This is a genomic window from Segetibacter koreensis DSM 18137, from assembly GCF_000374045.1.
Lineage (GTDB): Bacteria > Bacteroidota > Bacteroidia > Chitinophagales > Chitinophagaceae > Segetibacter > Segetibacter koreensis.
Window position 1 is genome coordinate 1 of sequence record NZ_KB893370.1, and the last position, 115,343, is coordinate 115,343.

108 protein-coding genes and 1 riboswitch (1 of these 109 running past the window's edge) are annotated in these 115,343 nt (G+C 37.2%); of the genes, 44 read left to right on the top strand and 64 right to left on the bottom strand.

All coding sequences use genetic code 11. The annotated features are described in order from the left end of the window. Window positions 1-89: 89 nt before the first annotated feature. The 13 genes from B154_RS0122775 to B154_RS0122835 form a co-directional block, all read right to left on the bottom strand. Entirely contained in the window at window positions 90-1,565 is a 1,476-nt protein-coding gene (locus B154_RS0122775; RefSeq protein WP_018614817.1) for an alpha/beta hydrolase-fold protein, read from the bottom strand. A 134-nt stretch (window positions 1,566-1,699) separates the two neighbouring features. Next, on the bottom strand, window positions 1,700-1,882 hold the full coding sequence (locus tag B154_RS0122780; RefSeq protein WP_018616664.1) for a hypothetical protein: 183 nt from the start codon (window positions 1,880-1,882) through the stop codon (window positions 1,700-1,702). Between the two features lie 232 nt (window positions 1,883-2,114). After that, the gene (locus B154_RS0122785; protein ID WP_018616665.1) at window positions 2,115-2,696 is read right to left on the bottom strand and encodes a dihydrofolate reductase family protein; all 582 of its coding nucleotides are present in this window, start codon (window positions 2,694-2,696) and stop codon (window positions 2,115-2,117) included. Window positions 2,697-2,807: 111 nt separating this feature from the next. Next, the gene (locus B154_RS0122790) at window positions 2,808-3,017 is read right to left on the bottom strand and encodes a hypothetical protein (RefSeq protein ID WP_157580933.1); all 210 of its coding nucleotides are present in this window, start codon (window positions 3,015-3,017) and stop codon (window positions 2,808-2,810) included. Window positions 3,018-3,030: 13 nt separating this feature from the next. Continuing rightward, complete coding sequence (locus B154_RS0122795; protein ID WP_018616667.1) at window positions 3,031-4,248, bottom strand: family 1 glycosylhydrolase; 1,218 nt, start codon at window positions 4,246-4,248, stop codon at window positions 3,031-3,033. Window positions 4,249-4,321: 73 nt separating this feature from the next. Beyond that, a complete protein-coding gene (locus tag B154_RS0122800) occupies window positions 4,322-5,623 on the bottom strand; it encodes an efflux RND transporter periplasmic adaptor subunit (protein ID WP_018616668.1) in 1,302 nt (433 codons plus the stop codon). Window positions 5,624-5,625: 2 nt separating this feature from the next. Then, window positions 5,626-6,789 (bottom strand): efflux RND transporter periplasmic adaptor subunit, encoded by a 1,164-nt coding sequence (locus tag B154_RS0122805; protein ID WP_018616669.1) that lies wholly within the window; start codon window positions 6,787-6,789, stop codon window positions 5,626-5,628. A 4-nt stretch (window positions 6,790-6,793) separates the two neighbouring features. After that, on the bottom strand, window positions 6,794-8,062 hold the full coding sequence (locus B154_RS0122810; protein ID WP_018616670.1) for a TolC family protein: 1,269 nt from the start codon (window positions 8,060-8,062) through the stop codon (window positions 6,794-6,796). Further along, a complete protein-coding gene (locus B154_RS0122815) occupies window positions 8,049-9,974 on the bottom strand; it encodes an efflux RND transporter permease subunit (protein ID WP_018616671.1) in 1,926 nt (641 codons plus the stop codon). The genes B154_RS0122810 and B154_RS0122815 overlap by 14 nt, the downstream gene beginning before the upstream one ends. Continuing rightward, window positions 9,958-12,720, bottom strand: coding sequence for a cation-translocating P-type ATPase (locus B154_RS0122820; RefSeq protein ID WP_018616672.1), 2,763 nt, complete (start codon window positions 12,718-12,720; stop codon window positions 9,958-9,960). Before B154_RS0122820 ends, B154_RS0122815 begins: the two co-directional genes overlap by 17 nt. Next, window positions 12,717-14,015, bottom strand: a complete 1,299-nt coding sequence (locus B154_RS0122825) for an efflux RND transporter permease subunit (protein WP_018616673.1) — start codon at window positions 14,013-14,015, stop codon at window positions 12,717-12,719. The genes B154_RS0122820 and B154_RS0122825 overlap by 4 nt, the downstream gene beginning before the upstream one ends. A gap of 23 nt (window positions 14,016-14,038) precedes the next feature. Further along, window positions 14,039-14,377, bottom strand: a complete 339-nt coding sequence (locus B154_RS34020; RefSeq protein ID WP_018616674.1) for a heavy metal-binding domain-containing protein — start codon at window positions 14,375-14,377, stop codon at window positions 14,039-14,041. Between the two features lie 138 nt (window positions 14,378-14,515). After that, window positions 14,516-14,899, bottom strand: a complete 384-nt coding sequence (locus tag B154_RS0122835; RefSeq protein ID WP_018616675.1) for an HYC_CC_PP family protein — start codon at window positions 14,897-14,899, stop codon at window positions 14,516-14,518. A 433-nt stretch (window positions 14,900-15,332) separates the two neighbouring features. Between B154_RS0122835 and B154_RS0122840 the strand changes: the two genes are divergently transcribed. The 11 genes from B154_RS0122840 to B154_RS0122890 all read left to right on the top strand — a co-directional run bounded on the left by B154_RS0122840 (window position 15,333) and on the right by B154_RS0122890 (window position 24,098). Next, window positions 15,333-15,581, top strand: a complete 249-nt coding sequence (locus B154_RS0122840; protein ID WP_018616676.1) for a hypothetical protein — start codon at window positions 15,333-15,335, stop codon at window positions 15,579-15,581. 352 nt (window positions 15,582-15,933) lie between these two features. Then, window positions 15,934-16,794: an RsbRD N-terminal domain-containing protein gene (locus B154_RS0122845; RefSeq protein ID WP_018616677.1), complete on the top strand. Its 861-nt coding sequence runs from the start codon at window positions 15,934-15,936 to the stop codon at window positions 16,792-16,794. Further along, window positions 16,795-17,178 (top strand): STAS domain-containing protein, encoded by a 384-nt coding sequence (locus B154_RS0122850; RefSeq protein WP_018616678.1) that lies wholly within the window; start codon window positions 16,795-16,797, stop codon window positions 17,176-17,178. Beyond that, a complete protein-coding gene (locus B154_RS0122855) occupies window positions 17,178-17,591 on the top strand; it encodes an anti-sigma regulatory factor (protein WP_018616679.1) in 414 nt (137 codons plus the stop codon). The genes B154_RS0122850 and B154_RS0122855 overlap by 1 nt, the downstream gene beginning before the upstream one ends. Next, on the top strand, window positions 17,584-18,600 hold the full coding sequence (locus tag B154_RS0122860) for an ATP-binding SpoIIE family protein phosphatase (protein ID WP_018616680.1): 1,017 nt from the start codon (window positions 17,584-17,586) through the stop codon (window positions 18,598-18,600). The genes B154_RS0122855 and B154_RS0122860 overlap by 8 nt, the downstream gene beginning before the upstream one ends. Before the next feature lie 3 nt (window positions 18,601-18,603). Beyond that, the gene (locus B154_RS0122865; protein ID WP_018616681.1) at window positions 18,604-20,250 is read left to right on the top strand and encodes an ATP-binding protein; all 1,647 of its coding nucleotides are present in this window, start codon (window positions 18,604-18,606) and stop codon (window positions 20,248-20,250) included. Between the two features lie 4 nt (window positions 20,251-20,254). Further along, window positions 20,255-20,650: a response regulator gene (locus tag B154_RS29585; protein ID WP_157580934.1), complete on the top strand. Its 396-nt coding sequence runs from the start codon at window positions 20,255-20,257 to the stop codon at window positions 20,648-20,650. A 284-nt stretch (window positions 20,651-20,934) separates the two neighbouring features. Further along, window positions 20,935-21,405, top strand: coding sequence for a hypothetical protein (locus B154_RS0122875; protein ID WP_018616683.1), 471 nt, complete (start codon window positions 20,935-20,937; stop codon window positions 21,403-21,405). Between the two features lie 334 nt (window positions 21,406-21,739). After that, window positions 21,740-22,060 carry a YbjQ family protein gene (locus tag B154_RS0122880; protein WP_051084339.1) on the top strand — a complete coding sequence of 107 codons (321 nt, stop codon included), beginning with the start codon at window positions 21,740-21,742 and terminating at the stop codon, window positions 22,058-22,060. A gap of 143 nt (window positions 22,061-22,203) precedes the next feature. Continuing rightward, window positions 22,204-23,502, top strand: coding sequence for a serine hydroxymethyltransferase (locus tag B154_RS0122885; protein WP_018616685.1), 1,299 nt, complete (start codon window positions 22,204-22,206; stop codon window positions 23,500-23,502). 170 nt (window positions 23,503-23,672) lie between these two features. Further along, window positions 23,673-24,098 (top strand): DUF4293 domain-containing protein, encoded by a 426-nt coding sequence (locus B154_RS0122890; RefSeq protein WP_018616686.1) that lies wholly within the window; start codon window positions 23,673-23,675, stop codon window positions 24,096-24,098. A gap of 154 nt (window positions 24,099-24,252) precedes the next feature. Here B154_RS0122890 and B154_RS0122900 read toward each other — a convergent pair whose 3' ends face one another. Next, entirely contained in the window at window positions 24,253-25,119 is an 867-nt protein-coding gene (locus B154_RS0122900) for a T9SS type A sorting domain-containing protein (protein ID WP_018616688.1), read from the bottom strand. A gap of 361 nt (window positions 25,120-25,480) precedes the next feature. On the opposite strand from B154_RS0122900, the gene B154_RS0122905 reads away from it, so the two are divergent. After that, on the top strand, window positions 25,481-26,539 hold the full coding sequence (locus B154_RS0122905) for an RluA family pseudouridine synthase (protein ID WP_245542646.1): 1,059 nt from the start codon (window positions 25,481-25,483) through the stop codon (window positions 26,537-26,539). Window positions 26,540-26,705: 166 nt separating this feature from the next. On the opposite strand, the gene B154_RS0122910 is transcribed toward B154_RS0122905, so the two are convergent. The 13 genes from B154_RS0122910 to B154_RS0122975 all read right to left on the bottom strand — a co-directional run bounded on the left by B154_RS0122910 (window position 26,706) and on the right by B154_RS0122975 (window position 36,369). Further along, window positions 26,706-27,671 carry a hypothetical protein gene (locus B154_RS0122910; protein WP_018616690.1) on the bottom strand — a complete coding sequence of 322 codons (966 nt, stop codon included), beginning with the start codon at window positions 27,669-27,671 and terminating at the stop codon, window positions 26,706-26,708. Further along, window positions 27,668-28,246, bottom strand: a complete 579-nt coding sequence (gene def / locus B154_RS0122915) for a peptide deformylase (RefSeq protein WP_018616691.1) — start codon at window positions 28,244-28,246, stop codon at window positions 27,668-27,670. The genes B154_RS0122910 and def overlap by 4 nt, the downstream gene beginning before the upstream one ends. A gap of 69 nt (window positions 28,247-28,315) precedes the next feature. Beyond that, on the bottom strand, window positions 28,316-28,729 hold the full coding sequence (gene ruvX, locus B154_RS0122920) for a Holliday junction resolvase RuvX (protein WP_026260371.1): 414 nt from the start codon (window positions 28,727-28,729) through the stop codon (window positions 28,316-28,318). 195 nt (window positions 28,730-28,924) lie between these two features. After that, window positions 28,925-29,854: a UbiA-like polyprenyltransferase gene (locus B154_RS0122925; protein WP_018616693.1), complete on the bottom strand. Its 930-nt coding sequence runs from the start codon at window positions 29,852-29,854 to the stop codon at window positions 28,925-28,927. A gap of 152 nt (window positions 29,855-30,006) precedes the next feature. Then, window positions 30,007-30,258, bottom strand: coding sequence for a type B 50S ribosomal protein L31 (locus tag B154_RS0122930; protein WP_018616695.1), 252 nt, complete (start codon window positions 30,256-30,258; stop codon window positions 30,007-30,009). A 142-nt stretch (window positions 30,259-30,400) separates the two neighbouring features. Beyond that, a complete protein-coding gene (locus B154_RS0122935; protein ID WP_018616696.1) occupies window positions 30,401-30,892 on the bottom strand; it encodes a YajQ family cyclic di-GMP-binding protein in 492 nt (163 codons plus the stop codon). 231 nt (window positions 30,893-31,123) lie between these two features. Beyond that, window positions 31,124-31,903 carry an FkbM family methyltransferase gene (locus tag B154_RS0122940; protein WP_018616697.1) on the bottom strand — a complete coding sequence of 260 codons (780 nt, stop codon included), beginning with the start codon at window positions 31,901-31,903 and terminating at the stop codon, window positions 31,124-31,126. A gap of 108 nt (window positions 31,904-32,011) precedes the next feature. Further along, complete coding sequence (locus tag B154_RS0122945) at window positions 32,012-32,671, bottom strand: PepSY-like domain-containing protein (RefSeq protein ID WP_018616698.1); 660 nt, start codon at window positions 32,669-32,671, stop codon at window positions 32,012-32,014. A 388-nt stretch (window positions 32,672-33,059) separates the two neighbouring features. Beyond that, the gene (locus tag B154_RS0122955; protein WP_018616700.1) at window positions 33,060-34,274 is read right to left on the bottom strand and encodes a DUF3570 domain-containing protein; all 1,215 of its coding nucleotides are present in this window, start codon (window positions 34,272-34,274) and stop codon (window positions 33,060-33,062) included. 21 nt (window positions 34,275-34,295) lie between these two features. Beyond that, window positions 34,296-34,526: a DUF4266 domain-containing protein gene (locus B154_RS0122960; RefSeq protein ID WP_018616701.1), complete on the bottom strand. Its 231-nt coding sequence runs from the start codon at window positions 34,524-34,526 to the stop codon at window positions 34,296-34,298. Beyond that, entirely contained in the window at window positions 34,526-35,473 is a 948-nt protein-coding gene (locus B154_RS0122965; protein ID WP_018616702.1) for an FAD:protein FMN transferase, read from the bottom strand. Before B154_RS0122965 ends, B154_RS0122960 begins: the two co-directional genes overlap by 1 nt. Then, entirely contained in the window at window positions 35,460-35,894 is a 435-nt protein-coding gene (locus B154_RS0122970) for a thioredoxin family protein (protein WP_018616703.1), read from the bottom strand. The genes B154_RS0122965 and B154_RS0122970 overlap by 14 nt, the downstream gene beginning before the upstream one ends. Window positions 35,895-35,949: 55 nt before the next feature. Continuing rightward, the gene (locus B154_RS0122975) at window positions 35,950-36,369 is read right to left on the bottom strand and encodes a QcrA and Rieske domain-containing protein (RefSeq protein ID WP_018616704.1); all 420 of its coding nucleotides are present in this window, start codon (window positions 36,367-36,369) and stop codon (window positions 35,950-35,952) included. A gap of 584 nt (window positions 36,370-36,953) precedes the next feature. On the opposite strand from B154_RS0122975, the gene B154_RS0122980 reads away from it, so the two are divergent. Together B154_RS0122980 and B154_RS0122985 are read left to right on the top strand one after the other, a co-directional pair. Next, on the top strand, window positions 36,954-37,529 hold the full coding sequence (locus tag B154_RS0122980) for an RNA polymerase sigma factor (protein WP_018616705.1): 576 nt from the start codon (window positions 36,954-36,956) through the stop codon (window positions 37,527-37,529). A gap of 2 nt (window positions 37,530-37,531) precedes the next feature. After that, window positions 37,532-39,106 carry a hypothetical protein gene (locus B154_RS0122985; RefSeq protein WP_018616706.1) on the top strand — a complete coding sequence of 525 codons (1,575 nt, stop codon included), beginning with the start codon at window positions 37,532-37,534 and terminating at the stop codon, window positions 39,104-39,106. A 40-nt stretch (window positions 39,107-39,146) separates the two neighbouring features. Here the strand turns inward: B154_RS0122985 and B154_RS0122990 are convergent, their stop codons facing one another. Beyond that, window positions 39,147-40,778, bottom strand: a complete 1,632-nt coding sequence (locus B154_RS0122990; RefSeq protein ID WP_018616707.1) for an ABC transporter substrate-binding protein — start codon at window positions 40,776-40,778, stop codon at window positions 39,147-39,149. Between the two features lie 243 nt (window positions 40,779-41,021). Between B154_RS0122990 and B154_RS0122995 the strand changes: the two genes are divergently transcribed. Then, a complete protein-coding gene (locus tag B154_RS0122995; protein ID WP_018616708.1) occupies window positions 41,022-43,856 on the top strand; it encodes a M16 family metallopeptidase in 2,835 nt (944 codons plus the stop codon). 113 nt (window positions 43,857-43,969) lie between these two features. On the opposite strand, the gene B154_RS0123000 is transcribed toward B154_RS0122995, so the two are convergent. Both B154_RS0123000 and B154_RS0123005 read right to left on the bottom strand, forming a co-directional pair. Beyond that, window positions 43,970-44,149, bottom strand: coding sequence for a hypothetical protein (locus tag B154_RS0123000; RefSeq protein WP_018616709.1), 180 nt, complete (start codon window positions 44,147-44,149; stop codon window positions 43,970-43,972). A 90-nt stretch (window positions 44,150-44,239) separates the two neighbouring features. Beyond that, the gene (locus B154_RS0123005) at window positions 44,240-44,674 is read right to left on the bottom strand and encodes a response regulator (protein WP_018616710.1); all 435 of its coding nucleotides are present in this window, start codon (window positions 44,672-44,674) and stop codon (window positions 44,240-44,242) included. Between the two features lie 606 nt (window positions 44,675-45,280). Between B154_RS0123005 and B154_RS0123010 the strand changes: the two genes are divergently transcribed. Further along, window positions 45,281-45,541 (top strand): acyl-CoA-binding protein, encoded by a 261-nt coding sequence (locus tag B154_RS0123010; protein ID WP_245542648.1) that lies wholly within the window; start codon window positions 45,281-45,283, stop codon window positions 45,539-45,541. Here B154_RS0123010 and B154_RS0123015 read toward each other — a convergent pair. Both B154_RS0123015 and B154_RS0123020 read right to left on the bottom strand, forming a co-directional pair. Beyond that, the gene (locus B154_RS0123015) at window positions 45,530-46,747 is read right to left on the bottom strand and encodes a glycosyltransferase family 4 protein (protein WP_018616712.1); all 1,218 of its coding nucleotides are present in this window, start codon (window positions 46,745-46,747) and stop codon (window positions 45,530-45,532) included. The two genes, B154_RS0123010 and B154_RS0123015, sit on opposite strands and share 12 nt — an antisense overlap. Continuing rightward, on the bottom strand, window positions 46,720-47,949 hold the full coding sequence (locus tag B154_RS0123020; RefSeq protein ID WP_169337696.1) for a lipopolysaccharide biosynthesis protein: 1,230 nt from the start codon (window positions 47,947-47,949) through the stop codon (window positions 46,720-46,722). Before B154_RS0123020 ends, B154_RS0123015 begins: the two co-directional genes overlap by 28 nt. Window positions 47,950-48,198: 249 nt before the next feature. Here B154_RS0123020 and cysM point away from each other — a divergent pair, with 249 nt between their 5' ends. Together cysM and B154_RS0123030 are read left to right on the top strand one after the other, a co-directional pair. Further along, window positions 48,199-49,083, top strand: coding sequence for a cysteine synthase CysM (gene cysM, locus B154_RS0123025; protein ID WP_018616716.1), 885 nt, complete (start codon window positions 48,199-48,201; stop codon window positions 49,081-49,083). 186 nt (window positions 49,084-49,269) lie between these two features. Continuing rightward, window positions 49,270-50,511 carry a Bcr/CflA family multidrug efflux MFS transporter gene (locus tag B154_RS0123030; protein ID WP_018616718.1) on the top strand — a complete coding sequence of 414 codons (1,242 nt, stop codon included), beginning with the start codon at window positions 49,270-49,272 and terminating at the stop codon, window positions 50,509-50,511. 167 nt (window positions 50,512-50,678) lie between these two features. Here the strand turns inward: B154_RS0123030 and B154_RS0123035 are convergent, their stop codons facing one another. After that, the gene (locus B154_RS0123035; RefSeq protein WP_018616719.1) at window positions 50,679-50,948 is read right to left on the bottom strand and encodes an acylphosphatase; all 270 of its coding nucleotides are present in this window, start codon (window positions 50,946-50,948) and stop codon (window positions 50,679-50,681) included. 165 nt (window positions 50,949-51,113) lie between these two features. Here B154_RS0123035 and pncA point away from each other — a divergent pair, with 165 nt between their 5' ends. Beyond that, window positions 51,114-51,722, top strand: coding sequence for a bifunctional nicotinamidase/pyrazinamidase (gene pncA, locus B154_RS0123040; RefSeq protein WP_018616721.1), 609 nt, complete (start codon window positions 51,114-51,116; stop codon window positions 51,720-51,722). Between the two features lie 205 nt (window positions 51,723-51,927). Then, a complete protein-coding gene (locus B154_RS0123045) occupies window positions 51,928-52,143 on the top strand; it encodes a hypothetical protein (RefSeq protein WP_018616722.1) in 216 nt (71 codons plus the stop codon). A 105-nt stretch (window positions 52,144-52,248) separates the two neighbouring features. Here B154_RS0123045 and B154_RS0123050 read toward each other — a convergent pair whose 3' ends face one another. Together B154_RS0123050 and B154_RS0123055 are read right to left on the bottom strand one after the other, a co-directional pair. Then, entirely contained in the window at window positions 52,249-53,241 is a 993-nt protein-coding gene (locus tag B154_RS0123050) for a cytochrome d ubiquinol oxidase subunit II (RefSeq protein WP_033412517.1), read from the bottom strand. 4 nt (window positions 53,242-53,245) lie between these two features. Further along, complete coding sequence (locus tag B154_RS0123055; protein WP_018616724.1) at window positions 53,246-54,562, bottom strand: cytochrome ubiquinol oxidase subunit I; 1,317 nt, start codon at window positions 54,560-54,562, stop codon at window positions 53,246-53,248. A 335-nt stretch (window positions 54,563-54,897) separates the two neighbouring features. Here B154_RS0123055 and B154_RS0123060 point away from each other — a divergent pair, with 335 nt between their 5' ends. Continuing rightward, a complete protein-coding gene (locus B154_RS0123060) occupies window positions 54,898-55,101 on the top strand; it encodes a hypothetical protein (RefSeq protein WP_018616725.1) in 204 nt (67 codons plus the stop codon). 74 nt (window positions 55,102-55,175) lie between these two features. Continuing rightward, entirely contained in the window at window positions 55,176-55,457 is a 282-nt protein-coding gene (locus B154_RS0123065; RefSeq protein ID WP_157580937.1) for a Gfo/Idh/MocA family oxidoreductase, read from the top strand. A gap of 381 nt (window positions 55,458-55,838) precedes the next feature. On the opposite strand, the gene B154_RS0123075 is transcribed toward B154_RS0123065, so the two are convergent. From B154_RS0123075 to B154_RS0123085, 3 genes are all read right to left on the bottom strand, one after another. Further along, complete coding sequence (locus B154_RS0123075) at window positions 55,839-56,303, bottom strand: GNAT family N-acetyltransferase (RefSeq protein ID WP_018616728.1); 465 nt, start codon at window positions 56,301-56,303, stop codon at window positions 55,839-55,841. Continuing rightward, complete coding sequence (locus B154_RS31015) at window positions 56,303-57,169, bottom strand: alpha/beta hydrolase (protein ID WP_018616729.1); 867 nt, start codon at window positions 57,167-57,169, stop codon at window positions 56,303-56,305. Before B154_RS31015 ends, B154_RS0123075 begins: the two co-directional genes overlap by 1 nt. 126 nt (window positions 57,170-57,295) lie before the next feature. Continuing rightward, window positions 57,296-58,642, bottom strand: coding sequence for a M28 family metallopeptidase (locus tag B154_RS0123085; RefSeq protein ID WP_026260376.1), 1,347 nt, complete (start codon window positions 58,640-58,642; stop codon window positions 57,296-57,298). 241 nt (window positions 58,643-58,883) lie between these two features. On the opposite strand from B154_RS0123085, the gene B154_RS31020 reads away from it, so the two are divergent. Beyond that, window positions 58,884-59,426 carry an SRPBCC family protein gene (locus B154_RS31020; RefSeq protein WP_018616731.1) on the top strand — a complete coding sequence of 181 codons (543 nt, stop codon included), beginning with the start codon at window positions 58,884-58,886 and terminating at the stop codon, window positions 59,424-59,426. Between the two features lie 106 nt (window positions 59,427-59,532). On the opposite strand, the gene B154_RS0123095 is transcribed toward B154_RS31020, so the two are convergent. The 8 genes from B154_RS0123095 to miaB all read right to left on the bottom strand — a co-directional run bounded on the left by B154_RS0123095 (window position 59,533) and on the right by miaB (window position 68,258). Beyond that, window positions 59,533-60,834: an NAD(P)/FAD-dependent oxidoreductase gene (locus tag B154_RS0123095; protein ID WP_018616732.1), complete on the bottom strand. Its 1,302-nt coding sequence runs from the start codon at window positions 60,832-60,834 to the stop codon at window positions 59,533-59,535. A gap of 145 nt (window positions 60,835-60,979) precedes the next feature. Further along, a complete protein-coding gene (locus tag B154_RS0123100) occupies window positions 60,980-61,972 on the bottom strand; it encodes a YihY/virulence factor BrkB family protein (protein ID WP_018616733.1) in 993 nt (330 codons plus the stop codon). Further along, window positions 61,969-63,015: an endolytic transglycosylase MltG gene (gene mltG, locus B154_RS29600; RefSeq protein ID WP_018616734.1), complete on the bottom strand. Its 1,047-nt coding sequence runs from the start codon at window positions 63,013-63,015 to the stop codon at window positions 61,969-61,971. The genes B154_RS0123100 and mltG overlap by 4 nt, the downstream gene beginning before the upstream one ends. 85 nt (window positions 63,016-63,100) lie before the next feature. Next, window positions 63,101-63,454 carry a preprotein translocase subunit SecG gene (gene secG, locus B154_RS0123110; protein ID WP_018616735.1) on the bottom strand — a complete coding sequence of 118 codons (354 nt, stop codon included), beginning with the start codon at window positions 63,452-63,454 and terminating at the stop codon, window positions 63,101-63,103. A 1-nt stretch (window position 63,455) separates the two neighbouring features. Then, a complete protein-coding gene (locus B154_RS31025) occupies window positions 63,456-64,703 on the bottom strand; it encodes a hypothetical protein (RefSeq protein ID WP_018616736.1) in 1,248 nt (415 codons plus the stop codon). A 19-nt stretch (window positions 64,704-64,722) separates the two neighbouring features. Then, on the bottom strand, window positions 64,723-65,283 hold the full coding sequence (gene lptE, locus B154_RS0123120) for an LPS assembly lipoprotein LptE (protein WP_245542649.1): 561 nt from the start codon (window positions 65,281-65,283) through the stop codon (window positions 64,723-64,725). A gap of 67 nt (window positions 65,284-65,350) precedes the next feature. Continuing rightward, complete coding sequence (locus B154_RS0123130) at window positions 65,351-66,613, bottom strand: sigma-54 interaction domain-containing protein (RefSeq protein WP_018616739.1); 1,263 nt, start codon at window positions 66,611-66,613, stop codon at window positions 65,351-65,353. Window positions 66,614-66,830: 217 nt separating this feature from the next. Continuing rightward, on the bottom strand, window positions 66,831-68,258 hold the full coding sequence (miaB, locus tag B154_RS0123135) for a tRNA (N6-isopentenyl adenosine(37)-C2)-methylthiotransferase MiaB (RefSeq protein WP_018616740.1): 1,428 nt from the start codon (window positions 68,256-68,258) through the stop codon (window positions 66,831-66,833). 283 nt (window positions 68,259-68,541) lie between these two features. On the opposite strand from miaB, the gene B154_RS0123140 reads away from it, so the two are divergent. Next, window positions 68,542-69,396: a dienelactone hydrolase family protein gene (locus B154_RS0123140; RefSeq protein WP_245542650.1), complete on the top strand. Its 855-nt coding sequence runs from the start codon at window positions 68,542-68,544 to the stop codon at window positions 69,394-69,396. 176 nt (window positions 69,397-69,572) lie between these two features. Here B154_RS0123140 and B154_RS0123145 read toward each other — a convergent pair whose 3' ends face one another. After that, window positions 69,573-71,366 carry an ABC transporter ATP-binding protein gene (locus B154_RS0123145; RefSeq protein WP_018616742.1) on the bottom strand — a complete coding sequence of 598 codons (1,794 nt, stop codon included), beginning with the start codon at window positions 71,364-71,366 and terminating at the stop codon, window positions 69,573-69,575. Window positions 71,367-71,781: 415 nt separating this feature from the next. On the opposite strand from B154_RS0123145, the gene B154_RS0123155 reads away from it, so the two are divergent. The 5 genes from B154_RS0123155 (at window position 71,782) to B154_RS0123175 (ending at window position 76,792) form a co-directional block, all read left to right on the top strand. After that, on the top strand, window positions 71,782-72,921 hold the full coding sequence (locus B154_RS0123155; protein WP_018616744.1) for a hypothetical protein: 1,140 nt from the start codon (window positions 71,782-71,784) through the stop codon (window positions 72,919-72,921). A gap of 381 nt (window positions 72,922-73,302) precedes the next feature. After that, on the top strand, window positions 73,303-74,481 hold the full coding sequence (locus B154_RS0123160; protein ID WP_018616745.1) for an acyltransferase family protein: 1,179 nt from the start codon (window positions 73,303-73,305) through the stop codon (window positions 74,479-74,481). 99 nt (window positions 74,482-74,580) lie between these two features. Next, window positions 74,581-74,838, top strand: a complete 258-nt coding sequence (locus B154_RS0123165) for a hypothetical protein (protein ID WP_018616746.1) — start codon at window positions 74,581-74,583, stop codon at window positions 74,836-74,838. Window positions 74,839-75,280: 442 nt separating this feature from the next. Beyond that, window positions 75,281-75,508, top strand: a complete 228-nt coding sequence (locus tag B154_RS0123170) for a hypothetical protein (protein ID WP_018616747.1) — start codon at window positions 75,281-75,283, stop codon at window positions 75,506-75,508. A gap of 534 nt (window positions 75,509-76,042) precedes the next feature. Then, complete coding sequence (locus tag B154_RS0123175) at window positions 76,043-76,792, top strand: hypothetical protein (protein WP_018616748.1); 750 nt, start codon at window positions 76,043-76,045, stop codon at window positions 76,790-76,792. A gap of 191 nt (window positions 76,793-76,983) precedes the next feature. Here B154_RS0123175 and B154_RS0123180 read toward each other — a convergent pair whose 3' ends face one another. Further along, window positions 76,984-77,670, bottom strand: coding sequence for a peptidase M10 (locus B154_RS0123180; RefSeq protein ID WP_051084341.1), 687 nt, complete (start codon window positions 77,668-77,670; stop codon window positions 76,984-76,986). A 312-nt stretch (window positions 77,671-77,982) separates the two neighbouring features. Here B154_RS0123180 and B154_RS0123185 point away from each other — a divergent pair, with 312 nt between their 5' ends. Continuing rightward, on the top strand, window positions 77,983-78,360 hold the full coding sequence (locus B154_RS0123185; RefSeq protein WP_018616750.1) for a hypothetical protein: 378 nt from the start codon (window positions 77,983-77,985) through the stop codon (window positions 78,358-78,360). A gap of 89 nt (window positions 78,361-78,449) precedes the next feature. On the opposite strand, the gene B154_RS0123190 is transcribed toward B154_RS0123185, so the two are convergent. From B154_RS0123190 to B154_RS0123235, 10 genes are all read right to left on the bottom strand, one after another. Further along, window positions 78,450-81,785 carry a UTP--glucose-1-phosphate uridylyltransferase gene (locus B154_RS0123190; RefSeq protein WP_018616751.1) on the bottom strand — a complete coding sequence of 1,112 codons (3,336 nt, stop codon included), beginning with the start codon at window positions 81,783-81,785 and terminating at the stop codon, window positions 78,450-78,452. Window positions 81,786-81,887: 102 nt separating this feature from the next. Continuing rightward, a complete protein-coding gene (locus tag B154_RS0123195; protein WP_018616752.1) occupies window positions 81,888-82,838 on the bottom strand; it encodes a UTP--glucose-1-phosphate uridylyltransferase in 951 nt (316 codons plus the stop codon). 388 nt (window positions 82,839-83,226) lie between these two features. Further along, the gene (locus tag B154_RS0123200; protein WP_018616753.1) at window positions 83,227-84,102 is read right to left on the bottom strand and encodes a phytanoyl-CoA dioxygenase family protein; all 876 of its coding nucleotides are present in this window, start codon (window positions 84,100-84,102) and stop codon (window positions 83,227-83,229) included. Window positions 84,103-84,434: 332 nt separating this feature from the next. Continuing rightward, window positions 84,435-86,321 (bottom strand): aldolase/citrate lyase/malate synthase family protein, encoded by a 1,887-nt coding sequence (locus tag B154_RS0123205; protein WP_018616754.1) that lies wholly within the window; start codon window positions 86,319-86,321, stop codon window positions 84,435-84,437. 89 nt (window positions 86,322-86,410) lie between these two features. Beyond that, window positions 86,411-86,995 (bottom strand): LutC/YkgG family protein, encoded by a 585-nt coding sequence (locus B154_RS0123210; RefSeq protein ID WP_026260379.1) that lies wholly within the window; start codon window positions 86,993-86,995, stop codon window positions 86,411-86,413. A 77-nt stretch (window positions 86,996-87,072) separates the two neighbouring features. Continuing rightward, window positions 87,073-88,455 carry a lactate utilization protein B gene (locus B154_RS0123215; protein ID WP_018616756.1) on the bottom strand — a complete coding sequence of 461 codons (1,383 nt, stop codon included), beginning with the start codon at window positions 88,453-88,455 and terminating at the stop codon, window positions 87,073-87,075. Then, window positions 88,452-89,189 (bottom strand): (Fe-S)-binding protein, encoded by a 738-nt coding sequence (locus B154_RS0123220; protein ID WP_018616757.1) that lies wholly within the window; start codon window positions 89,187-89,189, stop codon window positions 88,452-88,454. Before B154_RS0123220 ends, B154_RS0123215 begins: the two co-directional genes overlap by 4 nt. A 128-nt stretch (window positions 89,190-89,317) precedes the next feature. Next, on the bottom strand, window positions 89,318-90,451 hold the full coding sequence (locus tag B154_RS0123225; protein WP_018616758.1) for a glycerate kinase: 1,134 nt from the start codon (window positions 90,449-90,451) through the stop codon (window positions 89,318-89,320). Window positions 90,452-90,567: 116 nt separating this feature from the next. Then, window positions 90,568-91,527 carry a D-2-hydroxyacid dehydrogenase gene (locus B154_RS0123230; RefSeq protein ID WP_018616759.1) on the bottom strand — a complete coding sequence of 320 codons (960 nt, stop codon included), beginning with the start codon at window positions 91,525-91,527 and terminating at the stop codon, window positions 90,568-90,570. Between the two features lie 233 nt (window positions 91,528-91,760). After that, on the bottom strand, window positions 91,761-93,545 hold the full coding sequence (locus B154_RS0123235) for an L-lactate permease (protein WP_018616760.1): 1,785 nt from the start codon (window positions 93,543-93,545) through the stop codon (window positions 91,761-91,763). 525 nt (window positions 93,546-94,070) lie between these two features. Here B154_RS0123235 and B154_RS0123240 point away from each other — a divergent pair. The 3 genes from B154_RS0123240 (at window position 94,071) to B154_RS0123250 (ending at window position 97,440) form a co-directional block, all read left to right on the top strand. Next, complete coding sequence (locus B154_RS0123240) at window positions 94,071-95,621, top strand: TolB family protein (protein ID WP_018616761.1); 1,551 nt, start codon at window positions 94,071-94,073, stop codon at window positions 95,619-95,621. Between the two features lie 157 nt (window positions 95,622-95,778). Next, entirely contained in the window at window positions 95,779-96,624 is an 846-nt protein-coding gene (locus B154_RS0123245; RefSeq protein WP_018616762.1) for a sugar phosphate isomerase/epimerase family protein, read from the top strand. Window positions 96,625-96,927: 303 nt separating this feature from the next. Further along, window positions 96,928-97,440, top strand: a complete 513-nt coding sequence (locus B154_RS0123250) for a hypothetical protein (protein ID WP_018616763.1) — start codon at window positions 96,928-96,930, stop codon at window positions 97,438-97,440. A gap of 370 nt (window positions 97,441-97,810) precedes the next feature. On the opposite strand, the gene B154_RS0123255 is transcribed toward B154_RS0123250, so the two are convergent. From B154_RS0123255 to B154_RS0123265, 3 genes are all read right to left on the bottom strand, one after another. Then, complete coding sequence (locus tag B154_RS0123255) at window positions 97,811-100,216, bottom strand: TonB-dependent receptor (RefSeq protein WP_018616764.1); 2,406 nt, start codon at window positions 100,214-100,216, stop codon at window positions 97,811-97,813. Window positions 100,217-100,314: 98 nt separating this feature from the next. Next, a complete protein-coding gene (locus tag B154_RS0123260; RefSeq protein ID WP_018616765.1) occupies window positions 100,315-101,607 on the bottom strand; it encodes an RNA polymerase sigma factor in 1,293 nt (430 codons plus the stop codon). Then, entirely contained in the window at window positions 101,594-101,947 is a 354-nt protein-coding gene (locus B154_RS0123265; RefSeq protein WP_018616766.1) for a YciI family protein, read from the bottom strand. The genes B154_RS0123260 and B154_RS0123265 overlap by 14 nt, the downstream gene beginning before the upstream one ends. A gap of 296 nt (window positions 101,948-102,243) precedes the next feature. On the opposite strand from B154_RS0123265, the gene B154_RS0123270 reads away from it, so the two are divergent. After that, complete coding sequence (locus tag B154_RS0123270; protein WP_018616767.1) at window positions 102,244-103,107, top strand: UDP-2,3-diacylglucosamine diphosphatase; 864 nt, start codon at window positions 102,244-102,246, stop codon at window positions 103,105-103,107. A gap of 103 nt (window positions 103,108-103,210) precedes the next feature. Here the strand turns inward: B154_RS0123270 and B154_RS0123275 are convergent, their stop codons facing one another. After that, window positions 103,211-103,996, bottom strand: a complete 786-nt coding sequence (locus tag B154_RS0123275; RefSeq protein WP_018616768.1) for an AraC family transcriptional regulator — start codon at window positions 103,994-103,996, stop codon at window positions 103,211-103,213. 124 nt (window positions 103,997-104,120) lie between these two features. Here B154_RS0123275 and B154_RS0123280 point away from each other — a divergent pair, with 124 nt between their 5' ends. The 9 genes from B154_RS0123280 (at window position 104,121) to B154_RS0123325 (ending at window position 112,910) form a co-directional block, all read left to right on the top strand. Continuing rightward, entirely contained in the window at window positions 104,121-105,428 is a 1,308-nt protein-coding gene (locus B154_RS0123280) for a TolC family protein (protein WP_033412534.1), read from the top strand. A 3-nt stretch (window positions 105,429-105,431) separates the two neighbouring features. Beyond that, the gene (locus tag B154_RS0123285) at window positions 105,432-106,508 is read left to right on the top strand and encodes an HlyD family secretion protein (RefSeq protein WP_018616770.1); all 1,077 of its coding nucleotides are present in this window, start codon (window positions 105,432-105,434) and stop codon (window positions 106,506-106,508) included. Then, window positions 106,501-108,096, top strand: coding sequence for an MFS transporter (locus B154_RS0123290; RefSeq protein ID WP_018616771.1), 1,596 nt, complete (start codon window positions 106,501-106,503; stop codon window positions 108,094-108,096). The genes B154_RS0123285 and B154_RS0123290 overlap by 8 nt, the downstream gene beginning before the upstream one ends. A gap of 155 nt (window positions 108,097-108,251) precedes the next feature. After that, window positions 108,252-108,884, top strand: coding sequence for a Crp/Fnr family transcriptional regulator (locus B154_RS0123295; protein WP_018616772.1), 633 nt, complete (start codon window positions 108,252-108,254; stop codon window positions 108,882-108,884). Window positions 108,885-108,956: 72 nt separating this feature from the next. Beyond that, complete coding sequence (locus tag B154_RS0123300) at window positions 108,957-109,745, top strand: sulfite exporter TauE/SafE family protein (protein ID WP_245542651.1); 789 nt, start codon at window positions 108,957-108,959, stop codon at window positions 109,743-109,745. A 100-nt stretch (window positions 109,746-109,845) separates the two neighbouring features. Next, on the top strand, window positions 109,846-111,267 hold the full coding sequence (locus B154_RS0123305; RefSeq protein WP_026260381.1) for an MBL fold metallo-hydrolase: 1,422 nt from the start codon (window positions 109,846-109,848) through the stop codon (window positions 111,265-111,267). Window positions 111,268-111,276: 9 nt separating this feature from the next. Beyond that, complete coding sequence (locus tag B154_RS0123310; protein ID WP_018616775.1) at window positions 111,277-111,546, top strand: rhodanese-like domain-containing protein; 270 nt, start codon at window positions 111,277-111,279, stop codon at window positions 111,544-111,546. 48 nt (window positions 111,547-111,594) lie between these two features. Next, complete coding sequence (locus B154_RS0123315) at window positions 111,595-111,837, top strand: hypothetical protein (RefSeq protein WP_018616776.1); 243 nt, start codon at window positions 111,595-111,597, stop codon at window positions 111,835-111,837. Between the two features lie 299 nt (window positions 111,838-112,136). Continuing rightward, window positions 112,137-112,910, top strand: coding sequence for a phosphosulfolactate synthase (locus tag B154_RS0123325; RefSeq protein WP_026260382.1), 774 nt, complete (start codon window positions 112,137-112,139; stop codon window positions 112,908-112,910). Between the two features lie 70 nt (window positions 112,911-112,980). On the opposite strand, the gene B154_RS32590 is transcribed toward B154_RS0123325, so the two are convergent. Then, on the bottom strand, window positions 112,981-113,130 hold the full coding sequence (locus tag B154_RS32590) for a hypothetical protein (RefSeq protein ID WP_018616779.1): 150 nt from the start codon (window positions 113,128-113,130) through the stop codon (window positions 112,981-112,983). 131 nt (window positions 113,131-113,261) lie between these two features. Further along, window positions 113,262-113,326: riboswitch (Fluoride riboswitch) on the top strand. A 31-nt stretch (window positions 113,327-113,357) separates the two neighbouring features. On the opposite strand from B154_RS32590, the gene B154_RS0123335 reads away from it, so the two are divergent. Beyond that, complete coding sequence (locus tag B154_RS0123335) at window positions 113,358-114,713, top strand: voltage-gated chloride channel family protein (protein WP_018616780.1); 1,356 nt, start codon at window positions 113,358-113,360, stop codon at window positions 114,711-114,713. 77 nt (window positions 114,714-114,790) lie between these two features. Here the strand turns inward: B154_RS0123335 and B154_RS0123340 are convergent, their stop codons facing one another. After that, window positions 114,791-115,343: the 3' portion of a potassium channel family protein gene (locus tag B154_RS0123340; RefSeq protein ID WP_026260383.1), read on the bottom strand. It continues 455 nt past the right edge of the window; only the last 553 of its 1,008 coding nucleotides appear in the window; the start codon falls outside the window, past its right edge; it ends in the stop codon at window positions 114,791-114,793.

The following is a 115,343-nucleotide window of genomic DNA, read 5'->3' on the forward strand; positions in this document are numbered from 1 at the left end:
AAAGACAGAATTACCGCAAGAAAACACCTACAAAGTAAAATTGCTTTGCGTGCCGTGGCAGTAATCAATGATCAACGGTGTTTCTTGTCTTAGCGAATAAGGTGGGCAATAAATTGGTTGTACTTCTGTTGCAAAAATTTATATCCGTCGCTTTTGTATTTAGAAGTTGAAACGGTAAAATGGTCTCCTGGATAGTAAGCAAATACAAAACCCGATTTAAGCTTTTTCATTTCTTCATCCAATAGATGAACTGCATAATTTAATAAAAAATTATCTTGCTCGCCTACGCTTACTCTCACTTTTCCATCAAGTTCAGTCTTTATTCGATTCCAATTGTCTCGGAGGTATAAGCAAATGTCATAATTTTTCCAATGACTAACTGTTACTGAATCAATCTCACCTGTATTAGGATTGCAAAGTTTTCGTGGGCTTCCATCCAAGTTTTTTTGACTGAATACTGCGTCAAAAGAGTGCGCTTGTTCACCACGAGAAATAATATTTTCCATTTGGTAGACTTGTTTCATCGAAGCCCATGGAATTCGACCTGCTACAGTTGCTGTCATTCTCAAAGAACTGTCATTAGCATAAAACAAATTGTGGTCTTTGTATAAATCTATTTGCTGAAGATTTCTAAAATCAACGGGATCAGGTGCACTTGACCAGCAAGCTATAAAAGTTTTAGGATAGTGTGTTTGCAACCATATAACAGTCCACCCGCCGCTGCTGTGCCCGGTTAAGAGTTTAGCAGCATTGCATCGAAACTTTTTTTCAACTTCAGGTAGTAATTCTTTTATCAGTGCATCACTCCATGGGCCGTTATTATCGCTGTTTGCATATACTGAATGCCCTAAGGAACAATTGCCATCAAGAAAAACCCGGATACAGGCTGTTGTATCCATGGGTGATGCCGGATCATTTTTACCTGAAAAATCATGGTAGTCGTGTCCATAACCTGATACCCAATAAAGTACTGGAAATTTTCTTTCCGGTTGCTCGTCATATTCCTTTGGAAGCAAGACTGCGGCATTAATTGTTGTTGGTCTTTTATAAAAGGCTGTAAGCACTGAAGACGAAGCTTTTATTTCTTTACTGTACTGGGTTTCTACAAATGATTGTTCTTTAATCACATCGTCACACAACAAGTTAAAAACTTCATCTTTTTTTTTGGTAAATCTTGTTTTCACTGATTTGTTATACATGTTTCCGGCACTATTTCCTATAGAACGATCTCCTAAATTCCTATCCCAAACAGCTTGTACATAATACTCTGTCCTTTCTATAGCTGATAAGGGAACAGGATAGGATACAGCAGCGTCATCAAATAGAACAGCTTGGTTTGGTTTAATATTTTTTACAGCAATACGATAACAAGGGAAAAACTCGATTCCCACATCTGCATCTTTCGGATTTTTATTTTCTTTAGAAAGGTATAAAAATACATTACCGGTAAAGTTTTGCCGAGAAGCAGCGGGTGTATAACGGATGCTGAACTTTTGGGCAATTGTCGAAGAATATAGCAGGACAAATAATATTAAGTAAAATGTAGTTTTAAATGTATGATCCATCAAAATTATTTTTAAGTATAATCCAATATGTCTGCTAACGTAAAAGCATTGGAGAAGGTGGCTCGAAATCGATCTGCAGTTTAAAATGTTCAATTTTAATTAAAGGTAATAGTTCAGTCATTACCGAATGTTGATTAATGTGGCAGGCAGCATAACTTCTGCCGGGAGCACAGCTTTGGATGTACTTGAAGAATCTCCCGGGGGTTTTCTAACCTGATTTCCTTTTTCTCTAGCCCATACTTATTGCTGTCGCTTGGATTTTCAAGTTCTACACCTGCAAAACCTTTATCAACAGCTTCATAAACCCAGATATTCAAACCCTTATTTTTTAGGCTGTGGCTTTAATAATTTCCCACATTTTACCGCTCAACTCAAAGGCAGTTCTCACATAATCTTTGTTTGTAGGAGTGTCTTCAAAACCATAGATGTCTAATTGAAAATTGTTTCTAATTATTGTATATTCATCTTATAAAATTTTGATGTCCTCCAAGATCTCCTGTAATTGCTTATTTACAACCAGTGCTTCTTTCCGTTAATAAGAGTATTCTATTATTTTATTATTTCGTAACATAATTCGACCATTCCGCTTTTGTAGGCTCTGAGGTCCTTCAGATGCAATGCTTGTTCTTGCCTCAAGTGGTCAAAAAACAGTTTTCCGTCCCCCAAAATAATAGGCATAACTGATAACATAATTTCGTCCGCCAATTTTAATTGAATAAATTCTTTGACAACAATAGCTCCGCCCACAACCCAAACATTTTTGTATCTCGGTTTTAGTCGTTCGTTCACAAGGTTAGTCAGATCGCCTGAGTAAATTTCAATGTTGGGTCTGTTAATCGCGAGTTTTCTTTGAGTTAGTACGATTGTCGGTACATCTCCATAGGCCCATCCATACGATTTTGAAAGTTCCAAGGCGTGTTCGTATGTCCGTGAACCCATTACATAACAATCTATTGTTTTAAGAAATTCCTCCCTGTCTTGTTCAGTAACTTCAACACCTTTCTCATAATAGTCAGATGTCTCAAACCAGGAAACGCTATTGTCTTTTTTTGCAATAACTCCGTCAAGACTTGAAACCATGTGTACAGTTACCTTAAATGTGTTTTTCGTGTTGGTGGGTTCGTTTAACATGCCTGTACCGCTTTAGATTTTTACTATCAGATGCTTAAAAAAGCTGTTTTTACAAGCAGGCATATAAGATGGCTTCTACACTTTTGCTTCCATATTTTGTTCCGCCAAACTTTATTTGGCCATGTTCTTCTGCATGAAAAAATCAGGGGACTGTGAACCTATCCATACCGTATCTGATGATATATTAACTACCTTCCTTTCCCTTGCTGTTTCATAAGCGGAACTACAGCAAAGAGCATCTATACCAAAGCCTAATATAGCTGCACCAATAGCTGAAGCGGATTGTTGAAGTTGAATTGACTTAGAAGTTTGAGTTTCCATATACATGCACGTATCAAAAATTATAAATGTGCAATCCATAACATTCAGACGTTAGAACTTCTTTCCATTTATTAATAAGTGATTTATATGCTTCACCCACTGGTCTTATTTTGCGTTCCATGTTATACAGGCCGAGCTCGTTAATATTGTTGTTTTTTTGACGGAGACATGTATCCCAATCAACCTGATCAATAAGGCTATACCATGTAAATCCTACAAGTGGTACCCCATCCTGCTTAAGTCGATGCACATTAACCCACTCTTTTCTCAGCCACATTACAGCACTAGGTTCCGCTATGTTTGTTTCAGTATGCATTACCGGCAAATGATAGCGGATGAAATATTGGTGCGTAAGTGAGTAATATCCAAAAATCTCTCCGGCGTCTCTTGTGCTTCCATCTGGATAAACCATGTGTTCATTCGTTTCGTAATAATCATTGCCCATTATGCAATGTTTTTTTATCTTCTTTGCCGATTCCATAAACCATTTATATTCCTGCCTTGTCATGCCATTGTCCAACAAGTAATTGTAGACTTCAGCAGATACATGACGACCATAGGTTAGATCAAAAGAGACAAATCTTTTTTCATTAAGAAATTCTGCCCTCTCCAAACAACATTCGTCAGGTCCCTCCGTATGATAGTATTCGGTAGCCTCGCTCTGAATAAAAATCGCTTTAGGTTGGACATTCAATATAGAGTGCATGGCAAGTAAATTGGCTTTGCAAAGATTTTTAAGGGCAGTTACAAAACTTTTATCACTTTTAAGCCGTTCGTTCCACCATCCAAACTGTGCGGAAAAAGTAGCTGCAACATTTATTTCATTAACTGGCGTATAAAACTGTAAATAAGGAAATCGCTTTGCAAAGGCCTGCGCATACTCTGCATAATATTGGGGCCAGTCAAAGTTTTGAAAATTACCGATCCAATCAGGCACACCAAAATGGCAAAGGTCGACTATAGGTATAATGTTAAGTTCTTTTAGACGGGCAAAAGTTATATCTGCAAAGCTCCAATCATATTCACCAGGAGCAACATGAGTTACGTAATATGGAGGACCATATCTTAGAAATTCAATGCCCAATTCTTTTACAAGGTCGAAATCTTCTTTCCACATTTCGTAGTGTCTTGCCTTTTTCATTTCATCCACTCGCATAGAAGTGCCATCAGGTAGTACGATTGTAGGATAACTATTTTCAATGCCGGTTGCAAATATGAATTTGTTTATCATGGCCGCCAGGTTTCGTTTAAAATATTATTAACGCATGGTCGGTTTGATTAATTCTGCTACTTCCTCCAAAAAATCACATTTTTCCCATTTCATGACCTGCCATAGGATTAGCTCCTTTCCTAAAAATATATTCGCTGTTTAATAAGTAGGCTCCTGTTACGACCACTACATCACCAGTATGTAAACCGCTCAGTATTTCAATTTTATCATCACCTTCCAATCCTACGTCTACCATTTTGCTCTTGAAAGTATTATGGCCTGTTTTAACCCATACTGTTGCTCCTTTGACATCTCTTATAACTGCATCAATGGGTAATGTAAGCGCTTTACGTTGCCTGCTTCTAATGTATACATAGGCAGGCATACCTGGCTTAAGATGGTTATTTGGATTTGGGATAACAACTCTAATAAGGTTAATATGTGTTTCAGGATTGATTTCAGGATTGACAAAATCAATTTTACCTTTTATTTCATGTCCGGGCATATCAGGAACCTGAACGATAGCAGTAGCATTTTTGTCAATCGTAGCAAACTGTGATGCATAAAGCTGTGCTTCTACCCATAAAGAGGAAAGATCTGCAAGATGAACGACAGCTCCTCCCTCCATTACATAATCGCCTTCACGGGCATCAAGTGTTGTAATGTACCCTGCAGTATTGCTGTAAAATGTTGTAACAGGGGACGCCTTTTTTATTTGTGCCAATGCTGTTATCTGTGCATCATTTAATCCCCATAATAACAGTTTATTTTTAGCGCCCTGTATCAACTCGTTGAAATCAATCATACTGTTTTCCAGTACCTTTTGCCTTTCTACAGCTAATATGTATTCCTGTTTGGCATTATTCAGGTCTTCGCTGTATAAATCAAACAATTTTTGCCCTTTGGAAACATAATCGCCTACATTTTTAAAATACAATCTCTCAATCCTGCCCATTACTCTTGAACTGATTGTTGTGGTTTTTTGCTGATTGAAATTTAAAGTAGCAGTTAGAGTTAATTCATCACCTAATCCACCGCTGGATAGAGTGTCAACAGAGATATTTCCTAGCCGGATTTGCTGGTCACTCAACAGCAGTTCATCTGGCTTCGGTGTTACAGACTTTTCCACCCTGATTAAAGTCATACCACAGATAGGACATTTACCGGGATTGGCCAGTTGTACCTGGGGATGCATAGAACATGTGTAATAAGTAGTAGTGGCTGGTGTTGGATGGTTATGTGAGGAATGAGTGTTTGCATTCTGATTTTGACACGAACCGAGAAAAAGCATCGTTAATGAAAGAGCAGAGATAAAAATCAACGGTACAACCGTACCGAGCAACAAATGTTTATTAGCACAACTGCCAGCGACATTATGAAAAAAATCTTTAAACATAATTAGTCATTTACTTTTATAAAACTTTCACTGTCCATAAGGTACTGTGCATTTTGTGCAACAGTATCTTTTTCGGTTAAACCACTTACTACCTGTACCTTATCCCCGTATGATAAGTTCGTCACTATTTTATGTGCTTTGAAACCACCGTTTTGCTTTATGAATACAACCTTGTTTCTACCTAAAGAGACCGCAGCGCTAGCTGGAAGCCATTGTGCATTTTTATTATTACTATAAATGGCGGCTTTTACCTGGCTGCCTACGGGTATTTGCAGCGACGCGTTATTGAAATACACTCTTGCAGTTAGCGTCTTACTACCTTTCTCTAAGAAAGGTTCTATAAAATTGATTTTGCCCCAGATCTCTTTATCCGGTGCAGTTTCAGGAATTATACGAACACGATCACCCACCTCAACTGACATATGAGTTTCTGCATAAATGCTTAAGGCAGCCCAAACTTTATTTGAATTGTAAACAGAAAAAAGAGATTGGCCTTTCTGCACATACATCCCGGGTTTAAGAGAAAGCTGTTCCGTGGTTACAGACATATCTCTCATTTCTGTCGGAGTTGAAGCAGCCATAGCATTTGCTGTTGCTTCATGTATATGCCCTGTATAATTGCTGTAAACAGTAATGGTCAATGAAGGTTTTCCGGCTTTTATTATATTTTGTAACTGCAATGGAGTTAAGCCAAGAAGAAGTAATCTTTGTTTTGCTTCGTCAATTAAAGCTATATTGTCGGGATCATTCTTCAATATAAATAATAGGTTCTGTTGTGCGGTCATTAATTCTGGGCTGTAGATGTCCATTATCTTTTGCCCTTTTATTACTTTTTGATACCTGTATTGTACATATAGTCTTTCTATCCTACCTGAATACCTTGCTGATATTGTTCCGACCTGCCTTGTATCGTAAGCTATTGAACCCAAAGCCTCTACTTCAATTGGTTGTCGGGTATTTTTAACAGTGGTAACAGGAATTTCGGAAACAACAAAAGTGTTTGCAGGTTTTAGTAAAGTATTTAAATCAGGTTCAGGATTCTGCTTTTCTTCAACATGCGCCATTTGATGCTCTGCGTGCTGCAAATCTTTCTTCTGTTTACAACTACTTTGCAGCACTGCAATTGATAGCAGAAATAAGATAATTTTGTAATTAGGTATTAACATTTTACTATTGTTTACTCTCTAGAATCCTGTCAAGTTCTGCCTGCAACAATAGCAACTGCTGCAATTGATTCAGGTACTCCAGTTGGGTCATATTCAACGTTTCCCATGCATCAAACAACATGAACAATTCCTCTGTGTTTTGTTCATATGCTAACTGCATCGATTTATAATTGTTTCTTAGAGCAGGGATTATATTTATTTCATAAAGTTTTATTTGCTTTCTCCTGGAATTGATCTCATTAATCATTGTATAAGCCATTCCAGTTGCTTCATTTAGTATCATTTGCCTTTGTTCGCTAAATGATTGAGCTTTCCATTTTAAACTTTCAATGTTTGCTTTGTTCATTAAAGTGGAGCGACCAATGGGAACTTTTACCATTGCCATTAAAGAAAACTGCCATGGTTGTTTTGCCCATGCAATCATGTGGTCGTATTTGATACCAAATTCCGGCTTCAACTTCGCCCTTTCAAGATCTTGCTGCAGCGATGTTATTTGAATATTTCTGTCTATTGCCCGAATGTCGCTTCTTGCTCCTGCAATTGATGAAGTGTCAAAAGAAGTTGAATACTCTTTTATGGTATAAGCAGTATCAATGTTAAAACTGTCTGCCTTGCTTCGGTTCATCAGGGTATTCAGTGCAATCCTCTTGTTAATTATATCTGACTGCAACATTACTTTCATTGTTTCGAGGTTACCCAAAGATGCTTTCGCCTTGTAATATGCGCTTAACTTATCCATGCCGTTCCTGTATCTTATTTCTGCATTTTTAATCATAAAGTTTAACACCTTTTCGTTTTCGGCGATAACGTTCAGCTTCTTTTCAATAACGATCCATTCGTAGTAATTTTTCTTGGCTTCTGCATACAAATCGTTTATTGTGGCATTCTTTCTTTCCTTCTCCACCGAAGACATTGCTTCCATGTACTTTGCCTCCGCATTTTGCCTTTGCTTATTTGGAAACATTTGTTGGGCTGACAACATAAAAGAACCCATTCCCGGCTGCTGGTTTCCGTCCATATCCTTCATACCTGCTTTCCACATTTTTGTGTTATAAGGGGTCATAAAAAAACCTGCACCAAATTCCGGAGGCATCCAGCTTCTTGCACCTTTTGCTGCTTCGTCCATTGAGCGTATGTCTGCATTATACATTTTAAGCGTAGGATGATTCCGTTGAATGTTGCTCAGTATATTGTCCAACGTTAAAGTCTGAGCTTTCACGGTTGTTATATTCAAGAGTAATACAAGCGGTATTATATTTTTATTCTTTGACATCTAAAACTTCAATTTTTCCTTTACGTTTTAATTCATTTTCTTTTACTATTTCAAACACAACTGGCGTTACAAATAGTACATAAATGATGGCAGTGAAGGTTCCGCCAAGCAAGGGAATAGTTATAGGAAGCATTACATCACTACCGGTTCCAGTTGCCCATAGAATAGGTACCAATCCAAAAAGAGAAACTGAGACTGTCATTACTACGGGCCGAAGACGCTTTGTAGCACCCGAAATGATATAATTGCGTATATCTGGGATACTTATAGTTTCTCTGGAATTACCTCTAACATCTACTAAATTTTGCATTGATTCATTCAGGTAAATCGTTAAAAGCATTGCGGTTTCTATAGACATGCCAAATAAGGCTATAAACCCTACTGCTACAGCAACAGATAAATTGACACCATAGAAGTAGACCATAAAAACGCCTCCAATTAATGCAAAAGGAACCGTAATCATACTAATTATGGCTTCTTTGAAAGAATGATAAGTAAAATACAAAACCATGAAAATGATTACCAATACTATTGGCATTACAATCCGTAATGTTTTGTTTGCCCTTATCTGGTTTTCCCATTGGCCGCTCCAATCAATAAAATACCCTTTTGGCATTTTTGTAATCATTGCATTCAACTTTTGTTGTGCTTCAGTAACTGTGCTTCCTAAATCCCTTTCCCGCACATTGAACAAGACAGTACCCCGCAACAAAGCATTTTCTGAATTTATCATAGGGGGGCCTTCTGAGATGTTGACATCTGCAACTGCTTCCAGGGGAATAGGACCAAACTGCATCGTTTGCACTTGTAATCTTTTTATCGCCTGAAGATTATTTCTAAATTCCTGCGCAAAGCGGGCATTAACAGAAAACCGCCGTCGTCCTTCTATGGTTGTTGTTAATCTCATTCCTCCCAGCGCGCTTTCTACCACAGCATTCACATCATCAACACTTAACCCATACCTGCTTATCTCACCTCTTTTTATTACAATATCAATATATTTTCCGCCAGTTATTGGCTCAACGTATAAATCCTTAACACCTGGAATGCTCTGCAATTCTTCTTTTAGCTTTTGGGCAAAAGCATAAATTGTGTCTAGGTTCTGCCCATAGACTTTTAAACCTACATCAGTTCTAATGCCGGTGGACAACATGTTGATACGGTTAATAATAGGCTGTGTCCAGCCATTTGTAACACCAGGAATTTGAAGTTTTCCATTTAATTCATTGATAATATCGTTTTTTGTCAAACCAATTCGCCACTCATTTCGTGGCTTTAATAAGACAACTGTTTCTATCATGCTGATAGGAGAATTATCAGTGGCAGTGTTTGCTCTTCCGGCCTTTCCTAATACATTTTCAACTTCAGGTACTGTTTTAATAATTTTGTCCTGAACCTGAAGAAGACGCTTGGCCTCGGAATTAGAAATGTCGGGCATGGTTATAGGCATAAACAAAAGGGTGCCTTCATCTAACGGTGGCATAAATTCAGAGCCAAGACGAGTAAACATAAAGATGCCGATTGCTAACGCCAAAAGATTTATTGCAATAACAGTCTTTCGCCATCTTAAACATGCACTTAACACGGGCTTATATCCCCGCTCTAAAACTTTCGTCACGGGATTGCTTCCTTCGGGCTTTAGTCTTCCTTTAAGAAAAAGTGAGATTAAAACAGGGGTTAATGTTATGGCAAGAAAAGCATCAACGATCAAAATAAAAGTTTTCGTCCACGCCAGTGGACTAAATAGTTTGCCTTCCATACCTGTCAGTAGAAACACTGGTAGAAAAGAAGTAATTACTACGATAGTTGAATAAAAGACTCCGGGACCAACCTGCTTAGAGGACCGTTCAATAATTTTTAATTTCTCTTCCGCTGACAGTGGGTCTTTATATCGTTTACGCCCTTTGAACATCAAATAACATTTTTTCTTTGATCGGGTTGCTACTAAATTTTTGTCTTATAACCTTTAATAATTCAAGCACAATAAGGTATGCTCCTGCGCCCATTAATACATAATGCCAGTCAGAAGCAGTCAGAGGACCAGCATGTAAAGCAGTGTTTAGCAATGGCACGTAACTTATAAGCAGTAAAAAAGCAAGTGATATAAAAAAGGCTATGTATAAATTTTTGTTCGTTAGTAGAAATGGAGTAAAAACACTGTAACGAGTTCTGCTTGACAGAATATTAATAAACTGGCAGACAATAATCGATGCCATCGTTACAGTAACTGCTATTGCATGCCGATTGCTATCATTCGTGTGCGACTGATATGATTGGTAAAATGCGAAGAAGGAAAACAGTCCTTTAAGCAAACCAGAATAGGCAATAACAAGAAAACTTTCTTTATTGAGCATCTCACCCTGTTTCCTGGGTGATTGTTGCATAAGATTGTCTTCAGGTAAGTCAAAAGATACCATTAGTAAAGGCAGCATATTTCCAATTAAATCAATTAAAAGAATTTGCACGGGCATAATCACAAGGGGATATCCATAAAAAGCACCGAAGAAGCCGATGAGGACGCACAATAACTCTGCAAGGTTTCCGATAAGATTGGCCAGAACAATTTTTTTGAGATTGCCATAAATCGTTCTACCTTCTTTAATGGCCAAAACAATTGTGGAGAAATTGTCATCAAGTAAAACAACGCTGGCGGCCTCCTGGGCTACCTTACTGCCGTTTTTTGCCATTGCCACACCTATGTCTGCTTTTTTCAAACTTAACGTGTCATTTACTCCATCCCCTGTTACTGCCACAACTTCTCCTGACGATTTTAGTAAGGAAACAATTCTGAGTTTTTCATCAGGAGAAACTCTTGAAAAGATAAGAGTCCTGTTTTTGAAGAATTGTTTGATTTCATCATCGCGCAAATTCTTGAGCATTTTGTCATTGATTACCTCGGGCAATCTGCCATCGGATTCATGCATTCCAATACTGTCTGCTATTGCACGGGCAGTGATTTCATTATCACCTGTGATCATCACCACTTTTAATCCTGCTTTAAATGCAGTTTTGAATGCATCTGGCACTTCTTCATGAGGCGGGTCAATCATAGTTGCATAACCGGCAAAAACAATATCATTCTCCGTTTCCTGCAAGGAATATTGCTGCTTTACCTCGAGGTCTTTGTATCCTATTGCAATAATTCTTTTAGACTGTGATGCATATACTTTTGCTTGATTAAGCAACTGCTCTTTTTCCTCCGGATAAAATTCTCTAACCACACCCTTTATTATTGTCCTTGCAGAGATTTCTACCATTGATTCAATGGAGCCTTTTATAAAAGCTATATGCTTTCCTTTGTGTTTGCGAACAATGCTTATACGTTTACGAAAAGAATCAAAAGGAAATATTTGTATAATTGAATAAGCTGCTTCTGTTTCTGTTATATCAAAGCCTGCTTTCATCATTAATGTACTGAAAGCAACTTCAGTTGGGTCACCTATGGCATACCAGCTTGCATGGAACTTGTCAGGAGGATTTACTTTACCTGTAGAGGACAAGAACCCGGAAAGAAAAAATATTTTTTCATCCGACAAGTTATCTTTAAAGACCCTCGTGCCATTTACATCAAAGATTTCTCCTTTAGGTTCATATCCTGTACTGGCAATAGTGAAATCTTTTCCATTAAAATGAGCATGAATGATGCTCATTTCATTTTTAGTTATAGTACCAGTTTTATCTGTAGCAATTACAGTTGCTGCACCCAATGCCTCTACTGCCGATAGCTTCTTAACTACTGCTTTGTTTTTTGCCAGCCGTGATACACCTAGAGCTAGAGAAACTGAAATTTGTGCGGGTAATCCTTCCGGAACCATAGCAGCGGCAACTCCTATAGCAAAAATCAATGCATTGTTGACTGTTTCTCCTGTTAATAATATTCCTGCTAACAATGCCGTTGCGATTACAATTGTAGCATAAGATATTTTCTTTGCAACAATGTCAAGCTCGGATTGCAGTGGAGTTTTTGAAGCGTCAATATCTCCTGAAGAGTGGGCTATTTTGCCTAATTGTGTTTCCATTCCTGTGGCAATCACGACACCTGTTGCCATGCCTTTAGCCACAGTGGTACCCATAAATATGTAGCTGCCCTGTTTAATTAATGCGGTATCTGCTGATGTCGCTATAAAATCGTGTGCCTTTTCTGCAGGTTGAGATTCTCCGGTAAGTATAAATTCATTTACCTGTAACCCAGTTGAGTCAATTAAACGAATATCAGCAGGCACCCCATCTCCTTCATTTAGATAAACAATATCTCCGGGTACTAATTCTTCTGATGGTATCTCCATCTTATTTCCGCCACGTAACACAATGCATTTTTGTATCACCAGGTCTTTAAGTGATGCAAGGATGTTTTCGCTTTTGAAATCCTGGTAAAAACCAATTGCAGCATTGAATAAAACCACGAGTATTAATATAATGGAGTCCCTGTAAGAACCCAGGAACAGGGAAAGTATTGCAGCTCCTATTAATAGCAATACAAGAAGATTTTTAAATTGTTCCCGGAAAATCTTTACCGTACTGCGTTTATTTACTGTCTTGATGCGATTATATCCATAGTTTTTTAATCTTCGACTTACTTCATCATTGGTTAGCCCTCGGTCTGCATCCGTCTTTAATTCCGATAATAGTTGTAATATGTTTATTGAAAAATTATTCACTTTGGTAACTCATTATTATTACTAGCTGTATTTTTTACTTGTTCATCAGAAATGTGGCGATAGGAATTTTCTACCATTACAATACTGTCATCCACTACCACTCCAATTGCCAGTGCAATCCCTGTTAATGACATTATGTTTGAAGAAATACCGAAAGCATTTAAAAGAATAAAGCCAATAGAAATAGAAATGGGAAGTTGAATCAAAATGATTATTGCGCTTCGCCAATGGAATAAAAAGATGAGCACAACAATGGAAACGGTAATCAGTTCTTCAACCAAAGTTTCTTTTACTGATTGCACAGCTTCTTCTATAACATTACTCCTGTCATAAGCATAATGGAATTTTACACCTTCAGGCAGGCCCTTTTCAACATCTTGCATTTTTGCTTTAACAGCTTTAATTACTACATCGGCATTCTCGCCATAGCGCATTACTACAATACCACCTACTACTTCGCCTTCGCCGTTTTCATCAAAAATGCCTAATCGAAGCTCTCCACCCATTTGCAGAGTAGCTACGTCACGTATCCGTACAGGTATTCCATTGTAGTTGCCAACAGCAATATTTTCAATATCTTCTTTGCTTTTTATATAACCCAGGCCACGAATAATATAAGCCATATCAGACATCTCAAATTTTCTTCCACCCACGTCGTTATTGTTTGCTTTGACCTTGCTCATCAAATCCATCAACGAGACATCGTAATACTGAAGTTTGACGGGGTCAACAATTAACTGGTACTGCTTTTCAAATCCTCCAAAAGACGCCACTTCTGCAACGCCCGGCACAGTTTGTAAAGCAAATTTTACATACCAGTCCTGTAAGGCTCTTTGCTCACCCAAGTCCATCTTTTTTGCATCGAGCGTATACCAGAAAATATGGCCGACACCTGTTCCGTCTGGACCTAATGTTGGAGTGATTCCTTCTGGTAGCAAACGCTGTGCATAGTTCAATCTTTCCAACACCCTTGTTCTTGCCCAGTAGATGTCCACGTTATCTTCAAAGATCACATATACAAAGCTCATCCCGAACATAGAAGTACCCCTGATGTTCTTAATTTTTGGGATGCCCTGCAGGTTAGATACCAACGGAAAAGTAACCTTGTCTTCCATAACCTGGGGGCTGCGACCCATCCAATCCGTAAATACGATTACCTGGTTCTCTGATAAATCAGGAATAGCATCAATAGGATTTTTTTGTATAGATAAAATTCCCCATATGAACAGACCGGCTGCAAGCATTAATACAACCAGCCTGTTTTTAAGGGCAATTCCTATTAGCTTCTCAACCATGAGCTATTTTTTTGCAGGTTTTGCTAACTTTTAGTTTTAGAATTAGGGCTTTTCTTTTTTCTCTCCTCCATCGTCATCCCACACACAGGGCATTTACCAGCCTTATCACTCACCATATCTGGATGCATGGGACAACTATACTTCATCACTTCCATTTTCATTTGCTCTTTCCCAGACAACACAAGAGTCCTGCTACAAATAGGGCATTTTCCAGCAGCTAAGCTGTATACTTCTGGGTGCATTGGGCAAGTATATATTGCTTGTACCGGGGTCTTTTCCTTCCTGTCGAATTGTTTGTTTTTTTGTGCGAAAATTGTCGTACTACTAATTAGCACTACGATAATAATCATTAACCTTTTCATTTTGTTTGTTTTATTAGTGGATCGGTTATTTAAATCACATTAGTTACATAGCAGCATTTCCCACTACCTGAATTAGAACCAATAAAAAATAAAAATTATGAGTAAGTCGTTTCGTACCCCAAGTGAAAGTGAAGAATATCAAATTCTGAAGGCGCAGTTAAAAATATATTGTGGTACTCGCGTAAGTTTGGGAGGCGAATTTCTCTTATTAGTAACTGTATTTTTTTCCGAACCAGCATTTACATCATAAAAACAAGGAGTTAAGAAATGTAGATCAATGAAAGGTTTAGTAGCCGATATTTCGTTAGCTGTGACGTGGTTATCTTTTACCTTCGAGAATTCGTATTTGTTGTCACAACAGCCGTTTTTTTCCTTTCCCTGCCTACAACCGGTAGGATGAGTGGGAATAATTGCCAGAGATACAGATTTCAATTTGCCACAACAATAAAACTGCTTTATGCTAAAACCCATTGTTGCAATTGAGTACAGGCAGATCAGCATTATTGTAGCAGCTTTTTTCATTTGTTTTTATGATATATGATCTATCAAAAAGCTAAATCACTGTTCTAATTACCAGTAAATCTAAACATATTAAACAACTACTTCCATGATTGTCGTCATAGATATCTTTGACTTTTATCACTGATGTAATTTTAAAATTCTTGCGTTAATAGCAACGTTTTTCGTACTCAAACTTATAAGCACAGCTCCCATTGCAGGACTTAGCATAAAGAAAGGATATAAGCCTCGCTTTTTTCTTCTATCATCTCATCAACCCATTTATTAACTCTCAAAAAACAAGTGAGTAATTTATGAAATCGACAAGTATTAAAGCGGCAAAAATTTGTAGAGTTCTGAAGTTTAAAAAATAATAATTAGGTACGCTTGATAGGATTCAAACTGACAATTACGACTAAAAAAAAGACGAGCAAAGAAAAAAATGATTTAAAAACCAATGGGTTACAATTCCACTCCCGGCCACTTTATAACCAAACGACGAACACCTTTTTATATTTGTTCTATGAATATAAGTATTTCATCGAAGCCGTCAAGAGACAATAAAAAGCTGTGGTACTACTTAGAATGGGAAAGATCTACAGGACAGCGAGCTACTGAAATTTTTACGTGGGTAAAACCGGAAAATCAAGTTCAAAAAAACCACAATAAAGAATCTCTCATACTTCTTGAAACTAAACGGTCGTAAATGATTTTGGATCAGCAGCCAATGCTCCCGCCACAACACGTCTGCCTTCATCTTTAATGCGGGTTTCAATGTTAAACTGTTTTGATTGCCAATAAAAGGAAAGAATTGCTGTAACATGCTGACGGCCTTATACATGTATGGGTTCATGTGATTGAAGTAGTATGGTGTGACGAACGAAAAGTTAAAGAATGAAGACTTATTCGATGCACAGTAAGGAAGAGTGTATAAGTTAGTTGAATACCTGGTATGGGAGTGCATTTTACTCAGGAGCAAACATTCAATGTGTTTATCTAAAATTTACCCTACATTTACGGTTTTTACTATACTTTATTAATTTTCTACACCCAACCTTATGAAACTCGAAATTGCTAAAACTCTTCAAAAAAAGAAAAAACAGATTTTAGAATTGTGGATGCAAAACCAATTAAAAGATGAAAGCCTTAGAGAAGACCTGATGAGTAATGACGAACTAAGGAAAGAATCTGATGAGTTATTGAACTACCTCCTGGATTCACTTAATGACGAAAACATTTCCAATATACAATCTTCCGACTTCGACTCACTCAATGAGATGATTTCGGGAATATCTATAACAAGAGCAAGGCAAGGATTTTCGCCAAAAGAGACAGGTTATTATATTTTTAGTTTGAGAGAAGCATTGTTGCAAGCTTTACACAAGGACTTTAAGGGAGACGTGAATGATTTAATGACCGTTACTTTACAAATGGTAAAACTGGTAGACGGTTTAGCAGCAGTTACCTTTGAAACATTTATCAAAGGAAGAGAAGAAGTTATTTTACGCCAAACCGATGAGATTACAGAAATTTCTACCCCTGTTATTCGTGTTTGGGATGGTATTTTGGCTCTGCCAATCATCGGTACATTGGATAGTGCCCGTACACAGGTAGTAATGGAAAATCTGCTTGTTGAAATTGTAGCCAGTGGAAGCAGTATTGCCATCTTAGATATTTCCGGCGTTCCTGCAGTTGATAGCTTAGTAGCTCAACATCTTATTAAAACTGTAAGTGCAACCCGTTTGATGGGCGCTGAATGTATTATCAGTGGTATTCGCCCCGAAATTGCGCAAACAGTTGTCCACCTGGGTATTGACCTTTCAAATATTGTTACTAAAGCAACTCTTGCCAGCGCACTTCGTTATGCTTTCGCGCTTTTAAAGCTGGAAGTAAAAAAATCAACAAAATCAGAAGTATAAATGGATAGGATACCGATTCTCAGAATGGGCAACTTTTTATTGGTTACCATTCAGGTAGATTTATATGATCGCCTTGCTCAGAACCTGGAGAGTGACCTTGTGCAAATGGTTAGTAAGACAGGAGCAAGAGGGGTGTTAATAGATATTTCAGCCTTATCAATAGTAGACTCATTTATGGGCCGCATTATAGGTAATATTGGAAGTGTTTCTAAAATAATGGACGCAGAAACTGTCGTTGTGGGAATGCAGCCTGCCGTAGCCATTACATTAATTGAACTTGGTCTGGAGTTGAAAGGAGTACATACTGCTTTAAATGTGGAAAGAGGAATGCAATTATTGAAAGAAAAAATATTAATTGAGGAAAGTGAACCAGACGAAGAATAATGTACATTGTACTTAACAAAGACCGGATGGTTATAGAGAAGGAGCAGGATGTTGTTCCTTACCGAAACCGCGTTAAAGAATTCGCTGTAAAAATAGGGATGAGCCTGGTAAACCAGACTAAGTTAATAACAGCAGCAAGCGAGTTGGTAAGAAATATGCTTAAATATGCTAATGGAGGTGTAACAACAATTGAAGTAATAAGCAAGGGAAGAGAAAACGGAATTAGACTGATATTTGAAGATAAAGGTCCGGGAATAGCTGATATAAAATTAGCAATGAAAGATGGCTTCTCAACAGGTAAAAGTCTCGGATTAGGTTTGCCAGGTGCTAAAAGACTATCGAGTGAATTTGATATAAAAAGTACTGTCGGAAAAGGTACAACTGTTACCTTAATTAAATGGAAAAATGGATAATAAGACCCAACTGTTATTAAACGTTTCTGACAGAAGTTACTTTTCTCTCGTTAAAAAAGATATTCACGCCTTAGGAATGCAACAAGGCTTTTCAGATGAAAGAGCAGGTCAATTAGATATTATTGTAGCAGAACTCTGCTCCAATCTTATTAAACATGCAGGTCATGGTTATCTGTTGGTCAAGGCAATAGAAGAGCACGGTAATAACGGAGTTGAAGTAATTTGTATAGATAATGGACCGGGTATCGCCGATATAAAAAGAATGATGCTTGATGGGACATCTACAAAACATACGTTAGGACATGGCTTGGGAGCATTACAAAGATTATCAGATAAGTTTGATATCTATTCTCAAAAAGATTGGGGAACTGTCATTCTTTCAAGGATTTTTCAAAATCCTTTAGCTTGCTACACTCCTAAATTTACTACAGAGGTTAAGGGGCTTTTAGTGCCTAAAAAAGGCGAAAAAGTATGTGGGGATGGATTTTATTATAAACATACTAATAACCAGTTTAAGCTTTTTGTAGGTGATGGTTTAGGACATGGTCCTGACGCAGCCAAAGCGGTAGACGAAGCAATTAACAGCTTTAAATATTGTCATGAAGAAAATCCGGTAGAGATTATTAAATATATTCACCGTACAGTAAAAAAAACAAGGGGGCTTGTAGGCACTGTAGTAACCTTTGATTTTGATGTGAAGGAGTGGAACATTTGCGGAGTAGGAAATATCTTAACTAAACTAAGTAATTTTTCACAATCAAAGAATTACATGAGTTATAACGGCATTCTTGGTCATAATATACCCGGAAGCTTAAAGGAACAGAAAACGCCGTATGAACAAGGACAATATCTTATCTTGTGCAGTGACGGTATTAAAACCAAATGGGAGTTAAATAACTATCCGGGTATTTATAAAAAAGATTTATCCATTGTAACGGCAGCTTTATATAAAGACCAAACAAGAAATACTGATGATGCTTCTGTTGTAGTTGCTAAAATAAATTTATAGCACATGATTGAGATAGCAAGCGTAACGCTGCACAATGAAATGGACCTGATTTTAGCAAACAGGCGCGCTATGTGTCTTGCAGAACTAGCAGGTTTAAGTATAGGTGCACAAACAACCTTTGCAACAGCTGTTTCAGAGATCTCCAGGAATTCTATTGAAAAGGGGAAAAATGGTTGTCTTTTGTTAGGAGTTGCAGACATTCAAAAAAAAGACAAGTACATAGTAGCAGAAATAAAAGACGATAAATCCTCCACCACCTCCATGGAAGGTTTAGAGTATGCAAAGAAATTAGCAGACAAATTCTCTATCTCTCAAAAAGATTCAGAAACATCTGTAGAACTACAATTTTTTATTCCATCCTCACATAAACTTACGGCTAGTCACATAGAAACATGGAAGGGGCATTTCAACAATGAACCGCCAACATCGCCCTATGAAGAAATAAAGCGTAAGAATGAACAACTGCAACTAGTAGCTGCGAAGCTTCTCGAAAGTGAGAGTCAATATAAGACACTAACTAATTCCCTTCCTATTATCATTTTTTCTCTTAATACAAGCCGGGAAGTAATTTATGCCAACGACTGGTTTACGAGTTTTACAGGAGTTAGTATAGAAGATATAAATGCCTCTAAATGGAAAAACGTTGTACACAATGATGACTATGCGGAATTTTCAATACTGTTTGATAACAACATTGTATCAAATGCGTCTGTGATAAAAACTCAATGCAGGTTAAAGAAAGCAGCAACAAATGAATATAGATGGCATCTTGTATCAATTTCACCCATTAAAGATGAACGGGATAACGTTTTGTACTGGATAGGATTTCTGGTTGATATTAATGCACAAAAGTTAGTAGAAAAAACACTGCAGGAAAACAAAACTTTAGAAGAGGCTCAAACACAACTAAAGAAGAAGGAAGAGGGTTTGCAGGCCGATATTAATGAATTAAACAGGAGTAACACAGAACTTTCACAATTTGCTTTTGTAGCTTCTCACGACTTACAGGAACCTTTAAGAAAGATAATTCTGTACAGCGACTATCTCCTGAATAAATACAAAGATAAGGTAGATAAAAAGGGTGAAACATACTTAAAGAATATGATAGATGCTTCGCATAGAATGAGAAATCTTATTGGCGATATTTTATCATTCTCGCAGGTAAACAACAAACAGCTCGATTTAAAGCCTGTTGACCTAAACACAGTTGCTCTGGAGTGTATACAAGATATGGAAGTATTAATTTTGGAAAAAAAGGCACGGGTTTCTTTAAAGGAACTACCCACTATTGAAGCAGATGCAGTTCTAATACGGCAACTATTTAATAACATAGTTTCTAATGCCCTAAAATATGCAAAAGATAAAGTGCCTTCTAGAATTTCCATCTGGTGTGAACAGCCCACCAATAGCGAAATTGTACTTTACTTTAAAGATAATGGGATAGGTTTTGAGGAAAAGTACATGGACAAAATATTTACTTTATTTCAAAGGCTACATGGTATACAATCTTATAAAGGAACAGGATTAGGTTTAGCTATATGCAGAAAAATAGTACAATTGCATAACGGTAAAATTGAAGCTAAAAGCGAGTTAGGTAAAGGAGCAACCTTTATCGTTACCATGCCGGCTAAATACAAAGCAATTAATTAATACTGTGCAACACGGAAAGATATTAATGGTTGATGACGATCCCGAAGAGCTAAACCTCATCGAAGAAGCTTTGCTTGAAGTAGGTCAAAAGGTCCATTACGAAGAGAATGGAATTGAAGCACTAAACTATCTTAACAACTGCACTTTGCTTCCCCGCTTAATAGTTCTGGATTTAAATATGCCTAAATTAAATGGTACCGAAACTTTGGTCCGGTTAAAATCTGATCATAGGTATAAAAATATAACGGTTGTTATATATTCCACCTCAGTAAATGCTGTAGAAAAAGAGAAGTGTATGAAACTTGGAGCGCATTCATATATATGTAAGCCTTTAAGTTATGCAGACACTTTAAGTACGGCGCAATATTTTTCAATGTTGTGTGAACCGAATGCAACCTAGCTCTTCATCTTTTTGAACTATAATTCGGCTTTGTTTGTCCAGGAGTCGATAAAACAGTTGTGTCTACAGCACCATAGTCTGATATACTAGAGGTAATCAACGCGAATTGTATCTGACACCTTTGAATCTACATTAGGTCTTGATCTAACGGTTAAGGCAGGACATTGTACCCTTTCTACAAGTAGCAACTGCTTCCTTGCCCCAGTGGCTTTTCAGCATTTTTTTTATTAATTTTGATATAACACATTAGTCAAAATCATTTAATAATCCATAAATTTTTTGCAATGAAAGTGTCTGCTGCATTAGCCGGAGGTTTAGCAGGAACCCTAACAGTTGCGTCACTGCATGAAGCTTTGAAAAGAGTAGCTCACGATGCACCTCGCATGGACCTGCTGGATATGGCATTAATACGAAAAGGCTTAAAAGGCATGAATAAAAGAGTACCGAAAGAGGATGAACTTCAACGGTGGGCCGTTGCGGGTGAACTTGTTTGCGATACCACATATTATAGCATGGCAGGAATGGGAGATAAAAAAGGTGTATGGCTCAGGGCTGCTTTATTAGGATTGGCAGCTGGCGTATCGGCTGTTATTTTACCTGAGCCACTTGGCCTTCCAAAAGAATCGAGCAATAAAACTTCAGGCACACAACTTATGACTGTAGGGTTATATTTAATGGGCGGACTAATGACAGCGGCAATAACGGAACTGGTAGATAATGCTCAGAATAATAACGAAAATAAGCAATTCGCTTAGCAACTCACCTTCTGCATTCTGAGGTAAAGAACACCTAAACGCACCGGAACTAAGCTTAATATTTTCTGCCTTTGAAATATTAGCTGAAATGTAAATGAAGGCTTGGGGAAATTGTGCAGACTATACACAACACCAGCTTTTAATATGAGCGAAGGTGAGCGTTTCAATTGCAGCTTCGTGTACGAATAGGCAAACTATCTATAAGATTTCTGTTGTCATTTTAGATTTTAATGCCTTCAAAACAATTAAACTAACACGGCATATTTCAAAATATCTTAGTTCCGATACTTCAAAAAAGGCGCCCTTTTTTATATCTTACACTAAATATCCCTATATGCTTATTACAACCAGTACTCATCTTGAAGGTTATAAGATTACACAGCATTTTGGAGTAGTCAGGGGAATTGTTGTTCGTTCCCGTAGCTTACTTGGCAATATTGCAGGTGGTTTTCAAACATTGTTTGGAGGAAACATTTCAATATATACAGAATTGTGTGAAAGAACCCGCTCAGATGCCTTTAAGCTTATGGAAGAACATGCAAAACAACTAAATGCGAATGCTATAATAAATATGCGATATGATGCGAACGAGGTGATGCAGGGCGTGACAGAAGTACTTGCTTATGGTACTGCTGTAATGGTAGAAAAGGTTTGATAAATTATCAGATCAAAAACCATTATTAACAAACGACAAAATAAATCATAAATAATAATTAGAAGAACCATAAATTGAAAAATGTGGCTTATAGATTCATTTCATCTAAATAAGATTACTTTTGCATTTTTAAAAATTCGTACATGCAAAGAGACACAGTAGTTTTTGACTTAATTAATAAAGAGCTGCAACGTCAGCGGCACGGAATAGAACTAATAGCTTCTGAAAATTTTACCAGCCTTCAGGTAATGGAGGCAATGGGAACGGTATTGACTAATAAATATGCCGAAGGGTACCCGGGCAGACGTTATTATGGCGGATGCGAGATAGTTGACCAGACAGAACAACTTGCCATTGACCGTTTAAAACAAATTTTTGATTGTGAATACGCCAATGTTCAGCCTCACAGTGGTGCCCAGGCAAATGCCGCTTTAATGCTCGCAGTGCTGCAACCAGGTGATGCTATTCTTGGCCTTGATTTAAGCATGGGCGGCCATCTTACTCATGGAAGCCAGGTTAATTTTAGCGGCAAATTATACGAGCCACACTTTTACGGCGTTACACGAGATGGAGGTATTGTTGATTATGACATGCTTGAAGCAAAAGCCAGGGAAGTTAAACCAAAAATGATCATTTGCGGAGCAAGTGCTTATAGCCGCCAGTGGGACTATGCGAGAATAAGAAAAGTGGCAGATGAAGTTGGGGCGTTTGTATTTTGCGATATAGCTCATCCTGCAGGATTAATTGCCAAAGGATTATTAGATTCTCCTTTTGATCACTGTCATTTTGTTACATCAACTACTCACAAAACCCTGCGTGGTCCTCGTGGAGGTGTTATACTAATGAAAAAAGATTTTGAAAATCCTTTTGGCTTAAAAGATGCGAAAGGAAATATTCGCATGATGAGCAACCTCATTGATATGGCTGTGTTTCCCGGAACCCAGGGTGGCCCACTGGAACACGTGATTGCTGCAAAAGCTGTTTCATTTGGCGAAATTCTAACAGATGAGTTTACTGATTATGCCAAACAGATTTTAGCAAATGCCCAGGCAATGGCAAAAGCTTTTGTTGAAAGAGACTACCAGTTAATTAGCGGCGGCACAGACAACCACCTTATGCTGATCGACCTTAGAAACAAAAACATAAGTGGTAAAAAAGCTGAAAATCTTTTGGTGAAAGCAGACATAACTGTGAATAAAAATATGGTTCCTTTTGATGATAAAAGTGCATTTGTTACCAGCGGTATAAGGGTTGGGGTGCCTGCAATTACAACAAGAGGTATGAAAGAAGAGCACATGGATTTTGTGGTAAACTTAATAGATAGGGTTTTAATGAATGGCGATGACGAAAGTTTTATTAGTTCCGCACGCAGACAGGTAAATGAATATATGGAACAGTTTCCTTTATATCCGGAATTGGGTAAGCAGAAAATGGTTGTATAGTTATATTATCAAAAGGCACAATGTTAGTTAGCTTTTATAAAAACTAAACTTAACCCGATCTTTTGAAAAAGCCCATTATACGTTTAGCGACAGAAAGGTGGTGACTTGTATTGTAACCAATAGAAACAAACGAAGAATAATTAATAAAAAAAAATTAAACAGCACATCAGATGATACAAAGAGTACAAACCATCTGGCTTTTACTTGCAGCCATTGCAGGATTTGTAGTAACACAGGTACCATTGTACGAAGGAACACTAGCAGGCGAGGCAGTAAAAAAGTATTTCGCCACTGAGAATTTTCTTTTATTCGCTGTTGCCATTATCGCTGCTTTATCAGCATTAATAGCTGTATTTCTTTTTAAGAATCGTTCTGTTCAAATGAAACTTACCATTTTTGGAATTTTAGCATCAGTAGCGTTCATTGCGTTGGAAATATGGCAGGCAGAAAAATTTCAAACTGGTAGTGGAATATTAAAACTATCCTATCTATGGGGAGCACTGCTGCCAATAGCTATGATTTTCTTTTTTATTCTTGCTGCGGTCAATATCAGAAAAGATAATAAGCTGGTAAAAAGTTTAGAAAGGTTAAGGTAAATTTTGCAGGAGACACTAGGCATGGTAGTAACAACATCATGCCATATAACATAAAAAGTATAAATAAAGTAAAGGGAAACAATTCATTTTGTTTTCCTTTACTTTTAAGAACCCTTGCAAAGGTTGCAACAGCACAGCAAGGGCTTACTTGGTTTTATTGAAATAATACTGTTTTATTAATTGTCTGATCGCCACAGGTTAATAACAGACTATAGCTTCCGGCATGTAATCGCTTGTCTATTACAACAGTTTGAGTACCAGAAGTTCCATCATAATCTATCGATCCGGAATATACCAGCTGACCTTCGCTACTGTAAAGGCTTACTCCATATCTGCCTTTCTTTAAATTATTTATGAGCAAGGTAATTACATTTCCAGTTGCGGGGTTTGGAGCAACTGTAAGAGAAACGCTTTCTTCAAAGGCCGAGCTAAACTTCATTGCAGCACTTAAAGAAAAAGTTCTGTGACCAGATTTAAATATCACAGAAAAACGATCCGCTGCAAATGACGCAGAATCGGTTGTAATACTAAAGGGCACCAGGGTAGAAGAAGCAAGGTCAACAACTGTCTCCTTGCGTAAATAGTTATCTTTTACAACTGCTTTTAACGATGATGAAAAATTAGCACCATTCAATTTTAAATAATAAGACTTTTGCCTGAATTTCCACATTGCTAATTTTATTGTATCGCTTCCATGAATTGTGGGACGCCCCTCTATACTCAAAAAGGTGCCATTACAATTAATAGCAAGATTTTCGTCAAGGTTAGTGAATTTATAAGAATCCTCATTTCCTATCGATGTTGAAAAATTATCAGCAAAAAAAGCCACTACCCCATCGGCCGTATTCTGAGGACCAGGTTCAGTACTCAGTAACAATTGAATTGCCAGTTTAGCTCTTACCGGCGTTTGTGCTCCGGCAAAAAAATAAAGCTGTAAAAAAAGTATAAGAAGTAAAGACGGTTTGAAGGTATTTAAAAGATTTTTTTTGTTTAAAGAGCCTTTAATTGTAAAAAAGTTCATTTTCTGTTTTTTAGATTCTGAATAGAGTAAATCGGATACGTTTGTAAACTTCATTTCAAAAAAAATATTGTGTCGCAAACACTGACAGGATATTTATCGATCTAAAAAATCATTTAAAAAACCTTTTCCGGCTATCTTCTAATCCTTTGTGAGCAGAGCTATCTATTGCAATGAAATGAACCTTGCGGGTTTAAAAGCACAAATCCATTTGTAAAAAGCAAAATAAATGGCACGTGAAACGCAACAGTATAAGGAAATATTAAAATCAACTTTTAGGAGCGGGAATGCGAGTCATAATAGTTAAAATATAAATAATATTAAAAGATAGTCATTTTTGGACTTAAAATAAATACCTTCTCCTGTGTTATCTTTACCCACTATGAACCAGGAAAATGAATTGGAGCCTGAAGAAACGAGTGAAGAGTTATTTGAGAGACGTGTAATTAAAACAGACAAAGGACAGGAACCATACAGGATTGATAAATTTTTAATGAACCGAATTGAAGGCGCTACAAGAAACAAAATTCAGCAAGCCCTTGAGGCAGGTCTGATCACGGTAAATGGAAAAACCGTTAAGCCTAATCATAAGGTAAAAGCTTTTGAAGAAATTGTTATCTATTCTACTGAGCATCCTGACACTACAGATGTTGTGCCTGAACCGATGGAAATCAATATAGTGTATGAGGATGAAGCGGTAATCGTAATAGATAAACCTGCAGGCATGGTGGTGCATCCGGGAAGTGGAAATTACACGGGAACTTTACTAAACGGAATTGCTTATTATCTGAAAGAACAAATGCCCGATTTGGATGAAAAAGTACTGCCGCGTTATGGGCTTGTTCATCGAATTGATAAAAATACAAGTGGATTGTTGCTCATGGCAAAAACTGCGCAGGCCGCTGCTTATCTATCCAAACAGTTCTTTGACCATACTATACAAAGAAAATACATAGCATTGGTGTGGGGAGATTTTGAGCAGGATGAGGGAACTATTGTTGCTCACGTAGGTCGTAACCAACGTTTCAGAAAACTTTTCGAATCCTACCCTGAAGGTGAGCATGGAAAAGAAGCGGTGACACATTACCGTGTTTTAGAAAGATTTAATTATGTAACATTAGTGGAGTGTGTATTAGAAACAGGCCGAACACACCAGATACGTGTACATATGAAACACATAGGACACACTTTATTTGCTGATTCAACTTACGGTGGAGACAAGATTTTAAAAGGAACCATCTTTAGCAAATACAAACAGTTTGTTGATAATTGTCTTGAAATTTGCCATCGCCAGGCTTTACATGCTTTTACACTTGGTTTTAAACACCCCGTAACAGGCAAAGACATGTTTTTCACATCCCCACTTGCTTCTGATATGGAGCAGGTAATTGATAAATGGAGACGTTATGTAAAAGGAAAATAGAAAATTTTGTGAAGCGAAATTTGTGACACGGCCACTTCTTTTCAATAATTTTCGTTTAACTAAAAACTGGTCTATCTGACTGACCTTTTTCAATTATTTTTCGAGAAATCTGTTTCCAAAATTGTTGGTTACAGCGTGAAGTAGTGAGCTCTAGGATTTATCTTCCTTAAGCAGGAAGTTTAAAATCAAACAAAGTAGCAGTAAAAAGTGCTCTTTCTGCTTTTTTAAAAATAACATCCCAATATCCTTTGTATCTTAATACTTTAGGCACCAGCAAATCTCCCAGTTTTTGTAATTGCACCTCCATTTGTACATCAAAATCAAAAATGCCGGCTTTATAGCTAAGGCTATAATTCCGACCAAGTATTTCAAATGTTTTAGCGTTAAACCACGTTGTCATCTCGTCAATAACTATATCATTTTTTTCTCCTGAAGACAAATCAGTTCTTGGGGTGATTGTAAAAACATAACAAGTCTGTCCCAGGTAATCTTTTTCATCTATCCTGAAATCATATAACTTACTTACATCCTTATCGAACAACGCAACTTTATTGCCCATAAACGGAAGGCCCGGAATTTTTGTGCCGGGGTTGAAAAACAATTGTTTCAACTGCTCCTTGTGCTTTTCCATCCCACTTTTGCTACTTACAGAAAAAGTAGTTCCCTTTACAATATTTGTCTCGCCGCAAACTCTGCCTTTTGTAAAAAATAGTCCTGCATACATTTCTGCAGTTTTATAATTATAATTACCCTTTTTGTCGTAAAAATCGCCGGTCGTTTGCTCTTCTTTGGTTTGCATAGTACGGCAACCATTGCTATAGCTCTGTGTAGTTAGACTGTGTAAAGAAGCCCGCTGATCATCATTCTTATCATTTATAATAATATCATTAAAAGAAGAATAACCTATGACGCGCAAATTGCGGAAAGCTTTATAAAAAGTAGTATCATTCTTAACGTAATCAATAAAAGCCGCTACGTTAAGATTGTTGCGGACAATAACATCGGCAAGAGTGAAAGTCTGATTTTGATAAATGAATGTAGTATCTTTTTTATCAGACAAATAATCCTGGCAGAAAGCAGCGGATGAAGATAAAGCGGCCAATATTAATAGAAAACAAACTTTTTTTATCATTTCGCATACATCATCTTATAATCCATCTTCAATTTGCCCTTGCTTATATCATTTAATTTTCCCCGAAGCATTTTTTTACGGAGCGGCTTAAGGTAGTCTATAAACAATTTGCCCTCAATATGGTCATATTCATGTTGAACAATACGCGCAGTCAGGCCAACAAATGTCGCCGTTTTAGGTGTGAAATTTTCATCGAAATATTCAATCATCACTTCTTCAGGACGCATAATGTCTTCTCTTATTTTAGGTATGCTCAGGCATCCCTCATTGTATGACCAGTCATCGCCATAAAATTCTTTTATCCTGGCATTAATAAAAACTTCTTTTATACCGGGTTCATCCCCATACTTTCCTTTATCTTCTTCATCCTGGTTTTTAAAAATCTGGCTGCTGTCAATAACAAATAGTCTTATCTCGCGATTTACTTGCGGAGCCGCCAGCCCTACCCCATTGCTTTCATACATGGTTTCCCACATATCTTCTATTAACTTACAGAGGTTGGGGTATTCGGGTGTGATGTCTTTACAAACCTTGCGCAAAACAGGCGCGCCATATGCTACAATAGGAAGTATCATGAATTTCTACAACAATTAATTTAAAAAATGCAAAATTACCGCCAAATGAAGCAATCAACAAATCTTAGGTCAGGCAATTGTGTTAAGATAATCCTGCAACATTATGGTAGCCGCTATTTCGTCTACCAGGTTTTTATTTTGACGGTCTTTTTTCTTCATCCCGCCGGCGACCATGCTTTGTACAGCAAGTTTAGAAGTATATCTTTCATCCACCTTCACAATGGGCATTGCGGGAAATAACTTTTTAAACCTGTTTATAAAAGCCTGTACAAGTGGCGTTGCATGAGTATCGGTATCATCCCAATTGGTAGGATGCCCAATTATAACGGTCTCAACTTCTTCTTTTTTAAAATAATCGGTCAAAAACTTTTCGAGGTCTTTTGTATGTATACCGGCTAAACCGGTGGCAATTATTTTTTGAGGGTCTGTCACTGCCAGTCCCGTTCTTTTTGACCCGTAATCTATAGATAATATTCGCGGCAATATGAATTAAGAATTATACATGAACAATCAGTAATGCTAAATATAAAACACTTTTTAAAAATTTGCTTTTTGTATTTGAACCCATCTGTACTGCTATAATTATACTGCCGTTGCGTCGCACTCTTGTACTTTCTCATCGTGTATCAACAATATGATTTGTATTAAATAAAAATCAAATAAATAAAAAAAGTTCGTTTATTTTAAAAACAAATCAGCAATAACAAATACTGCAAATACCACACTTGCGATTCCATTTGCGGTCATAAAAGCAAGATTTACCCTTCGCAGATCATCGGGTTTTACTATCGAGTGCTGGTAAATAAGCATACCTGCAAATACAGTGACCCCCATCCAGTATAACCATCCAAATCCTGCTATTTCTCCTGCTGCAATAACAAGTGACGCACTAAAGAAGTGCAAAAGCTCTGATACACGCAATGCTTTTTGCTTACCCAAAACAGAGGGAATTGAATACAAGTTTTGCGATATATCAAAATCAACATCTTGCAGGGCATAGATAATATCGAAGCCGCTAACCCAAAACAAGACAGCAAACGAAAAAAGAACAGGTAAAACATTAAATTTTCCTGTCACAGCCAAGTAGGCGCCTATTGGTGCGAGTGACAAACCTAAGCCCAATACAAGATGACAAAGTGCTGTAAATCTTTTGGTATAACTATAAAATAAAATTACAAATAAAGCAACCGGGCTTAATAAAAAACAAGTGGTATTTATAAAGTAGGTACAAACGATAAATGCTACACAATTAAAGATGACAAATATGAGAGCATGGTTTGCCAAAATAATTCCTGCAGGAATTTCGCGGATTGCTGTCCGCGGGTTTTTTGCATCAAAATTTTTGTCAAGATAGCGGTTAAAGGCCATTGCTGCGCTACGCGCCGTTACCATACAAAATACGACCAAAATAAACTTAAGTAAAGCTTCCTGCAAACCGCTGAACTCGGCAAAGCGGCTGCCCCCTCCCGCCGTCTTATTTATATTTGCGGTCTGGAAAAAAAGGGAATTACGAAATACTCCTAAAAAAAAACCAATCATTGCAAAAGGCATTGCAAAAATGGTATGACTAAATTTTACTAAACTCAAATAATTTTTTACTCTTTGCATTGTTCCTTACAGATTCTATTAAAAGTGCTTTTGCAAAAATACCGAATGTAAATCCTGTTTGAGTAATAATGAGAGATTTAAATTGAGAGTGCGGTAAAAAAACAAAAACCCCTTGCAAGAAGGGGTTTTACATAAAATATAAAGAAAACAGGTTATTTTTTCTTTTCGTAACGCTTTTTAAACTTATCGATACGTCCGGCAGTATCTACCAGCATATTTTTACCTGTATAAAAAGGGTGCGATGTATTAGATATCTCTAATTTAATTACCGGATATTCGTTACCATCTTCCCACTGCACAGTTTCTCTTGAGTTAGCAGTCGAACGGCTTAAAAAGCTGTGACCGTTACTCATATCTTTGAAAACTACTAAACGATAACTTGTTGGATGAAGACCTTCTTTCATAATAAATTTATTAATATCTGCTTACGTTAACTAAGTTTTATTGTAAAGCAAAAATTGATTTTACAATTTTGAGGTGCAAAATAAAGCATTTACGCGGTGATTGCCAAAATATTTTATAAATTATTTTAAGCAATATCTTATTTTAAGATTTCATATTTACATATTGCAAAGCAATTCCAAGATCACTTTTTTTACAAAGAGCTATCACTTCCTGCAAGTCATCAATTTTTTTTGCAGTTACCCTTACCATATCATCCATAATCTGCGATTGCACTTTTAAACCACTGTCTTTTATCAGTTTTACAATCTTTTTTGCATCTTCCTGTTTAATGCCATTGCGAACGGGCACTTCTTTTTTCACTACTTTCCCGCTTGGATACGCTTCTTTGCTAAAATCAAAAGCTTCAGGAGCAATACCTTGTTTCATACTTCGGCTAAGCATAACATCAGTTATCTGATCTAACTTCATTTCACTTTCTGCCTCCAGATTAACCACATATTCCTTTTTATTCAACTCGATCTCTACAGGACTATTTTTAAAATCAAAACGGTTTTGAATTTCTTTCTTTACCGTGTTGACGGCGTTATCTAATGTTTGCAAATCAACCTTACTAGTAATATCAAATGATGGCATACAGCTAATTTTTGCAAAGATAAACAGTGATTTTAATAGTTTAAATAAGATTGATAATAAGACAGTTCTTAAAATTGATCAAAGAGTTACAACGCGCCGTAAAAGTAAAATATGGAGTAAGGCAGGAACACGCATCAGGAAAAATGTTTAGTGATTCAATTTATAAAAAAAGCCGTTGTAGAAACAGCAGGCCAACGATTGCTAACGAAATAAATGAAAGACTTTGTGTGGTTATACGCGATACTCAAAGATGAAATCCTTACAATAAAAGTTAGTAAGGGGGTTTTGATAAATATTAAAATCAAAATTTACTAACGGTATCTTCATCATATCGAGAATAAAATAGCCTGAATATTTCAAATCCGTGAGCAACGCAAATGTTTTTAAAATGTTTTCTCGTCCTGTTTGCCTTTCTTCACATTCTATCATAATAGTAGGTCTGTGTTTTCGTAATACTTCAACTGCGCCCTCTACCAGGGTAAGTTCATGGCCGGCTGTATTGATTTTTAAAAAACCGGGGTGAATGTTATTAGCTATACAATAGCCATCTATTGTTAGCGCAGTAGCTACTTCTTCGGGGGCCTTGTTTATTCGGGTTTTAAAATCAATTACAGTTGCACCATTTTTTTCAGGTAATGAAAAACGTGTCAGCATTTTTTGTTGGTCTCCAGAAAATGCAAATTGTTCTATTGCGACGTTATTCCATTTTAAAATTTGCTTCTTTTGCAAAAGATAATTATAGGTAGCGGGCTCACTTTCTAATGCAATAACTTTTCCTGCACGTTTAGCCATTTTCGCTAAAAGATATAAGTTCTCGCAAGTATGGTAGCCAGTATCAATTACGGCCGCTTCCTTTTTCAATAAATTAAGAAAGTATGAGAAAGCATAATTGTCTTCTTTCTTTTTATGCATTGCAGATTTGATGGACAATGAAAAAAAATCTACCAGTCTGCTACCTCTTTCAAATAGGTTGTGTTGATTTAAAACCTTGGCAATGTTAGTAGCGTACATACAATCAATTTTAACGAAGAGGATAAGAAAGCTGATGTAGAAAAAAGCCTTGCCGAAGTTCTTGTTAAGATTACACCGAGCAAGGCCCGGAACGTAAAAGGATGGAAGTTATCTAACAGTCACAGCCTTTACGAAATTGCCAGAAGCATCAAATGTTATAGCATACTTTGTTGCATTAGCATCAATAAAAACTGCATATCCTTGTATGGCTCCATTCAGCATTATTTGAAAAGCATGTTTAAAAACATAATTAGGATAAGCTGTTGACAGGTACGACTGAGCTGTTGATGGCAAGTCAGCTAACCCTATGGAATTTGATTGACCAGTACCAGCAGGAAGCTGAACTCGTTTTATAAAAGCACCTGCGGCATCAAACACGGTTGCAAACGCACCATTATTAGTACTCAAGACGACAATACTACTGTCTCTGTTTATAAAAGCTCGATCTAAAGTATCCTTTGCATAGTTTGCAGAAAAATAATTTTTAATATTGGACGGCAAAGAGCTAAGAGCTATCGTATCTCTTTTCATTCCATCTCTGTCGTCAAATCTGCCTCCATGGTGCCAGCCATGACTGGTCAGATCATGCCCTTCACGCTGTTCAAGCACTTTCAAAAATGTTCCTGAAGAATTGAACTTTAGCCCGACAGGCGTACTATTATATTCGATAATCACTATGTAACCCGCAGTATTGCCTGATCGATCCTTTTCAGCATATGCTTTTTGAAATGTATATCCTGCATAATTGCCGGTCAGATAATCTGTCACGGCAGCAGGCAGACTACTGAAAACAATGGAATCTCGGTGATGCTCTCGGGCACATGTTCCTACAACGTAAATTGAATCTCCTGCTGTTGACCTGCTCGCTGCAACTGCAATTGCCTGTGTATTTGCAACTGCTGTTTGCAGATTTGTAGTTGAGTCTGTAGCTGCTGAGGTATCAACAGTATCTTTTTTGCATGAAGCAATAGTAGAAAGATCACCAATGGAAGGAAATTCACTAGCGGGTTTGTTAGCTGGTTCTTTTTCATTTTTTGCCTGGATTTGATAGTTAAAAAATATAAAAAGCTTTAAAATTTTGTGGGTTTTAAAAATGTCAGGGCATAGAAATACACTTCACCCTTTAGGTGTTAAAAAATACTCGTGTCTTATTTCTTTATTTAAACTTTAGATGAAGGGTCAGTGCATCGGACTGCAGTCCATTGCTTCTACTATAATGACCATAGCGCAGTTCAATGCTGTTCCAGTTTTGAATGCCTAGTATGCCTTTTGGCGGCGCAAGTCTTATACCTGCTCCAAAATAGCTGCTGGTAAATTTTGAAAGATCATAATCACTTGTATAGAAGCTTTCTGCTGCATCATGCTGACCATAAGCAGCGAAATAATCCGCAGCATTTTGAGAATAAAAACGATAAAACGGACTAAAAGAAACAAAGGGCGTAAGTTTAATGGCTGTTTCAATATCTATTGTATGAGCCTTTACACCCCAATCATCCTGGTAGTACCTATAAAAAGAACGAAGAATTACATTGTCGCCCAAGAAGTAATTGGCGCGCACCCCCAACGGAATTTTCAGCCGGTGGTCTGGTAATGTTTCCGCTCTTTTAGAACCATCTGTAAAATATACTCTTTGATATTTTGTTGCCAGTAATCCTTTCTGATAAGCAGGATCGAATAGGAACATTACTTGTAGCCTTTTATTGACTATTTGTGAATAAGATAAAGAGGCGCTATACGAATCCCTTGGCTTATAATCTGTCGTTCGAGGATCACGGTGCGATCCGGAGCTATAATCCTCGGGCCTAAGTTCGTAGGGATAGATCACTTTCCAGGTGTCTAAATATGCTTGCAGTTTGGCAGTAAACTCCCTGTTGTTATCTTTTGACGATTTTGTAAAATTTACACCTGCTCCAAAAGAAGTATAATCATATTCTTTTGAAGAAGACACAACAACTCCAAAATTAGTTCGCTTCTTTTCATTTTGAATATTATATGATGCTGAAGGATAAAAACGGGTATCGCTCATAGATGCAGAAGAGATTGTTCTTGGATCTATTTTATCTGATGAAGCTGAAGTGTAATGGTCTACACCAACTTCAACACCAAGTATGTGTTTACGCAGTTTAGCATCATATTTAGACAATTTCAAATCAATGGTATTTGCAAAGTCAGTAAGCTTTTCATTACCAATGCCACCAGTAACTGCTGAGTTATTTCCATTCTGGTGATAATATCCCGATACAAAATTCACTTCGTCCAGATTTAGCTTCCGGCTTTTGTACAGCGAACTGTCTTCAGTAGTGGTAGTTTGAGAAAAGGCACTTAGTATACTTATATACATTCCTATAGCTGCCAACGATAACTTTTTCATAAATGTTTTTAAGGGATTATATTAATTGCAACCACAACCGCCACCTGTTTTACCACCGTTTGCTCCTGATGCACCTTCTCTGTACGCCTGGAAATTTTGTTCAAACTTCTGCACCTTTCTTGCAGACAATTCCATCTCAGCATCATTTATTCTCGACTTTTGATATTCTTTTACATTGCTACAAGCGGCTAAGCTAAGAGCGAACGCAAGTGTACAGCAAACGCTGACGGCATCCCTTATTTTTATTATCATCAACTGATTTTTATATTATTGGAAGTATATAATTTATTACTATCATCTATAACAATGCAGGCTATATTTTTCATCTGGTTTACAAGATGTAACCCTGCTTTTATTCCCATTACCGTTACCGGGGTGGCAAGTGCATCAGCAAGTTCAGCACTACTGCAAATGATAGAAACACTTTTAATACCTGATATTGGTAATCCTGTTTTAGGGTCAATAGTATGTGAATACCTTTTGCCATCAATTGTTACATATTTCTCATAATTCCCAGAAGTGGCAACCGCCATATTGCTGATGTCTATATAAGAAAAGGGAAGGTACTTTGCATTAGGATCGGCTATACCAACTGTCCATGGTTTACCATCTGGTTGAGTGCCCCATGTAGTAAGATCACCTGCAGCATTTACAACACCACCTGTCACACCATTTTGCTCTAAAATTAACCTGGCCCTGTCTGCTGCATATCCTTTTCCAATTCCTCCGAAACCTATACGCATCCCTTTTTCTTTTAAAAACACAGTACTGGTCTCTCTATCCAAAACTATATTTCTATAGTTTATTAACCGCACCATTCTCTTTGCAGTTTCTTTGTCTGGCAAAGAAGTCATTGTCTTATCAAAATTCCAGAGACGTTTATCAATTGAGCCATAGGTGATATCAAAAGCACCTTGTGTGAGTTCAGAAATTCTGATAGAACGATAAATGAGATTAAAAACTTCTTCATCAACCTTCACCGGTTTTATTCCCGCATATGCATTTACCTGGTTGGTTTGGCTATTATCGTTAAAAGTTGTAAGCAGTTGCTCAATTCTTCTTATCTCAGATACTGCACTTTCTATTAAGTTGCCAGCCCATTGTTCGTCGCCACTTACAACACTTATCTCAAACCGGTTACCCATAAGGCGTAATACACGTTTGTGCAATGTTTCCTGTAGGGTGTCAATTACCCGCATGTTCAAAAGTTTTTATTTCGTCTACAAATTTTTCCGGAGTTTCATTAGGGAACCCATCCCATTGTTTTAGTACTTTTCCATCGGCATCCAGCAAAACGGTAAAAGGAAACTTTCCGGATGAATTGTATTTTTCGGCCAAAGCTTCATTTTCCTTTACCTGCTCCTTTGACAGCTCATTTTTTTTATATCGTGGAAAATCAGCGTTTACCAAAACGAGTTTATCTGATGAAAAATTTTCAAATGCATCTGACTCAAAAATCTCTCTTTTTAATCTTATGCATGGTCCGCACCAATCGGAACCGGAAAAGTTCAATACTATTAATTTTTTTGACGCTACTGCCTCGGATTTCCCTTTTTCAAAATCAGTCATCCAGGTGGAGTGGGTCATCAATAACAGAAGCAGGACAGACAGGTAACTCATAACTTTTTGATTTTTAAAGTAAAAAGATGCTTCTATAACTAATGAAAACTGTGCCTCAAGAATAAACCCGTAGTGAATTTCCTGTTAAAGATGTATTATATGTTTTTAATGCTACTGGAGCTGGACCACCTGTTACCTGGCCGGTTTCATTGAAAGTTGAACCATGAGCATTACAAAAAAAACGGTGATAAGCGCCCTGGTAAGTAACTGCGACAGTATCATGTGTACAAAGTTGTTGCACAGCAATATAAGCGCCTGTCATTGTTCTGGCAACTATAACACCGCTATTGTAAACATAACCACCATTGCTTAATAAAGCTGCATTAGCAGCCTGACTTAAATCAATGGTAAAATCTACATTAGCGGGTGCAGTTGTTCGTGAAGTGACATTTTTTGAGCAACCTGCAACACAGGAAGCTAACGCAATGGAAGCTGAGCTAAAACCTAACAATGATAAAAATTCTTTTCTGTCCATAAGTCTGATTTCTTATGAGTTAGATGTCGATGTAAAAAAGAATGGTTGGGTACGAAATTTAAAAAGATTTGTTAATGGATGTAAAAGATTGATCAGAGGCAAATCCTTCTCCATGAGAAAAAGCACGAATAATAATAAAGCAAGGCAATAACACTTAAAGTATTTGTATAAATGATGAAGAAAGAAAAAAGACATGTAAGATTACTTACTTTAGGAGCGCTTTTAATAATCGGAGAGATAATAATTTGCTCAATTTGTAAGAACAACACTAAGCTAAATTGATAATTGAATGAACAACGGAGCGTCGCAACAACTGTTGATACAGGTTCTTCAGTTTGTCACCCATATTTCAATTTTATTATAAAAACAATGAATGATGACCCAACCATTTTTATGGACCTACCATCAATGCATCAAAAAACGTTGATTATGAGACAGAATATTTTACGTGGTTTTTTATGTATATAAATGTTAATGTAAGAAGAGGCGACATTAGAAGAGCCTCTGGTTGCTGGCTTCACTCATTAAAAGTTATATTTCACGATATCAAGTAAGACCCAACCCTTTTATACTTTTTAGCATCAATGTCAGAAGAACATAAAATAAATAAACAAACCCAACAGCTAATAGAAGCTTGTATAAAAGGAGACAGACAATCTCAAAGCAGACTATACAGTTTGTATACGCCAAAGATGTTTGTTGTTTGCCTTCGTTATTCTAAAAGCCGTGAAGAGGCAGAGGAGATTCTGCAGGAAGGTTTTATGAAGGTGTTTGAACATCTACACCAATACAAATATGCAGGTCCTTTTGAAGGATGGATAAGAAAAATAATGGTCAATTGCGCCTTACAGAAATATAGAAGTAAAGGAAACCTAAGACCTGTTATTGATATTGATACAGATGCAGTTGACTATGCAGTAAATGAAGATATAATATCCAAAATTGGTACCAAGGAACTTTTGAAAATGGTACAGGAATTACCGCCCGCTTACCGCATCATTTTTAACCTCTACGTGTTTGAAGGAATGAAGCATCGTGAAATTGCTGAACTATTGGGGATATCAGAAGGAACTTCAAAATCTAATCTCTCAGATGCAAGAGCCATATTACAAAAGGCTGTAAACAAAAGTTTACAATCATCACAAGTAAAATTTAGTTGAAGATGGATGAAAATCTACACAATATTGATGACTTATTTAAAAAGGCTTTAGATGAACATGAAGAGATACCTTCAGGAGATGTTTGGGAAAATATTGACAAAAACCTCGACAAAAAAAGAGTCATATTCATTTCAAAGAGATACAATAATTTAAAATGGATTGCCGCCCTTCTCCTGGTATTTTCCGCAGGTATGGCTATGTATACCTGGCATACAAAATTAAAAAATAAGGAACTGGTACAGAAAAACGCCGATAACGAGAGAAAAGAAAGTACGGGCGACGGCACGAGTAATAACAGTAATGAAAAAAAGTCTGAATTAAATCAAACGGAGAAGTCAGTCACCGGCAACGACACCTTACCATCAAACAACGACAGCAGTGCCAATGATAAGTTGGCGGACGAGCAAGCTTTTGGCCAAAATGAAATAGAGAAAAAAAGATTAGCAGAAGATAAAAAAGAGAATTACAAATTTTCTAAAAAACAGTATTTCGACAATTTGGTTAAAAAGGATAAAAAAGAGAATAATGGAGGTAATAGATTAAAAACAAAAGAACAGTTAGCAACCGTCCAAGAAACTTTAGAAAGAAAAAATACTGATAGTGACTTTAGAATGTTTAAGAGGAAAAATCATTCTTCTGCAAAAGAAAAAACTGTTGAAAAAGAACAAAATATAGCAACAGAAAGATCATATAAAGAAGTTGCCGTAGAAACTGAAGCACAACAACATTTCGATACTGCTATTCCCGAAAGTTTATCAATGCAAAGGGCTGTAACAGCAAATAGTCATAACAAAATAAGGAACGAGGTAACCTTAAATCTTAAAGCAGAAAAGTTTAAGGCAAAAAATAGACAAAAAGGTTTTTTTTCTATGACCGCATTTTTTTCTCCTGACTTTGTTAGTAGTAAAGTTGATAACGATCGCCATAATTTCAGGGAAGACGATAGAAACGAGATAAAGAAAAGAGAGAAAATTAAAGAAGCTTACACAACTGGTCTTTTAATAAATTACAATACTGGTAAAAAGGTTAGTCTCGAGTCTGGCCTTACTTTCTCATCGATGACCACCGAGATTCAGCCCAAAACTATTTATGCCCGGCGCGACAACCGAGGAAATGTACATTACCAGTTTAATTGTTCTGCCGGCTATTCATATATCCCTACAAAACCTGGTAGTAACCCTGTCGCGGGAGACAGTGTGCCTGCTTTATCTTCCAAAAATACTTTGCAGTATATAGGAGTACCTTTTTCAGTAAAATATAATGCATATAAAGGAAAACTATCTTTACAACCTGGGATAGGCATGGCCTTTAATTTTTTAACACAGGGAAAAATTGAAACAGCCATTGAAAGATCAACTGGCACAGAAAAAGCAAACATTCATCATATTGAAGGCTTAAGGAAGACCTACATGAATGGGTCAGTTAGTGTAAGCGCTAATTACAACCTGAAATCAAACATTGCTGTAAATTTTACACCTGCAGCAAGATTTGCTTTATCATCGATAAATAAAGATGCACCGGTTAAAACTTTTCTTAATTCATTAGGATTAGCTGCAGGACTTACAATAAGATTATAAATTGTAACGTAAGGAGAGCAAATAGAATATAATTAGTCGCTCACTTCTCATTATCAATGGTTACTCTCCGCAATTCGAGCAAGTTTAAAGCATTGGGTTTGAAATTATGTACATTTTTGCTAACCAAATGAATAGCCATGTCATAAAACAATGGCACAACGGGTGCATCCTTTATGACCATTTGATCCATTTCCCGATATAAGGCATAGCGGTCGCTGTCATTGTTTTCCTGCAACGCTTTTTCGTACAAAATATCAAAAGCCGGATTTTTGTACCTCGTGTAATTAGGCGGTGCAGGGTTTTTACTGTAAAACATAGCCATATAATTTTCTGCGTCCGGATAATCAGCAATCCAGCTTCCTCTAAAAAATAAAGCTTCTGACTTCGCTGTCTGCTCCAGCAATAAACTTTTTTGCACTACTTCCACTTGCACTTTTATGCCGGTTTCTTCTAATTGTTTTGCAACAAAACTTCCTATATCAGCATAAATAGGAATGGTAAGCAAAGTAATTACAGGCAAACCCTTTCCATTTTCAAAACCTGCATCTTTAAGCAACTGCCGTGCCTTTGCAGGATCATACGCATAGCCTTTTACCATCTCAGCATTTTTTGACGGAAGACCTGCGGGCACAATACCAGCCGTCGCAGGTGTACCAATGGAGTTACGCAGGTACATCATTAACTTATTGCGATTAACAGAACAGTTGATTGCTTGCCTTATAGCTTTTATACGTAATGGTGAATTCTTAACAAGATTGTTCTGTTCATCCACTAAGATGCCTAGGTATTCAGTGTTTAAATACGGGTGTTTATGTAAAATAATTTTCTCTTTCCATTCCTTGCGAAGGTCCCCGTTTTTAGTTAGTACCTCATCTTTAAAAGATGGGTCAATATCATTTACAAAGCTCAACTGTCCCTGTTGAAAAGCAAGAAACTCTGTTGACCTGCTATCAAGAAAAGAAATTTTCAACGCATCTAAATATGGCAATTGTTTTCCCTGCTCATCTTTTTCAAAATAATGAGGGTTTTTATACAGAACCAGCGCCTGCCCTTCTTCCCAAAAATGAAACTGAAAAGGCCCTGTACCGCAAGGGTGACTGCGAAAATCCTTTCCATATTTTTCAACAACTTCCCTGGGTACGATGCTGCAATATTGCATGCTTAAAATGCCAAGTATGGGATGAAAAGGACGGATAAGCTGAAGTTGAAAAGTACTATCATTCAGTGCAGAAAAACCGTTACTCTTTACCCTGTTATTAAATATCCACGCACCACTGCTCGCCGTGGACTTATCTATAATTCTTGACAGGCTATACACAATATCTGTAGCCGTCATCCTCCTACCCTTTCCGTTTGCAAAAACCTGGTTGTCGTGGAAGTAAACATCGTTGTGTAGATGGAAAGTATACAAAAGCCTGTCATCACTAATTTCCCAGCTTTTAGCAAGAGAAGGCACAATATTGAGGTCGCTGTCAGTCTCAACTAAAGTGTTGTATAATTGATGAGCCAACCATATTGTTGCCTGATTTTTTGTAAATGCAGGGTCTAAAGTGGCAATTCCTTCTACCTGGTTGTATACAAATACCTGTTTATCACTTTTGCTTTTTGAAGCGCAGGAAACAAGAAAAAAAGAAACAATTATTAATTTATATAAAACATTATATGAACCCATGAAATATTTTTAACGCTTCCATTTAAACCCTTTCTTCTAAAGTTCTTTCGGTTAAAATTACAACAACCCGAAACGGGTATGCAAGAATAAATACACTTTCCTGTTAATTGCAATTTTATGATCATAATTACTTTTTTTAAATAGCTTTTTTAAAAGCATTAGGTTACAGAACATTTAAATTTCAGGCAATTATTTGAAAAGACTGCTACAATAAGTTTACTTGCAGATTAAATGTATTATAAGATGAAGTTTTTTTATAAAGAGCTTGTTGTTTGCTTAATTGTAATCGTTACCGGCGTGTCTGTTAATGCCCAACACCCGACTACTGAAAGTTCACACACCCTTATCGGTAAAAAACTGCCGGTAACGCCCGATCTTAGAATCGGGAAATTACCAAACGGACTTACCTATTACATTCGCAAAAACGATGAACCAAAAGACCGGGCCGAGCTAAGGCTGGTAGTAAAGGCAGGTTCGGTACTTGAAAATGATAAGCAAGTTGGCCTTGCTCACTTTACAGAACACATGGCTTTCAATGGCACCAAGCATTTCGAAAAGCAGGAACTCGTTAATTTTCTTGAAAAGAGTGGAGTAAACTTTGGCGCAGACCTTAATGCATCCACTTCTTTTGATGAGACCATTTACATGCTACAACTACCCACTGACAGCGTCGCAGTATTTAAAAAAGGTTTTCAAATTTTGGAAGACTGGGCACACAACGTATCTTTCGATACTGCTGAAATAGATAAAGAAAGAGGTGTTGTTATAGAAGAATGGAGATCGGGACAAGGGGCAGGCGAACGTATAAGATCAAAAACTTTTCCTGTTCTTTTAAAGGGTTCTCGATATGCTATACGGTTGCCAATCGGCACAAAAAGTAATCTTGACACTTTTAAATATTCAACACTTACACAATTTTATAAAGACTGGTACCGCCCGGACCTGGAAGGTGTATTTGTTGTGGGAGATATAGATGTAAACCAGGTAGAGCAATTGATTAAACAACATTTCGCTTCCATTCCTAAACCAGTAAATCCTAAACCTAGAATCAAATACGGCGTACCCACTCAAAAAGAAACTCAAACCCTTATTGTTACTGATCCTGAGCAGCGATACAATGTTGTTTCCATTTATTATAAACAACCTGCAATACCTGAGGAGCAAACAGACCTGGAATACCGCGCTTCAATGATTCGCATATTGTTCAATGCAATGATGAGCAGCCGGTTACTGGAAATTTCGCAAAGACCTGATGCTCCTTTTTTAGGCGCAAGCACCAGCTATGGAAGATTAATCGGTGATAAAGATGCATTTACCCTTGCTGCGTACGCAAAAAATGGCGCAGGCATTGCAAAAGCAACAGAGGCATTACTGGCAGAAAATGCAAGAGTTCTGCAAAACGGATTTACCCAGGGAGAGCTTGACCGTGCTAAAGCTGCAGCATTATCCGGTATGGAAAATATTTATAATGAAAGAAACAAACAGGAATCTTCTACAATGGTGGAAGAACTTATCAGAAATTTCCTCACTAAAGAACCTGTACCCGGCATTGAAAAGGAATATGCTATGTACAAACAATACATGCCTGGCATTACTTTAAAAGAAGTAAACAACCTGATCACCCAATGGATAAAGCCAACTGACAGAACAATAATTGTAACAGCACCTGAGGCAGAAAAGGCCAATCTGCCTACAGAAGCGCAAATGGTTGCATTGGTAAATAAGCAGCAGGGGAAAATAACTGCATATGAAGATAAAGTGATGAAGGGAGATCTGCTGGCAAAAAAACCCATAGCAGGAAAAATAGTTGATGAAAGAAAAATAGATGAAATTGGTGTTACAGAATTAACCCTTTCCAATGGAGCTAAGGTTGTAATGAAGCCTACTAACTTTAAAAACAACCAGGTACTTATTTCAGCTATTAGTAAGGGAGGCGCATCGTTGTACAACGATACGGACTACTTGTCGGCCTCTAACGCTACTACGGTGACGCAGTACGGGGGTGTAGGAAATTTTGACGCAATGAGTTTGCAAAAAGAGCTTGCAGCAAAACAGGTTTCCGTAACCCCATATATAGGACAATATAGTGAAGGAATTAGTGGAGGCTGTACGCCAAAAGACCTCGCAACCGCATTTCAATTAATATATGGATATTTTACCGAGCCGCGAAAAGACACCACAATGTTCAGCGTACTGAAGCAGCAACTGATAGCTTCGCTGGCTAATAAAGGAAAAGATCCCTCTTCTGTTTTTTCAGATTCTGTCAGTTATATCATGGGCAATTACAGTCCTCGCCGCAAACCATTAACATTGGACAGGGTTGATGAAATAAAACTTGATAAAGCCTTTTCAATATACCAGGAGCGCTTTAGTAACGCCAGTGACTTTATTTTCACTTTTGTAGGCAATTTTACCGTAGACAGCCTTAAGCCTTTTATCGAAACTTACATAGCGTCACTTCCTTCTACAAATCAAAAAGAAAGCTGGAAGGATGTAGGTATTCGTTTCCCCAGGGGAAATATAAGTAAAGTAATAAGAAAAGGGAGCGAAAGTAAAAGCACGGTTCGCATCACCTTTACCGGTACAACCCAGTATAGCGATCTTGAGGACACTCAACTTGACCAGTTTGCAAAAGTGCTGGAAATAAGATTAAGAGAAATTTTACGTGAGGATAATGGCGGCGTGTACAGCGTGGGTGTGGGTGCTAACATTACCCGTGAACCAATCAACAGTTATAGTGTTACCATTTCTTTTGGCTGTGCCCCTGAAAATGTGGACAAGCTAACAGCTCTGGTTATGGAAGAAATTAAAAACATGAAAGCCAACGGCGGATCTCAAACGAATGTCGACAAAGTGATTGCGGAAGACACACGTGGAATGCAAACAAGTGTGAAAGAAAATAGTTATTGGTTGTACAATCTGCAGGACAAATACTATTTTAATGAAGATCCAAAGAGCCTGCTTGAAGATCCTTTACTAGTAAGGAAACTAACAGTGGAAAGAACCAAGGAATTAGCCAATAAATATTTAAACAATGAAAATATGATCAAAATAGTGCTGATGCCTGAAGCGAAGTGATTAGAAAACAACATTAATCTTAAAGACTTTGATGCAGATGTTAATATAACACACTGGTAAAAGTAAAAAGATGTTTGTCGTATAAAACGCTAAACATCTTTTTACTTTTTATCTTATTGGTTTTGCTGGACAGGTTTATCAGTATCTTTTTCAAGATCTGCATCAACTTTTTTTCCTTTCAGGTCGTCACTTGTTAAACCTTTTCCGTCTCCTTCAGGCGACTTCTCTTTCACATTTGTTTTGTTTTTTTCGTCGCTTTTTCCATAATCCTGGTTATCGTTTGAAACTGGCATAGTAGTAATTTTAATAGTGATTTATATAATCACGATGAAAACAATTATGCCACAGCTAACAAATGGAGAATTTTTTTTTAACTTTCATTCTTACCCTGCGGTAATTACAAAGTCTGCACGCGAAGGTTTTTTATAATTTTTCCAGTCGTAAGTGCATACCTTTTTTACTACTTGCATCAGTTCATCAAAATCATCCGGCTTTATTACAAAAAGGTCTGCACCCTTCTCGTAGCAGGCATTGATACTATCGGTATTTTTTGTAGTAGAATATATAATCAAAGGCAGGTTTTTAAATTTTGGATTGCTTCTTATCTCAGTTAATGCCTCCAGTCCGTCCTTGTACGGCATATTAATATCCATAAAAACCAGGTCAGGAGGAACTTCCTTATGGAGGTAGTTCATCAAGTCATTTCCGTCATTAGCGCGTGAGAGGTTGATGTCTAACTGTGCATGTTCGAGAGCTTCATTAAACAAATACGATTCTTCAGAATCATCATCCACCAATAATACATTAAGGTTGGGCATAGAGTTTTTTTCACAGATATTAAACCAATTGGATTTCTTTAAGATAAAATTGGATTATAAAATAAAGGCATTGATATTTTTATAAACAAGGGCTGATATTATTACCAATTACCAAAATCAATACATAAAACAAACACTTCCTTAAAAAAGGCTAATTTATGGTTGTAAATATTTTTTTTCAAATTTCTTTTTATAAATCACAAAATTATTAAACAATTCATCTTTAAAAAATATAAAATTTATCTCTTATATCTACTGTGTTGCTACTCTTCTATAGAAATAATAGTTTTTTAAAAATTATTTTTCCAGAAAAAATGTATGTATCTTTTAACCATAAGCAATCGTCATTTAAATTATATATACGATGGCAATGTTTAGAAAGATAATTTAATAGCCTGTTTTTTTTAAAATTTATTTGATTGCCAAAAAACGTTGGGTTATGTAAATAGTATATTTGATTTGCTTAAAAAAGTACAAAATTGTTTTTAAAATATCTTGTATCTGAAACAACCAAATCAATCCTTTACTATGACTAAATTAAATGCTCCAAGATTATTCTGCTGTCAAAATCATTTTTCCGAAACAGCAAAGGGTAGTTTAATGGAAATGAGATTACTATTTGAAAAAGCTGTAGCAGAATTAAATTCGATAAATACAAAAAATTGCAAGGAAACATTAATACGGCTTTATTCTTTATACAAACAAGTTACAGAAGGAGATATCAATATTCAACCTCCCAGAAATCCATTCGATTTTGTTGAAAAAGAAAAGTATGAAGCCTGGGCGTGTTTAAAGGGTAAATCAACAAAAGAAGCACAAAAGGAATATATACTGCTGGTGTATGAATTAAAAAAATTAACCTTGTAATTTAACTGCTTGATATACAGTATTAATTGAATTTCCAACAGTTTTATAAGCAAAAAGACTGGCTGCGGTAAGAGCTATTTTTTCCCGGTCATAATTTTTATATGTTGTAAATATTGAAGTGAACGCATCTGTTAATTGTTGTTCATCTTCATTATTCACAAGTATTCCGTTATTTGTATCAATCACCTCAGAGATACCGCCAACATTGGTACTAATGACAGGCAGGCCGCAACAGAGTGCCTCAAGGATGACGCAAGGCAAGTTTTCATACCGACTAAAGAGTACCAGCACTTGTGAAAGTGTAAGCATTTCTGCAACCTCGGGGTAAGAAACCGCTCCTGTAAAACGTACTGCATTTTCATCAAGACCAATTGATCTTGCATAAGTTAATACGTCTTGCGGGTAAGGCCCTACCATGTATAAACAGCCGCCAGAGAACAACTCAGTAAACTTCTTAAATGCCCGCAGCAATGCTAACGGATTTTTTTGATAAACCATAGTGGAAACATGAACAAACCTGAACGTATTTTCTTGTACTAACTCTTTATCATAATAAAAAACATCAGTATCAACTGCATTAGGAATAACAGTAGAAGGAATTGGTTTTACTAATGAATATACTTGCTTCTTCAGGTTATCCGTCACGGGAAGAAATCGTTTTACATTTTTAAAAACCAATTTTACCAACCATCGAAATATTACATTTCTATTACCAAGGTAGGCCGGGTCTTCCGGATAATAGATAGTCCAGTTTTCCGATAAAATAAACGGTATTTTCCATTTTTTTGATAATAAAAAACCTCCTACCCCACCCCGTATTACTATGTACGAATGTATCAGCCGGGGTATTCCCCACCTGCTTTTGATAATTTCTGCATAGGCATACAGCAGTTTTAGATAACTAAGGTTAGAATAAATGGTATCGATCCACTTATTTCTTTTTGCAGGATACATTACTGTTATTTCGACAATATTTTCCGTTAGCTGCTTATATCTTGTTTCAATACCTGTTAGCGTTTGTGACTGGTCTTTTACAATGTATAAAACCACCTGTGGCATATATTGTCCTGCAGCTTTCACATGCCGCTGGTTAAAATCTCCTGTAAACACATCTTGCCAGGTAGGATACCAACCCGGCACTACCAGAATATAGTTATTCGAAGAAAGATGAACATCTTTTATTTCTGAATAATATTTTTCAGCCATTGAATATCTTCTTTATTAATACTCCAGTACTGCCCAAATGAAACAGTATGTTCTTTCTGAAGTATAAAAAATGAATACAAAAAATTAATAGTATACCCCGCTGTGCTTACTATAGCAGCCGCAAATATGCCATAGTGCGGAATAAACAGAATGTCGCCAGTAAGTATCACAAGTAACGCAACGCTTGCTCCCTGTACGTTGATTTTTACTTTATTGATCCCTCCGAAGTAAGCACTTAATATATACAAATTGCTCAAGGCCCAAATTCCCGGTAATAATAGCAAAAACGGCACATACATCAACTTAAAAGTTTGGCCAAAAACAAAAGGGAATACCCATTTTCCTGATAAAATCATTACAAGAAAAAGAATAGAAAACAACATCGTTGTAATTCTGCCGATCCGCATAATATTATCTTTCATTTCTATAAGCGCCGAAACGCCACTGGCAGTATGAGGAAAGACAACACTTGATATAATAGTTGGAATAACCAACAACATTTGCCCCAGCTTCGAAACCTGTATATAATTTCCCAATTCTGTGGCGTTGCAATATTTCTCGACAAACCAATAATCTACCCGGTACACTAGAAAGAAAATAACATTTGCTGCAAGCGACAATACAGCATACCGTATTAATAAACGAATGTGTGCAAAAACTGGTAACGATAAAGTTTTCCAGCTTTGCTTTTGCATGATAAAAGCTGCTGCAAGGGCAAATCCGGTAATTACAAAAAAAGTAAAATATAATTTAATAATAAAAGAAGTGTCGGTATTATACGTTCCGGCTTGTTTTGGTATAATAATAATAACAATGATGTTTAGAACAGCCATTATAAAATTGGGGAGATAAAAATTTTTGTTTGCATAAAATAAAGCTGTAAAAAAATTTGTCATCTGTATGCCTCCTACATAACAAATAGCATAATAAAAATAATCGCTATGATTAATAAGTTCATCTTTTTTAAAAAGTGTGAAGTAAACCGCCAGGCCGGCGAAAACAATAAGGGTAACGAAGAATGACCAGGCTATTGAAAACCACGCCAGTTCACTGTCATTCATTTCTTTTTTTGAGGAGTAATAGGTAACCGAGTTCTCAATTGTCAGCCCCGCAATAATGACGATAAAAGAAAAATTATTGCTTACATAAAATATCCATCCCGCGTTTCCTGCTTCAAAATATCTTGAAAGAAAGATATTCATGAGAAGCACTGTAACAAAATATAATCCTCTCCAAACTAAACTTTGTGCTATTTGTTTTTGAAAACTCATAAACCTTGTTAGTGGCTAAAAATACAATAGTTTGATAAACCCGCCTGGTTAATTATTTGACATTACCAAAGCTTCCGTTGCAACTTCTTTCGTCATAATACTAACATAAAACACTAAAATTTTTATTTTATCACAATGATAGCGGACCTTTGCACCCCGATTGACAATTAAATATTAATAATGATGGCTGGAATACTTGACCTCGTTGGAAACACACCTATGGTTAAACTGGAAAAAGTTCCGGTAAATAAAAATGTGACGATCTACGCAAAGCTTGAAGGAAATAATCCGGGCGGTAGTGTAAAAGACCGAGCAGCTTATGGCATGATCAAAGGAGCGATTGACCGGGGTGAAATAAGGCCAGGTATTAAATTAATTGAACCAACAAGTGGAAATACAGGTATAGCATTAGCAATGATTGCCAGCCTTTTTAATGTTGATATAGAAATTGTTATGCCCGAAGATGCAACACGCGAAAGGGTACTAACCATGGAGGCATTTGGCGCTAAAGTAATTCTTACGCCTAAAGAAAACTCAATGGAAGGTGCAATTGATTATGCGGTAGAACAGGTAGCTAAAGGCGGATACCTCATGCTAAACCAGTTTGGTAATCCTGACAATTATGGCATGCACTATAAAACTACGGGTCCTGAAATTTGGAGAGATACACAGGGAAAGGTCACTCATTTCGTTTCTGCAATGGGCACCACGGGCACGATTATGGGCGTTTCCCGTTATTTGAAAGAACAAAACCCTTCAATACAAATTGTCGGTTGTCAGCCCAGTGAAGGCTCACATATTCCCGGCATACGTAAGTGGAAGGAAGCTTATTTACCTAAAATATTTGAAAAAGAAAGAATAGACAGCATTATAGAAGTTGATGAAAAAGATGCTCGAATCATGACAAAACGTTTAGCGCGTGAAGAGGGAATATTTTGCGGAATGAGCAGCGGCGGTGCGGTGCATGCAGCAGTTGAATTATCTAAAGAATTATCTTCAGGTGTCATTGTGAGCATTATCTGCGACAGAGGTGACAGATATTTGTCATCCGACTTGTTTGATTAAGAGGTAAGTTAACTGAGGTTCAAAGGCAGAAATCTTACCCTAAAGCATAAGGTTGAAAGTCTGAGCATCCCAGGTGTTACCATAATAATTTTTCTAAGGATCCCCTCTCGCTCATGCCTTGACCCATTGCCAGCTTAGATTTATTTAGTGTCTCTCTTTTGGCATAGTTTTAAACATAACTCATACATGCAGTCAAGCAAGAATTTTAAACTGATACTAATATTAGGGCTGTTATCTGCTATCGGCCCTTTTTCAATTGATATGTACCTGCCAGGGTTTCCGGCTATTGCCGCAGATCTGCATACTACAGTCGCCAAAATTTCATTATCGTTATCAAGTTTTTTCATAGGCATTTCTGCCGGACAAATGTTATATGGGCCTTTACTTGATCGGTTTGGACGTAAAAACCCTTTATATATAGGTATCGCCGTTTATCTAATTGCTTCTGCAGGTTGTGCTATGGCCACCTCTGTAGATGCTTTAATCTGGTTACGATTATTGCAGGCTCTGGGCAGCTGCGCTGGTATGGTAGCTTCGAGAGCTATGGTAAGAGACCTTTTTCCTGTAAATGAAAATGCGAAAATATTTTCCCTTTTAATGCTTGTTGTTGGCGTTTCACCCATTATCGCCCCCACTGTGGGAGGATACCTGAGCTCTCACTATAGTTGGCATTACCTGTTTGTTGTTCTGGCAATTATGGCTGCTATTATACTTGCTGCTGTACACTTTTACCTGCCGGAAAGCAGGCAACCCGACCCGGACTTTTCTCTCAAACCCAAACCGATTATCAATCGATTCCTTCAGGTTTCCAAAGAACCTCAATTTTATACTTATGCGCTGGCAGGCTCTATTGCTTCTGCAGGATTGTATGCATATATTTCAGGTTCTCCTTCTGTTTTTATGGAGATATATAAAGTTACTGAACAACAATACGGATGGATATTCGCAATGGTGGCTGCAGGGTTAATTTCTTCAAGCCAGTTAAATACTTTATTACTAAGAAAATACAAAAGTGAACAAGTGATCGCCATTTCATTACTTTGCCAGTCTCTTACCGGAATTATTCTTGTTTTGGGCAGTGTCTTCGGCTTCTTAGGGCTGTTCGCTACTATTTTTCTGTGTTTTATTTTTCTTAGTTGCCAGGGTTTTACATTTCCAAATACTTCCGCCCTTTCTCTTGCGCCCTTTAGTAAAACTGCCGGAAGTGCATCTGCATTATTAGGAAGCATACAAATGGGGATTGGTGCGTTTACCTCTGCACTCGTTAGCTATTTAAATGATGGAACTGCTGTACCAATGACAATTGTGATGGCTTGCTGTGCTTTGATAAGTTTTACAATTCTTATTATAGGCAGTAGAATTATAAGAAACAAAGCAACCAGGCAAGAAGTTCAGGAAGAAACAGCCGAAATGATAATTACATCATAACTATTAATAAAACACGATAAACGGTACATGCTATCATCGTATTTTTTCTGCATTGAAATCAGAAAACCGAGAATACTTATAATTACTGAAATTGCGAGAAAACTAAATCCCGATGCAAAAAACTATTAATAGAAGCAGCGTTGCCTTTGAAATGAGGGCTTCATTTGTCATCTTTTTATCGAGAAATCTGAAAATTTCGTTTCTTCAAATTGCCTAACGGCTACCTCTGTTACGATTGCCTTTTTAGGCCCTTTTTTGCACCAGGATATAAATTGCTCCAATTGTTTTTCAGTTCCTGTCACAACTGCTTCCACCTCATCTCCGTGGGCATTTCTTACCCAACCGGTAACACCTAATTCATCTGCAATTTCTTTTGCTGAAGCGCGATAAAAAACGCCTTGAACAAGCCCCTTAACAGTCAGATGATATGTTGGCATATTTTAAAGATTATTGAGTAATATTACCTATTTAACTCCTTGCAAGGTGGTATCTTGTTGAGATGAACATCTTAACAAAGTAAAAGCTTTTTTATAATGAATAAAATAAATCAAAGTTGCAAAAAATGCCTATTTTGAGTTTACTGAAAATAAGAAGAAAATGATATGAGAGCATTATTACTAGTGGATATACAAAATGATTTTATTCCTGGTGGCGCACTTGCTGTCCCTGGCGGAGACGAAATTATTCCTGTTGCAAATGAGTTGCAGAATTACTTTGATCTGGTAGTAGCTACACAAGACTGGCACCCTGTTAATCACAAAAGCTTTGCAAGTAATCACAACGGAAAAGAGATATTTGAAGTAATTGATTTAAACGGAATGGAACAAGTACTTTGGCCAGAACACTGTGTTCAGGGAACTGAAGGAGCAGAATTTTCAAAGATGTTGGATATGAATAAAATTGAAGCAATTTTTAGAAAAGGAACTGAATCAGAAATTGACAGCTATAGCGGCTTTTATGATAATGGACACCGTAAAAGCACCGGCCTTTCTAATTACTTAAAAGGCAAAAACATAAAGGAGTTATATGTAGCAGGATTAGCCGCCGATTATTGCGTTTATTATACTGCCAAAGATGCTTTAGCCGAAGGCTTTGCTACCTTTATGATAGAAGACGCAGTTCGCGCAATAAGCCAGGAAGGTTTTGAAAAAGCTAAAGAAGATATATTACGCAAAGGGGGAAAAACAATTAAAAGTTTCAGTATTTTTTGAAGGAATTTTTAATAAAATGATTTCCGGTTTTTGATTAATTAAAATAATTGAATTAATGGATAGGAAACAAGCAAGTTAAGGTGGAAGTGATTGCAACAATCAAACAGGTTTATGTGCTGCCTTTTAAATTACCTTTAAACCACTTCCTGTCCACTGGCATAAAATTTTAATAAATTATATCTCAAAACCATTTAAACAGTACGTTATGCCACTTGATAATAATACGCCGAATGTGCGAAATAATCCTCAACCAAGACCAGAGGTTGCTGCTGAAAAAGAAACAGTAATTGCAGCACATGACCAGGCTGAAAAAGACATGGAAGAAGATGATGAGTTAAATACAAAACCAGCGCCCGAAGATGATCTGGATGAGGGAGAAATTGCACGGTTTGAAGATGGAGATGAAGGACCTGCTAAGTAAAGTTCCTGCAAAATGTCTGAGTTACCACGGAGAACAACACAAATACCCTTTATTTTATCAGTTGTTGTTTTCTGCGGTAACTTCCTCTTAATATTTCCTTTCACATCACTCTTTTACCTTAAAAACACGGAACAGAAATATAAACGCTGGTATTACCAAAACAAGGCCTACCATTAAAGCAATCAGTAGTTGCTTTAAAGTAGCATCGGGTGCATGAGTATTAAAAAAGGTTAAGTGATGTCCATCTTTTACGTTAATAACTACAGGATACTGAATAGCGAACCAACCTGTTACAATTGCTGTTACCTGCAGGCCTATTGATGCACGTAGGTAAACGGCTTTTTTTGTGTGTATGAAATGCAATATAACAGGGACAAGTAAAGCAACTACAGCTAAAGAAATTATACTTATCGGAGATTTTAGAAAATCAGAAACAAGGTTGTGTCCTTCCCATTGTGCAGCAATAAAAACGAGAATTCCAGAAGTTATCGTAGAAGCCATGGTATTTCGCGCAAGCCGTGTGTACTTATTTTTCTCTTTATCTTCATGTGCTTCAGGTATTAAAAAAACTGCGGCGATATAAGCAAAAAGACTAGTGGAAAATACGCCCATAATAAAACAAAAAACATTTAGCCATGGCGATACAAACATTTCATAAAACCCAACAGACTGGTTAAAAGTTATGCGGCCCAGTATCATGGCACCAAGAGTGATACCCAAAAACATAGGTGTAATAAAACTGGATGCTTTAAACAGGAAGGTATAGTATCTATGGCTTCGTCCATAACTAACATCATAATGCCGGAAAGTAAATGCTGAGCCGCGGAAAATAATGCCAATAAGCACCAGCATAAGTGGAATGTGAAGTACAAGCGATAAAGAAGAATAAACAAGCGGAAAGCCTGTAAATAAAATCACTACAGCTAATATAAGCCATACATGATTAGCTTCCCACACAGGTGCTATAGCTCTTGTTATTGTTTTTTCTTCTCTTTTACCGGCAAAAATTTCTATAATACCTGCTCCAAAATCGGCCCCGCCAAGCAACGTATATAAAACGAAGGAAGTTCCCAGTATAAGAATGATTAGTGCCAGCATGTAATTAAGATTTTGCAGATTCATACAACTCAGGAACAGTCTTTATTTGCCTGCGCATGAGCCGGATGAGAATAAATGTAAGCAAAATGTATACGCCTGTAATAAGGAAAAAAGAATACTGCAATCCCGGCATAGAAGACACGGCATCTTTGGTTCGCATTACACCAAAAATAATCCACGGCTGCCGTCCTACTTCAGTAACTGTCCAACCGGCCTCTACGGCAATAAACCCGAGCGGTGTAGTAAAGGCTATAAAAGTGAGCCACCATCTCTTAAAAAGAATATATTGCCATTTGTAGCTAAATATAATATAAAGCATCCCGGCCAAAGCTAACACTGTGCCGCAAGCTACCATTAGCTGGAAAGCAATATGAGGAACTAATACAGGTGGTTGTTCGTCCTTTGGAATTTTATCGAGGCCGGTAACTTCTGCGGTAAAGTCGCCATGTGCAAGGTAACTTAGAAGTTTAGGGATATGAATTGCATAATCAACCTTTTGCTCTTTGTCATTTGGTATACCTCCTATAACAAGGCCTGCCGGTTTGCTGGTTTTATACAATGCCTCCATGGCCGCTAATTTGCCAGGTTGATTTTTTGCAACAAACTTGGCCGAGAAGTCGCCGCTGATGGGTTGTAGTATGGCCGCAACAGCCCCAAAGATCAAAGCCGATCTAACCGCCTCATGATGAAAAGTATTAGTTCGGTTTTTTAAAAGAAGAAATGCATGAACACCGGCCACTGCAAAACTGGTGGCGACAAATGCAGCCAAAGTCATGTGTATAGATTGAGAAAGCCACGCATCATTAAACATTGCCTTAACAGGGTCTATATTTACAGCTTTACCATCTACCCAGTCAAATCCGGAAGGACTATTCATCCAGGCGTTGGCTGCTACCACAAAAATTCCTGAAAGCACACCTGATATGCCCACAACAACTCCTGATATCCAATGCACCCATTTATTCAACCTGTTCCATCCGTACAAGAAAACCCCGAGCGCAATCGCTTCAACAAAAAAAGCAGTTCCTTCCCAGGAAAAAGGCATGCCTATGATTGCTCCTGCATGTTTCATAAATTCGGGCCACAATAATCCTAATTCAAAAGAAAGCACTGTTCCCGACACTGCTCCAACAGCAAAAAAAATAGCGACGCCTTTAGACCATGCTTTGGTTACATCGAGGTAAACCTGTTTGCCTGTTCGCAACCATCTCCATTCAGAAAAAGCCATTAAAACAGGCATTGTCATTCCAATGCAAGAAAATATAATATGAAAGCCAAGAGATAAAGCCATTTGCAGTCGGGCTGCTACCAGGTCTTCCATTCCGTTTACAATTTAAATTGCGCAAAGCTATGGACAAAAGTACCGGTGATAAGAAAATGTTCTTTTGATAGATAAAAAAGAGAAGGATCTGCAGTATTCTCTTTTTATTCTGTCTTGTATTGAAGGCGTTAAATGTGTTTTCGTAACAAAAGCACAATCATATTTCATTTAACATGTTTTTGTTTAAACGATTAAACAAACGGACTACCTTTGTGTCTTAAATATAGCTTTTATAGAATAAGAAGCATTTATAACGATTTCCTATTATTAATAATAATTGATTGCCTGCTAGTGATTAGCGGCTTTTTTATTTTAAGGAGGAAAAAAAATTTATTATGAAAAAAACAACAATTTTAGAGGGTTTGAATAGAGAAGATGCAATGACGTTTAAAAATAAAATTTATAGAAGAATAACTAGCAACCCGGGTAATAATTTAAAACGAGATCAAAAAGTTCATACTGCAATTAATAAAATTTCTCCTCTTAATTATTTTGCAGGACCACATTTTTTGTTTTTTACAAATAATGTCTTAGGATAGTTGTTATAGTGTAACACGATTTAGTACGAACAAAAAATAAATGTTTAATAATATTTATGTTTAAAACAGAAAAAATGATCAATACAATAAATGCAGGTGTAATAGGATGCGACATGTCCGAAGATTTTTTTAAAACAACTGCCAGCAATACAATGGAGAGATTTAATTGGACAAAAATTTTATCTCCAGGTAAAATATCAGAAAATATAGCTAAAGAATACCCTGGCGTTACTATAGTAAATGATGTAAATGCTATTGTAAATGATGAGGAAATTACTTTGGTGATCGTAGCATCTAAAAACCTTGAATTGGCGAAACCCGTCATTGAAGCAGGTAAGTCTGTTAGAATAATTTAATGAAAACAGGCAAAGCAAGAAAAAGAAATAACAATTAAAATTAAGATTTTATGTACGCAATATATTCGATGGAGGCCGTTAGCGGTTATTATAATTTCATTGCTAATTTACAATTTAAACTAAGGGCTTTAAAGAGACTTAAGCAAGTACAAAAGACAGATAATCAGAAAAAAACCGAACAGAGTCTTTTGAATGAAAAAGCATTCGCCTAAAGCTTTTTATATACCATTTTTTAAATAAAAAACCTGTTAAGTAATTAGCAGGTTTTTTTGTTTAATAGTCTTAAACACGTTTGAATTATAATTCTCCCATTTCAGAAAACGCAAATACCTCGAGCGGTACAACAATAAAAAGAACCATCAGTTTTCTCCTGGTGATCCACTAAATGCTTCCGACGGGAGTTCTAAGCATTTTAATATGAGGAATACCATCTTCATCATAAATGTCACTGGTTTGCTTGAATCCAAAGCCCTCATAAAACTTTTTTAAATACAATTGAGCGCCTATTTTAATGGACTGCTCTCCAAATAACAAATTGCATTGGCTAATCGCCATATCCAGTAGGGCTTTCCCAGCACCTTTACTTCTAACCTTACGAGAGGTAACGACACGGCCAATTGAAATATATTTATAGGAAACTCCTGCAGGTACAAGACGGGCATAAGCAACCAGTTCATCATCAACAAATCCCATTAAATGATAACACTTTTGGTCTTTATCATCTGCATCCTGGAAGACACAATTTTGCTCTACTACAAACACTTCATTTCGGAGCTTTACAACATCATATAATTCATAAGGAGTTAACTCATGAAAATATTTACATGTCCATTTGATGTTCTGCATTAATGAACATTTTCTCTGATAAAATCAACTGTTTTTTGATAGGTATCCAGCAGATTATTGCCAGACCAACCATGGCCTTCCCCGGGGTAAACAGTCATATCAACCTTTACATTAAATTCCTCCAATTTCGTTTTCAAGGTATTTGACTGGGCGATGGGTACTACAATATCTTCAGTGCCGTGAAATATTTTAGTAGGAACCGTTTGCGCGTTTATAAAATTAATAGGACTGGCATTTATATACACACCAGGGTTAGTAGCTGGTGTAGCACCTAAAAAGTTAACCAGCACTGGCCTTGCCTGGGCAGGCAAGGGATGATTCTGGTATAAATCAGTAAGATCGGTTGGGCCAAACAAGTCAACAACAGCTTTTATTTTTCCGCTTTTGTTGTTTCTATATGCAGTAAGCAATGCAAGGTGAGCACCAGCGCTGGCACCTACCAGGCATATTTTATTTGCGTTTATCCTGTACTCCCCTGCTTTGCTTTGAATAAATTTTATTGCAGATTCTATGTCATCTATCTGAGCCGGAAACCTTGTACTATCATTAAATGCAAAACGATAATCAATATTAAAAATAGCATAATCGTCAAGCTTTGATCTAATAGCAGGTATAGCTTCTGCAAATTCATTTTTGTTTCCGCTGCTCCATGAGCCGCCGTGTATAAACAGTATTACTTTTGTGTTGGCTGTATCTCGTCCGGGAGGTAAATAAATGTCCATATTATTAGCAGTGTCCATTCCATAAGAAATATTATCAATATCAAATTCCATTGCCGGTGTCGGGCTCCTGTCTGGTTTCTCACAGCTGGCGAACGTGACCGAAAAAAATATTGCACATAAAAAACTAAAAGCAGAAAAATTCATTTGTATTTTATTAAACTAAAAGTTTGCAAAACTATTGCCAAAAGCACTGATAATAGCCAGGTGGTCTATGAAGAGTTGTTAAAGTAGTGGAGGCGATAATGATAAACGACATATCTCTTGTACATATTACCTTCCCACGGACGGTACTATTGGTAAGCTTTCATTACCATCATTTGAAACTGCTTGTACAGCAAAGAAATAATTATCTTTTGAATACGGCAATTTGATATTTGTATCTACGGTATAAATCTTTTTTTGCCAGGTTGGGGAAGTAGTTTCACGTATAAGTATATAGTACCCTTTCACTCTTCCTGCCGCAGGAGCTTTCCAGTAGAGATAAGTAGAGTTAGATAAATCTTTTACATCTACTTTTACTTCCTCGGGTGGCGACGGCGCTTTGGCAAGGTTGGCAAGATTGGCAAGATTTATTGCTGTATTCTTTCTCAGGTATTCAAAATCCATAAACTCTGGCAAGTCACCATAGCGCACACCTTTTTCGGTTCTGATATCCTGGTGCTGGTGTTCAAAGTTCTCATTCATTTCTGTCAAACGAACTGCAGCAAAACCATTTTGCACAAAGGGAGTATGATCACCCCCGCGCAGAAAACGGTCGTTGCGATATATCATTACCACTTCAAGATTATCTACATATCGTTCGCCAATCTCTTTTACATACCGCGCCAACTGCCTTGATTTTCCGTCATTTTCAAGCCCAAAGTTTCTTATAGCAGCAGCATTTTTTTCCAGCTCATAAGCAGGCAATCCTTCACTAAAAACACGAAGGCGCGTGTTATCAATAATTTTAGTTTCACTACTGTTATTGCTTCCCATTATGTCGTTATTTAATACCCCTTCAATGTTCCATCCCTTCTTTTTTGCTTTATCCGCAAGGTAACCTGAGCCAAGCAATCCTTGTTCTTCACCGCTGACAGCCACAAAAATAATAGTTGCGGGAAAAGATCTTTTACTCATAATTCTTGCACATTCGATTACGGCCGCTACCCCACTGCCATCATCGTTTGCGCCAGGCGCATCAGAGGTTCTATTCATAACATCTGTTACCCTGCTATCAAGATGGCCACTTATTAAAAATATTCTTTTATCTGCCAGGTCTGTGCCCCTTAGCGTTGCCATCACATTCCCAAGTGGTGTAGATATATCTACCCTTTTGCCATCTGCTGCAAGGGTAGTGGTATCAATGATTGCACTTAATCTTCCGGATGATTGTTTTGCAAACTCATTGAACTTGGACAGCACATAACTACGGGCCGCACCTATTCCTTTCTTCCTGTGAGTTTGCGTGCTTATGGTGCTCCGCGTACCATAACTTACCATTTGCTGTATGTAAGATTTTAATGAGTCGGACGACACCTCCTTTACCATTTGCTCAATTGCCGGATCTCTTTGTATAATTTTTTGAGAAAACAATGATGTAGTAAAAAGAAAAAAAGGAAGAAATATTGTTTTTCGCATTTCCATAGATTATTAGCTAAAATAGTTACGATCGAGCTTGATAGAAAAAAATTTTGTAATCATCATTTGCCCTTATTTCAGCTACGGTTGTGTCACTCACTTGTACATACATCAATTCTATTGAGCCAAATTTAAGTCAAAGACATAACGAACAAATCTAAGACAGACAAATGCCATGAAAAAGATAAAAAATTAAACAAAATGAGATTAAGGTTGTTTTGAAATCTTAAAACAAAATTGTATGGAAATAAATAAGGCCCTAAAAGTTGAGGCACGAAAAAGCTATTCCGTTAGCCCGGATGAATTATACAAAGCCTGGACGGATCCCGAACAGTTAAAGCAATGGTGGAAGCCAATGGGCAATACATTGAAAGAAGTAACTAATGACATAAAAGTTGGTGGCAGAGTCCGTTATGTATTTGAGGATGATAAGTTGATCATTTCAGGTGAATACATGGAAGTAAAGGAAAAAGAAAAACTTGTCTACAGCTGGAACTGGGAACTACCTGAGGATGCTGTGAGAAATGCGGAATATAAACTTACTGTGAATTTTGCATCTAAAGATTACGGTAGCGAAATTCATATTTTGCAGGAAAACTTCCAGGATGACGAAACATTGCTTCCCCACCAGCAAGGCTGGGAAAAAGGACTGACAGATCTTAAAGAATTTCTGGAAGGCAGCAATACAGGAAGTGAGGATAAGAAGGACGATGCACAAGCGCCAAGCGCTGAGTCTGGAGGTTATCGTGAAGACCCCGCACAGGTAAAAGTAGGCGGAGGATAAAAATTAAAAATTCTTTTCAAAAAGCTAACAGAGAGTGTGCCACGTACACTCTCTGTTGATTTCATATTGGCCTCTTTCAAATTTTAGTTTCATGTTTAAAAGAGCATTATCTTGCCTTTGTATCTTCTGTCATAGAAGCTCTGCTAAATGGCCTTACAATAATTCGTGCGGGACCATTGTAAGAAAAATAACGCCCTAACCATGTAATGAATACAGATATCCTGTTTTGAAATCCGACTAAAGAAAATACATGGACAAAACACCATAATAGCCAGGCAATAAAACCGTGAAGGTGTACTTTTCCAATATCTGCAACTGCCTTATTTCTTCCGATGGTTGCCATTGAACCCTTGTCGTCGTATTTAAAAGGTTCTGTTTGTTTACCCTTAATGATAGCTGATAAATTTTTCGCAAGATGCCTTCCCTGTTGTATGGCAACCTGCGCTACTCCCGGGTATCCTTCAGGCTTATCAGCAGTAATAACAGCAGCAACATCGCCTATGGCAAAAATATTATTATATCCTTTAACCCTGTTAAATTCATCCGTTTGTATCCTGTGGCCTTTTACCACGTTTTCTTCCTTTATTCCTTCAGGAAACTGCCCCACTACTCCTGCCGCCCAAAGCACATTGCGGGTTCTTATTTTTGTGCCGTCATTTATTTCTAAAAGTTCACCATCAAAGCTTTTCACACGTACACCGTTATATAGTACTACTCCCATCTTTTCCAGGTATTCTTTCGCTTTTGCGGCAGCGTGGTCAGACATTACCCCAAGTACTATTGGCTTGCTTTCCACCACAAAAACTCTCATTTCACAATTATCAAGAGTAGGATAGTCTTTTTTTAATATATGGTTTTTAAATTCTGCTAAAGCTCCGGCCAACTCTGTACCTGTCGGGCCTCCACCAACTACAACAAAAGTCATTAGTTCCTCTTTTTCGCCGGGGTCTTTTTCTGATAAAGCACATTCAAAGCTTTGAAGTATCATACTTCTCAGGTTCATTGCCTCTGGCACACTTTTCATTCCCATGCAAAAATGTTCAAGTTGTGCGTTTCCAAAAAAATTAGTTTCAGCGCCCGTAGCAAGCACTAGATAATCATATGAAATTTCTCCAATACTAGTATCAAGAGTATTTTTATCAGCATTTATTTTATCAACATTTGTAAGGCCAAAAGAAAAATTTTTTTGTCCCTGGAAAATTCTTCTTAATGGAAATGCAATTGTTTCAGCTTCCAGCGCACCAGTGGCCACCTGGTAAAGAAGGGGCTGAAAAGTGTGATAATTGTGGCGGTCGAGCATTAACACTTCAACAGGTTCGCGCCTTAGTTTTTTAGCTAATTCGAGACCTGCGAAGCCGCCACCTACTATTACTATTCTTGGTTTTTTAGAATTTGTTTGTACAGCCATTGCAGTTTATTAGTATCAATAGAAGCTAAAAAAACTGAACCAAGGGGAGAAATAGCATAAAAGTTTTTTCAATAACAAAAAATAAAGACCTTTTAAACTTTATGCAGGGTTTATCAACGTAAAAAGGAATAATAATAATTTTCCGTCAAATTCTTTCATTTCTGAAAGTTTCAACTTTTTCTATCCTTACCTGTTCCTTGTGTTTTCTCCAATCAGCCTGTTTTTTTAAAACAGTAATACTAAGATTTAATTCAAATCCAATTAACAGAATTAAAGAATTGAGATAAATCAAAAACATTAGTATTAAAATGGTTCCGAGTGAACCATAAATTTTATTATAATTATTAAAATGATTGACCCAAAATGAAAAGCCTGAGGTTGTTGCAATCATTAAAAAAGTGGCAAGTACAGAGCCGGGAGAAATAGTTTGCCATCTTTTTTTTACAGTGGGGGCATATTTATAAATAAATGATATAGAATAGAAAAACAGTCCAATTGTTAATATCCATCTTATGGTTGATACCCACAAAACATCTGAACCTTTTATTTTCAGCCATTTCATAATATGATCAAATAAAAGTCCCTGGCCAATCAGTAGCAAGATTGTTCCTATCACAAGCCCCAGTACCACAATTGTCAGGCTAATCGCTTTTATCCTTTTCTTGATAAAGCTTGTATTTCTCCGTTGCTTATAGATAGCAAAATCAAAGGTTTTAATGATACTGAGCATAGCATTGGACGCATAAAAAATAACAAGCACAAAACTGAAAGAAAGCAATCCAACCCGGGGCGTATTTAAAAAATCTGTTAGAAATGAATTTACAAAATTGTAGGAATTTTGATTTGGAGTGATATGCCTGGTTAACCTAAGTAACTCTTTGGTAAATTGCTTTGAAATTGGTAAATATGGAATAACTGTAAAAATGCAAATTAAGACGCCAGGTATAGCCATGGCGAAGTCAAATGAAATGGACTTCGCTCTCGCATTAAGTCCCGATTTTTTAAGCTCGCCAAGGAAGAAATTAAACGCGTCATACAACGGTACGCCGTAAAAGCCCGGTAAAACGATGTGTTTGCTTTTATCAGCAATAAAAGTAAAAGGGCTTGATTGTACTATAATCCGTTCAATCTTTGTCACAAAGCAGCTTTAGCAGCATTTTGTTTACGCAAAATTAGTGTATCCAGCGCTTTCTGGTATTCTCTTGCTCGCTTTAAATGCTCATTATAATTACTGCTAAAAGTATGGTAACCTGAGAAATCGCTTTTAGCAACAAAATACATATAATTTGTTTTAGGAGAACTTAATACAGCATCAATAGTTTTTGCAGAAGGTGTGCAAATCGGACCTGGAGGTAAGCCTGTATTTCTATATGTATTAAAAGGAGATTGAACATCAAGATATTTGCGATAGATGCGTTTTAAACCAAAATCTTTTAGCGCAAATTTTATTGTAGGATCTGCTCCCAATGGCATCCCTGCCCTGTAGCGGTTGATATATACGCTGGCAACATCTCCTTTTTCATCATCTTTATTTGTTTCCTCTTCTACAATAGACGCAATAGTATAGATCTGTGTTGGAGTAAACCCAAGATTTTTAGCTCTAGTCGTACGATCTTTCTTTTCCCAGAAATTTTCTTTCTCACTTTTCAATCTTTTAAATATACGGTCAGGAGGCGTGTTCCAATATAAAGTATACGTATTTGGAATAATAAGCGTCATTAAAGTATTAGTGTCGACATCAAGTTTTGCAAGGCTGTCGCTGCTATTTATGTAACTGATTACTTCTGCTGAATCTGCTTCGAAATTCTTTGCTATTATACCTGCAACATCTTCATTGGTACGTAGTTTATTTATAACCAGGTTAACAGCAGATTGCCTGTTATTACGAAGCATACGGGTAATACTAATAAGGTTTTCGCCCTTTTTTATCTCAAAGCGGCCAGGTTTTAGCTTGTCCCATACGTGCGTTTTATTTGCCAATAACTTAAAAATAGACGGGTTTTTTAACAGGTCATTTTTTTCTATGAAGTTCATTACAGAAGTCTCGTCCGCTTTTCCTGTATAAACAAAAAGATATTTTTTATTTTCCTTAAAGGCTGTGGCGCTTCCGAAAAGTAAATATGCAACTACTAAGGCAATAACAAATACTGCAACTGATATTGATATAACAACGTTTTTCATAAAAATTTTGATGGGTCAAAATAAATAAAAAACCCCGTCATTAATAAGACAGGGTAAATATTATTAAAGCCTTCGCTTCTAACCCTTATTTAGGCTGGTTAGAAGCTGGAGGTGCAGTTTGCTGAGGAGTTGGCTGAGGAACAGTTTGCCTTGGTGCTGTTGTTCCCTGGCTGGTATTTATTTTATTTAAAATATCATTATCATTACTACTACTTCCTGTCATAAAAAAAGTAGAGAAAACAGCTAATAAGGCAATTACGATAGAAAAAATCCAGGTACCTTTTTCAAGTACATCATTGGTTTGCTTCACTCCCATAAATTGGTTGCTGAAACCAGCAACACTTCCGGAAAGTCCGCCGCCTTTTGGATTTTGAACCAATATGATAAAGCCAAGTATCGCACAGGCCACAACAATCAGAATAAGAAATAGAATAGTCATCTCAGATACCTTTTAAATTTTTTATTTTCGTGGCAAAGTAAGCACTTTTGTCGGGATTTAGAAAACTTAATTTTCTATAAAGTTCTATTGCTTTATCGTTTTTGCCCTGCTTTTCAAGAACAGAAGCCATTGCCTCTGTAACTACTTCACGTACTGTATTAGATGATTCTGCGATTTTTTGGATATCTGCTTCATTGTCTGTTCGGGTAATAACTTCCGTTGCATCTTCGGGCCCAAGCTTTTTCATGTGTTTAAGCCATTGAGTAAACTTTTTTAAATGCTGGCCTAACTGGTCATTCGGATTTTGATCAAGCTCGAGCTTTATACCTTGTGAAGCAAAATAATCGATTGTATAATAAGGGTCAATAGGAATAACGGAATCTTCTATATCTGCATCGGCTTCTTCACTACTCGCGTCGAGCATTGCTTTAATATTCTGAAACATTCGTTCATGCTCATCCGGTTCTATGCTTGCCGGTAAGGGCGGTTCAGCATTTTCTTCTGGTGACGATTGAGTTTCATTTAAAAAAGCTTCAGTTACGTCATCGGTTTCATGGGTCACTCCCGCCATTTCTTCCAACACTTGAGCGTATGCTTCTTGTTCAGCAGGCGTACCGTTTTCCTGCAATACATCTTCATTCTTATTATAAAGGCTCTCCTGCACGACGGTATCCAATTCGTCTAAAAAGACTTCTATGTCTTTATCCGGTTCCGGCACTAATGCGGCCACTTCTTCTTCCGGCTGGCTTACATTTTCTATATTTTCAGCTTCGGCATTTGTTCCTGATTTTAAATAAGTTATATTAATAGATTCAACTTGTTCTTCTACTAATTGTTCACTTGTTTCACGGCCTTTCTTCTCCTTATCTTCAATGTTAACGGTGTTTACAGCCGACTCATCAATAGCCCTTGCGGCTTCATTTGGCCGCATCTCTTCAATTATTGAGGACGAACCAGTTGAAATCTTTTCGTCAGATGATTCATTAACATCAGATAATTCATTAACAATTGCTTCATCAGATAGCTGGTAATGAAACCAAAAAGGGTTTGAAAAGTACAAAGCTGTTTTCTGCAGTTGCGGCAAAAAATGAGCATCATTTTCTGATTTTAATTTTTTCGCCAGTAAAAATTGCGCAACTGGAAAATATGGATTTTCATCTGCAAGATTTTGCAATTCGCTAATTGAAATATCCTCTATATTTTCTTTACCGACCAGGTATCGTAGTACTTTTTTAGAAGATGGGTTCATAGAGTGAAAGTACAATTAGCTACCAATTAGAAAAAATACGGTTAAAAATATCATCAGACAAATTTCGCAGGATATCCTCATTCAGTGCGGCCTCTGCCTGCTGCCTGGACAAGTTTGCACTGAAATCGAAATTTCGCGCGATGTCAAATTCCTGCGTTTTGCCGGTAAGTGTATTGAGAAAAGTAATGTGAACACCAATAGTAAGCCTGTTTGTAGCTGCAGCCTGGTTAGAAATGCCCGCAGTGGTAATGTTATCTTGCGATATATAGCCGCTTATCTGGTAATGTGCGTCATCATTATTGGTTCTTGTAAGCCTTGTTTGACTCGTTATTTTTTGTTGCAATCTATCTGTCAGCCTTGGACTCAACTGTGGATCTACATAGCGAGCCTTATTTTCAATAAAACCTATTTTAACTGTTTTAACTTCCGGCGGTATGCTTACGTCTTTAAATGAATAAACATGACAGGATGAAAAAAACATGAGTATGAGCAAAGACGTAAGAATAAGAGTGCTTTTTGCAGAAAATAATTTTTTATTTACTGATTTTACACAACTCATATCTGCTTTCAAAATTTTCAATTTATTTGTATTCTTTTTACTTCCAATAAAAAAAGGTTCAATTTTTATAAATCCTTGCTTCTACCCGCTATTCATCAATATCATATTCTTTTAACTTTCGATACAAAGTTCTTTCACTTATTCCCAGATCACTTGCGGCATCTTTTCGTTTTCCCTTATGTTTTTTTAACGCTTTTATGATTAGTTCCTTTTCCTTGTCCATGATGTTCAAAGATTCTTCAACTTCTTCATGATGATGAATATCATCATACATAACTGGTTGGGGATGGCTAATAACATTCGGAAGCGGTTGCTGCTGTGGTTGCTGGTGATCATGAGAAACAGGTGTGTACTCATGCAACAGAGCCTCTCTCGCATAAGCGAGTGCAGGATTTGATGAAGCCGACGGAGGGTTTTGTAATATCTCTACAAACATTTTTTTCAGCTCAGTTACATCCTTTTTCATATCAAAAAAAAGTTTGTACAATATCTCTCTTTCATTAGCAAATTCACTTGTCATACTTCCATTGTGACTTCCATGGCTAGCCAAAACAGGAAGTCGGTTCATATTTGCTTCCGGCAAAAACTGCCGCAGTTGCCCCGCTGTTATCAGCTTTTCTGTACTCAAAACTGAAATTTGCTCTGCAATATTCTTTAATTCTCTCACATTCCCTTTAAATGGATAAGTAATTAACAGGTTTTTAGCCTCGTCATCGAGTTGTACGGGAGTAGTTTTATACCGTTCGGCAAAATCAATTACAAATTTTCTAAATAGCAAGATAATATCTTCAGGACGATCTCTTAGAGCAGGAACCCTGATGGGGACCGTACTGAGACGATAATATAAATCTTCACGAAACTTTCCGGTTTGAGTAAATTCGAGTAATTCTCTGTTAGTCGCTGCGATTACTCTCACATCGGTTTTTTGCACCTTCGATGAACCTACACGTATAAACTCTCCACTTTCCAAAACACGGAGCAGTCGTGCCTGGGTACCAATAGGCATTTCTCCAATTTCATCCAGAAAAATCGTTCCACCATTTACGGTTTCAAAATATCCTTTGCGGCTGTCAACAGCCCCGGTGAAGGAACCCTTTTCATGGCCAAATAATTCAGAGTCAATAGTTCCCTCGGGAATTGCGCCGCAGTTAACAGCTATAAAAGTGTTATGTTTTCTGGAAGAAAGAGCATGAATAATATGTGAAAATGCTTCCTTACCTACACCGCTCTCACCTACGATTAATACACTTAAATCGGTGGCCGCTACCTGCACGGCTACATCTAAAGCATGGTTTAAAGCAGCGCTGTTTCCAATTATTCCAAACCTGTTTTTAATTGATTGTAACTCCATCTCTATTCTTTAATATCATTTCTATTTGTTAGGTAAGAACCACTAAGTTTTTTGCTATGGTAAACCCTAGATGACGAATTTCTCGTATGAGCTCTTCTTTATCGCCATCTTTCTTTATTAAGGCTGTTCCTTACACAGTAAGCCAAGTCTATATAATTGCTCAACGTGTAGTTTTCTTAAGAAAGTTGTTGGTTTATATTTATATTATAAGCGTCGGTTAGTTCGGTATTATCTCGCCAATTAAGGTTGCACCTGTTGCCGAGTTCACCCTAACAATGGCATAATCTCCTTTATTAAAATTGTGACTTCCCTTAGAAAAAACGATTACTTTATTCTGGCTGTTCCTTCCCGCCCAATCGCTTTCGCTTTTTTTAGAATTGCCCTCTATTAATACCTTGAATGTCTTGCCAATATCCGAGATATTGCTTTGGAAAGACATTTTATTTTGCAATTTTACAATTTCATCCAGCCTTTTCTTTTTTACTTCCAAAGGCACATCATCTTCAAAACGGCGGGCGGCAAGTGTACCGGGCCTTTCACTATAAAAATACATATAGCTCATATCGTACTGGCTATATTCCATTATACTTAGCGTATCCTTATGGTCGTCATCAGTCTCTGTACAAAAGCCGGCAATAACATCGCTACTGATACCGCAACCGGGAATAATCTCTTTTATCCTGTCTACTTTTGATATGTACCATTCACGAGTATAAGTCCGGTTCATTAACTGCAACATTCGCGTGCTTCCGCTTTGCACAGGCAGGTGGATGTACTTACAAATATTCTCATACTTTGCAATTGTATACAACACTTCATCTGTTATGTCTTTGGGATGAGAAGTACTGAAACGAACTCTAAGCATTGGACTGATGATGGCAACCATTTCAAGCAATTTTGCAAATGTTACAATAATATCTTTTTGCTCATCTACCCAATGATAGCTGTCAACATTTTGTCCCAATAAAGTAACTTCTCTGTATCCATTAGCAAACAATTCCTCACACTCTTTTACAATACTAAAGGCATCACGACTGCGTTCACGTCCCCTGGTAAAAGGCACGACACAAAAACTACACATATTATTGCAACCACGCATAATGCTTACAAATGCCGTAACTCCATTGCTGTTTAAACGAACAGGGGAAATGTCGGAATACGTTTCATCTCTGCTAAGCAATACATTTACACCTTTCTGGCCTGTATCAGCATCTTTTATCAACGCGGGTAGAGTACGGTATGCATCAGGGCCGACAACTATGTCAACCAGTTTTTCTTCTTCCAGCAGTTTGCCTTTCAGCCTTTCTGCCATGCAGCCCAGAATACCTACAAGCATTCCTGGTTTGGCCTGCTTGGCTTTTTTGAATTCAGTCAATCTTTTTCTTACAGTTTGCTCCGCTTTTTCTCTGATTGAGCATGTGTTTACCAAAACCAGGTCGGCTTCTTCAAACTTTTTAGTTGCTCCAAAACCTTGATCCTGTAAAATAGAAGCTACAATTTCACTATCAGAAAAATTCATTGCACAGCCATAGCTTTCTATATAAAATTTTTTTTCAAAAGCATTTTCATCTATAGCAAAAGGAGCAAAAGCCTCCCCTTGCCTCAATTCATCATGCTCTTTTTTGTTCAATTCCAAAGTTTCCATCAAAAGAAAAAATTAAGGGTGCAAAAATAAGATAATTAAATGGTTAATGTCAGTTTGTCAGAGGAGGAATTTTGCAAACATATTATCATTTTGTGTTAAAAGAGAAAATATAAGCGACAATAAGTAATTTAGTAAAAGAAGGTCAGGCACAGATATTTGTTGCTTGTTTTTGTCTGTTAAGCTAGTCTTTAAACCTTACTGATTTGTCTATTATTGTAATCTTCAAACCTTATTGTATTATTTATGTTGTTGAATTAAATAATTTTATTTTAAATTCCTGAAAATGATGAAAATAGCTCGTGTAATCTTTAACACGTCAATAATTATGTCCATTTTTTCTGTTATTTCCTGCGGTAATGGAAAAACTTCTAATGATAATCAAACTGAAGGAAAACCTTCAAAATTTCATCTTAAAGAAGAGGCAGTAACTTATAAAGCAGATTCAATTACTTTAAAAGGATACGTTGTGTACGATGAAAACATAAAGGGTAAGCGCCCGGCGGTTTTAGTTGTTCCAGAATGGTGGGGCTTAAATGATTATCCAAAAAGCAGGGCAAAGCAATTGGCTGAGATGGGGTACATTGCAATGGCAGTTGATATGTATGGAAATGGAAAAACTGCTGATAACCCTCAACAGGCGCAAGAGTTCGCTACGCCTTTTTATCAAAATCCGCAACTTACCAAAATCCGTTTGGATGCTGCTATAAACAAGATAAAAGAATTTGAACAAACAGATAAAACAAACGTAGCAGCCATAGGTTATTGCTATGGTGGTTTTGTTGTTTTAAACGCAGCAAAACTTGGATCAAACCTTAAAGGCGTAGTAAGTTTTCACGGTAATCTTACAGGGGTAACTCCTCAAAAAAAGCTATTAAAAGCTAAAATACTTGTATGTCATGGTGAGGCTGATAAATTTGTAAGCCCGCAGGAGGTGGCTGCATTTAAGAAAAGTATGGACTCAGTTGGTGCTGATTATACTTTTAAATCTTACGCTAATGCAACACATGCTTTTACAAATCCTAAATCTACCGAGACAGGCAAAAAATTTAATATGCCAATTGAATATAATGCTGCTGCAGACAGCGCATCCTGGAATGATATGAAAGTGTTCTTTGGAAGAATATTTGCGGGACTGTAATAAATATAAGGTTAAAAATACCTATAAACAAAATGCGGGGCAATAGTATTTAAAGCGCGGAATTTGCGGGAGGCAAAATTTATAAATACATCTGAAATTATATGATTACTAATACGCATTGGCTTGCGTATTAGTAATTTTTTTAAACATAAAAAGTCAAGATTACATTAAGATAATTAAACAGTTTGCGCTGTCACACCTGATACCTTTCTTTCGCCAATTTGCTGGCGCCACATGGCATAGTACAATCCTTTTTCATCCAGTAGTTGAAAATGGCTACCTGTTTCGGCTACCTTGCCTTTCTCTAAAACATATATGCGGTCAGCATGCATAATTGTGCTGAGACGATGGGCAATAAGCACTGTAATTTGTTCTCTTTCGAGAGATATCTTTTTAATGGTGGTTGTTATAGCTTCTTCAGTAATACTGTCGAGGGAAGAAGTCGCTTCATCAAATATAAGCAAATGAGGGTGCCGCAGTAAAGAACGAGCAATGGATAAACGCTGTTTTTCGCCGCCGCTAAGCTTTAAACCACCTTCGCCGATCAATGTCTCAAGCCCTTTATCTGCTTTGCTTAAAATATAGGTGCAGCTTGCTTTTTTCAGCACATCCCAAAGTTCATCATCTGTAGCATCCGGGTTTACAAACAAAAGGTTTTCTTTTATTGTTCCGGCAAATAACTGTGTGTCCTGTGTTACAAATCCTATCTGTCCACGAAGCTCGTCAAAGTCCAAGTCCTGACCGCTCACTCCGTTATAATAAATGCCCCCTTCCTGCGGGCGATACAACCCCACCAATAGTTTCACCAGTGTACTTTTTCCTGCACCTGACGGTCCTACAAAAGCGATTGTTTCACCCTTTTTTACATCAAAATTTATATTGTCAAGTGCTTTGTATTGTGCTGACTGATGTTTAAAGCTTATGTTTCTAAACTCAAGTTCATTTATTCCGCCGATTACCACCGGATGTTCAGGTTTAGGCTCTACTTTTCTAAGCATCAAGTTATGAAAATTGTTTATGGAAGCTTCGGCTTCGCGATAGCTCACTATGATGTTCCCAATCTCCTGCAAAGGACCAAAAATAAAAAAGCTGTAAAACTGTAATGCTATCAGCTCACCTGTCGTTAGTATATTTCGGTAGATGAGCCATACTAAAGTGAATGTGATAACCTGTCTTAAAAAATTTACAAGCGTTCCCTGTATAAAGCTCAACGTGCGGATACTTTTTACTTTACGCAGTTCCAGACCAAGAATTTTGTATGTATTGGTATTAAGACGTTTTACCTCCTGCTCAGTAAGGCCGAGACTTTTAACAAGTTCAATATTGCGAAGGCTCTCTGTAGTTGTACCTGCAAGCATTGTTGTTTCCTTCACAATATTCTTTTGAATGGTTTTTATTTTTCTGCTCAAAAGATTTGTTACTATTCCTAACACAAGTACACCTCCAAAATAAACCGGCATTATGCTCCAGTGCTTGCTGGTGGCGTAAATCGAAATAAATACAAGGCTTACCAATATGGCAAACAAAACATTTATAACGAGGCCTATAAATTTTTCTGTATCCGTTCTAACCTTTGTTAATATAGATAAGGTTTCACCACTGCGCTGGTCTTCAAAATCCTGGTATGGAAGGCGCATGCTATGTCTTAATCCATCAGTAAAGATTTTGGCACCAAATTTTTGTACAATAACGTTCACCACATAATCCTGGAACGCTTTGGCTATCCGACTGACCATGGCTGTGCCCACCAACAGACCGAGAAGCCCTAACACCCCCCAGACAAACTGGTTTTGTGTACGTGGAATTGTTTTTTTTGCATCAAAATGATACGGATGATTTGCGAACTTATCAATCAGTTTCCCTATTAACATAGGGTCAAACATAGAGAAGACCTGGTTTATGGTTGCCAGTAGCAAAGCCAATGCGATCAACCATTTATATGGTTTTAAATATTGTAATAAAATTTTCATAAGTGTATAATAATTATCAAAAGTCCGACATTAAAGCTAAGAAATTATAAATTGCGATAAAAGGGATATTTAAAAAACTGCTTTTGAAAGAAAAAGTTTCAAAAAGTCCACTTTTTATAATAGCTTCCCAGTTGATTCTTTCTAGAAAAAATGCCATAAAAAAGTTTGAAAAACTATTAAAGAAAGTCGTGATAAAAGGACAGCCACAAAATGCTTCAAAGTTTAATAGGTATCTCAATAAACCAAATTTTAAAAAGCGGAGATGTTACTCCTTTTTTATTTTATTAGGCAAGCAAAAAATAACAGAGGTATCAGAAATTGCGCTTATTCAAATTCTTATTGCAACTTTAAACCTTAACGCTTCTTTATACGGCAGTTGCCTTAGTAATTGCTATAGCAGAAGTACATTTGTTACATGAAGTATAGCTTTACATTACTTTATTTTTTACTGGTTCTAACGATTAGCGCAGGCGCCCAAAATATCACCGGCATCTGGAAGGGATATTTTGTTCAGAATAATTTTGGCTTTTCGGAAGAGCGGTACAAATTTGAAGTTCAGATAGAGCAACTTCCTAATAACGGGCTTAACGGTGTTACCTACTCTTACAGGACAACCGTTTTTTATGGCAAGGCAGAGGCAAAGGGTATTTATACAAAAAAGACTAATAATATTTTATTAAACGAAATAAAATTAGTAGACCTAAAAATTGCTGACCAAAGCCAGCCATGTCTCATGACATGCTATCTTGAATATGATAAGATGGGCGATATCGAAACCCTGACAGGAACATATTCAAGCCGGAACGTAAAAAGCAATTCAGATTGTGGCATTGGAAAAGTGTATTTGGAAAAATCAACAGAATCTGATTTTTATAAAGAAGACTTCCTGGTAAAAAGAGAAAATGAATTAAAGAAAAAAGACAAGTCTCATAAAACTGCAAGAAATAATTCTGGTAAAAAACGGGCTATAAAACCCGGAGCAGAAGCTAACCTGATATCACAACCAACAGATGAAGATAAGCCTGTAGCAAAAAATAACGCTCTTAAAAAATCAGTTAAGCCTAAAGTCACAGAAAAGCCGGTAACCAGGTCAGAGAAAAAAGTAATTCCGCCACCACCTACTGTTAACGAGCCTAAAAAAGACACTGCAACAGTTGCTGCTCCACCGCCACCAGTAATAAAAACTTTACCGAAGCCTGAGGTTCTTATAAAAAGGGATAATAACCTGGTTAAAACTATTACAACTTCCGCGAAAGAATTTAAAATTGAATTGTATGATAATGGAGAAATAGATGGAGACCGTATTTCGGTGTATCATAACAACGAATTAATCGTAAATAATAAAATGCTTACTGATAAGCCTATTAGTTTTACTATCCATGCAGACGAAAACTCTGGAGTACATGAGTTTGTGATGGTAGCTGAAAACCTCGGATCTATTCCTCCTAATACTTCTTTAATGATTATTACAGCCGGCAGCAAACGATATGAACTGTTTGTTACATCAACAGAACAGAAAAATGCTGTTGTAAGAATCGAGTACAAAAAAGAATAATAACTTCCTCTATTTGTCTTAAAGTAGCTTGTATAAGATGTAAAGCTTTTTTATTCTTTTCTTCCAATACGTTTCTCACCTTTTGTACATAACTATTTACAACATTCTTTTTTATGCACAAATAACGCTTTAAAAATATTCCATAGAAAATTTCGAATTCTCATACATTAATTATTTAAAAGCAAAGTTAGTCCGACCGGATGAATCGAGACTCACAATATAATTCAATTGTTTTCAAAAGTGCCTGTTTTATTCTTAATGCTTTCTCAATTAATCTTCCAAAAAAATGAAATAACTAATCGTTTAATTAATTTGATTACTTATTTTTAGTTAAATTTCCTTAAACTTATAACGCCTGCTAAACATTAAAAAACGATTGATATGATTTCACATGAAGTAGATGCAATTCACACAGCACGTCAACTTAAACGGGATGAATTACCTCCTTTTAAAAAAGAACCTTTTGTTCATCAACGACTTTTTTCGTTAGATGCATTAAGGGGGTTTGATATGTTTTGGATTATGGGAGCGGAAGAAATTTTTCATTCACTTGCAAAAGCTACCGGTTCTCCTGTTATAGGTGCAGTTGCAAATCAGTTTACGCACCCTGACTGGAACGGTTTTCATCTTTATGATCTTATTTTTCCTTTATTTCTTTTTTTAGCAGGAGTAGCAACACCCTACTCAGTAGGCAGAGAACTTGAAAAAGGAAAATCAAGAAGCGAGTTGGTACTAAGAGTTATAAAAAGAGGATTGATACTCGTGTTATTAGGTATTGTCGTTAACAATGGCTTACAAATCAAACCACTTGCCGAAATCAGGTTTCCTTCGGTCTTAGGAAGAATCGGTATAGCATATATGTTAGCAAATATCATCTACTTGTATAGCCGTCAGCGTGCACAGATAATATGGTTTGCTTCATTATTAATTGGTTATTGGCTGCTTCTTAAATTTAATTCTGCCCCCGGCTTTCCAGCTGGCGACCTGACTATGCAAGGAAATTTTGCGTCGTACATAGACCGCACTATTATACCGGGTAAATTATACCTTGGCATTCATGACCCGGAAGGTCTTGTTTCCACTATCCCTGCTATCAGTACAGGTCTTTTGGGAATATTAGCAGGAACTCTTTTAAGAAATGAACATCTGTCACAAAATAAAAAATCGCTTTATCTTGCTGTGACCGGAATTATTTTTTTAGTACTTGCTCAACTGTGGAATTTAGATTTCCCCATCAATAAGAATTTGTGGTCGAGCTCGTTTGTACTGCATGTAGGCGGCCTCAGCCTCCTTTTACTTTCGTTGTTTTATTACGTTATTGATGTGCTCGGGTACAAACAATGGGCCTTTTTCTTTAAGGTTATAGGAATGAACTCAATTCTAATATATATTTCGGGCAAATTTATTAATTGGGAGTATACAACAAATGGCTTTTTTAAATGGCTTGGACAACTCGTCGGCGATCCTTTTAATATTGTTGTAATGGCGATATGTTTCGTTGCCATAAAATGGTTATTCTTATACTTTATGTACAGAAAGAAAGTCTTTTTACGGGTATAAAACCGGTGCTTATCCAACTTTCTTTCCACCGATACTTTACAATCATAACACTTTGTTTGCCATAGGATATGGACCTTTGCTATATTAAAGGTGGTAAGAATGGATATAGAAAAATTAGAAGAAATAATACATACAATGTCAAAGGGAGATACAGGTACAGTTGAATTATTATTCAAAAGACCGGGAGGACGAAAACATCTTGAGAGTATAGTACTGGTTGTTATAGCTACCTCACCTTACTTACAGGAAGAAAAAGTTGATTTATTCAGGGCTTTTGTAAAAGGATTAGATAAGATAGAGAAAAGAATAAAGCGCCAAAAGGAAGGGGAGAAAATTTTAGGGCAAATATATTTGTAGGAGTTTAACAGCCTATATAACTGTAAGTTGATGACAAGTTAATAACGGTACGACCGTACATACTTGTAAACGTACCGTTATTACTGTTCGCAAATATAGCGATAATACTCCATCAAGTCTTTGGGAGAAATACCAATTGAGTTATTAAAGACGGTTTCATAAAGAGATTCTTCTAACATGTTTTATACTTTTAGATTTATTTTAATTAATGCTAACAAAATTGAAAATAATAACGACAGTTCTGTGAAGATTATTATTTGCGGCTGATATTAATTGTAGCCGGTATCTATGCAAGATAAATTAGAGTCAAACAAGTAATAAGGGTTTGGTTTCGATTAAAAAAGAAGTGCACAGCGGGGTAAAATGTGCTGGCAAAGATTTAGTATTAGACTTAATTGTATTCTTTTTGTAGAACTTCATTTAAATATTCATTGTAAAAATTATGGTACAGTATAATAATTTCTTCATGCGTAGCCCTGAGGGTGAAAATGATGGTGGTAACATTAGCCAAAGCGAGAATGACAAAAAAAGCTTGAGGTCAGAACAATCTGCTGATAAAAAAGAAGAGGAAAATGAAAAAAAACCTTTGATGGAGAAGATTCACGACGCCTTGCAGGATTGGTCAAATGAAGACCAGCGGGAACAGGATTTTGATGATACAAGGCCATAAAGATAGATTCAATTAGGTATTTAAACGGCTGTGCATTCATAATACAAGCTTTGTAACAATCAAATGTTGCAATAACAAAGCCTATAGAATTAATTACCAAAATACTTCCAATAAATTAATAAGTAGCAAATGAAGGAAGTTAATTCTTCGAGTGCTTATATCCATTCTATTGTTCTAACTAACATCTACCAAAAAAACCGAGGTTTTATAATAATACATCTTCTCTTAATTACAGATTTCCAACAAGAGAAACTGACTTGGCGCGAATACTCTGCTCACTTTTAGTGGAACCTTAATTAGTTTTCGTAGGCATTATTGCTTGCGAAATTCTTTTTGTGTTTACACCAGCCAAAGAGGTCTTTATTAAGTTTCCTCTAATACACCATTGAATTTCTTACATATTATTTAAAAATATTATGTATTATACATATAATGTTTTAATTTTATATAAAGTGCCACTCTATTCAAAATTAACCTAGAAAACCCGGCGAAACATCAATTTCCATATTAACTTAAAATCAAAACAATTTTATTATGAAAAAGTTATTTGTAGTAGTTGTAGCAGCATTTATCTATTCAAACTGCACTAAAGACGAAGCCGTATTACAACAAAAACAGTCACCTGCGTTAAGTACTTTTAATACTGGTCATCGTGTGGCAGCAAGAGACGCCAGAGAAGAATTTGCGACATTAATTATCGACTGGACAAAATGGGTTTATGGAAGAAACGCGAACATCTCACCCATTAATGACAAGAATGGGAACCTACAATATCTTGCACAACCTTATTCTTCTGGTATTTTTATGCTTGCGGGAAGCTCTAGCCAAGACAGAGTGAATAGGACAGTTACCATCCGCTTGAGTGAATATCAGTATGTATTTGTTCCATTGATAACTGTAGCTGCCTGGTATGATGATTGTGATCCTAGTTTTGGACCACAACCAGGTCAGACACCGGAAGACTTTTTTCACGGTATTATGAAAAAGTATTTCCAAGGCCCCAACGACCTTACGTTGACATTTGATGGCGTATCGCTTCTACCAAAACCTCAGGAAGACTTAAGACACAATTCAGGTATATTTGAATTTCATGTAGATCCTTCTAATAATATAATCGAAAAGAAACCCTGTAATACCCCTTTGAGCACTACCTATACCGATGGATACTGGGCCAAAGTCCAACTTCCGCCCACACCTGGTGATCACATCCTAACAATAGGCGGTGCACTTACAGCAGTTGGCTTTACAAATAGTGTTGAGTATACAATTCATGTTAAACCTTGATTTGTTAATAAGTCTAATAAACCGGAAGAGTTGTGATAACAAAAAGCGCAACAGTAGATGAAGCTGATTTTTATTTTGGTTTGTTAACCAGCCATTCTGACTGTTTACCTTAATAACATTCGACAACTGTTTTTGCTGACGCGAATCTTATTCATCCTCTAAATTTGTAAGACAAAAACAACAAGGATAATTTATGTAAGTATGGAAGATTGATTACCTGGAAGTTCTTGTTCCCTGTGCTCTAAATGAAAAACATTGGAAAATTCACCTACAATTGCTTTTTCATTTTGGAATCTGAGCTTTTCTAATTTAAGAGATGCGATATCTTCCGCAAAAACTTTTCGGTACATAGGATGCATAGTACCCCCGGTAACGCCTGCCGGTTTTGTTGGATCGTACTGGAATTGTGGATCTACCAAAGTTCCCCGGGGGTACATAATGCCAGGGATGCCTCTGCCCCGGAAATCAATGTTAGCCGGATGATCCAAGCCAAGCGTATGACCATACTCATGAGCAGCAGTTGTTGAGCCTATATATAAGTTTTCAAGTTTAAAATAACCACTGTTGCAACCGAGACCATCGACAAAAGATATATTTCCGCTCGCGTATTCCTCAATTCTGAAATAATTATTACGAGGGTCTGTATTGCTATAAACTTCTTCTATATCAATAGAGGGACGCAATTCTGCCGTAATCCTGAAGCTTACACGAAGAGGAACTTTTTTAAAGTAAATTGTTCCTTTGGGTTCGTTCCACATCGTTTCTATTTCTTCCCTTATTGCCTCAGTAACCTTTTCGCCAGCAGCATTCCCATACGTGATGATGTGTGATTTAATAATAACTGTATTGTGAATACGATCTAATTCTACCTCTCCCATTATGTTTATTCCTTTTAATTTCAATCGATTGATAAAAAAACTTCTTTTAGAAAGATCCTTCCATTTTAATTTATAGAGGGGATCATTAATTTTTATAGTTGCAATAAATAGAAAGCCAAACAATAGGATAAGTTACTATAAAATTAGTTTTTAGAAATTTACTTACGTGAATTCTTTTTTATCCCCCTCACAGGTATTTATTCAACTACTGTATTGAATATTTTCCGTTAAGCTTACAAATTAAAAATTTTAAAGCTTTAAATGTAAATAGTGGTTTATTGGCACAATTTTATAGTGCTTATAAATTAAAGCATGATCCCAACATTTGATTTGAGAATTGGAAACTGGATAACTGAATCAGAAGTTAAATATTGCGTAACAGGTATTTCCGAAACGAAAGTGCATTTTAAAGGACAGAAAGGAGCCTTTGGCCCCGAAAACCTGCACCCGATACCAATAACACCGGAGATACTTGCAATGGCTGGCTTTAAACAGCGGGGAAAAACAAGTTTATATGATAAGTTTCCGGATGAAGGTTTTACATACGAATTATATTCGCATAAAATGATGCTTTTTCACCGTCCGGACAACACCCTGTGTCATTGGCTAAACACCAGAATTTTCTTCGTGCATCAACTACAAAATTTCTATTATTATTTAACAGGACGGGAAATCAATGTACCCTTTTAACGATAAATCCTGGAGCGAATTAAGTAACTCTAATTTTCGCTCCAGGCTAATAAAAGTTTTAAATCAAATAAAATAAGTAGTTAAGATAGTTAGGTGAATGAACATAAAGAGGCTACATGATCTTTACTTCCATCAATAACCCATGCGTCTAATTGCGCAGGGTCTTTCATTTGTTGTCCACGGTTTCTTGGAACTACAATGTAGCCACATTTAATATCATTTAATGCCGTCATATCTGTCCACAATTTTTCTATTTGCGCAACCGGGTAAATATCTTCCTGTCCGTGTCCCCAACGATATTTCACGTCTTTAATTGTTACATAGGTGGGAATGCGATGTGCTACACTTCTAACAGCTTTAGCCAATAGTGCTTCATCTCCTTTTTTAAGATCTTCTCTTGTAAGATTAAAAAGTTTCAAAAGGAGGTCAATTTGTATCCAGGTGGTATTAGAATTGTAGTAGCTTAAAGCAAGTTCATCTTCCTCGCGCGGTTGCGCCAACCCTTCCAGTAACCGTACTCGTCCGTTAACGCGGGCAAGTCCACCTCCCCGATCTTCAATTCTTCTGGCAATAACTTCAAAAGTAAGCACATTACCTGACTGCAAATGATGGCCAAGCGCACCAGGATTTATATCTGCGCCCAATGTGTCTACGTTGTGCAGCATTATTGTTTCGAGTTGAGGACGTTGTTCTAAAAGTTTAGCCAGCACGCCATTACGCAACAAATTCGAAACTTCATACCAGTGACCCAAAGGGGAAAATCGTTGTGCAGCTATATTATCGACGTAATCACTTCCTTCTCCTTTTGACTTGGCCCAGGCGATCATACTTTGTCTTACTGCATCACGAACTTTTTGTTTATTTTCATCTAATGTTTCCTGCGGCATTTCTTCCCACATAAATCTTAAATCGCGCTCCATGGGTACATATCGCTGTCCGATAGAACGGCCAGGCGAGAGAAAAACTGTACCATCATATCCAAAATTCTCAGTTTGTTTGAGTTTTTTATAAATTGGGTCATGAGTAAGGTAGCTGGTGGCTATTATATGCGGAATAGAGGCGTTATATTTTTCTGCAACCTTGCGGGTTTTAGCTAAATGTATTTCAAGAAAACTTCTATGAGTGCCTTCTACCTCTACAAACGGATTAATAGCTTTAATAACACCCGCGCCTTTGGTCCATCGGCTGCCCACCCCTGCAGCTAAACTCATTACAGCTACCCTTCCGGCTTTTATAGCTTCTTCACCAGCAAAAGTAGCAGAGGTTATATTTTCCATTTTTACCACGTCCTGTGGTTCAACATCTTCAATTGTGGTCTCGGCAGGCAAGCGGTTACGGGAAAGACCGATGCGCCCCTTCTGTATTTCTTCCCTTATTTCTTCGTGCTGAATAAAATCAAATCCATTCTCTTTTTTTATATTATCGGCTTTCTCATTTTCATTGCTTCTGTTACTTTGAGAGCTTGGATCAGAGACTTTAAACAAATTACTTATTATCGTTCTGAGAAGCGGGTAAGCAAGGTTATTCTGTTCGCAATGTGTAGTAAAAAAATCAATTTCTGCTCTACGTATATAAGCAATGGAAGAAGGTTCTTTACGTACAAGCTCGGATACATGAATAGCATAATATTGCTCAGGCATTAGTGCTTCAGGTCCTTCGTGTATTGTTGCCCATGTACCTTTATAATTTATACTCCAGTTGTACACAACCGGTTCCATGGCAAAAGGCAAAGAAGCAGAAAGCTCTTTTTTCGTTTCATGAAGAATATTTAATACCCTCATTTTATAGTGCTCATGCTGATGAGGATTTACAAACATTCCCATACCGCCGCCAGACATACCGCCTAACATTAAAAACCCGTAATAATCTTCACCAAATTCTTTTTTTGCCTTCGCAATTATTTGTTCGGTATAATATGTTGAAGCCCAGGGAATAATAGTTTTAATTGGCCCTTCAAAATTTCGGGCAGTATTAGAAGCTAGTTTTTTAATATCGCCTTCCTTAATTGAAGCGATTATATTGTCAAAAATATCATTCGTCTGCTGACGGGCGAGCCACTCTTTTTCTCCACGCAACAAGTATTTCTCTGAAACCATTTCAAGAATAGGTCCTACGTTCGAAGCCATTCCCCCATGCATCAGCACCAGGGAATTGACAATTTTGTTACCCATCTCAGGATGAACGTCTTCACCTTGCAATACGGTGTGCTTAGGAAGCAATGTTCCCCGGCTTACACCAAATTCAGGATCTGCCTGTTGTGCAAAAGTACCCTGTATCGCTTTTATGCCGGGCCAAACTCCACCCGAGTCTTGCCAACCTCCTCCCGATCCACCGATCCATTCTCCTAAAATAGCACGCGATGCTACAAGACGTCGTTCACTTTCCTCGAGTCCTCCCTCAAGGCTTTTAGTTTGACCTGTTGCCCTCATGAGCAACGTTATGATAGAACCTAACAGATTAGTAGAGACCGCAAAACGCGAACCCTTCGGAATATCGTTTACTTTAGTCACCAGCTCAATACCCATTCCTGGAGCAACAATGCGGGATAAAATATTTGCTAATGATTGATTGGTTCCCTCAAAAGAAGGGGGGATTAAGCCAGAAGCAATTACGCCGGCTTTTACCAAGCTTAAATGGTCATTGCCAAAATTAAAAAGATCGGCTAGGTCTGTTATATCTTTTGTTGTATTAAGGTCAATACTGGTTAAGCGCAAAACAGGTTCTGCAATTACACGTATATAACTGTGCAATGGCGGTCTTATATCTTTGTCCCGGCCAAAGACACCCAGGTTAATTGATAAATTAATCACACGCGCACCTTCCGGGTAATCCATACCAAGAAAGAAGATATCTGACCAGGCACTGTGTGTAAGATCCATACGTACCGAAGTATGCTCATGCAAAACAGGAAAGAACAAGGATCCTTCCTGTCGTTTCAGTAGTTTCTGGTGAATACGAATTGGATGCTCCTCTTCGTGTCCGACTCTAAACATCCATTGGTTACCTTTACTTGATCGTACGCTTTTTCTAACCTGGTCAGCCAGTGTTTGAAAAGACAAATGATGATAACTTTCGGCAAGAGCACTAAATAAGGTTGCATTGGGCCCATTTACTTCCAGCTCCTTTAAAAAAGTAGTTATCGCTTGCTCAAATCTACGGCCCAGCAAATCTTCAAAACCAGCGTAGGGAATTTTTCCCGCAGAAGGAGTTTCAGGTGCTTCCATAAGAAAAAAACGAAAGCCTGCATATAAAAATAAAATGGCTCTTACCTTATCATATAAGTTTGGCGTCGATTTTCTGAAACTATCTAATTCTATTAACGCTTTAAACAAATCTTTTGATGACAATCCTCTGCTTATTTCATAAAAAGACCTGTTTCTTTTTGTAGTATCGGCAGAAGTAATAGTTTCTATAAAAACATTCATGTTATCTTCTCTAAAATTTTTATTTGTGCGATTTGTGCTTGTAACCCATTTAAATGCTTTTACAATAATTGCAATAAAAAGTACAAGCCTTTATGCTAATGATTATTTCCAGTTTCGGCCATTCGCTTCAGCAAGTAAATCCACCAGGGTTGTCAGCGTTTCTTCACGTGCTTCTCCAGCCAAGCCTAAAGCCATTTGGGCACGTAAATAACCATTTTTTCCACTGAGATCATAACGGCTTCCTTTCATTTCTAATGCTAGATACTTTTCTGTTTGAGCTAACTCCATCAAACTAGGGGTGAGCAAAACATTGGAAGACTGTTGTTTTATTTGTTGCTCCAGCAATTGAAAAATAATAGGCGTAAAAACATGCATACCAAAAAAACACAGGTAGTAACCAACACGAAGACCTGGAGTTTGCAATTCAAGTTCAGCTAAACTCAGTGACGGTTTTTCAATAATTTTTTCTATCTGGTAAACGCCCTTGTGATTAGGTAGCTGCTTACCGGTAAGGGTTCCGTAGCGGGTAATCTGATGCTCAATAGTAGGGTTGACTGCAGAAACAGAACAAGCTTCGGTGCTTGCGAGATCAATTAACTGCCCCGCGCATCTTTTTTTCAAGAGATTAGAAACATATAGATAATCACCGAGTAATAGAAGAAAAGGTTCGTCATTTACAAACTCCTTTGCACAGTACACGGCGTGACCGTAGCCTAACGGCTCTTTTTGCTCAATAAATTGTGTATAATCAAGCAAGTGATTTATTTTTTCAGCTTCTGCAGTAGCCCAGCCAACATTTTTAAAAGATTTTGCAAGGTTATCACGCAAAGAAGTGAATGCATTAACATACCGTTGTCCATCTCCCGGAGCACAGATAATGCAAATTTCTTCGACACCGCTTGAAAAAGCTTCTTCCACAATTATTTGTATAACAGGTTTATGCAGACCATCAATATCCATGACCGGCAGCATGGCTTTTTGAATTGTATCCGCTACCGGATATAATCTTTCGGCCCGGGCAGCCGCAGTAATCACTGCTTTTTTAATTTTCATTAGTAGATTTTTAATTCCTTAAGCTTAGACGAATTTGACCGCAAAATAGTTATATAAACTTCTTTTAAAAAAGTAAATATTAAAAAACACTTCCCGTAAATCTATTGAAATAAGTACTGTTTCTATCTTTTGCAGGTTATTTCATACCAAAAATTAAATAAGCAACCCTGAGGTTTCTTTAAATCAATGTGTAATTGAATCGTATTTTAAATTTAGAAGTAGCCTAAAGAAGAAAAAGAAAAATTTTAAAAAAGGGCACAAAATTGTCTTATTGCGCCCTTTCAAAATGGATTAGTTAATTATGTTGATACATGTAATTTAATAGCCTTCAGCCCGCATTATTACATACATTTAATTTTACTAAGCAAAAATTGATTTCAGGAAGCGATCAAATGCCATTAAACAACAAAGGGAAAAACTGACCTTCCATTTTCTGGCCTTTTGGTACTACCGGAACTCCTGCAAGCAATGGTTCATTACTGTCAGATACAACGCCATCAGCAAAAGCGTTTATTACAAATGCACGACGTGGTCGTGAGCTTTTATTCTCACCGCTACCGTGTAGCGTAAGTGAATGATGAAATATTGCTTCTCCTGCTTTTAGGGGAGCGAACTGGGCATTGTCAAATTGCTTCTTCTGTTCTTCACTTAAAAATTCCCTGATACCGTGAAGGTCACCGGCGATTACAGGCTTTGGTAAAAGTCCCCATTTATGACTGCCCGGAATATATTGTAAACAACCGTTTTCTTCCGTAGCATCATCTAAAGCGCACCAACAGGTTATGTGTGCGATGGGCTTCGTTCTTGTCCAATAAGAATAATCTTGGTGCCAGGCAACTACCCCACCCTGTTTTGCCGGCTTGTAGAAAATTTGATCGTGCCAAAATCTTACCGGCTTATCACCTAAAAGCTGACTTGCGGCGATAATAAAAGCCGGGTTCCATAACACATCATGCAAACCTTTCGTAATTCTCCACTCACCCAACGCATGAAAAAGGATGGTTTTAGGATCAGTTGATTCGTTGCTGTTGTATTCATAAAAAAGAGAATTGTCTCGACCGTTGTTGATTAACTGAAAAAGTTCTTCTCTTAGTATTTCAAGTTGATTTTCGTTAATCATCTTAATACCAGGCAGGTAGCCGTTCTCATTAAAAAAATTTACCTGGTCATTGGTAAGACGATACTGATCCCACTCCTTTGCAGTTGTAGGCCATGGAAACAAGTTTGCAACCTGCTGATGAAATTTACTTAAATCTTCATGCATATTTTTTACTTTAATTCTTTTTACCGTTTATACTACTACACCTCTCTTATTAGGAAATTTGGTAGCCTTGCTTTTAAACCAAAATCCAAAAGTGTAAAATTTTATTGTTTTTTATCGAATTGAGACAAGTTCAACTTCGGATTTATTCGTTCATTTGATGAGCCCATGTTATCCCATGTAATCTTTTCGTGTGCTTGGGCTGCATTTATTTCGGAAATGGCTGTAAGAGTAGATTCTAAATAAGGGGCAATCTATTTTTACGCATGAACTTGTTCCTTTTCTTCACAAGAAGCATATTCGGTTTGTTTGAACTTTAATCTAACTTTTTGTCATTACATTTTATAAAAATCAAGATTCTCTGTAATACGCCTGCCGTCTTTTACAAATACCTCAATGTACCTGGTGATCCTTCTCTTAGCCTCTTGTATATCCATATTATTGAGGTTGATATTAAGCAGGTCTATAAACCAGGGAAGTTTTACCTTGCTATGGATGTATGCAACAGCTATCTCTCTGGCAATTGGTAAAGTAGTAGTTTTTGAGTTTTCAAAAACATCTTTATTGCCTGCTTTCAACAATTTTTCATATTCTTCTTCTAAAAGCTTTTCAAACAAAACCATAGAAAAAGTATCTCCTGCCTTTGTTCCCGTGTGCGTATCTTCGCGAGTAAGTTTCGCGCCTTTGTGTACCCATTCCCACAAAATACTTAACCTTATTTCGCCTGTAGCCATATCTTCCATCAGGTACAGAACATCGTCATTTCCGAAGAAATCCGCAGCTTTAAGCGCTGCAGCCTGCATTCCCTGTCCAAATGCGTTTCCATATTGAATAGCAACACTAAGCAGGTTTCGGGCACCCCGTATAGTTGTAGGCGCAGGCTCGATAAGTACCAAACCATCTGCATCTTGTTGGGTATAGGTTAATCGTGGGAATTCTCTTCCCAATTGGTTTGGCTGACCTATCTTTTCCCATACTGGTCGTACAATATTTACCATTTTCCAATGTGCGACCCATTTTCCGCTGGCTCCTTCACGCTGCTCCCGCTCAGCGCCCGCTACTGCCTTTTTCATGCTGGCAGATACACCTTCTTCAGAACCTACCGGTATATTTGGCTCCATACCTCCCTGCCATAGTGCAAAATTTCCATTGATATCAGGTGTGTTAACAGCACATCTTACCCGGTGTTCATAATTGCGCATATAGCCATATGTCATTGTAATCGCCTCAATATCGGGATTGATAAAGCTTCTATCCCAGGCCATCGCATCAGCTACACTATTAATGTAATCCCACCGCCCGGTGTTGTAACCGACAAAATGTTTTCCCAGCGCTGCACGTATCTCCATTAACTGGTATGTGGCCTCAAGCTGTTCTACAAGTACATAGACTTTAATAGCTCCTTTAGGGAGACCAAGATGCTCTTCAAGAGCGGTAATCATGTCATTCCAAAGAGCTGCTTCACCTGCCGTTTGAATTTTTGGCAAATACAATACAATTGAAGAATCTGCTTTTTGCAGCTCCTGGTAGTTGTTGGCTACATATAATGTCATATCAACAATAGATGCCGCCATTGCAACACCATCACCATCCAACATGTGCCTATCATCGAGGTGAAGGCCACGCGCACGAAATATCTTTGTAGTAAAGTCCAGCTGTTGTTTCCAATTTGTAATAATACTATGTCCAAAGAAACTCATAGACCAACGGTTCATTTCTGCTGCCACTACCTCTGCAACCTTTGAAAATACCGGGTCTTTGCTAATTGCAAGTTTTAAACTTCGTTGGTTATCCAGAGACATGGCTTGTACTTGCCCAAGTGCATCCTCAGCATCGAACATCCATCCATCAGCACCGCTAAGCAAGGCATAAGCAGCATTTCGAATACTGCTCTCAACAGGGGCATAGGGTTTGGCAGCGGGACCTGTTCCCTGTATCCATTGCCTTTGAAGATCAGGTGGAATAACAGCGCCTTCAAATTTACCATCCCGGGCATCCTGTACCTTTATATTTGTTCTTGGAATATAGCTTTCAGGATCAGGAAATGTTATTCGCTTTTGTTGCTGCTGTCTATCTGATCTTCGCTTTATCCGTGCCTCCATAGCCTCTTTGATATCTATGTTAAAATGAGCAAGCGCTGAAATAGCTGAAAGAGCTTCAGGCGTATAAACATCGCTGTAGGTTGCCTGCAAGTTTCCATTAATTGTAACGTTTTTTGTCATGCTATTGAAAGGGGTGTTGTTCAAAAGAGTTAAAGAATTTTATGAATACAAAGAAGGGTTTGATGAATTTTTTTAAAACTGATTTTCTCTCATTTTAGTATAAATACAGTCATTGATAAAGGTCCATGCGCACCAAGCACCAGTGCTTGTTCGATGTCTGCGGTTTTGGACGGCCCGCCAATGAAACCTCCAAAACCATAACTACCTAAACCTATTTTTTCATAAGCTTCGTGAAGTGTGGGAACAATGCTTTCAGCAGTAATAATTATAGCGAGATGCTGGCATATATAGGGAATGATTCGCTGGCCCATATATTCATCAGTTAACCATACTGCTCCATTTTCTGCAACAGAAAATGGAGCCCGTATAACGGCTAGTTCAACATCTTCATAAGTATGAGGATCTACGGTAGCTGATATAAGTTCGGCGCTATCACTTAATTCTGGTAATGTAGTTACTATCCGTTTAGTTACATCAAAATGCTCGTTGATCAAATCTTTAACGGAGTCCAAATTATCAACGATAAAAGCAGAACCACCAATGGTTTTAAAAACGTCAACATATCTTTGGATAATATCATTCTTATCACCCTTAAACATGCTTATATCGGGTAGAACTGTTGTTTGAGGTTGATTTTTTAAAACTGCTTCCAGTATTTTTTCTCTGCTACTCATAAAAGATTGTGCACTGTTTAAAGATTTTTTTACAAGGGAGAACATTATTACAATTAGGTTTTAGCTGTCTTTTGCTTTTAACGCTTTGGCTCATTTTTAGCGTACCACTCTGCAAAAGACTCCTTTGGTCCTTCCGGCATGTCACGTTGCTTGTACCATGGATTGAGCTTATTATTCACTACAAAGGGTATGTTATGTAAGAACCATCTTCCTGCTTTACCGGCATTTGTAAATGTACCAGGAGAAGACAGCGTCCACGCCATGGCTTTCATGCCTAAAGCTTTTGTATTAGCCGCACAGCCTTCCTTAACTATCACCTGCCTCCACTTATATAATTGTTCGTGAATATTAATTTTTACAGGGCAAACATTTGAGCATGATCCGCAAAGAGTAGACGCATACGGAAGATCTGCATGTTTTTTCATATCAAGATTAGGCGCAAGGATAGCCCCGATAGGCCCGGAGATGGTATTATGATAACTAAGACCGCCACTCTTCCTATAGACAGGGCACGTATTCATACAACCGCCGCATTTAATACACTTTAAAGAGTCTCTAAAGTCTGTACGCCCCAACTGTCGTGTTCTTCCGGCATCTACCAGTATGAGATGCATCTCCTGCCCTTTCCGCGGTTTTTTATAATGGCTGGAATAAATTGTAATGGGTTGCCCTGTTGCGCTCCTTGCCAGTAATCTTAAAAATATGCCGAGATGCTTTTTTTGGGGAATAATTTTTTCAAGACCCATTGACGCAATTTGCACTTCCGATAAATGTGCGCCCATATCTGCATTTCCTTCATTGGTGCATACAACATATTCACCTGTTTCTGCAACTGCAAAGTTTACTCCTGTAAGCGCTGCACGACGGGTAAGAAATACATTTCTCAAATGTTTTCGGGCAACTCTTGTAAGCAATGTGGGATCGGACAAACCTTTTTCGGTTCCCAAATGCTCATGAAACAATTCGCCTATTTCTTCCTTCCTTTTGTGAATACAGGGGAGTACTATGTGGCTTGGCGGTTCGTTGTCGATTTGCTGTATATATTCTCCAAGATCAGAATTGATCACATCAATCCCACGTTCTCCCAGGTATTCATTCAAATGGCACTCTTCGGTAAGCATAGACTTACTTTTTACCATCTGGTTAATTTCCTTAGCCTTTAAAATAGAATATACAATTTCGTTATGCTCTTGTGCATTTTGAGCCCAATGTACTATTATACCATTTTTTGTAAGATTTGCCTCAAATTGCAAAAGGTATTCATGTAGATTTGATATCACATTGCTTTTAATCTTCGATGCAGCTTCACGTAATTGTTCCCACTCAGGTATTTGCTTTGATGCTATATCACGTTTTTCCCTGATATACCAAAGAGCACCGTCGTGCCAATTTACACGCTCCTCATCTTTAATAAAATCTTCTGCTAAGCCTGCGTGATCTTTTGTTTCACTTTGCTTCATACTGTAGAATTTAAAATTTCTGCGATGTGAATAATCTTAAGGGAGCTTTTATTTCTATGAAGAATTCCTTCAAGATGCATGAGGCACGAGAGGTCTGAAGACGTAATGTATTCTGCACCATTTTTTGTGTGGTCTGTAACCCTGTCTTTTCCCATTTTTACCGAAACTGCTTCTTCGGCAACACAAAAAGTTCCGCCAAAACCACAACACTCATCTGACCGGTCAAGCGTAATCTGTTCCAGTCCTTGCACCATATCTAATAAACGCTTCGGTTTAGAAAATGGAGGAGCATTTAGTTCGGACATCTGAGCTAAATGAAGCCCGCGTAAGCCATGGCAGCTATGATGAATGCCGACCTTATGAGGAAAAACTGCATCGAGTTTCTCAACTTTCAACACGTCGGTTAAAAACTCTACCAGTTCATACACTCTTGTTCGTATAATCGTAGCCAGTTCTTCATTTTGGGCAGAATGAAGATGATCTTTTATATGCAGCACACAACTTGCGGAAGGAGCGACGATATAATCAAATCCTGAAAAATTATCGATAAAAAGATTATTACACCCCTGGGACAAATATTCAAAACCTGAATTTGACATTGGTTGTCCACAACAGGTCTGTTTGGCAGGATACACTACATCGACACCTAATTTTTTCAGCAATTGGAGCGTGGATTTGGCCGCGCTGGGATAAAACTGGTTTACATAACAGGGTATAAAAAGTCCGGCAGTCATATGGCAAGTCTAATTAAGTTAGAGGCAATCAATATAGTCTGTAAAAAAAGAGAGTGAATATACTTCATTTAGAATGTTTTAAACCATTTCAGAGAATTTTTAGGGTAAAAAACTATAGCAATTGGTTGTTATTTAGCTATTGCTAATAAATCTCCTAATTCAGCGGATGTCCTTTTCAAATTAGCAGCAGAGCAGGCTAATGCAGCAGGCAGGTCAAAAGGTTGATTACCGATAGCGAGTAAAACGTCGAAGTACTTTTTCAAATTTTCATTTCTAACAAGTGGTACCATGCCGGCAAGCCCTATAACGGGAAGGCCTTTTTGTTTCGCACTCTGCGCTACTCCAAATGGACCCTTTCCCTGCAGTGTTTGTTCATCAACACTTCCTTCTCCTGTAATCACGAGGTCACTTTTTTCTAAAGCCTTATCAAAATCTGTTAAGTGAAGAAAATATTCTATTCCATTTACCAGTTTTGCATTTAAAAACGCGTATAATCCTGCAGCGGCTCCCCCGGCAGTACCCCCCTTCTTTATCGTTGACATATCCTTACCTGTTTGCTGTAAAGCAACTTCTGCAAGTTTTGCCAGTGCAGAATCCAGTTTTTTTACATTTTCAACTGATGCTCCTTTCTGAGGACCAAATACCGCTGCAGCGCCATTTTTTCCTAACAACATATTGTCTACATCGCAAAGAACCACCACTTCAGTGTCGTTTATTCTTTCATCGAGCGTGGAAAGATCAACGGATGCTAGGTCGGTAAGATCGGCAGGCAACATACCTAATTCTTTACATTCTGCATTAAGGAAATGAATGCCAAGCGCTTTTAACATTCCTGTAGCACCATCAACGGTAGCAGAACCACCCATTCCTATAATGATTTTCCTGGCACCTTTATCCAGTGCTAATTTAATCTGCTGACCGGTGCCGAACGAAGATGCATGTAGGGGATCTAATTCTCCTGGTTCCAGCAATCGCAAACCCGATGCATTGGCCATTTCTATAATTGCAGTCCGTCCCCCATCTATTAAACCAAACGAAGCATTTATTTTTCTTCCTAATGGGTCTGTCACATCTGCATTCACAAGCTGTCCTTTGCACTTCTTTATTATGAGTTCACCGGTTCCATCTCCTCCATCACCAATTGGAAAACATTCACAAGTGCAATCAAGTCTGCTTTGCATCAATCCTTCACTGATTGCTGATGCGGCTTCTTCGGCAGTAAGACTATGTTTAAAAGCATTTGGAGAAATCAGTATATGCATGGTTTAAGTGTTGATTCCTCGATTATCAATTTTTAATTTCAACACTCATGTCAACTTCGATCAATTGAGTTAGGTATTTAATTAAGGAAACGCATTTTTATTAAAAAAAATTTCCATTATTTATTAACTACATTCACAGCATTACCAGCAATAAACTCTCTAAGATTATTTGCCGCAATATCCATCAGCCTTGCTCTTGCTTCTTTTGTCGCCCACGCTATATGCGGTGTAATAATGCAATTTTTTGCAGTGAAAAGGGGGTTATCTTTTGAAGGTGGTTCAACAGATAGAACATCGATGCCTGCGCCGGCAATAAATTCATTATTTAGCGCATCTGCAAGATCTTCGTCAACTATAATTGGTCCTCTTGAAGTGTTTAAAAGAAATGAAGACTTTTTCATCGTTTTTAAACTTTCTTTATTTATTAACCCTTTTGTTGCGGGGGATAAAGGGCAATGAATGCTTACTACATCTGATTGCTCTAACAATTCAGGTACTTCTGCCCATTTAAAATTCTGGCGGTGAGATTGGTCGGTCCGGTGGCGACTGTTCCCGATAATTTTCATTCCAAAAGCAGTGGCTACATTAGCAACCTGCTGGCCGATTGATCCAAATCCTATTATACCAATGGTTTTATTTGCAAGTTCAATCAATGGATAATCCCAAAAGCAAAAGTCAGCTGAACGTGCCCATTTGCCCTCTCTTACCGAGTCGCTATGCCGTTGTACATGCAGGCATAATTCTAACAACAAAGCGAAAGTCATTTGAACTACAGAGGCAGTTCCATAACCAGGCACATTGGAAACGGTAATGCCTTTTGCTTTGGCAACTTCGGTGTTTATTATGTTATAACCTGTAGCAAGAACGCCTATATATTTTAATGAGGGAAGATGATTTAAAGCATGTTCGCCCAGGGGCGTTTTATTTGTTAAGACAATTTCTGCTCCCTGGGCACGCTCTACAACATCATCGTCGGATGTTCGGTCATAAATTACCACCTCTCCTAATTTTTTCAATTCATCCCAGCTTAGGTCGCCGGGATTTAAAGTATATCCATCCAGTATTACAATCTTCATATCGGCTTTTATTAGTAATTTTTATTCGATTGACCTTTCTGCTGCCTATTTTTATAAATTTAGATTCTTTTTTATAGTGTTGGCTTTTGCTTCTCATTAATATGCCCCGGTTGAGTTTCCAATCAATTTACAAACACTCCAAATAATTCTACTCTTCTTTAATTCGTTCTCGCCGTAGAGCCACAAAAGTCACACTTCATGCATTTATTAAATGGCTCATTCAAATTAGAATTTTACTTTGCTAAACTTGGTTCAACCTTTTTAGAATTGCTGATTTTATTTTTCTTTCCCATAAGTATAATAGCAGCTATTACAGCGATTACACCTGCTAATAACAACAAATAAACGTACCCTTTAGAGAAATCAGGAGTTGAGTTAGTTGTGTTATTTACCAGACTCTGATACTGCGGAATCAACCATTGAAAAATATAAGCCTGGGCGAGCACTATAAAACAGATAAAAATCAGCATAATGAAACTATGTTTTACGGTAAACCGGAAAAGCTCTGACTCTTTTCCAACAAGATGTCCTGCTGCGGCAGCTACAGCAATAGATTGTGGAGAGATCATTTTACCTACGACACCCCCGGAAACGTTCGCGGCAACAGTTACCACCGGATCAACGCCAATAGATGTTGCGGTAGCGGCCTGCAATTTACCAAACAACGCATTGGCTGAAGTATCAGAACCAGTTATAAACACGCCAAGCCAGCCAAGAACAGGTGCAAAGAAAGGAAATAAGAAGCCAGTGCTTGACAGTGCTTCTGCCATTGTAATTGTGATGCCCGAATCATTTACCAGGTATGCAAAACCTAATACAGATGCGATAGTAATGATCGGATACTTTAGTTGTTTTAATGTTTTAACGAATATTCTTATCCCGTCAACCCACTTTAAACCAATTAAGGGTATGGAAATGAGAGCAGAAAGTAAGATGGCCGTACCAGATGCAGATAAATAATTAAACTTAAAAATATGGGCAATAGGTTTTCCGCTCTTATCGCTGATTACATTATGAAGTCCCGGAAATTCAAATTGTATTTGCCCAATTGCATTGAAGACATCCTTAATGGGCTGCAATCCCCACGCGATGATCATCACTGTTAATAATACAAATGGTGACCATGCCCTAAAGATCTGAACAGATGAATATTTGGTATCCAGGTTTATGGTAGGAGCAGGTTCATTGGGAAAACGCCATATACTTCCCGGTTTCCAGAATTTTAAAAAGACTATTAAAGCGATAATTGATCCTATACCTGCAATTACATCAGGTAGAGCAGGCCCCAGGTAGTTGGAAGAAAACCATTGAATGAGTGCAAAAGAAACTCCTGAAACCAATATTGCGGGTAATACTTCAATTGTCTTTTTATGACCTGAGATTAATATTACCAGGTAAAAAGGAAGCATTACCGATAATATTGGCAGTGTACGACCCACCATTTGAGAAATAGCCATCTCAGGAATTGAGGTAACCTGTGATGCAACCGTTATGGGAATACCAATAGCTCCAAATGCTACAGGTGCTGTATTGGCAATCAAACATATTCCTGAGGCATATAAGGGATTAAAACCAAGCCCAACAAGCATTGCTGCCGTTATGGCTACCGGGGCTCCAAAACCTGCGGTACCTTCTAAAAAGGAACCAAAAGAAAAAGCAATCAACAATGCCTGCAATCTTCTGTCTGAAGTAATGGATGCCATAAAATGTTTAATAATTTCAAATTGCCCGCTTGCAACTGTTATATTAAATAAAAAAACCGCTGTTATAACAATCCAACAAATAGGAAACAGTCCATACAGTGCTCCGTTTGCAGTAGAGAGCAGGGCTAACTTAACGGGCATTCCATAAACAACAATAGCGATCCCCATTGCAATAGCAATTGCTATCAGGCTGGCTTTATAACCCTTCATTTTTTTAATGATCAACGCCCAAAAAATAAAAAGTATAGGCACCACAGCCACCAATGCAGATAAAGCAATATTATTAAATGGATCTATAACTTGTGTCCACTTCATATGGTATGCCCCCGTTAGCTTTCGTTTTATTATTACATAAATACCAAAAAATATTTTCAGGAGAAAATTTAATTCATTTCCCCAGATAAAAACCGCTACATTTTAGCTAAATCCATCGACAACGTCTTGTATTATTTATGAGAATTTAAATGAAGGCAAAAAAAATTCCTACAGTAACTAAATATGTTGCACCAGCCTAATGAACCGATCAAATGAAATTAACTCAATAATTAGTAAGTTAAAGTTGATTAAGGATAATATTGATAAAATACCTGCTTTTCACACGCATACAACATTGATCGCATTATTTTTTCAGTTTGCAAAAGCTTCATAATAAATTATCTTCATTTTACAGGATATACAACAGCAGCAGTAACAATTAATCCTATCAGGAAATAATCTCATTTCCATGTAACTAATAATTAAGTTTTGGTGTGATATTGATGTAATACAAAAAGGCCAATATTTTGATTTACAACGTAGTTTTGTTTGAGATGGCTGCTATAAACTAAAATTATATACAATATGAAATTATCGTTATTATTCTTTTTTGCCCTTTTTGTTCAAATTGGTTTTTGCCAACAAAACACTGTAGGAATTTTTGACAACCACGCCGATATTGGCAATCCTAAAAAGTCTGGAACTTCAACTTATGATGCGGCCACACAGGTGTATACAGTAAAAGGTGGTGGTTTTAATATTTGGTTTAACAGGGACGAATTTCAATATTTATATAAAAAATTAAGCGGCGATTTTGTATTGACTGCCAATTTTGAATTTGTAGGATCTGCCGGTAATGGTCATAGGAAAATCGGCTGGATGGTGAGAGAGTCTGCAGATGAAGCAGCTGCAAGCATGAATGCGGTTTATCATGGAGATGGCCTTACAGTACTGCAATGGCGGGAAATGCGCGGCGCTTATATGAGAGACCCTGAAGACGAGATTTTTTTTCCAAAAAAGAAGGTTCAGATAATACAACTGGAGCGTAATGGTAAAACATTGACTATGAGAGTAGCTAATCCCGGCGAGCCACTGCAAACAGTTCGATCGCATGATATGCCGTATATGAAAGATTCTGTATTGGCAGGAATATTTATAGGATCACACGATTCAGATAAGGTTGAAGAAGCCAGGGTTTGGAATGTGCGGATTGATAAGCCCGTTGCAAATAATTATAATGCTAATCCTTTGGTTAAACCGTCCGCAACTCAATATGTATTTGGTTGCAGGTTAGAAACAATGAATATATTTGACGGCAAAAGAAAAGTAATACGTGAATCGCCGACTACGTTTGAAGCTCCGAACTGGATGCCGGATGGTTCCAGGCTGCTATTTAACGAAGGTGGTTCGTTGTACACAATTCCTATTGAAGGGGGAACACCTCAAAAGTTAAATACAGACACAATAAACAGAATCAATAATGATCATGTAATTTCTTTTGATGGTAAGATGCTTGGCATTAGTAGCTCGCGCAAGGGAATGGCGGGCGGAGGATCAACTGTATATGTACTTCCACTTGCAGGGGGAACTCCAAAACTTCTTACAGAAAATACACCTTCTTATTTACATGGTTGGAATCCTAACAATAAAGAACTCTCAATAGTAGCCCAAAGAAATGGAAGTAAAATTTATAATTTATATAAAGTGCCCGTAAACGGAGGTAAGGAAACTGCCATTACCTCAACTACGAGTGGACATGTGGACGGACCGGAATATTCACCGGATGGCAAATTTATTTACTACAATGCAAATGCATCGGGTACCATGCAAATATGGCGTATGAAACCAGACGGCTCAGGCAAAGAGCAACTTACTTTTGATGAATACCACAATTGGTTTCCTCATATTTCTCCCGACGGGAAATACATGATTTTCATTTCTTTTCCATTCGACATTGATCCAGACTCTCATCCGGCCTATAAACAGGTTATGTTACGATTAATGCCGGTTGCCGGAGGTGCACCCAAGGTAATAGCTTACCTATATGGAGGGCAGGGAACAATCAATGTAAACTCGTGGTCGCCTGATAGTAAATCAATCGCTTTTGTAAGTAACTCAGAACCTTCAAACAAATAAATATTTTCATCTCATGATGGTAATAAAACAAAAACGTAAATTTTCAATAATCTATTTAAATAGCTTTAAATTATATCCTCAAATTCCTCGGTTCGCTTGATAGAAATAATTTAGAGCCTGTTATTAATAATTCTATTTTTAAAAAAACTTAATATCAATGAATACAAGACGAAATTTTTTAAAAGCATCAGGGACTTTAGCTGTGGGATCAATAATGCTTCCGCAACTTTCACAGGCTGCCAAGTCACCCAAAAGACAAGTCGGCTTACAGTTATATACAGTCAGAAAAGAAATGCTTGAAGATGCCGCCGGTACTTTACAACAACTTGCCAGCCTGGGTTATAAAGAAATAGAATCTGCAAAAAGTGAAAAAGGAAATTATTATGGTTTACAACCAAAAGAAATAAAGAAAATTACACAGGATCTGGGTATGAGATTAATCAGCGGGCATGTGCGTATCGACAACGACTGGCAAAGGTCGGTTGATGCAGCGGCAGAGGCAGGACAACCGTATTTGATTTGTTCAAGTATGGCTAGCGATGCTGCAACAATTGAAAATTACCAACGTACTGCTGATCAATTTACAAAAGCTGCTGAAGATTGCAAAAAAGTAAACATTGTATTTGGACATCATAACCACGAATCGGAATTTGAAAAAGTGGATGGCCAAGTTTTATACGATATCTTACTGGAAAGAACCGATCCTCAATTGGTAAAAATGGAACTTGATTTAGGATGGGTTATAGCGTCGGGCAATGATCCTCTTAAGTATTTTAACAAGTATCCGGGCCGTTTTCCTTTATGGCATCTTAAAGACATGAATTTAGTAAAAAAGCAAAGTACAGAATTTGGAAAAGGCGGTGTAAACATAGCGGAAATGTTTAAAAATGAATCAAAGTCAGGAATGAAGCACTTTTTTGTTGAGCAGGAAGAGTACACCACCACTCCAATGGACGCGCTGAAGTATAATTATGATTACCTCAAAAAAAATAAATTTATCTGATTATGCGATATCATTCATTAATAGTTCTGGTATTTCTGCTTATCTTTTAAGATTCTCTATTTATTAGTGTTTATTATCAATAACGTTTACAAGAATTATATGAAAACAAATAAGCTGACTGCGGATATATTTAAGGCCTTTTATAAAAAAATGCAACTACGGGCGAAACGAAAGGCATTTAGTTTCCCTTATTTGTATAACCCAGAAACTTAAAAATATCAAGACATTTTTTAACTCATGATAAATAAAGTTAGTTAGCTGTAGTGGTGTCTTAAACAAAATATTTAATAAAAAACATCAAATATGGAAAACGATGTTTTATTCACAGAAAGGCAAAAATTCAGGCAGTGGTGGGTATGGCTTACCTTATTAGGAGTTAACGGCTTATTCATATTTGCAGTATTTAAACAAGTAATAGGTGGACAGCAATTTGGTGAAAAACCAATGGGTAATACGCAACTTTTATTTACCGCGGGAGTAATTATACTATTGACAATTTGGCTATTCAACCTGCGTCTTGAGACACAAATAAAAAAAACCGGAATTTATGTAAGATTTTTCCCCTTTCACTTATCATTTCGCCACTATCCGTGGTACAACATATCCAGGTCATTCGTTAGAAAGTATAACCCAATTGCTGAATACGGCGGTTGGGGTATACGACTTGGACTTTTCGGAAAGGGAAAAGCATTTAATGTCTCAGGAAACAAAGGTTTACAACTAGAATTTCGTAATAATAAAAAACTGCTGATCGGTACAAACAAACCAGGCGAATTAGCGGAAGCACTCAACAAAATTGGACAATTGAAAGAATAATTGTCCAATTCCTATCCTAGGAATTAGACAATAAAAAAAGCATCAAATTTGTTTTTATACTTTCCTAAGATCGTATTACTTACAAACCCGATGCTTCCGTTTGAGCCTCCGGTCTTTTCAGACCTTCATCCCAATTGTGATACTAAGGTAGAAAAGTTAAATATCATTTGCAAGCTTTTTTCAATATTTTTTAAAAAATATTTGTCCGCGGCAAATCATTAAAAACACTAATTATAATCAGAAGAAAGCGGGTTAAAAATCAGTTACGGAACAAGTTATTTAATGATAAAATATTAATATTAATGAATTCAATTAAAACTTGCATATAAGATATAGAAGGCTGCCAATGTTGATATGGATTCGAATAGTATCAGAGTTTATAAGCAACACTTGCCGAAATCATTCGTGGTGCAATGGGATTTACGCTATTGTCATCATGAACATTATAGCTTAAGTTATTTAATAAATTTGAAACTTTGGTTCTTAAAGAAATTTTGTTGAAACTGTAACCAATAGAAATATCAAACTGGGTATAACCAGGAATAACCATTAATTTGTAAACATCATCTGTTACTTGCACCCGTGTAGAACGTCCCCCTACCCTTTCACCTACGTAATACGCTATGAAACCTATATTGAGTCCCTTAAGTTTTCCAGGTTTGCTAAAAGTATAGTGAGCACTTGCATTTGCTGTATGTTGCGGATTGTAACGCAATTTACTCCCAACTATGTAAGTGTTACTTTTTGTATAACGGGTATCGTTATAACTATAGCCGGTAATAACCGAAACTCCATGTAAGAAGTTGCTCATAATGTCAACTTCAACACCCTTGCTGGTCACTTCTCCGGCAAGTTCTTTAATATTGGCATTATTATTATTTGGCTGCCCATTTGCATCGGTAAGACTTGTTTGGGCTAGATTACTGTTCACAATTTGGTAAGCGGTAACGTTTGCAGAAACCGCTTTTTTAAATAACTCAGTTTTAATTCCGGCTTCAAACTGATTTATATAAGATGGCGCAAGCGGCTGTAAATAAATATCCGTACCGGTATTGAGTGTAAACGAATTAGCATAACTGGTAAACAGGGAAACAGAAGATGCAGGCTGATAAACAATACCAAAGCGAGGAGTAAAGGCTTTGTTTATTGTAGGAGATGTTTGTACCTTTTTGTTTTTTTGTAAAGAATCAATATAGCCCCCCGTTGTTTGCTGGTAGGTGTAGCGAACCCCTGCTAATAATTTTAATCTTCCTGTTATAGTGAGAAGGTCTTGTGCATAAATGCCCACACGGCTTATAGGAGTATAAGTACGCGTTACTGGAGCTAATTCGGGAATGTCAGTACGTTGTGCAAACTTAGCAGGATCAAAAATATTTATGGTGTCGTAAATATTTTTATTGTTTATAGCAGCATTTGCGTAGGTATGAGCAATAGCATTTGTCTGGTACTTATCTGCATCGGCGCCGGCCAGAAGCTGATGTTTCATTTGCCTAGTCTTAAATTTTCCTGTAAGATCAAACTGTGTGATATAATAGTTTTCTTCGTTTTTAGTCTTTTGCAGCCCTCTCGCCCATGTACCATCGGAAGGAATGAGGAAACCGGAGTTGGGGCGCGTTGTGCCATAAAGATCGCTATTAAACGACTGGTAGGAAGTGATATTGCGAAGCTGCCAGTTATCAGTAATATGGTGAGTGATAGTAGCAGTAGCCGTAGTTTGACTTGTGTTATAATAAGACCATTTTGCACCTAAAAATCTTGCACGCGGTATGTCAGCTATCACATAATTAATAGCACCGGTTCCGTAATCTAAAGTTCTGTTATCTTTTAAATGATCTCCTTCTAATAATATATCGGTATTTTTCCCTGCTTTTATTAAAAGCGAAGGATTAATATAAAATCTTTCTGATTTTACTTCATCTCTAAAACTTTTTGCTTTTTCAAAAGTTGTATTAATTCGATAAGCGATAGACTTGCTGTTAGCGAGAGGTCCGTAAAAATCTATTGAAGGTTTATAAAAACCAAAACTTCCTGCACGAAAAGAGACTTCACCACCTTTATCAAACGCAGGTTTTTTAGTTACCAAATTTAATACACCACCTGCTGCTACATTTCCAAATAAAATAGCTGTACTGCCCTTTAATACTTCAACTTTTTCCAATGCCGAAACTTCCGGCATTGTTCCATTATTAAATCTTACGCCATTTTTAAAGGTATTGCTACTATTGTAGGCATAACCACGGCCGGCAATTTCTTCCTGGCTTCCCCCCGACGTGCTCATAACATATACGCCATTGGTATTCATTAAAACTTCGCTTAGTCTCAACGTTTGCTGTCTTTCCAAAACATTTTTACCAATTACAGTTACGCTCTGAGGAAGATCCATAGGGTTAATATCAATTTTTCCTGCTGCAACTGGTTTTTCATTTAGATTTTTTGCAGCAGTAACAACAACATCCTGCAGTTGGGTAGCATTTTCTGACAGCACAAAGTCTAATTCAGTAATTGTATTTTCAAATACTTCCACTGTTTTTTCCTGCTTATGTAGTCCAACAAATGAAACACTTATTGTATACTTACCTTTCTTAATGTTAGTAAAAGAGTAACCCCCATCTTCATTGGAAGTTGATCGCTTTTGAAGTTCTTTAATCTCAGCATTCACTAGGCTGGCAGGTTTTCCATCGCTGGTAATTATAGAGCCTTTTATTGTTCCGGATTGAGCTATTGCAGAAAACACTGTAAAACATAAACAAAAGAACAAAACTGTGGAAAATTTCATTTACCTGATTTTTTGTGCAAATGAACTATGCTGCCGTTTATTTGATTTACAGAATCGGTAAAAGGTAATTACGCAAAAGGGAAAAGAAAATTGCAGAACTAAGTGGAAGGCTTTAAACTATCATTTTTCTTTTGCATTGTCTGCTTATCTGTATTCGTCTTTGCCAGTAAAAAAGCTTTTTGAAAATTTTGTTTTGCTATTTTATTATCAACATCTGTATAAAGCTCGCCAAGCAAAGCAAAATAAAATTGATTATTCACTAAGTTAAGCTTCTCTGCTTCAATAATTGCTTCCACTTTTCCATTTGCCTTTGAAAGTGCGTAAGTCCTGTTCAGTGCTGCAATTGGTGAATACTCTATTTGCAACAATTGATTGAAGAGTTGTAAAATATTTTCCCACTTTTCTTTTGTATCAGCTTTTATAGTGTGCCAATATGCGATACTTGCCTCCAAATGATATTTTGAAAGTCTATTTCCCTGCGATGCCTCGTGAAGAAAGTATACTCCTTTTGAAATCAATTCACGATCCCAAAGGCTTTCGTCCTGGTCCTCATATAAAATTATTTCACCACTTTCATTTTTTCTTGCTTTAAACCTGGAAGAATGAAAACACATTAAAGAAAGCAAAGCATTTACAATGGGTTGGTTCGTCTTTTCATTCTCAATGAGCAGATGTGTTAATCGCATTGCCTCCAGGCACAGATCTTCACGCAATACTTTGTCCCGGCTTTCAGAATAATAGCCTTCGTTGAAGAGTAAATATAAAGTTGTCAAAACTGTTCCTAATCGTTCATCAATTTCAGCTTCACCGGGAAATTCAATTTGCACTTTTTCAAGCCTTAATTTTTCTTTGGCTCTAAAAAGTCGTTTGTTTATGGTTTCTTTATTGGTTAAAAAAGCATTTGCAATTTCATCAATACCAAATCCACAAAGAATACGAAGTGATAAGCCAATTTGCGCTTCGGTAGAAATGGATGGATGACACACGGCAAATAGCATTTGCAACTGGCTGTCTGTAATATTTTTATCTGATAGATCAATTTCAACTTCCCGAGTATCAGATGATGAATATTTTATTTGTTCGGCAATTTCTTCAGTAAAAAGATGATTGTGCCTGATATAATTTTTTGCTTTGTTTTTTGCAACCAAATAAAGCCAGGCTACCGGATTTTCAGGAATTCCTTTAAAACTCCATGTTTCAAGAGCTGACAAAAATGTTTCACTTGCGAGGTCTTCTGCAATTTCAATATGCTGAATGCCGAAGAGTTTACAGAGGACAGCTGTTATTTTTCTAAATTCTGTCCTGAATAAATGTGGTATTAATTCTTGTTTTTCCATACGAAAAGCCCCTGCAAAAGTACAGAGGCTCTTATAATCTTTAGTGAACGCCATCACCTTTAGCAATTCTTCTGACTTCCATGCTATTGCCTTCTCCCTGTAAAACTGGACAACCCTTTGCAAATTCAACCGCTTCATCAATAGAGTCTGCCTTTACAATAATGTAGCCGCCAATGGTTTCTTTTATTTCGCCGAAAGGCCCATTCGTAACAACGTTGTTTGGTCTTACCACCCTGGCATCTTCAAAAAGTAAACCGGTGCCGCTGCTAAATTTGTTTTGAGCGGCAATTCCTCCTATCCAGTCCATCGTTTGTTTCATCCAAATTTGCATTTGTTCAGGTGATGCGATTTTTTTACCATCTTCATGCCTCATGATTAATACGAATTCTTCCATTTTTTTAAATTTTAATTATTATCGAATATTAAGTTATATCCAAATAACAAATGAGCTGGCAGAAATTGGACATTACTGCAAATAATTTTTTCCCTTTTTATAATCAGTTGTGGTCTGCCAGCTAGTTTCATCGATTCGCGCATAGCTAATGTTAACAGTAAATTTTTATTTCCGTTACATTTTGTTCACATACAAGTTGGTATTTGCAGTAAGATTTTTAAAAAAGCAATTAGAAGTTTTCTTATGTAGTCGCCCTGTTTCTACAGGGTGTTTTTTAATTCAGAAAATCTAATAAGATGAATAAAAAGAAGAGAGTTATTGATGTACTGGTAATATCAGATGTTCACCTCGGTACTTATGGGTGCCATGCAAAGGAATTGCTGCACTATTTAAAAAGCATTAAGCCTAAAATAGTGGTGTTGAATGGAGATATTATTGACATCTGGCAGTTTAGCAAAAGCTATTGGCCAAAATACCATATGAAAGTTGTGAAGCATTTATTTAACTGGATCGGCAAAGGTGTCAAAACATATTATGTTACCGGTAACCATGATGAAATGCTTCGGAAATTCTCAGGTTTAAAGATGGGCTCTTTTCGTATTGTTAATAAGATCGTTCTCGATTTACCAGACAATAAAAAAGCATGGATATTTCATGGAGACGTGTTTGACATTACAATGCAACATTCAAAATGGCTCGCCAGGTTAGGAGCGGTAGGATACGACACTTTGATCTTAATAAACCGGTTTTTTAATTTTATATCTGAAAAAGTTTTTAAGAAAGGAAAGATATCTCTGTCAAAAAAAATAAAAAACAGTGTAAAATCTGCTGTAAAGTTTATTAATAATTTTGAGCAAACAAGTGCAGACATTGGTATAAGCAATGGTTTTGATTATGTAATATGCGGTCATATTCATCAACCCGAGATGCGCGTTGTTGAAAATAATGAAGGAAGTATTTTATATCTTAATTCTGGTGACTGGATAGAAAACCTCAGCGCACTTGAATTTGTAAATGGCGAGTGGAGCATCTATCGATTTAAAGAAAGCGATAACGCAGAGATGCTTTCCGGTAAACAAAATGAAGAGGAAGACAATGACTTAACCAATAACGAGCTTTTCGATATAATGCTGCAGGAGTTTAATCTAATGCGCCAATGAAACCATTATGAATGATCTTTTAAGATAAATAACAATCCGTTTTAAAGTTCATTATTAAAGCAAAAAAATCGTTGCTACTTCTTCATTATTCATCCCTTGTATTTTACTTTCTTACAAAATCAGAAGGGCGCATATTAGTCAGCTGGTAAAATGCTTTACTGAAAGCAGATATGCTTCCATACCCTGTTTCGTAAGCAATTTCACTTATCGATTTAGTTGTTTGCAGCATAATAGCTATTCCCCTCACTATTCTAACTAATTTAAGATATTGAAAAAAGGACAATTGCAACGTAGATTGAAACAACCTTGATAGTGTTCGTTCGCCAAGCCCAAACTCCTTACCCAACTTTTCTATTGTAAGCTCTTCTGACAAATGGTTTTCAATGTGCAGAATTATGGGACGCATGCGCTCATCTTGCGTGGTAGGTAATGCAATAGGCAATGGATTTTTACTTATTTCTGGCAAAATTTCTTTTATAGCAGCTAAAAATTGAAAACCATGATTTCCTGCCACTATATGTCCGTTCCACCTTTCTGTATAAGCAATCATTTGCAGTAACAAGTCATTTACCGGGTAGATTCCCATACGTGTATAAAAGGTATTGGTATGATCATCGTTTGTAAAAAAATACAGAGTCCTCACCGCTGTTGCAGTGGTTCGCACTTGCAAAAAATGTTCAACATCTTTTGGTATCCACACATAATGTCGGCCAGGTATAACGTACGTTTTGTCTCTTATGTGAATATAAGCAATACCACCTTCAACGTAGGTTAACTGACCTTTTTTATGCTTATGGACAGGAAAACGCCTTTCTGTTTTTTCATGCAAGACAAAAACAGAGGCTGGCTGTTCATCTATTTTATCTAAATATTCCCTCGTTAAAAGCATTTACATTAAAATGTCTGGTTTAGACAAATCATTGGCAATTTAGATAAAACTACTCTTGGTAGCTGAAGATAACTTTGCATATTCATTATTTATTATGTTTTATTATATAAAAAGATGGGTATTTATGTTAATAGCAGTATTAGTAACTGCTAACTCTTTCACCCGGCTACAAATAGATACAACCGTGGGTTCAGTGCAAATGTCATTATCACAGGTGTGGGACAAAGCTGAATCTTACAATAAGCAGATACAAATGCAACAACTGCATGTACAAGGCAGTGAAGAGGAAATTAAAGATGCTAAAGCAGAACGTTTGCCAGATATATCTGCAGAGGGAGAATATGCAAGAGTTAGTAATATGCCGCTTTTCGAAAACGGGATATTTAAAACTCCAACACAATTTCCTGTTCTTCATAATTATTATAAAGTTGCAGGAGATGCGTACCTCAATGTTTATAACGGTAAAAAAACGTCTACAAAGATTTCTGAAAATGAAGCCAAACAACAAATAGCGGTTGAGCAGAAAAGACTTACAACATCAGAAATAAAGCTGAGGGCAAGTTCTTATTATTTAGACATTCAAAGAAGCCTCGTTTTTAAAGACCTCTTGCTAAAACATCTGGCCGAACAGGAAAAGCAACTGGAACAAATAAGGCAACTGAAAAAAAACGGTGTTGTACTAAAAACCGATGTTTTGAGGGCGGAACTGCAATTGTCGAGACAAAAATTATCACTCGAACAAATTGATAACGATATAGCAATTGCCAGGCAGAAGCTGGACATTATTATTGGTTTGCCTGACAGCGTAAATATTATTCCTTCAGCAGACAGCCTGGATTCTTTTCCATTGAAAAATTATGAAGACTATGTAGCTGATGCAACCACTCATTCTTACCAATATAAAATATCAGAAAAGGAGACAGAATTGCGGTTGTTGCAGTTGAAAGAGGTGAAAGGAAACAATTTGCCCAAAGTCGGCTTATTTGCAAACTACAGTTATACCTATCCTGAAATTCAATTTTATCCATATGCTCCGTCTTTGTACGGAATCGGCATGTACGGAGTAAGAGCCACTCTTCCCATATCTTCTTTATACCACAACAAGCATAAGGAAAAGGCTGCAGAAATAGAATATAAAAGACAGGAAATAGAACATTCTAATACACAGGACGATATCAGGCAACAGGTAAAAGAAGCTTACCTGCGATATAAAGAAGCGGTAAACAGAACTAACGTGGCTAAAGCGAACATTCAACAGGCAACTGAAAATTTAAGAATTGTAAGCAATACTTATTTTAATCAATTGTCTTTATTAACCGACCTGCTCGATGCTGATACCCAGGTTCTGCAAACACGCTTCGATTATGCAGCGGCAAAAATAGCGGCACAATTACAATATTATCAATTACAAAAAGCTATAGGAAATCTTTAATTTATGAACACTGCAGATAAACATACAAAAACAGACAAAATAATTACAAAGATAACGGCGGTGATAGCGGGCATCATTGCAATAGCATTAGCCGTTTGGGGTATTGTAACCTTGCTTAATTCTTTTAGATACGAAGAAACAAATGATGCACAGGTTGAAGAATATATCAACCCCATTACAAGCCGTGTGGTCGGTTATATACGGGAGATACATTATGAAGAAAACCAGGATGTAAAAAAAGGAGATACCCTTCTTATAATTGATAACAGTGAATATCAACTGCAACAGCAGGAAGCAGAAGCTGCACTTCTAAGTGCAAAAGCTCAGACACAAGTATTAGCAAGTAACACGCAAACTTCGGCTTCGGCTGCACAGGTTACAAAAGCACAGATCGCTGCAGCAAAAGCAAAAATGATAAGGCAGCAACAGGAATACGACCGTTATAAAAAACTTTTTGATGTAGAGTCGGCAACGCAGCAACAACTGGAGAATGTAAAGACGGCGCTTGATGTTGCCACTTCTGATTATCAGTCCGCACTAGAAAATTACCAGGCGTCATTATCAAAAGTAAATGATGTCGCATCACAAAAGGCAGTGCTTCAGGCAGAAATTAAACGCAGGGAAGCCGTGGTAAACCGCAATAAACTGGATGTTGGTTACACGGTAATTACTGCGCCCTATAATGGTAAAATGGGCAGAAGAACTATACAGGAAGGACAATTGATACAAGCTGGTCAAACGCTTGCCTATATAGTTGACAAGGAAGCGGGCAAGTGGGTGATTGCCAATTTTAAAGAAACACAGGTAGGAAAGATGCACGAAGGTGAAGCAGTAGAAATTGAGACAGATGCCTTTCCGGGTAAAAAGTTCAGGGGATCCATCGTTTCATTATCTCCTGCTACGGGCTCAAGATTTTCTTTGCTTCCACCGGATAATTCTACAGGAAACTTTGTGAAAATCGTACAACGCATACCATTGCGAATAAAACTTACTGAGAGTGAAAAAGAAATTGAACAATTGCGCGCAGGTATGAATGCAAATGTTATAGTAAGAAAAAATCAAAGGGATAATAATGGCTAGGCCGATACAGGTATTCAAATCATGGTTGCCTGAGTGGGCAATCAGGTCAGTAATATTTATAGTGTTGCTGCCAAGTATGTTGCTGTTCGGTTTGTCTACAGCTAACATTAGCGCAGGTGCAGGTTATTATGGTATAGAACCTGCCGATGTTCAATTTACCATGGTACTGTTTTACGCAGCCGTGGCCAGTTTTGTTACGTTGGAAAAAAGGTTTTTCAATTTCATCGCTACCAAAGAGTATTTTTTTATTTGCACTACCGTACAGATCGCCGCTTCTTACATCTGTTACAAAACCCATAATTTGCCGGTGCTGTTTATATTTCGGTTTATACAAGGTCTGGCAAATTGTGGCATAAACAGTATTTGCCTTACTTTAATTTTTAGCAGGCTCAGCAGCGAACGTTCGAGAGAAATGGGATACTCTGTATTCTATGGCCTGTTGCTTTGTATTGGCCCCTTCAGCACTTTAGTAACCGCACCTATTCTCGATGCTTTTGATTTTAATGTTTTATACAAGTTTATCATATTTTGCTACGTGCCGGGTTCTGTATTATTCTTCGTGTTAATGAATAATATCCGGCTTACCAGGAAGACTCCTGTTTATCAATTGGATTGGGCGAGCTTTGTCATTTATGGTGCAGCGTTATGTCTTTTGGGTTACATACTAATTTACGGGCAACAATATTATTGGTTTCAGGACAGGCGGATAGCGATCAGTGGTATTGCTTTCATTGTATTACTCGGGCTGCACATTGTGCGGCAGATGAGCCTGAAAAGACCTTATCACAACCTTCGGATATTTACTTATAGAAACTTTAATTATGGTATTATTTTAATTCTGGTGCTCTACATTGTTCGCGGAGCAACAAGTGTTACAGCCCATTATTTTGCTACTGTTCTTGGAATGGATCCCATTCACATTGCTCAAATTATGATTGTTAATATTGGAGGAATCATCGTAAGTATTGTTGTTTCATCCCGTTTAATTATTGCAAAAAAACCGATGAGGTTAATCTGGATAGCAGGCTTCACGCTAATGTTAATATTCCATGTCTGGATGTCTTTCCTGTTTTCAACTCAGGCTGATGCATCCAGCTTTATTATTCCTTTGATTATACAGGGAATGGGAGCCGGTATGCTCATGGCTCCTATTATTGTTTTTATGGTTTCATCTGTTCCTCCAAACCTGGGTGGTTCGGCCTCGGCTACAGGTGTTTTTTTCCGGTTTCTTGGCTTTACCGGAAGCATAGCACTGATTAATCATTACCAGCTTTTTGCAAAGACTAAACATTATACCCGTTTTCAGGATGAGTTGACAGCAATTAACCCAATGGCAACAGATAAAATTACTGTCTATAAACAGGTTTTGATGAGTCATGGCGCTTCATCTGAGCAGGCCGGTAAAATAGCAAACGGTCTATTGAACAAAGCTGTAGATGTACAGGCGCAGCTTAGATTCGCAATGGATTATTACCAGCTTGTTTCCTGGTTAATTGTAATAGCCATCCTGCTAATTGCCCTGGTGCCTTACATTAACAAAACGACTGTTAATGTAAGATCCAATCAACCAGCACCCGCTTCTTATTAATCTTTTTAGAATAAATTTTGCTGTTATCCATTTGTCATAAGCTACTTAAGACCAAGTACAGTAATGGTAAGTAATACATAAGTAATATGTTTACGACAATTTGTACTAAAGCTGCCAAAATTTAATAATAACTTGCAGAAACTGAAGTAGTAATAATGGATAATATTGAACTGAAAAAACTTTTTCCCACGCTTGAAGAAGGCCTCGTAGAGGAAATGCTTAAACATGGCACCATCAAAGAGTTTAAGGCCGGAGAAACATTGTTACGGGTAGGTCAAACTATTCGTTCCACCATGATCATTTTAAACGGTTTGGTTAAGCTGTACAGGGAAGATGACGAAGGAAAAGAATTTTTTATTTATCACCTTGATGCGGGGCAGGCCTGCTCTCTTTCAATGGTATGTGCGGCAAAACATGAAACCAGTGAGGTATTGGCAAAGGCGCTGACAGATGCAACCGTCTTATCTATTCCTCTGACATTTATGGATGAATGGATGAGCAAATACAAAAGTTGGTACCAGTTTGTAATAACATCTTACCGCAACCGGTTTGAAGAACTATTGAAGACAATTGATGCCATTGCTTTTAGTAGCATGGATGAAAGACTAGAATTTTACTTGAAATCGCAGGTTAAAAAAATGGGCAATAATTTAAAGATTACACACCAGGAAATTGCCAATGACCTTAATTCTTCGCGCGAAGTGATAAGCCGGCTACTAAAGAAAATGGAAGCAAAGAATTGGTTAACTATTCATAGAAATTCTATAGAATGGATAAAAAAAAATTAACCTGGCTATGTGACTTATATCACTATAAACCAACTAAAACGACTTCAAATTTGCGTTATAATTATGGAAGTCATGGGATATATAGCAGCTTTATTTATCGGCATTTCACTCGGATTGATAGGTGGTGGCGGTTCTATCTTAACCGTACCCGTCCTCGTCTACTTATTTGGGCTAAACCCTGTTCTTTCCACCTCTTATTCTTTATTTGTTGTGGGCTCTACCAGCCTTGTAGGTGCTTTTAATAATTATTTGAAAGGACTTGTACGAATAAAAACTGCTTTGCTTTTTGGTTTATCTTCAATCACCACTGTATTTCTTACAAGAAAATTTATAATTCCCCTAATTCCTGACCACATTGCTACCATTGGTAGTTTCAACATTACTGAGCCAATTGTAACTATGGTACTGTTTGCCATATTGATGGTAGCAGCATCAATATCAATGATAAAAAGCAGAAAGCAAAAAACCATTGAAACTATTAAGAATAAAAAAGTTAACCTCTTTAAATTATTACTATACGGAATTGCAATAGGCGTTGCTACCGGACTGCTGGGAGCCGGCGGAGGATTTTTATTGATACCAACATTAGTACTGCTTGTTAAGTTACCGATGAAAGAAGCAGTAGGCACTTCACTATTTATCATTGCATTAAATTCTCTAATTGGCTTTACGGGCGATATTGGTCATTTTGAAATGAATTGGTTTTTCCTTTTTAAAGTAACATCTATCGCCATCGCCGGTACTTTTATAGGTTCACTGATAGGTAAAAAAATACCAGGAGAAAAATTGAAAAAGGGGTTTGGGTGGTTTGTACTCATCATGGGAATTTATATACTTATAAAAGAGATTTTTTTTAGCTAAGCAAGCTCCAAGCATCAAATTATCAAAAAAAGGGTATGTGATTAATGTCACTAAACAAGAGGATACAGTAACCGAATTTTACATGATAAAACATAGCAAAATGAGAATAGAACAAATTTATACAGGTTGCCTTGCACAAGGTGCATACTATATAGAAAGTGAAGGTGAAGCTGTAGTTATTGACCCGCTTCGTGAAGTTGAGCCATACATGGAAAAAGCTGAAAAGGATAATGCTAAAATAAAGTATGTTTTTGAAACACATTTTCATGCCGATTTTGTTTCCGGCCACGTAGATCTTTCAAAAAAAACAGGGGCGCCTATCGTTTATGGTCCCAGTGCAAATCCGGCATTTGAAGCAATCGTTGCAAAAGACGGACAGGAGTTTAAGGTAGGTAAAGTAACATTTACAGTATTGCATACGCCTGGTCATACCATGGAAAGTAGTTGCTACCTGTTAAAAGACGAAAACAGGAAAGATATTGCTTTGTTTTCGGGAGACACGCTTTTTATAGGTGATGTTGGCCGTCCTGACCTTGCTCAGAAGGCTGCACATATGACAAGGGAAGAACTTGCCGGCACTTTATACGATAGCCTGAGAAATAAAATAATTCCTCTTGCAGATGATATTATTGTTTATCCTGCTCATGGTGCCGGCAGCGCGTGCGGCAAAAACATGAGTATAGAAACAACAGATACTTTAGGTCATCAAAAGCAGACAAATTATGCTTTAAGGCAAAATATGACTAAAGAAGATTTTATTAAAGAGGTTACTGCAGGTTTAACAACACCTCCGGCCTATTTTCCTCTTAACGTAATGATGAATAAGGAAGGATATGAAAGCATTGACGAAGTGATGGAGCGTGGTAATCATGCCCTTTCGCCTGATGCTTTTGAAGTTGCAGCAAACGAAACAGACGCACTAATGCTTGACACGAGAGATGCCAAAACATTTGCAAAAGGTTTTGTACCAAATTCTATTAACATTGGCATAGATGGTAATTTTGCGCCCTGGGTTGGTGCATTAATTCCTGATATTAAACAAAAACTGTTAATAATTGCTGATGAAGGAAGAGAAGAAGAAGTCATTACGAGGCTAGCGCGGGTTGGTTATGATTTTACAATAGGCTATTTAAAAGGTGGTTTCGAAGCATGGAAAAACGCAGGTAAAGAAGTAGATGAAATTGAGACAGTTAATGCGGAGAGTGTGGCTGACTTAATAACCCAACCATCAGTAAAAATTCTGGATGTGAGAAATGAAAAAGAGTTTTTCAGCGAGCATATTGATGGAGCAGTAAACTTTCCTTTGGATAATGTCAATGACCATGTAAGTAGTCTTTATAAAGAAACAAAATACCTCGTACACTGCGCTGGCGGATACAGGTCTATGATTTTTAATTCAATATTCAAAGCCCGCGGTTTTGACAACCTGGTTGATATACAAGGTGGATTTAAAGCGATTAAGGAAAGCGGACAGGTAAAAACAACTGACTTTGTTTGCCCGACAACATTAGTTACTAAATAATTTGTACAAATGAAAGAACTACTAAATAAAGGAACATTGGTAGATGTAAGGTCACCGCAGGAATTTGCAGGCAAACATTTTCCAAATGCTATTAATATACCTTTGGACCAGGTGCCACAAAAAGTAAATGAATTTAAAGAGATGCCTAAGCCTATAATTGCTTACTGCCGCAGCGGCAACAGAAGTGGCATGGCCGTATCCATTTTGAAACAAGCTGGCATTACCGATGTAATAAACGGTGGTGGATTAGAGGACCTTTTACAACAAGCAACAAATTAAAAGGCTATTTCTTTTAAAGGTCTTTTTTGGAACTCAACTATAATAACTATGAAAACAATACTGGAGGGATGGAATTTTATAAGAATACTAAGATTAGTATTAGGTGTAGGTATTCTGGTTCAAGGCATTACGGCAAGAGATGGGGTATCAATTTTTTTAGGGTTCGCATTGGGCGGAATGGCTGTTGCAAATATAGGTTGCTGCGGGGCTGGTGGTTGCGCAGTTAATTCCAGTTCTACTATCACTAAAACAGAAGACATACAGTATGAAGAAGTGGTTTCAAACAAATAAGCTATATTTTTTCGGTGCTTTTATAGGTGCGTTGGCTGGATTTCTATATTGGAAATATGTAGGATGTTTAACCGGTACGTGTGCTATTACATCCAACCCATTTAGAAGCACAATCTACTTTGCAGTATTGGGTTCTTTAATTATTGGTCTATTTAAAAAGGAAAAAAATATTGAAACAAAAACAACTGATAAGATTTTGCAGAAATAATTAATTGTAACCAGGTTGTTTCATGGTTAATACAAATATTCTATTTACTGATAATAATAATACTTTTAAGTTCGAATTATCAATATCAAATATGAATTTTAATCTTTCAAAAATTCCCTTACGCACAAAACAACCTCGCGATTTTGGCCTAACGATGATCAGCGATAAGGGATTAAGTTTAGCTGAAACAGAAAATCTATTATCAGTTGCTTCACCACACATAGATATTGTAAAACTGGCATTTGGAACTGCAATGGTTACGCCTTTGCTGGCGGAAAAAATAAAAATCTACAAGTCATTTAATATCCCGGTTTTCTTTGGCGGGCTTTTATTTGAAGCCTTTATTGTTCGTAACCAGTTTGAAGACTATCAAAAAATGATGGATAAGTATGAACTTTTTTTTATTGAAATTTCAGATGGCGCGATTAATATTTCACATGAGAAGAAATGTGAGTATATCAGAACTTTGTCGAAAAATGCAACAGTGATAAGTGAGATTGGCTCGAAGGATAAAGACAAGGTAAAAATTACTCCACCCTATAAATGGATTGAATTGATGCAAGCCGAACTGGACGCCGGTTCAAGGTATGTAATTGCTGAAGCGAAAGAATCAGGCAAGGAAGGTTTATACCGAAATTCCGGAGAAGTGCGTGAAGGTTTGGTGGAGGAAGTGCTTACTAAAATTCCGGCGGAAAAAATTATTTGGGAAACGCCGGAAAAAGAGCAGCAATTGTATTTCATAAAGCTGTTAGGTTGTAATGCTAACCTGGGAAATATTGAGCCTAAAGAAGTAATTGCCCTTGAGGCAATGCGGGTGGGGTTGAGAGGAGATAGTTTCGATTTCTTTTTAAGTGACAATGGCTAAGCCTGACGCATTTGCTTTTAGTATATAAAACGTAAAGTACGTGAAGTAAGCAACCTGTAAAAACTGATAATTATGATAAAAATGGATATTGGATTTTCCAAGCATTCGCCCCTTTAAAAATCAAGACTTCGGTTAAACCAACGCCATTTAAAAAACATATCAAACCTTGTTGCTTTCCTTCTTCGCTATATAGATGTCCCCCATTTCTTTCAATTAGCATAAAAGCTTATTGTCTTTTTTAAAATAATGGCTGAAACAAGTTAGAATTGATGCCACTTCTTTTTTAATTATACTCGCATAATTGTACTGGTGAATCTTGCAGCTTTTAATGCAATTGCTTAGCTTTGCCGCACTTTCGCAGGAAATGGTGTCTTCCTGACCCAACCGCTCCCAGAGCTAATGGCGCCTACAAGTAGTAATGAAATTACTTAATAATCTATTTGTAGGATGAATAAATACAGCTATTCTTTTGAACAGGTAAAAATTGCACGTCATTTAATATATTGGACTCTTCTTATTGTTCCGGTGTCTATCTCTATAGGCTCTTTAGTAGCACTCTTTCTATGGCTTTTAGATTTTGCAACAACTACACGTTGGCAACACCTTTGGCTTATTTTCCTGCTTCCGCTTGCGGGTTTGCTTATCACCTTTTTTTATAAAAGGTATGGCAAAAATTCTGAAGCGGGCAATAACCTTATCATGGATGAGATTCATAAGCCGGGAGGCGGTATTCCTACCAGGATGACACCTCTTGTTTTATTTTCCACCATCATTACGCACCTTTTTGGCGGCTCGGCAGGAAGAGAAGGCACAGCCGTGCAAATGGGGGGAAGTATAGCATCTTTATTTTCAAAATGGTACAGGCTAAAACATAGAGAAAAAAGGATATTGCTAATGTGTGGAATGGCTGCCGGCTTTGGAGCAGTATTCGGCACACCAATAGCAGGGGCAATCTTTGCAATGGAAGTATTAGCCATAGGCAGAATAAAATATGATGCATTGATACCTTGTTTTATTGCCAGTATTTTAGCTGATATTACTTGCGTAGCATTTGGTATTCATCATACTCAGTATTCCATATTATTTATAAGAGACTCAACACAATGGACACGTTTTATCTCTTTCGATCTATGGCTTTTATTGAAGATAATTGTTGCAGGTGTAGCTTTTGGATTAGCAGGGTTTCTTTTTGCAGAAACATCTCATTTCATAAAAAACACTTCAAACAAATACATTCGTTATAAGTGGCTCATTCCTGTATTTGGTGGTATAGCGGTAATTGCCGTCAGCTACATGTTGGGAACATTTGACTACCTGGGACTGGGGGTAACGAATCCCAGGGCTGGTGTTAGCATTATCTCTGCTTTCAAACCAAATGGCGCAACATCTTATAGCTGGTTGTGGAAATTGATTTTAACTGCCATTACTTTAGGCACAGGCTTTAAAGGTGGTGAGGTAACACCTCTTTTTTTTATTGGTGCTACCCTTGGTAACGTATTAGCAAGTATAAGCGGTTCGCCAGTTGACCTTTTTGCAGGTCTTGGTTTCATTGCCGTTTTTGCCGGAGCCACAAACACCCCTCTTGCCTGTACACTTATGGGAGTAGAATTATTTGGCTCAAACAATGTTATTTATTTTGCAGTCGCATGTTTCACTGCCTACTACTTTAGCGGGCATTCAGGCGTCTACAGTTCTCAAAGAGTTGCTGTTTCAAAATTTCATTTAACGTATTCTAAAGAACATTCTATTAAAGATATCAAACAAAAAAATCAAACAATTGGTAGCAGGAATGAAAATAAGTAAAAGAGTAGCAGACCACATCATACCAACTACAATTGCAAAATAGTCGCCAAATCTTTTGAAAAATAAGCGGCTCTCTACTAAAACTCAAAATTCTTTTTCATTTCAGCAATTTGATTACGGGTACCGAGTACCATGATTTTCATTCCGTTAGAAACAATGATGGTATCAGGAGGATTAATAAAGAACTTTCCTTTTTCATCCTTAACCCCGATACAGTTTACACCTGTTTTCTTCCAGTTCATTATATCTTTTAAAGAAGTGTTTTTGAGGTGAGCCGGCAGTTTATCATATACAACAGATTCAATGTAAATAGATTCACCGTCCTCACCCGATAAATAGTTAATAAACTCCAGTACATCTGGTTTCGACACTAAAGTTGCCATATGTGTTCCTCCAATCATATCAGGCATTATTACATTATCTGCACCGGCTTTGTGTAATTTAGTTGTTGCACTTTGATTAGATGCTCTGCTGATAATTTGTAATGTTGGATTTAAAGATCTGGCTGATAAAACAATAAATACATTATTGGCGTCTTCAGGTAACGTAGTAATCATAGACCTGGCTCTTTGTACTCCCGCCTTAATGAGAGTGTTATCATCGGTAGCATCTTCCAGGAGATAGGTAACG

Excerpts from the sequence above, each read along its gene's own strand:
- B154_RS0122775 (WP_018614817.1), bottom strand. The coding sequence starts at position 1,565 with ATGGATCATACATTTAAAACTACATTTTACTTAATATTATTTGTCCTG.
- B154_RS0122785 (WP_018616665.1), bottom strand. The coding sequence starts at position 2,696 with ATGTTAAACGAACCCACCAACACGAAAAACACATTTAAGGTAACTGTA.
- B154_RS0122790 (WP_157580933.1), bottom strand. The coding sequence starts at position 3,017 with ATGGAAACTCAAACTTCTAAGTCAATTCAACTTCAACAATCCGCTTCA.
- B154_RS0122795 (WP_018616667.1), bottom strand. The coding sequence starts at position 4,248 with ATGATAAACAAATTCATATTTGCAACCGGCATTGAAAATAGTTATCCT.
- B154_RS0122800 (WP_018616668.1), bottom strand. The coding sequence starts at position 5,623 with ATGTTTAAAGATTTTTTTCATAATGTCGCTGGCAGTTGTGCTAATAAA.
- B154_RS0122805 (WP_018616669.1), bottom strand. The coding sequence starts at position 6,789 with ATGTTAATACCTAATTACAAAATTATCTTATTTCTGCTATCAATTGCA.
- B154_RS0122810 (WP_018616670.1), bottom strand. The coding sequence starts at position 8,062 with ATGTCAAAGAATAAAAATATAATACCGCTTGTATTACTCTTGAATATA.
- B154_RS0122815 (WP_018616671.1), bottom strand. The coding sequence starts at position 9,974 with ATGTTCAAAGGGCGTAAACGATATAAAGACCCACTGTCAGCGGAAGAG.
- B154_RS0122825 (WP_018616673.1), bottom strand. The coding sequence starts at position 14,015 with ATGGTTGAGAAGCTAATAGGAATTGCCCTTAAAAACAGGCTGGTTGTA.
- B154_RS34020 (WP_018616674.1), bottom strand. The coding sequence starts at position 14,377 with ATGAAAAGGTTAATGATTATTATCGTAGTGCTAATTAGTAGTACGACA.
- B154_RS0122835 (WP_018616675.1), bottom strand. The coding sequence starts at position 14,899 with ATGAAAAAAGCTGCTACAATAATGCTGATCTGCCTGTACTCAATTGCA.
- B154_RS0122840 (WP_018616676.1), top strand. The coding sequence starts at position 15,333 with ATGGGTTACAATTCCACTCCCGGCCACTTTATAACCAAACGACGAACA.
- B154_RS0122845 (WP_018616677.1), top strand. The coding sequence starts at position 15,934 with ATGAAACTCGAAATTGCTAAAACTCTTCAAAAAAAGAAAAAACAGATT.
- B154_RS0122850 (WP_018616678.1), top strand. The coding sequence starts at position 16,795 with ATGGATAGGATACCGATTCTCAGAATGGGCAACTTTTTATTGGTTACC.
- B154_RS0122855 (WP_018616679.1), top strand. The coding sequence starts at position 17,178 with ATGTACATTGTACTTAACAAAGACCGGATGGTTATAGAGAAGGAGCAG.
- B154_RS0122860 (WP_018616680.1), top strand. The coding sequence starts at position 17,584 with ATGGATAATAAGACCCAACTGTTATTAAACGTTTCTGACAGAAGTTAC.
- B154_RS0122865 (WP_018616681.1), top strand. The coding sequence starts at position 18,604 with ATGATTGAGATAGCAAGCGTAACGCTGCACAATGAAATGGACCTGATT.
- B154_RS0122875 (WP_018616683.1), top strand. The coding sequence starts at position 20,935 with ATGAAAGTGTCTGCTGCATTAGCCGGAGGTTTAGCAGGAACCCTAACA.
- B154_RS0122880 (WP_051084339.1), top strand. The coding sequence starts at position 21,740 with ATGCTTATTACAACCAGTACTCATCTTGAAGGTTATAAGATTACACAG.
- B154_RS0122885 (WP_018616685.1), top strand. The coding sequence starts at position 22,204 with ATGCAAAGAGACACAGTAGTTTTTGACTTAATTAATAAAGAGCTGCAA.
- B154_RS0122890 (WP_018616686.1), top strand. The coding sequence starts at position 23,673 with ATGATACAAAGAGTACAAACCATCTGGCTTTTACTTGCAGCCATTGCA.
- B154_RS0122900 (WP_018616688.1), bottom strand. The coding sequence starts at position 25,119 with ATGAACTTTTTTACAATTAAAGGCTCTTTAAACAAAAAAAATCTTTTA.
- B154_RS0122910 (WP_018616690.1), bottom strand. The coding sequence starts at position 27,671 with ATGATAAAAAAAGTTTGTTTTCTATTAATATTGGCCGCTTTATCTTCA.
- def (WP_018616691.1), bottom strand. The coding sequence starts at position 28,246 with ATGATACTTCCTATTGTAGCATATGGCGCGCCTGTTTTGCGCAAGGTT.
- B154_RS0122925 (WP_018616693.1), bottom strand. The coding sequence starts at position 29,854 with ATGCAAAGAGTAAAAAATTATTTGAGTTTAGTAAAATTTAGTCATACC.
- B154_RS0122930 (WP_018616695.1), bottom strand. The coding sequence starts at position 30,258 with ATGAAAGAAGGTCTTCATCCAACAAGTTATCGTTTAGTAGTTTTCAAA.
- B154_RS0122935 (WP_018616696.1), bottom strand. The coding sequence starts at position 30,892 with ATGCCATCATTTGATATTACTAGTAAGGTTGATTTGCAAACATTAGAT.
- B154_RS0122940 (WP_018616697.1), bottom strand. The coding sequence starts at position 31,903 with ATGTACGCTACTAACATTGCCAAGGTTTTAAATCAACACAACCTATTT.
- B154_RS0122955 (WP_018616700.1), bottom strand. The coding sequence starts at position 34,274 with ATGAAAAAGTTATCGTTGGCAGCTATAGGAATGTATATAAGTATACTA.
- B154_RS0122960 (WP_018616701.1), bottom strand. The coding sequence starts at position 34,526 with ATGATAATAAAAATAAGGGATGCCGTCAGCGTTTGCTGTACACTTGCG.
- B154_RS0122965 (WP_018616702.1), bottom strand. The coding sequence starts at position 35,473 with ATGCGGGTAATTGACACCCTACAGGAAACATTGCACAAACGTGTATTA.
- B154_RS0122970 (WP_018616703.1), bottom strand. The coding sequence starts at position 35,894 with ATGAGTTACCTGTCTGTCCTGCTTCTGTTATTGATGACCCACTCCACC.
- B154_RS0122975 (WP_018616704.1), bottom strand. The coding sequence starts at position 36,369 with ATGGACAGAAAAGAATTTTTATCATTGTTAGGTTTTAGCTCAGCTTCC.
- B154_RS0122980 (WP_018616705.1), top strand. The coding sequence starts at position 36,954 with ATGTCAGAAGAACATAAAATAAATAAACAAACCCAACAGCTAATAGAA.
- B154_RS0122985 (WP_018616706.1), top strand. The coding sequence starts at position 37,532 with ATGGATGAAAATCTACACAATATTGATGACTTATTTAAAAAGGCTTTA.
- B154_RS0122990 (WP_018616707.1), bottom strand. The coding sequence starts at position 40,778 with ATGGGTTCATATAATGTTTTATATAAATTAATAATTGTTTCTTTTTTT.
- B154_RS0122995 (WP_018616708.1), top strand. The coding sequence starts at position 41,022 with ATGAAGTTTTTTTATAAAGAGCTTGTTGTTTGCTTAATTGTAATCGTT.
- B154_RS0123000 (WP_018616709.1), bottom strand. The coding sequence starts at position 44,149 with ATGCCAGTTTCAAACGATAACCAGGATTATGGAAAAAGCGACGAAAAA.
- B154_RS0123005 (WP_018616710.1), bottom strand. The coding sequence starts at position 44,674 with ATGCCCAACCTTAATGTATTATTGGTGGATGATGATTCTGAAGAATCG.
- B154_RS0123010 (WP_245542648.1), top strand. The coding sequence starts at position 45,281 with ATGAGATTACTATTTGAAAAAGCTGTAGCAGAATTAAATTCGATAAAT.
- B154_RS0123015 (WP_018616712.1), bottom strand. The coding sequence starts at position 46,747 with ATGGCTGAAAAATATTATTCAGAAATAAAAGATGTTCATCTTTCTTCG.
- B154_RS0123020 (WP_169337696.1), bottom strand. The coding sequence starts at position 47,949 with ATGAATATCTTTCTTTCAAGATATTTTGAAGCAGGAAACGCGGGATGG.
- cysM (WP_018616716.1), top strand. The coding sequence starts at position 48,199 with ATGATGGCTGGAATACTTGACCTCGTTGGAAACACACCTATGGTTAAA.
- B154_RS0123030 (WP_018616718.1), top strand. The coding sequence starts at position 49,270 with ATGCAGTCAAGCAAGAATTTTAAACTGATACTAATATTAGGGCTGTTA.
- B154_RS0123035 (WP_018616719.1), bottom strand. The coding sequence starts at position 50,948 with ATGCCAACATATCATCTGACTGTTAAGGGGCTTGTTCAAGGCGTTTTT.
- pncA (WP_018616721.1), top strand. The coding sequence starts at position 51,114 with ATGAGAGCATTATTACTAGTGGATATACAAAATGATTTTATTCCTGGT.
- B154_RS0123045 (WP_018616722.1), top strand. The coding sequence starts at position 51,928 with ATGCCACTTGATAATAATACGCCGAATGTGCGAAATAATCCTCAACCA.
- B154_RS0123050 (WP_033412517.1), bottom strand. The coding sequence starts at position 53,241 with ATGCTGGCACTAATCATTCTTATACTGGGAACTTCCTTCGTTTTATAT.
- B154_RS0123055 (WP_018616724.1), bottom strand. The coding sequence starts at position 54,562 with ATGGAAGACCTGGTAGCAGCCCGACTGCAAATGGCTTTATCTCTTGGC.
- B154_RS0123060 (WP_018616725.1), top strand. The coding sequence starts at position 54,898 with ATGAAAAAAACAACAATTTTAGAGGGTTTGAATAGAGAAGATGCAATG.
- B154_RS0123065 (WP_157580937.1), top strand. The coding sequence starts at position 55,176 with ATGATCAATACAATAAATGCAGGTGTAATAGGATGCGACATGTCCGAA.
- B154_RS0123075 (WP_018616728.1), bottom strand. The coding sequence starts at position 56,303 with ATGCAGAACATCAAATGGACATGTAAATATTTTCATGAGTTAACTCCT.
- B154_RS31015 (WP_018616729.1), bottom strand. The coding sequence starts at position 57,169 with ATGAATTTTTCTGCTTTTAGTTTTTTATGTGCAATATTTTTTTCGGTC.
- B154_RS0123085 (WP_026260376.1), bottom strand. The coding sequence starts at position 58,642 with ATGCGAAAAACAATATTTCTTCCTTTTTTTCTTTTTACTACATCATTG.
- B154_RS31020 (WP_018616731.1), top strand. The coding sequence starts at position 58,884 with ATGGAAATAAATAAGGCCCTAAAAGTTGAGGCACGAAAAAGCTATTCC.
- B154_RS0123095 (WP_018616732.1), bottom strand. The coding sequence starts at position 60,834 with ATGGCTGTACAAACAAATTCTAAAAAACCAAGAATAGTAATAGTAGGT.
- mltG (WP_018616734.1), bottom strand. The coding sequence starts at position 63,015 with ATGAAAAACGTTGTTATATCAATATCAGTTGCAGTATTTGTTATTGCC.
- secG (WP_018616735.1), bottom strand. The coding sequence starts at position 63,454 with ATGACTATTCTATTTCTTATTCTGATTGTTGTGGCCTGTGCGATACTT.
- B154_RS31025 (WP_018616736.1), bottom strand. The coding sequence starts at position 64,703 with ATGAACCCATCTTCTAAAAAAGTACTACGATACCTGGTCGGTAAAGAA.
- B154_RS0123130 (WP_018616739.1), bottom strand. The coding sequence starts at position 66,613 with ATGGAGTTACAATCAATTAAAAACAGGTTTGGAATAATTGGAAACAGC.
- miaB (WP_018616740.1), bottom strand. The coding sequence starts at position 68,258 with ATGGAAACTTTGGAATTGAACAAAAAAGAGCATGATGAATTGAGGCAA.
- B154_RS0123140 (WP_245542650.1), top strand. The coding sequence starts at position 68,542 with ATGATGAAAATAGCTCGTGTAATCTTTAACACGTCAATAATTATGTCC.
- B154_RS0123145 (WP_018616742.1), bottom strand. The coding sequence starts at position 71,366 with ATGAAAATTTTATTACAATATTTAAAACCATATAAATGGTTGATCGCA.
- B154_RS0123155 (WP_018616744.1), top strand. The coding sequence starts at position 71,782 with ATGAAGTATAGCTTTACATTACTTTATTTTTTACTGGTTCTAACGATT.
- B154_RS0123160 (WP_018616745.1), top strand. The coding sequence starts at position 73,303 with ATGATTTCACATGAAGTAGATGCAATTCACACAGCACGTCAACTTAAA.
- B154_RS0123165 (WP_018616746.1), top strand. The coding sequence starts at position 74,581 with ATGGATATAGAAAAATTAGAAGAAATAATACATACAATGTCAAAGGGA.
- B154_RS0123170 (WP_018616747.1), top strand. The coding sequence starts at position 75,281 with ATGGTACAGTATAATAATTTCTTCATGCGTAGCCCTGAGGGTGAAAAT.
- B154_RS0123175 (WP_018616748.1), top strand. The coding sequence starts at position 76,043 with ATGAAAAAGTTATTTGTAGTAGTTGTAGCAGCATTTATCTATTCAAAC.
- B154_RS0123180 (WP_051084341.1), bottom strand. The coding sequence starts at position 77,670 with ATGGGAGAGGTAGAATTAGATCGTATTCACAATACAGTTATTATTAAA.
- B154_RS0123185 (WP_018616750.1), top strand. The coding sequence starts at position 77,983 with ATGATCCCAACATTTGATTTGAGAATTGGAAACTGGATAACTGAATCA.
- B154_RS0123190 (WP_018616751.1), bottom strand. The coding sequence starts at position 81,785 with ATGAATGTTTTTATAGAAACTATTACTTCTGCCGATACTACAAAAAGA.
- B154_RS0123195 (WP_018616752.1), bottom strand. The coding sequence starts at position 82,838 with ATGAAAATTAAAAAAGCAGTGATTACTGCGGCTGCCCGGGCCGAAAGA.
- B154_RS0123200 (WP_018616753.1), bottom strand. The coding sequence starts at position 84,102 with ATGCATGAAGATTTAAGTAAATTTCATCAGCAGGTTGCAAACTTGTTT.
- B154_RS0123205 (WP_018616754.1), bottom strand. The coding sequence starts at position 86,321 with ATGACAAAAAACGTTACAATTAATGGAAACTTGCAGGCAACCTACAGC.
- B154_RS0123210 (WP_026260379.1), bottom strand. The coding sequence starts at position 86,995 with ATGAGTAGCAGAGAAAAAATACTGGAAGCAGTTTTAAAAAATCAACCT.
- B154_RS0123215 (WP_018616756.1), bottom strand. The coding sequence starts at position 88,455 with ATGAAGCAAAGTGAAACAAAAGATCACGCAGGCTTAGCAGAAGATTTT.
- B154_RS0123220 (WP_018616757.1), bottom strand. The coding sequence starts at position 89,189 with ATGACTGCCGGACTTTTTATACCCTGTTATGTAAACCAGTTTTATCCC.
- B154_RS0123225 (WP_018616758.1), bottom strand. The coding sequence starts at position 90,451 with ATGCATATACTGATTTCTCCAAATGCTTTTAAACATAGTCTTACTGCC.
- B154_RS0123230 (WP_018616759.1), bottom strand. The coding sequence starts at position 91,527 with ATGAAGATTGTAATACTGGATGGATATACTTTAAATCCCGGCGACCTA.
- B154_RS0123235 (WP_018616760.1), bottom strand. The coding sequence starts at position 93,545 with ATGAAGTGGACACAAGTTATAGATCCATTTAATAATATTGCTTTATCT.
- B154_RS0123240 (WP_018616761.1), top strand. The coding sequence starts at position 94,071 with ATGAAATTATCGTTATTATTCTTTTTTGCCCTTTTTGTTCAAATTGGT.
- B154_RS0123245 (WP_018616762.1), top strand. The coding sequence starts at position 95,779 with ATGAATACAAGACGAAATTTTTTAAAAGCATCAGGGACTTTAGCTGTG.
- B154_RS0123250 (WP_018616763.1), top strand. The coding sequence starts at position 96,928 with ATGGAAAACGATGTTTTATTCACAGAAAGGCAAAAATTCAGGCAGTGG.
- B154_RS0123255 (WP_018616764.1), bottom strand. The coding sequence starts at position 100,216 with ATGAAATTTTCCACAGTTTTGTTCTTTTGTTTATGTTTTACAGTGTTT.
- B154_RS0123260 (WP_018616765.1), bottom strand. The coding sequence starts at position 101,607 with ATGGCGTTCACTAAAGATTATAAGAGCCTCTGTACTTTTGCAGGGGCT.
- B154_RS0123265 (WP_018616766.1), bottom strand. The coding sequence starts at position 101,947 with ATGGAAGAATTCGTATTAATCATGAGGCATGAAGATGGTAAAAAAATC.
- B154_RS0123270 (WP_018616767.1), top strand. The coding sequence starts at position 102,244 with ATGAATAAAAAGAAGAGAGTTATTGATGTACTGGTAATATCAGATGTT.
- B154_RS0123275 (WP_018616768.1), bottom strand. The coding sequence starts at position 103,996 with ATGCTTTTAACGAGGGAATATTTAGATAAAATAGATGAACAGCCAGCC.
- B154_RS0123280 (WP_033412534.1), top strand. The coding sequence starts at position 104,121 with ATGTTAATAGCAGTATTAGTAACTGCTAACTCTTTCACCCGGCTACAA.
- B154_RS0123285 (WP_018616770.1), top strand. The coding sequence starts at position 105,432 with ATGAACACTGCAGATAAACATACAAAAACAGACAAAATAATTACAAAG.
- B154_RS0123290 (WP_018616771.1), top strand. The coding sequence starts at position 106,501 with ATGGCTAGGCCGATACAGGTATTCAAATCATGGTTGCCTGAGTGGGCA.
- B154_RS0123295 (WP_018616772.1), top strand. The coding sequence starts at position 108,252 with ATGGATAATATTGAACTGAAAAAACTTTTTCCCACGCTTGAAGAAGGC.
- B154_RS0123300 (WP_245542651.1), top strand. The coding sequence starts at position 108,957 with ATGGGATATATAGCAGCTTTATTTATCGGCATTTCACTCGGATTGATA.
- B154_RS0123305 (WP_026260381.1), top strand. The coding sequence starts at position 109,846 with ATGAGAATAGAACAAATTTATACAGGTTGCCTTGCACAAGGTGCATAC.
- B154_RS0123310 (WP_018616775.1), top strand. The coding sequence starts at position 111,277 with ATGAAAGAACTACTAAATAAAGGAACATTGGTAGATGTAAGGTCACCG.
- B154_RS0123315 (WP_018616776.1), top strand. The coding sequence starts at position 111,595 with ATGAAAACAATACTGGAGGGATGGAATTTTATAAGAATACTAAGATTA.
- B154_RS0123325 (WP_026260382.1), top strand. The coding sequence starts at position 112,137 with ATGAATTTTAATCTTTCAAAAATTCCCTTACGCACAAAACAACCTCGC.
- B154_RS32590 (WP_018616779.1), bottom strand. The coding sequence starts at position 113,130 with ATGCTAATTGAAAGAAATGGGGGACATCTATATAGCGAAGAAGGAAAG.
- B154_RS0123335 (WP_018616780.1), top strand. The coding sequence starts at position 113,358 with ATGAATAAATACAGCTATTCTTTTGAACAGGTAAAAATTGCACGTCAT.